The organism is Goodfellowiella coeruleoviolacea, from assembly GCF_024171785.1.
Classification (GTDB): Bacteria; Actinomycetota; Actinomycetes; order Mycobacteriales; family Pseudonocardiaceae; genus Goodfellowiella; species Goodfellowiella coeruleoviolacea.
This window is the reverse complement of the sequence record NZ_JAMTCK010000014.1, coordinates 1-115,343: the sequence shown is the minus strand read 5'-3', so window position 1 is coordinate 115,343 and position 115,343 is coordinate 1. Positions and strand designations below refer to the sequence as shown.

Below are 115,343 nucleotides of genomic sequence, written 5' to 3'. Positions count from 1 at the left end.
CGCCGCGAACCTGGCGGGCGAGCGGGGCCGGTGAGCCCGCCGGTCAGCCGGACTGGTCCTGGCGCGGCCAACTCCGCACCGGCGGCACCGCGTCGAGCAGTGGATCGGCCTCGGTCAACGGGGTGGCCGGCCCGCAGACCTCGGTCAGCTGCGCCGCGGTCAGGCAGAACACCCGGTTGCCGGTGGAACTGGCCCACGCCACCAGGTCGGCGGTGGGCAGGTCGCGGTCGGACGCGGCCAGCACCACGTTGCCCGGGCGCTGGTTGAGCAGCACGCCGGTTTCGGCGAACACCACGGCGTGCCGGAACACCTCGGTGGCCGAGGCCACGGCCCGCAGGGCGAACCCGAGTTCACCGGAGTCCCAGAGGTTGCTCGCGTACAGCCCGCCGGGCCGCAGCACCCGGGCGGCCCCGCGGACGAACTCGACGGTGGCCAGGTCGGTGGCGACCACACCGCCCCGGAACGCGTCCAGCACGACCAGGTCGACGCTGTCCTCGGGCAGGGCCACCACGCCGGCCCGGCCGTCCGCCGCCCGGACCCGCAGTCCGGGCACGCGGTCCAGGCCCAGGTGCGCCCGGACCAGGTCCACCAACCGGTCGTCGAGTTCGAACACGAGCTGGTTCGAGCCGGGCCGGGTGGCCGCGAGGTAGCGGGGCAGGCTGAACCCGCCACCGCCCACCTGGACCGCGGACACCGGGGCGTGGCCCGGCCAGTGCCGGTCCAGGAGCTGGGCGATCCAGGTGGTGTAGGGCAACCTGAGGTAGGTCGGCTCGGAAAGATCCACATAGGACTGGAGCACGCCGTCGACGACCAGGCGCCACCCGGTGGGGCGGTCGGGATCGGGCAGCAGTTCGGCGTTGCCGAACCTGACCGGCTGCTCCACGGTCTGGCGTGGCCCGCTGTTGGCGTCCAAGGCGTCTCCGGTTCCCGCGATCCGATCCGACCCGGAGTACCCCGGAGCGGACGGGGGCAATCCTAGTTTCCCGGGGCGGCGGGGCCCGCCAGGTGACGGCGCCGGCAGGCCGATCGGCCGAGGACCGCCTGGCGGGCTCAGGCCGGGTAGTCGCCGCCGAGCAGCGCCGCGGCCAGTTCGATGCGGGAGCGCAGCCCGGTGCGGGAGAACAGCCGGCTCAGCCGGCCCTCCACGCTCTTGTCGCTGATCCGCAACACGGTGGCGAGCTGCTTGTTGCTCAGCCCCTCGGCCACCAGCACGGCGAGCAGCCGCTCGCTCTCGGCCACGGTCGCCTGCCGTCCGGGCACCACGATCTCGTGCTCGCGCATCAGGGCGCGCAGCCGCGCCCGGTGCAGCAGGGCACCGAGTTCGCCGTAGATCTCGTACGCCTCGGGCAGCAGCCCCGTGTCGCCCACCCCGTACCGGACCAGCGACTCCAGCACCCCGGCCAACTCCAGGGACTGGCCGCGTTCCCTGGCCACGCGCAGGCACTCCTTGCCCGCGTCGTGGTCGTGCTCGACCACGGCCCGCAGCAGCAGCGCGTACAGCGCGGTCCGGCTGGTGCGCATGGCTTCGGCGATCCGCTCGGCCTCGGCCAGGTGTCCCTGGGCCACGTCCAGCTGCCCGCTGTCCAGGGCCATCTCGGCCAACTGGCGGACGGCGAACTCGGTGCCGATGACCAGGCCGCGCTCACGCGCGGAGTGCTGCGCGGCGGTGAGCTTCGCCGTTGCCCGCTCGGTCTCGCCGAGCACCCGGTCCAGCCCCGCCTCGGCGTAGGTGAGCAGGTGGCCCAGCACCGGGTTGCTGGCGCGGGTGGCGGCCAGCAGGTTGCGGGCGGTGGTCAGCCTGCCCTGGGACAGCAGCAGGGCGGTGGCCGCGCTCTGGACCGCAGCCCGGCCGGTGTCGTGGCCCAGCGCCAGGTTCCTGGCCATGCTCCGCCGAGCCAGGTCGATCGCGGTGTCGGCGTGGCCGCGCAACGCCTCCAGCAGGGCCTGGTTGTTCAGCAGCAGCTGTCCGGTGTCCAGGTTCTCGTCGATGATCAGCTTCTCGGCCCGGCTCAGGTCGCCCAGGGTCAGCAGCAGCGTCACGTACGCGTTCACCCACTGCATCCGGTGCCGCTCCACCTCGCGCAACGGCCGCCGGTCCCGGTTGGCCAGGCCGCGTTCGAAGGGCTCGGGGTTGCCCGACCACAGCTCGGTGATCGCCGTGAAGAGTTCGCCAAGGCCGGCCGATGTCGGGTTGGCCGCCCAGCTGTCCCTGGTGCCGGCGAGCAGGACGCGCGCCTCGTCCCAGCGGTCCAGCGAGAACAGGGCCATCGTCCGGGTGATCGCCTCCTGTCCCGCGTCGCTGGGCCAGCGCCGCCGCTGCGACACGATGTCCTCCAGCGCGGCGAAGTCGCCCATGCTGTGCAGCGCGCCCACCGCCATCCCCTGGAGTTCCTGGGAGACCTCGGGGTTGAGCTGGTCGGAGTACTCCCGCAGCACGGTCTGGGCGCCGGCCAGGCTGCGCTCGTAGTCGCCGTCGGCGAAGCAGATGCTGGCGTGCATCAGCAGGGTGGTGGCCCGTTGCGCGCGGCCCTCGGCCAGGTCGACGGCCGCGCGCAGCCACCGCTCGGCGCGCTGCAGCCGCTCCGAGTCGGTGCCCTGCATCACCCGGCCGAGCAGCTCGGCACGGGCCCTGACCGGGTCGACCAGCCGTCCGGCCGCGGCCACCTGGTCGGTGAGGTAGTCCGGGTCGGCGCAGTGCGCGGCACCGGTCCAGATCGCGGTCACCGCCTTGGCGGCCAGCTGCCGGCGCTCGAACGGGCCGAGGCAGGCGCGCAGGCTGGTGCCGACCAGGGGGAGGGTGAACCGCCACGAGGCGCCGGCCCGACCGCGGTGCAGCACCCCCTGCTGGACCAGGACGGCCAGGTGCGCGCGCACCTGCTCCGGGGACAGCGCGCGCACCTCGCCGATCAGACCGGGCGCGGCCGCGCCCAGCGGGTGCAGCACGGCCATGCCCTTGGCCACCGACCAGGTGGTCGGGCCGAGTCGGCGGATCATCCGCACCAGCTCGTGGTCGGCGGGCAGGGCCACCTCGTACGGGCAGCGCACCAGGTAGGCGTGCCGGTCGACCACGCGCAGCGCCTCGTGGTCGCACAGCCACCGGATCGCCCCGTGCAGCGCGGCCGGAATGCCCCGGGTGAGCCACGTCAGCAGGGTGAGGATCCACTCGTCCGGCACGGCCTGCGTCGCGCCGCGCACCACCTGCCGGATGCCCTCCCGCCGCAGCGGGCGCAGTGCGACCCGGTGCACCAGGTCGTCCCGGCGCAGCCGGTCCAGCATGGGCGGTCCCACGGCGGCCAGCACACCGGTGGCCGGGGTGCGCACCGCGCACACCACGCTGACCGGGGTGCCGGCCAGCCGGCGCACCAGTGCCTCCAGCACGGCCAGGGTGTCCGCGTCCGCCCACTGCACGTCGTCGACCAGCAGCGCGGTCGGCCCGGCGGCCAGCAGGCGAGCCGCGGTCGCGGCAGCGGCCCACCGGGCGAGCGTGGCGTTGTCGTGCGCGCCCTCGGCCGGTCTGATCGGCGACCACGTCGGGCCGGTGCCGGCGGCGGGCGGCGGTGGTTTGGCCCGCTGGTGGGGCTCGCCCCGGGGCAGTGCCAGACTGGTCGGGATGGTCGAGCCGTCGGGGGTGAACCGGATGGCGGTGGTGCGGACGCCGCGGTCGGCCAGCGCGTCGCGCAGCCGGGCGAGCAGCGCGGTGCGCCCCACCCCGGCCGGCCCGGTGATGGTGACCAGTGGTGGTCGCGTTGGCGAGCCGAGTACCCCGAGGATCTCGTCCACGGCACCGATCATCGCGATCGGTGGCCCGAAAGGACCGGGGGAGCGGCCGATCGGCCCATCGAGTATGCCCGAACAGACATGGTCGACTGCCGGAAAGTTACCCGAGGCGGGCGAACACCTCCCGGTTGCGTCACCATGCGTCGTGTGCCGCTGACCCGGGCGTGCGTGCCGGTGTCCACCCGAGGCGTGTGGACCGGAGCGAGTGGCCGGGTGGCGCCGCCCGCGGCGATGTTTCCCCGACTTCGGGGCGCGGGTGAACGCGGCACGGCTGGCGGTGGGTGAGTCGGTCGGCGTTTGACAGCGTGTTCTGGAACTGGGGTGACCGTGGAAGCCTCGGTCGGACCCGCGGCGGTGACCTGTGCCGCCGTGCGGTCCGCCGACGAGCGCCGCGCCGTTGACCGCGGCCGGTGTGCGTGGGAAAGGAGCATGGCGGATGGCGCGCCAGCGGGTGGACCTCGTGGGGCGGCAGGCGGAACTCGCCGCGGTCACCTCGGCGCTGAGCCGGGATCCGCGCCGCGCGGCACTGGTGGTGGTCCGGGGCGCGGGCGGCAGCGGCAGATCGGCCGTGCTGGCCCAGGTGGGCCGCGACCTGCGTGCCGACCAGGTGACCGTGCTCGACATCCCGTTCGGCGTGGAGCGCCCCGACTGGGACCTGTTCGGCGCGCGAGCCGTGCTCGCCGCGGTGCGCGAGCAGTTCGAGCGGATCAACGCCAACCCCCGGCTCGGTGCGTCGATCAACGCGGTGAGCCGGCTGTGCACGGCGGACAGCTATGCCTCGTCCGCGCGGCAGGCCGGCCTGCTGGCCGAACTCACCAGGATGTTCAGCATGATCGGCGCGCGCGGCCGGGTGGCGGTGCTCGCCGACAACGTGGACGCGGTGCCCTGGCCGGTGCTGGCCCTGGCGCCGGCCCACCGCGCCGGCCACCTGGTCGTGGCCACCTGCCTCGACGGCGCCCACGCGCCGGACGGGACCGCCCAGCTGTGCGCACTGGCCGACCAGGTGGTCGACCTGGCGCCGCTGCCCGACGCGGACGTGGGCGACCTGCTGCGGCAGGCGGCGAACATGCCGGTCGACGCCACGCTGAGCCGGGCACTGCGCACCGCCCTCGGTCCGCTGCACGGCAACCCGGGTGCCCTGCTGTCCACCCTGGCGCGGCTGCGGCGGGACGGCCGGCTGGTGGCCGTGCACAACCACCTGTGCCTGCGCGATCGCAGCGCGCCGATCGCGCTGCCCGACGAGCACCCGCTGCTCGCCGAGGTGGGCGCGCTCGGCGGGCCGGGCCGGGACGTGGTGGTCCTGGCGGCCAGCGCGGCGGCCTTCACCGTGGACCAGGTGCCGGTGCTCGCCGCGGCCACCGGCCGCTCACCCGACGAGTGCGGGGCCGCGCTCGACCGGCTGGTGTTCGCCGGCGTGCTGGACACCGACCCGTCGGGCCGGCAGCGCTGCCGGTATCCGGCGCTGGCCGCGACCGTGCTGGCCCAGGCCGGCGCGGCGGCGGTCCGCCAGCTGCACCGGGCCGTGGCCACCCAACTGCTCGCCGCGCCCGACCACGCCCGGCCGGAACCGGCCGTGCTGGCCGACCACGTCACCGCGGCCGGCAGCGCCCTGCCACCCAGTCCGGACCTGGTCGGCCTGCTGCACGAGGAGGCGGTGTGCGTGGCCGACCTCGACCCGGACCGGGCCGCCAACCGCTACCACGCCGCCTGGTGGCACGCGCAGGGCAGCCCGGAGCGGGCCCGGCTGCGGGACGAACTGGTGCGGCTGCTCGTCCGCACCGGCCGCCACCAGCGGCTGGCCGGGTTCGTCGCCGAGGTCGCCACTGACCCCGATGCCCTGCCGGCCGACCCCGCCGCCCGCGCGGAACTGGCCACCGCCGCCGCGCTCGCGTCCATCCACTGTGGACAGCCGGTCGCCGCCGAGGTCCGCGCCGCGCTCGGCGAGACCGAGTCGCTGCGCTGCGCCGACCGGTGGTTGGCCGGCGAGCAGGTGGACGCCGCCGAGATCACCGCCGGCTTCGCCGGGCTCACCGCCGACTGGCCGCGACCCGCCACCACACCCACCGTCACGCTGGGCACGTGGCGCCGGGTGCTGCTGGCGAACCCGCACCTGGCCGGGGTGCTGCGGGACCCGGTGCCGGTGTTCGAGTCGGCGCTCGGCGCCGACTACCGCGTGCCCGAGACCGGGCCGGTGGCCACCTACCACCGGGTCTTCCAGGACTTCGTCGGCGGCGACTGGTCGGGTGCGCTCAGCGCCGTGCGCGAGCTGCTGGCGTCCGGGTGCCAGGACCAGACCTGGCAGACCATCGTGCGGCTGGTCGCGGCGGAGATCTGCGTCTGGCGCGGCAAGGACCGGCGCGCCGCGGCCTGGCTGGACTCGGTTCCCCGGGACTGCGTGTTCCCGGTGATGCGCGGCTGGGTGGAGTGCGGCCTGCACTACCGGGCCGGTGAGCTGGACACCGCGCTGCGCGTGGGCTGGAGCGCCTACCTCCGCACGCGCCACAGGGCCAGCGATCCCATGCGGCGGTCGCTGCTGCTGCGGCTGGCCCTGGTCGCCAAGGAGGCCGGGCAGCAGCGGGCCGAGCGACGCGTGCTCGCCGAGGTGGACACGCTGTACGCGCGCGAGGGCGGTGTCCTCGTCCGGGAACTCGCGCTGCTGGTGCGCGGCCTGATCGGCAACGATGCGGCCAGCGCCCGGGTGGGTGAGCGGCTGGTGCGGCTGCGCGAACACCAGCCCGACCTGTACTGGGCGTGCCTGGTGGTGGGGCAGGTGGCCGCCGACCCGAGGCCGTGGCTGCACGAGGCGTACGAGATCGCCGACTCGCTGGGCGCGCCCCGGCTGCGGGCCAAGGCCAGGCAGCTGATGGAGGACCTCGGGGTGGGGGTGCCGTCGGCCAGGGCCCGCCGGGTCGAGTTCTCCGGGATCGAGCTGCGCATCATCGAGCTGATCCAGCAGGGCTACACCAACCGGCAGATCGCGCTGGAGGTGCGGATCAGCGAGAAGACCGTGGAGAACCACCTCACCCGGCTGTTCCTCAAGGTGGGCTGCCGCACCCGGCACGGCCTGGCCGCGGCCACCCTGGGCGGGCAGCTGGAGTCGGTCGGCGCGTGACCGCCGCGGCCGGGCGAGCGCCGTCCGGGGTCAGGAGCCGGCCGGCGCCAGTCGCTGGGTGGCCGTCCGGCCGGCCAGCAGCTGCGCGGTCACCCCGGCCACCCGGGCGCCCAGCAGCTGGCAGGTGCGCACGTCGGCGCGGTGCACCCGGTCGGCGGCCACGTCGGTGTCGCTCTGCGCGCCCGCGCCGAGGAAGAAGCCGAGCCGGTTCAGGTCGTCCTCGCTGCCGGTGGTGCTGTTCCAGCCCGGACCGAGCCCGAGGCTGACCCAGTGCATGTGGTGCTGCGCGGCCAGCACCACCAGGGAGACCAGGGCCTGCAACTTGTCGCCGCTCTTGGCGCCGGAGTTGGTGAAGCCCGCCGCGACCTTGTCCCGCCACGCCCCGGTGTGGCAGCGGCGCGAGGTGCGTTCGGCGAAGGTCTGGAAGCCGGCGGAGACGTTGCCCATGTAGGTGGGGGTGCCGAAGACGATGGCGTCCGCGTCGTCGAGGACCGCCCACTGGTGGTCGGTCATCCCGTCGACGGCGAGCGCGGTGACCTCGGCCCCGGCCTGGCGCGCCCCGTCGGCCACGGCCGCGGCGAGCGCGGCGGTGTGGCCCCGGCCCGAGTGGTAGGCGACGGCGACCCGGGGGCGCGGGCCGGCGGTGCTGGTCATGGCGGTGCTGGTCATGTGGTGCTCCTGTTCGGGTGGGGGTGCGGACCGGGCCGGCTCACGCGGACCAGCTCGGGTAGTGCGCGGCGACCTCCCGGTAGCGCTCGGCCCAGCCGGGCAGCTCGGTGCCGGCCAGGTGGGCGGCCAGCCGGTCCAGGAACGCGTGCGTGCCCGGGGTGAAGCCCCTGGCGTTGCGCACGCCCAGGCCGCGGTGGCTGAACCTGAGCACGGTGCCCTCGCCGTCGCGCTCCAGCTCGTAGCGGACCACGCTGTCCTCCACGATGGGCTGGGTCCACTCGTGTTCCAGCACGTGCGGCGGGTCCCAGACGAGGATCCGGCCGGTCATCCGCTTCTGCCGGTCCGGGATGGGCGGGTCGGCGGGCACCATGTCGATGACGCCGCCCGCCCGACCGTCGATGCTGGTCTCGCCGAACCAGGCGGCGCGCTGCTCCGGGTCGGTGATGGCCGCCCACACCACCTCCACGGGGTGGGGCAGGCGGCGGACAAAGCTGATCACGGCGTGCTCGCCGTCGGTCGACAGCTCGCCGTAGCGGTCACTCACGGGAGTCCTCCGGGGTGGGCTGGGTGGTGGCCAGGTGGTGTTCCAGCGCGTCGAGGTGGCGCGCCCAGTAGCGGCGGTAGCGGCCGATCCACTCGTCGATCTCGACCAGCCCGTCCGCGCGCAACGCGTAGATCCGGCGCTGTGCGTCCGGGCGGACCTCGACCAGCCCGACCTCCCGCAGCACCCGCAGGTGGCGGGAGACCGCGGGCTGGGTCAGGCGCGGCAGCAGCGCCACGAGTTCACCGGCGGACCGCTCCCCCTGGGCCAGCGCGTCCAGCAGCGCCCGCCGGTTGGGTTCGGCCACGGCTTCGAACACGTCCATGACATCCAGTATCAGCGACGCTTTATATAAGCGCAACTTGATAATGCCTGCTAGGGTCCTACTCCCGGCTCGGCGGCTCGTCATTGACAGAGGTTGGTCGGCTTCCTAAGTTGATGTCGTTGTCTTCATTCGCGGCAACTGTCCACCCATGCAGACGGGAGACCAGCGTGCGCGGCAGCCGGTGGTTGCCGCCCGACCAGCCCCACCACCGCGTCAGTCGAGGAGCGAGCCCCGTGCCCACCCCCGCCAGGCAGCGCATCGCCGCCGTTGACCTCACCCCGGTCGCCTTCAAGGACCTGCCGCTGCTCAACGCGGTCGGCGTGCACGAGCCGCACGCGATCCGCACGGTCGTGGAGGTCCGCACCGACGAGGGGCTGACCGGGCTCGGCGAGACCTACGGCGACACCGCGCACCTGGACCGGCTGCGCCGGGCCGCCGAGCTGATCGTGGGCACGGACGCGTGGGACCTCAACGCGGTGGCCGGCCAGGTCCGCGCCGCGCTGGCCGGGGACGCCGGCGCCGGCGGGCACGGCATGGCCGGCATGGTCACCAACTCCAGCACCGCGGACGCGGTGTTCTCCCCGTTCGAGGTGGCCTGCCTGGACATCCAGGGCAAGGCGACCGGCCTGCCGGTCAGCACGCTGCTGGGCGGCGCGGTCCGCGACCGGGTGGACTACTCGGCCTACCTGTTCTACAAATGGGCCGGGCACCCGGACGCCGAGCCGGACTCCTGGGGCGCGGCCCTGGACCCGGACGGCCTCGTCGCCCAGGCGCGCCGGATGATCGACGAGTACGGGTTCTCCGCGATCAAGCTCAAGGGCGGGGTGTTCCCGCCCGACGAGGAGATCGCCGCGATCCGGGCACTGCGCCAGGCGTTCCCCGAGCACCCGCTGCGGCTGGACCCCAACGCCGCGTGGACCGTGCCCACCTCGGTCCGGGTCGGCCGGGAGCTGGACGGCGTCCTGGAGTACCTGGAGGACCCGACCCCGGGCATCGAAGGCATGGCCGAGGTGGCCAGGCAGGTGTCCATGCCGCTGGCCACGAACATGTGCGTGGTCAGCTTCGCCGACCTGGACCCGGGCATCCGGCAGCGCGCCGTGCGGGTGGTGCTCTCCGACCACCACTTCTGGGGCGGCCTGCGCCGGTCCACCCTGCTGGCCGGCATCTGCGAGACCTTCGGGGTGCGGCTGTCCATGCACTCCAACTCCCACCTCGGGATCAGCCTGGCCGCCATGACCCACCTGGCCGCGGCCACCCCCAACCTCAACTACGCCTGCGACACCCACTGGCCGTGGAAGAGCGCGGACGAGGACGTGGTCAAGCCGGGCGCGCTCACCTTCGAGGCGGGCGCGGTGGCCGTGCCGACCGGGCCGGGGCTCGGTGTGGAACTGGACCGCGACGCCCTGGGGCGGCTGCACGAGCAGTACCTGGAGTGCGGCATCCGCGACCGCGACGACACCGGCTACATGAAGCGCGTCGACCCGAGCTACGAGCTGAAGAAACCGCGCTGGTGAACCGACCTGTCCGCAGGACGCGCCGCCGTCCACCCATGTGGACCGCTGTCCGGCCCGGTGGGTAGCCTGATTTCGGGACGACAGCAGAGGCAGGCCAGATGACACCGCTTTCCGCGCAGGCGCTGGACGGCTCCGAATCCGGGGTCCGCGAGGTCAAGTCCGCCGCGCGCACCGTGGAGGTGCTGGAGTTCCTGGCCGCCAGGCAGAACCGCCCGGTCCGACTGCGCGAGCTGAGCGAGGCGCTGAACGTGCCGCGCAGCAGCCTGCACGCGCTGCTGCGCACCCTCGCCAAGTACGGGTGGGTGCGCGCCGACTCCACCGGAACCCTGTACGGCATCGGCATCCGCGCCCTGCTGGCCGGCACCAGCTACCTCGACTCCGACCCGTACCTGCCGCTGGTCGCGCCGCACCTGGACGAACTGCGCGAGCGGCTGGACGAGACCTTCCACTTCGGCCGGCTCGACGGCCAGGACGTGGTGTACCTGGCGACCAAGGAGTCCAGCCAGTACCTGCGGCCGTTCAGCCGGGTGGGCCGCCGGCTGCCCGCCTACAGCACCTCGCTGGGCAAGGTGCTGCTCGCCAGCCGACTGGGCGAGGAACTGGACCGGCACCTGCCGGACACGCTCACCGCGCTCACCCCGCACACCCTCACCGACCGGGCCGCGCTCGACGCCGACCTGGCCAGCACGCGGGAGCGCGGCTACGCCGTGGACAACGAGGAGAACAGCCTCGGCCTGCGCTGCTTCGCGGTCGCGCTGCCCTACGCCGAACCCGCGTCGGACGCGATCAGCGCGTCGATCCCGATCGCCCGGCTCACCGAGCAGCGCCAGGCCGAGGTGATCCAGGCGCTGCGCCAGGCGGCGGACCGGATCGCCAGGTCCGCCGGCCCGCTGCACGGCGCGACCGGCTGGCTCTGAGGCGCACCCGGTCCGTGCTCCACTGTGGAACATCCACAGTGGAGGTGTTGCCGACCACTGTGGACGGACCGGAGCGGAATCCGGGACGGGTGAACACACCTCGGCGCCGCGACCCGGTGTGCTGGTAGCGGGTCGCGGCGCCGAGCGCGCGGTCAGAGCGTGCGGGCCAGCCGGTCGGCCAGCAGCCGGGTGAAGTGCGCCGGGTCGCTCAGCTCGCCGCCCTCGGCGAGCAGGGCCATGCCGAACAGCAGCTCCGCGGTCTCGCCGAGGTCGGTCTCGTCCCTGCCGTCCTCGTGCGCCTTGCGCAGCCCGGTCACCAGCGGGTGCGCCGGGTTGAGTTCGAGGATCCGCTTGACCGGCGGCACCTTCTCGCCCATCGCCCGGTACATCTTCTCCAGGGTCGGGGTCAGGTCGTGGGCGTCACCGACGATGCACGCCGGGGAGGTGGTCAGCCGGGAGGACAGCCGGACCTCCTTGACGTTGTCCTTCAGCCGGGTGGTCAGCCAGGACAGCAGCGCGGCGAACTCCTCGTTCTGCTGCTCGGTCTCGGCCTTCTCCTCGCTGTCCAGGTCGACCTCGCCCTTGGCGATCGACTGGAAGCGCTTGCCCTCGAACTCCGGGACCGAGTCGACCCACATCTCGTCGATCGGGTCGGTGAGCACCAGCACCTCGAAGCCCTTGGCCTGGAACGCCTCCATGTGCGGGGAACTCTCGATGACCGAGCGGGACGCGCCGGTCATGTAGTAGATGTGCTCCTGCCCGTCCTTCATCCGGTCCACGTACTCGCGCAGCGTGGTCGGCTTGTCCGCGTCGTGGGTGGAGGCGAACGAGGCGATGTTGAGGATGGCGCCGCGGTTCTCGGTGTCGCTGAGCAGCCCCTCCTTCACCGCGGCGCCGAACTCGCGCCAGAACGTGGCGTAGCGCTCGGGGTTCTCGCTCATCATCGTCTTCACCGTGGACAGCACCCGCTTGACCAGGCGCCGCCGCATCAGCTCGATCTGGCGGTCCTGCTGCAGGATCTCCCGGGAGACGTTGAGCGACAGGTCCTGCGCGTCCACCACGCCCTTGACGAAGCGCAGGTACTCCGGCATCAGCGCCTCGCAGTTGTCCATGATGAACACCCGCTTGACGTAGAGCTGGACGCCGCGCTTGCGCTCCCGCATGAACAGGTCGTACGGGGCGTGCGAGGGGATGAACAGCAGGGCCTGGTACTCGAACGTGCCCTCCGCCTTCAGACTGATCGTCTCCAGCGGGTCGTTCCAGTCGTGGCTGATGTGCTTGTAGAACTCCTTGTACTCCGCCTCGGTGGCCTCGTCCTTGGAGCGCGCCCACAGCGCCTTCATCGAGTTGATCGTCTCGACCTCGCGGGTCGTCTTGCCCTCGGCGTCCTTGCGCTCCACCTCCAGGCGCACCGGCCAGGTGATGAAGTCCGAGTAGCGCTGGACGATCTCCTTGAGCTTCCACTCGGCGGTGTAGTCGAACAGCTGGTCCTCGGTGTCCTCGGGCTTGAGGAACAGCGTGACCGAGGTGCCCTGCGGCGCGTCCTCGGCCGGCTCCAGCGTGTAGGTGCCGTCACCGGTGGACTCCCAGCGGGTGCCCTGCTCCTCACCGGCCCGCCTGGTCACCATGACGACCTTGTCCGCGACCATGAAGCTGGAGTAGAACCCGACACCGAACTGGCCGATCAGGTCCTGCGAGGCCGCCGCGTCCTTGGCCTCCTTGAGCTTGCGCAGGAACTCGGCCGTGCCCGACCTGGCGATGGTGCCGATGAGGTTGACCACGTCGTCGCGGGACATGCCGATGCCGTTGTCGCGCACGGTCAGGGTGCGCTGCACCCGGTCCACGTCCAGGCGGATGTGCAGGTCGGAGGTGTCGGCCTGGAGGTCCTTGTCGCGGAAGGTCTCCAGCCGCAGCTTGTCCAGCGCGTCGGAGGCGTTGGAGATCAGCTCGCGCAGGAAGGTGTCCTTGTTCGAGTAGATCGAATGCACCATCAACTGCAGGAGTTGGCGCGCCTCTGCCTGGAACTCACGAGTTTCGACCGGCGTGTTCACTGCGTTCCTTTCCGGCGGATCTCACAACAGCGGCGGACAGCCCGTTCTGTCGGCGCTCTGTCGTGGGTGTCACTCCGCTGTTGCCCAGTGCTAGCTCAACGATTCTGCCAAAACCGCGGCGGCGGGGAATCGGCCGCGACCCCACCCCGGGCAGACCGGCCGCGGCCAGCTGGCTCACTCCACCGGCGGTGTGCCTCCGCCAGTTGCGGCCCGGGGGACCTGCGTGAGAATGGGTGACGGGTAGCTCGAACGGGTGACGTGTGGATCATGCGCCCGTAGCCAGCCGGTGCGGCGGCGAGCTGATACCCGTCGCACCCCCCTACCCGCTGGCCTTTCTGGGCGCGGCCGACCGCGGCACGCGGAACCACAGTCACCCCCCCCACGCGAAGTGGAACCCAGGAGACAAGGGGGACAAACCATGCGCGATGCGACGTTCACCAGGGCAGCCGCTGGCGTCGCCCTGTCCGTGGCGGCACTGCTCGGCGCGACGGCACCCACCGCGCCCGCCGCCACCGGGGACGCACCGCAGACCGGCGTCTTCACCCAGGTCAGACCCGCCGCGAGCGCGGACGAGGACCAGCTCGCCGGCTACCTCATCGACGAGCACCGCCGCGTCTGCGGCACCACCCTGCGCCGCGACGACCGGCTGAACAACCTGGCCACGCACCACAGCCAGTACATGGCCGGCCTGAACAACGGCAACGGCGTGCTGACCCACGAAGACCCGTGGGGCGACCTCAACTCGCGCTTCCGGCACGTCGGCTACCAGCCCAGATGGGTGGGCGAGACGGTCTACTGGGGCAGCGGCACCAACCGAGGCCCGCACGCGGTCATGTACGCGCCCAACTACGGGTGGATGAACAGCCCACCGCACCGGGCGATCATCCAGAACTGCCGGTACACGGACTTCGGGGTCGGCTCGGCCGTGCCGTACAGCGCCACCGGGAAGACCTTCTGGACCGCGGAGTTCGGCAGCCGGTGACCGGCCGCGCCACCGCGCCTGGCGTACCCTCTCCCGCGAAGCCGGATCGAACATCCTTCGGCCGATCGTCCTGATCGGCGGCGATCACGCGTGGGATGTTCGACCGGACGACCAACCGGGGAGGGGTGCGGTGGACGCGGTGGACCGGGCGATCCTGCGGCGGCTGCAACGTGACGGCCGGCAGACCAACCGGGAGCTGGCCGAGGCCGTGGGCGTGGCGCCGTCGACCGCGCTGGAGCGCACCAGGGCGCTGCGGGCGCGCGGCGTGATCACCGGCTTCCACGCGGCCGTCGACCCGGCCGCGCTCGGCCGCGGCGTGCAGGCGCTGATCTCGATCCGCATCCGGCCGCAGTCCAGGGAGGCCATCGTCTCGGTGCGGGACAGCATGGCCAAGCTGCCCGAGACGCTCGGGGTGTTCGTGGTGACCGGCAACGAGGACGTCCTCGTGCACGTGGCCGTGCCCAGCACCCAGTACCTGCGGGACTTCGTGCTGGACCGGCTGGCCCGGCGCAAGGAGTTCGTGGACGTGCGCACCACCGTGGTGTTCGACTACGTCCGGCCGGCGGAGCAGACCGAACTATCGGACACCGCTGGGCCGAATCACCGAACTTCCTACGACTGAGACCCGGCTGGCCGGCTGGCGGCCGAAGCTGTGCCGTCGGCACGGGTGCCAGGCGAACATCGTTCGGTTTCTGGCGGTGTTCGCCGGCGTTGTGCCTAGCGTCGACGGCCGTGGAGCAACGAAACGAGCCGTCGGGTGTGCTGCTGGTGCTGGGCGCCGGGCTGTTGTGGGGCAGCGTCGGACCGGCCCAGGTGCTCGCCGGCCCCGGCGCGCCCCCGGTCGCGCTGGGCGGCGCGCGTGTCCTGCTCGGCGGCCTGGTGCTGGCGGGCATCGTGCTGGCCACCACGCCCCGGGCCTACCAGGGGTGGCCCCGCGCGTCCTGGCCGCCGCTGCTGGCCGCGACCGCGGCCACCACCGTCTTCCAGGCGGCGTTCCTGACCTCGGTCGCGCGCACCGGCGCGGCCCTGGCCACGGCCGTGACCTTCGGGATCGTGCCGGTGGCCACCGGCGTGTGCGAGCGGCTGGTGCTGGGCACCCGGCTGTCCCGGCGCTGGATCGGCGGCACGGCGTGCGCCGTCCTCGGCTGCGCCCTGGTCACCGCGCCGGCCGGCGCCGACCGCGTCGACCTGGTGGGCGTGGCGTTCGCCGTGCTCTCCGGCGGCTGCTTCGGGGTCTACACGGTGTCGGCCAAACTGCTCACCCTCGGCCGGGTCAGCATGCCGGCGGCGGTGTCGGTGACGCTGCTGGTCGGCGGGGTGCTGCTGGCACCGTGGACGCTGGCCGGCCTGCCGGCGCTCACCACCGCGCGGTCCCTGGCGCTGGTGGCCTGGCTCGGCCCGATCACCGCCGCGCTGGCGTACTGGTTCTTCGTCACCGGACTGCGCCGGGTCACCGCCGCGACCGCGGGCACCCTGTCGCTGGCCGAGCCGCTGGTCGCCACCGCGCTGGCCGTCCTGGTCCTGCACGAGCGGATGTCCGCGCGGGTCACCGCGGGCCTGCTGGTCCTGCTCGGCGGGCTGGTCGTGGTGTCCCTGCCGGGGCGCCGCGGCCGCACCCGCCGCGAGCAGACCCCGGGCCCGGCCGAACCGGCCGCACAGGTACCGCGTTCGGTCGGCAGAGATCACTGGACAAGCTGACACCGGCCGGAACTCGTTGGATTGTCGCGGGTTTCGGCTCGGGTGTGGCCCAGACTGCCGGCACCAGTGCGGCGATCACGGTGGGGTGGCGATGGGCGAGCCGGGTGCGGTGGCCGAGTCGGGGTGTGCCGCGGTGGATGAGGCCGCGGTGGGCGAGGTCGCGGTGGGTGAGGCGGCGGTGGACGAGGCGGCGGTGGACGAGGTGATCAGCGCCGGACTGGCCGAGGTCGCCGGTCCCCGGCTGTATCGCGACAACGCGTTCCGGATCACCGGCCTGCCCACCGACGCCGGTGCGGACGCCGTGCGGGAGCACCGGCACCGGGTGCTGCCCGTGCTGCGGACCGGCGGCACCGTCGACCTCGGCCACCGCCTCCCGGTCGGGCTGGACGACGTGCGGGCCGCGTTCGACCGGCTGCTCGGCGACCCGCGGCGACGCCTGGTCGACGAGCTGTTCTGGCGGTGGAACACCCCGGACGCCACCTGCCCGTGCCCGCCGGAGCTGCACCGCGAGCACGACGCGGCAGTGCTGGCGCACAGCAGCGCGCTGGACCGGGAACTGGCCGGCGAGCTGACCGACGACGACCTGGACGAGCTGGAGCGGCAGTGGGCGCGGGCGAGCAGGCTGTGGCGGACCGTGCTGGCGCGCGCCGGCACCTGGGCGCACGTCCGGCACCGCATCACCGCACTGGCCGACCCGAGGCTCGCCGAGTCCGCTGTGGACCTGCTGCGCGAGCGGGTGCCGGCCACCCTGGTCGCCCCGCTGATCGGTCTGGCCGCCACGGCCACCGAGGAGCACGGCTGGCTGGCGGACGCGGCCCGGCGCTGGCCCGCGCCCGCGCAGGTCGTCGACGAGCAGCTGGAACGGGTCGCCGCACCCCGGTACGCGGCGGCCCGCACCGCGTTGGCCACCGCGGTCGAACCACTCACCGCCGGCCAGCCCGAGCGCGGTGCCTCGGTTGTCTACGAGCGGGTCGTCCCGGCCCTGGGCCGGTTGGCCGAGCTGGTGCCGCCCGCCAGGCACCCCCGCACCGCCCGCCTGTGCGACGAGGCGGCCGTGCTGCTCGACCACTGCGCCGCCGCCCTGCTGGCGCGCCGCGGCCCCAGCCAGGACACCCCCACCCGGGCCTGGCTGGCGCACGCGGCCGAACTGGCCTGGGACGCGCACCTGGCGCGGGTCATCGCGGACAACCGCGCCGCGCTGGACGAGGCGGTGTGGGCGGTGGACAACCTCCGGGCACGCGTGCTCGCCCTGGCCGCCGCCGGCGGCACCGACCTGGCCGAGCAGCTGCTGCACGCCGTCGCCCAGCGGCTGCCCACCGTGCCCGGCCTGGCGGAGATCGAGCGGCTGCTGGCGGACGAGACAGCCGAGGACGGCGAGTCGGACGAGACGGCCGAGGGGGACGGGTACCCGCCGCCCGGGCACGCCTGGGCGGGCAGCCGGGCCGCCCGGCTGCTCACCACCCGGCACAGCCTGGTGAACCTGTGGCCCGAACTGGTCTTCGCGGTGGTGGCGCTGGTCGGCGCCGTGTCCCGGCCCGGACCCGACCAGCCGGTCCCGGCCCTGGCGCCGACCCAACTCCACTGTGGACCAGTGTCGGTCCACCCGGGACTGTCCACAGCGGAGCGCCCGGCCACCGGTGCGCGTCCGGGCGGGGACACCGGGGGTTTCGGGGACTGCGCCACCGGCACGGCCCGCCGCGGCGACGACCAGCTGTTCACCGGCGGCCTGCCGGTGGTCACGCCGAGCTGACGTGCGGCGCACGGGTTGCTCGGGCAGGCCGGGTCATCGCGATCGCGGCCGCGGTGGTCGCCACGAGCAGGCCGACCGCCAGCCAACAGGCGTGCTGGGCGGCGGTGAGCGCGGCCGGACCGGGGTTGGCCTCGGCGGCCGGGTCACCGGCCACGCCGTGCAGGAAGGTGGTGCCGAGCAGGGCGACGCCCAGGGTGGCGCCGAGTTGCTGGACGGCGTTGAGCAGGCCGGCCGCCGAACCGGTCTCGGCCGGGCGCACCCGCGACAGGGCGGTGATGAAGAACGGCACGGTGAACAGCCCGAGGCCGGCCCCGCCCACCGCCAGCGCGCCGAGCAGCGGCCACGGGTAGGCGTGCGGATCGGCCCGGTGGTAGACGGCGATGGCGGCCAGCGTTCCGGCGAGCAGCGCGGCCAGCCCGGCGAACAGCACGCGCGAGCCGTGCCGGGGCACCAGGTGGGTGCCGGCGAGCCAGGACGCCACGGCCAGCCCGCCGGACCAGGGCAGCAGGGTCAGCCCGGAGGTGAGCACGCCGGCGCCCAGACCGAGCTGCACGTGCAGCACCACGACCAGCATCAGGCCGTTCATCACCGCGAAGAACAGCGTGGACGTGACCAGCGCCGCCGGGAATCCCCGGTCACCGAACAGGCTCGGCTCCACCAGCGGGCTGCGGCCGAGCCTGGCCCGGTTCCGCTGGTGCAGGCCGAACCCGACCAGCACGGCGATGCCCGCCACCAGCTCGGCCGCGCCGCCGATCGAGAAGCGCACGCTGTCGCCCTGGATGAGTGGGTGCACCACCAGGCCGGTGCCGAGCACCGCCAGCGCGGTGCCGGGCAGGTCCAGGCGCGGCGGCGTGGCCGACCGGTCCTCGCGCAGCAGGTGAGCGGTGGCCAGCACGGCCGCGGCCAGCGGCAGGTTCACCAGGAACACCACCCGCCAGGACAGGCCGAACAGGTCGGCGTGGGTGAGCACCGCGCCCAACACCGGCCCGCACACCGAGGCCAGGCCCACCACCGGTCCGTTCCAGCCCAGCGCCCTGGCCAGCGCTGGGCCGGTGAACATCGCCTTGATCAGCCCGAAGGTCTGCGGGATGACCAGCGCGGCCGCGCCACCCTGCACCGCTCTGGCCGCGATCAGCGCGCCCGTGCCGCCGACCAGCGCGCAGACCAGCGACGCCAGCGCGAACCCGACCACGCCCACCACGAACACCCGACGCCGCCCGAACACGTCACCCAGCCGGCCACCGGTGATCAGCAGCAGCGCGAACGGCAGGGTGTAGGCCGCGCTGAACCACTGGATGTCGGCGGGAGCACCACCCAGGTCCGCGGCCACCACGGGCGCGGCCACCTGCACGACCGTGGCGTCCAACACGTTCATCGCCTCGGCCGCCAACAGCGTGCCCAGCGCGATCCACCGCCCCCGGTGCACCGGCACCGCCAGCACCGCGTCTTCCCGCATCCGCCTGCCACCTTCCTGGTCGAACCCGACGTGTCTGTCGCGGCCCACCCTGGGACGGGCTGATCGGTTTTTCCATCCACCTGGGCAAGACTGGTGGATTTCTTCCACATCCCGCGGATCAGTGAGGATTACGCACATGCCAGACCAGCTCGACCACCTCGACCGCGGCCTGGTGCACGCCCTGCACCTGGACGGGCGCGCGCCGTTCAGCCGGATCGGCGCGGTCCTCGGCGTGTCCACGCAGACCGTGGCCCGTCGCTACCAGCGGTTGCGCGCCACCGGCGGGCTGCGCGTGGTCGGGCTCCTCGACCCTGGGCGGTCCGGGCAGACCCAGTGGCTGGTGCGGCTCACCGCCGCCCCGGCCACGGCACAGGCCCTGGCCCGCTCCCTGGCCCGCCGGCCGGACACCTCGTGGGTGAAACTGGCCTCCGGTGGCACCGAGATCGTCGTCGTGGTGCACCCGCCCAGCCACGCCGAGGAAGCGCACTCCATGCTGCTGCACGACATCCCGCGCACGGCCAGCGTCACCTCGGTGTCCGCGCACTTCCTGCTGCACACCTACCTCGGCGGCCCCACGGCCTGGCGCGGCCGGGTCAACGCGCTGGACGAGCACCAGCAGCGGCAGCTGCGACCGGACCACCCGACCCGCGCGGAGCCGGCCGGCGAGCAGCCGCTGACCCGCGCCGACCACGCCCTGCTGGACGCGCTGCGCCAGGACGGCCGCGCCAGTCACGCCGACCTGGCCGCGGCCACCGGCTGGTCACCGGCCACGGTGGCGCGGCGCCTGGCCGACCTGCGCGCCCGGGGCCTGCTCTTCTTCGACGTCGAGATCAACGACGCGCTGCTGGGCGCGACCACCCACGCCATGCTCTGGATGGCGGTGCGCCCGGCCCAGCTCGACGCGGTCGCCACCGCCCTGGCCCAGCACGAGGAACTGGCCGTGGTCGCGGCCACCACGGGCACCACCAACCTGTTCGCGCACGCCCTGTGCGCCAACCCCGCCGGCCTGCACCACTACCTCACCCACCGGCTCGGCGCGCTGGACGCGATCCACACCCTGGAGACCACCCCGGTGCTGCGCACGCTCAAGGCGGTCGGCCCCCAGGCGCCGTGAGCCGGTGGGGCGGCCGTCGGACGGCGCGAGCACAGAGCGGCCCCTGCCACGCCCCGCTGAACCGACGACTCCTGACGAAGCTCAGCAGGCTGGTGGGGAGAGAACCGAGTCAGTGCGCCGAAGTTCTCACCGTCGCCGGCTCGGTGGGAGTAGGTCGGTCCTGGCGCTGACATTTGTCCAAGACGGGTGGTCGGCAGGCTCGTAGCGTCCGGGGCATGGGTGAGTACGACGTTGAGCACTCGCACGGGATGCACGTGGTCCACGACGGCCCTCGGCAGGCGCCGCCGCTGCTGCTCATTCACGGATCGGGAGCGGCAGGCGTCACGTGGGGCCCGATGGTGCCGGCACTCGCCGCCCACCACCACGTCATCCGGGTCGACCTTCCCGGCTGCGGCCAGTCCCCGCCCGCAGCCTCATACGACGTGCCTGGGCAGGCAGGCCGCGTGGCCGCGCTGCTCGACGACCTCGGGCTTCGGCACGTCACCGTGGTCGGGCACTCCAGCGGCGGTTACGTCGCCACCGCGCTCGCCGAACAGCGCCCCGACCTGGTGGGGTCGCTCGCGCTGATCAGCACCGGCCCGCGTCTGGACGCGCTGCTCCCGCAGCCGTTCATCCTCCGGGCCCTGCTGGCCCCGCCGCTCGGCCCGCTGGTGTGGCCGAGGCGGTCGGACGCGATGATCCGCAAGGGGATCAACGCGACGACCGCCCGTCCGGTGCGCATCCCGGACGACGCGATCGCCGACCAGAAGAACATCACCTACCGCACGTTCCGGAAAGTCCTGCGCGGCAACAACGCGTACCTCGCCGAGCGGAGCGTGCCCGACCGGCTCGCCGCCCTCGACGTCGACGTGCTGGTGATCTTCGGCGCCGCCGACCCCCGCTGGGATCCGGCCTCGGCACACCACTACGACGCGGTGCCGACCGCACGGGTCCAGATGCTGCCCGGCGTCGGGCACCTCCCCATGTTCGAAGCGCCCGAGGCGACCGGCGAACTCCTGCTCGCGTTCACGGCAACGGTCGCCGGCACCCCGCCCCGAGATCACCGGGCCTAGCCTGATCACATGCCGTCGATCTGGGCACGCGTTGACTGGACGTCCGTGGACATCGCGGTCCCGCGTGAGTCGTGTCGGCTGCCGGGGATCAGCATGGCGGGGTTCCGCCAACGGGTTTCCGCGCCCGTGGACATCGCCATGGTCGCGCACCCGGCCGTCACCCTGATTGTCGACCTGAGCCAGGCAGGAGGCATCGTCTACGGCACCCACGGACGGGGCCAGCGCGGCAGCTTCGTCGCCGGACTCCTGCCGGGACCGCTACGGACCGGCGGACGGCAGGGCGAGTGCCTCCAGATCCGACTGTCGCCGGTCGTCTCGGCCGCGGTGCTCGGCGCACCGACCGAACTCACCGGAACCGTGGCAGCTCTGGAAGATGTCTGGGGCCGGGACGCCGGGGAGGTCGAGGACAGGCTGCGCGCCGCCACGTCCTGGGACCACCGGTTCAGGATCGCGGCAGACATCCTCGGCCGACGGCTGAACGCCCGCCCACCGGTCGATTCGGAGGTCGCCCACGTGTGGCGGCGGATGCGCACCAGCCGTGGGCAGGTACGCGTCGACGGCCTGGCCGACGAGATCGGCTGGAGTCGCAAGCGCCTGTGGTCCCGCTTCCGGTCCCAGCTCGGCATCACCCCCAAACGCGCCGCCCAGCTGGTGCGCTTCGACCACGCCGGCCACCTCCTCGCGGCTGGTCATACCCCCGCCAGCGTCGCTGCCCAGTGCGGCTACGTCGACCAGTCCCACCTCCACCGCGAGGTCAAGGCGATCACCGGAACCACACCCACCGCCGTCGCCACCGCACCGTGGCTCGCCATCGACGACAGAGCATGGCCCGCCGCACCGGTGGAGGCGATCCACACCCTGGCGCGCGCCCCGGTGCCGCGCGCGCTCACCGCGGTCGGTCCCCGGGCGTCGTGAGAGCCGGTGCGGCGGTGGTCAGAGCACGTGGGAGGCGATCAGGTGGCTCAGGGCTCGGACGTCGGCGCTGTCGCGGAACTCCAGGCGCACCTTGCCCAGTCCGCTGAACCACAGGTCGAGTTCGGTGTCCAGGTCGAAGGTGCCGGCGGTCTCCACCGAGAACGCCTGGATCTTGTTGTAGGGCAGGGAGGTGAAGTCGCGCTTGCGACCGGTCATGCCCTGCACGTTGACCGCGATCAGCCGCTTGTCGGTGAAGACGACAAAATCGCGAACGGACTTGAAGGTGAAGACGATCTGCTCACCGGGGATGATGATCGGCTCGACCGACGCGACGATGTCCTTCGGCTTGCACGGCGAGAGCTTGAAGACGGACGCCTTCTCGAAATCGATCACGCTTCTCGACTATAGGTGACGTTCCGGGCGGGGTCACGGAGTTCGCCGCGCCCGGAACACGCCGACGGGCGCGGCCGGCGTCCGTGGGGATGTCCAGGGCGGTGCCGTAGAGCCGGTTCGCCCGCAGGGTGATGGTCACGCGCCGGTCCGGCTCGGGCTGGCTGCCGTCCGCAGGTTCGGGCGTGGTCTCGACCACCTCGGCATCGCCCTCCACCACGGCGAAGGACCACATGTCGCCGCCATTCACGTGCAGCGCCACCCGGGGGTTGGCGCGGATCTGGCGGGCCTTGAGCCGGTCGGCGGTGGTGGAGACGCGGATGGTCCGCTCGTCGGCGTCCCACCGGTAGACCACGGTGGACAGCACCGCCAGTGCTGTCCACCGGTTGTGGCGGGGTGTTGTGACGGGTGTGTCGAGTGTGGACACCACGGTTCGGTCCTGTCCGCGCGGCACCAGGACGAACCGTAGCTGTTGTAGACAATCTCTTGCGGGTCTACTTGGTGTTCTCCCGGGCGCGCCGCGCCGCCCTCGGTGTTGCCACCGGGGTGGCCAGGTGGCCGGTGACCAGCAGGTTCAGCGCGTGCAGCAGGGCCTCGCGGTCCTTGTCGGGCAGCGACTGAAGGGCGGCGCGGTGCACGCCGTCAACGATCTGCTGGCTGCGCTTGGCGACCTCGGCGCCCTTCTCGGTGACGGCCACGATGCGGGCCCGCCGGTCCGTGCTGGACGGGCGGCGCTCGGCCAGGCCCGCCTTCTCCAGTGCGTCGACCGTGACGACCATCGTGGTCTTGTCCATGTCGCCGATCTCGGCCAGCTGGATCTGGGTGCGCTCCGCTTCCAGGGCGTGGACCAGCACGCAGTGCATGCGCGCGGTCAGGCCGATCTCGGCCAGTGCCGCGGCCATCCGCGTGCGCAGCACGTGGCTGGTGTGGTCCAGCAGGAACGACAGGTCGGACTCGGTGCGGGTGGGTGCCATCGCGGACATGCGGCCAGTCTACTGATCCGTTCCGTAACAGATTATCCACAAAAAATCTACTGGGTTCCCGGTGCGCGGGCACCGAGCGCACCGGGAACCCGGCCAGGTGCTCAGCCGCGCAGCCAGGCCGCGGTGTCGCCGGGGAGTTGGCCGTCCACCAGCGGGTCGCTGGTCAGCAGGACCTCGCCGGGCGGCAGGGCGACCGGGTGGTCGGCGAAGTTCACCACGCAGACCAGGCCGGCGCCCTTGCGGAAGGCCAGGACCCGGGACTCGTCGGCCACGGGCAGCCAGGCGAAGCGCTCGTCACCGCGGAAGCTCCGGCGCAGCCGGATGGCGGCGCGGTACAGCTCCAGGAAGGAGTCGGCCACGCCCTGCTGGGCCTGGGCCGCGTACCGCCCCCAGTCCGGCGGCTGGGGCAGCCAGCTGCCGCCGGGACCGAAGCCGAAGGAGGGGCCGTCGCTGGTCCACGGCAGGGGCACCCGGCAGCCGTCGCGGCCCTTGCTGGCGTGGCCGGTGCGCTCCCACATGGGATCGCGCAGCCGGTCCAGGGGCAGGTCCGCGACCTCGGGCAGGCCCAGTTCCTCGCCCTGGTACACGTAGGCCGAACCGGGCAGCGCCAGGGTGAGCAGGGCCGCGGCCCTGGCCCGCCGCCGCGCGGCCGGCTCGTCCACCTCGGGGCTGGTGCCGCCGCTGAGCAGCCAGGCCACCGTGTCGGTGCCGGCGGGCAGGCCGTAGCGGCTGCGGTGCCGGATGACGTCGTGGTTGGACAGCACCCAGGTGGTGGTGGCGCCGACCGAGGTCGCCCCGGCCAGGGACGCGTCGATCACGTCGCGGAAGGAGTCGGCGTCCCAGGCGCACCGCAGGTAGAAGAAGTTGAACGCCTGGTGCAGCTCGTCGGGCCGGATGTAGCGGGGCAGCCGGGACAGGCTCACCCCGGCCTCGGCAACGGTGGCCCTGGGCGGCTGGTACTCGTCGATGATCTTGCGCCAGGACCGGTAGATCTCGTGCACCTCGTCGCGGTCCCAGAACGGGTGGTCGCCGCCCTCGGGCGGCGCGTTCAGCGGCGCGGTGTCCAGACCGTGGGTGTCCCGCAGCGGCTCGACGAGGTCCTTGCGCAGGCCGTGCGCGACGTCGACGCGGAACCCGTCGACCCCCAGGTCCAGCCAGAACCGCAGGGTGTCCTCGAAGTCCGCGCGGACCTCGGGGTTGTCCCAGTTCAGGTCGGGCTGCTCGGCCGCGAAGATGTGCATGTACCACTGGCCGTCCGCGACCCGCGTCCAGGCGCCGCCGCCGAACTTGGACCGCCAGTCGGCTGGCGGTAACGAGCCGTCCGGGCCCCTGCCGTCCCGGAAGATGAACCGGTCCCTGGCCGGGGTTCCCGGGGCGGCGGCCAGCGCCTCCTGGAACCACGGGTGCTGGTCGGAGCAGTGGTTGGGCACGATGTCGACGATGACCCGGATGCCGCGCTGGTGGGCGCTGGCCAGCAGGGCGCGCAGGTCGTCGAGGGTGCCGTGGCGCGGGTCGACGTCGCGGTAGTCGGACACGTCGTAGCCGGCGTCGGCCCACGGCGACGGGTAGAAGGGCGTCAACCAGATCGCGTCGACCCCGAGGGCGGCCACGTGGTCCAGTTTGGACTCGATACCGCGCAGGTCGCCGATCCCGTCGCCGTCGGAGTCGGCGAAGCTGGGCACGTACACCTGGTACACCACGGCTTCCCGCCACCAGTTGGAGTCGTCGACCACGGCATCACCTTTCGTTGTCCTCGTCAGGGTTCTCGTCGGCCGGGCGGGAGTGGTCCCGGCCAGCCGAACACGTATGTCCTATGTGGACGTATGCTCAGGCCGAGGTCGCCCGCACCTGGACGCTGGCCTCGTGCCGGACCGGGAAGTTGACCGAGCTGGCGATGAAGCAGGAGCGGTGCGCCTGTTCGTGCAGGGCCATTGCCCGCTCGGCCATGCCGGCCTCGGCCACGCTCACCACCGGGTGCAGCACGACCTCGGTGAAGTGCCCGCCCTCCGGGGTCTCCCGCATCCGCCCGGTCGCGGCGTCCTGGTAGCCGGTGACCACGACACCGTTGCGCGCGCACAGTGAGAGGTAGGTGAGCATGTGGCATTCGGACAGCGACGCGACCAGCAGGTCCTCCGGGTTCCAGCGGTCCGGGCTGCCCCGGAACGCCGGGTCGGCGCTGGCCCTGATGGTCGGCTTGCCGGCCACCGCCACGTCGTGCGACCGGTCGTAGGTCCGGTACCCGGCGGTGCCGGTGCCGGTGTTCCCGGTCCACCGCACGGTGACCTGGTAGCTGTGCTCGGCGCTCATGGTGCCCCTCCGGTGTCGGGATCGGGTTGTGCGGCCAGGGTGGCCAGCACGTGGTCACGGGCGGCGGTCGCGGCCTCGGCCGGCCGGCCCTCGCTGATCGCGGTGATCAGCCGCTGGTGCTCCTCGTCCACTGTGGCCGGTCGGGCCGGCGCGGCCAGGGACGCCCGGGTGGAGACGATGATCTGGTCCCAGATCCGGTCCAGCATGGCCAGTGCCTGCGGGTTGTCGGCGAGCACGGCGACGTGCCGGTGGAAGGCGCGGTTGTGCCGCACCCCGGCGGCGAGGTCACCGCTGGTGGTGGTCTGGTCCGCCGCCTCGGCCAGCCGGGCCAGCCGGGTCAGGGCGGCCGGGGGGAGTTCTCCGGCCAGTTGGCGGTGCGCCGCCAGTTCCGCGGTGAGCGCTTCCAGTGCCGCCCGGATCCGGTAGGCGTCGGCCAGCGCCTTGCCGTCCAGCTCCACAATGGACACACCGCGGCGCTCGCCGCGCACCAGCCCGTCGCTCTCCAGCCGGTGCAGTGCCTCGCGGACCGGGGTGCGGCTGACCGTCAGCCGCACGCAGAGGTCCTGTTCGGTGATCCGCTGGCCGGGCGGGTAGGCCCCGGACACGATCAGCTCCCGCAGCCTGTCGTAGGTCGACTCCACACACCACCTCCGGTGATCGCATGCAACGTATACATTGCATGCAGTCGAGCGCAACATGTCGGCCGCGGCCGAAGTGTGCCGTCGCTACGGTGGCGCGGTGAGTGAGCCGACACCCCGCCGGGGTCTGGGAAGCCGCTACTACCTGCTGTTCACCGCGTATCTCGTCTCCAACGCGGGCACCTGGCTCTACCGGCTGACGCTGCCGCTGCTGGTGCTGCACCTGACCGGATCGGCGTTGCAGACGGCCGCGCTCTACGTCCTGGAGTACGGGCCGTTCCTGCTGCTGTCGCTGCCCGGCGGGGTGTTCGCCGACCGGTTCGACCGCAAGCGGCTGCTCATCGCGGGCGACGCCGTGGCCGGGGTGGTGGCGCTGGCCCTGGCCGTGTTCGTGTCCCTCGGGGTCACCGCGCTGCCGGTGATCTACCTGGTGGCGTTCGTGCTGGCCTGCGTGGAGCCGATCTACCACCCGGCGTTCCAGGGGTTGCTGCCCGACGTCGTGGCCGAGGACGAGTTGGACCGGGCCAACGCGCTGCTGCAGTCCAGCGACAACATCCTCAGCCTGGCCGGCCCGGTGCTCGCCGGCGGCCTGGTCGCGCTGGTCGGCTACGAGGCCGCGATCTACGTGGACGCCGGCTCGTTCGTGGTCAGCGCGCTGGTCATCGCCGCCATCCGGATCGGCGCGCGCGGCCAGGGCGGGAGCGGTCGGGGCAGGCGCGGGCGCGCGGCGGCGCCGGCCCGGTTCTCCGCCGACCTGCGCGAGGCCATGCACTACATCACCCGGGGCAACCGCACCCTGCTGGCCGGCAGCCTGCTGTTCACCGGCACCAACTTCGCCATCTGGCTGGTGCAGGCCAACCTGGTCTACTACCTGAGCACCTACCTGCACCTGTCGTCGTCACTGGTCGGCGTGGTGTTCGCCGCGCAGGGCGCCGGCGCGCTGCTGGGGTCGCTGCTCGCGCCCCGGGTGATCCGGTGGCTGGGCAACGGCCGCACCATCGCGGTGTCCACCATGACGGCCGGGCTGCTCACCGCGCTGCTCGCGGTGGCGCGCGACGTGGTCAGCGTCAGCCTGGTGTCCGCGGTGGTGTTCGCGCTCGGGTCGATGAACGTGGTCTCCTGGTTCACGCTGCGCCAGCGCATCGTCCCCCGGCACCTGCTCGGCCGGGTGGTCGCGGCGACCAGGATGCTCGCCTTCTCCAGCATCCCGGTGGCCTCGGCCGTGGCCGGCGGCATGGAGGACGCGCTGCACAACATGTACCTGGTGATCGTGATCGGCGCGGTGCTGCGGTTCGCCGTCGGCGCGGTGGGCTCGCGCACCAGCCTGGTGCGCCCGGTGGCCGCCGAGCCCGGGCCGGACCGGCCGGCCACGGCCGAGCAATCGTAGGGCCGAATAGTCGAACAGTGCCCACAACGAATGAACCAGAGTTCTGGGGATAACCGATGGGGAATAATTTAACCGAATTTCTCGTCCTTGACACGCCTTCGGCCCCTGGGTAGTTTCGCCCCTGTTGACGTGACCGCCCCGACACGGTGGTGGATCAATAAGCGTCACAACGGAGGTCTGGGGGATGAGTGATGCTGGGGAAAGATCTGTCGTAACGCCGAAATTTCCGGTTTTTCCTGGTGTTCGCGAAGCTGACCTGGTCACCGCGCTGGACGGAACAGTCGAGCGGCTGGCCGGTCTTGCTGGGCGATATCGTGGAAAAATAGGCCGGTTCGGTGCGGCGGATTTGTTGGCGGTGTTGCGGGAATGTGAAAGCGTTCTCGTGCCGCTGTATCGGGCGACGACATATGCCGAGGCGCGGCTGGCGGCCGACGCGGATGATTCCGCGGCCCTCGCGCTGCTCGATCTGTGCGAAACGCTCTGGGCGGAGGTCGCCGTTCGGGGTGATTTTGTCGAACGGGAAATCGGCGAGCTGGCCGACGAGCGGGTGGCCGCGCTGCTGGCCGACGCGGACCTGGCCGAGTACGCCAACCACGTGCGCAGGGTGCGCGCCGCCGCGGCCACCCAGCCGCCGGCCGAACTCGCCACCACCCTCGCCCGGCTGGACCCCACCGCCGGGTGGGAACGCCTGGCCCGGCAGCTGCTCGGGCGGATCACCGTGCGCCGGCGGGGCGAGGAGCTGAGCCTGGGCGCGGCCCTGCCCGGACTCTACGACCAGGACCGCGACCAGCGCGGGGCCGCGGTGGCGGCGATCACCGAGGCGCTCACCCCGGAAGTCGACCTGCGCGCCAGCGCGCTGGGGCTGCTCACCCAGGCCCGGCTGGCCCGTGACGCGGTCAGCGGGGTCACCGACTGGTGCACCTGGGAGCGGCAGAACAACCAGCTGGGCCACGGGGAACTGGCCGCGCTGCTGGACGCGGTGCGCGCGCACCGGCCCCTGGTGCACCGCTACTACCAGGCCAAGGCCGACCTGCTCGGCCACCCGTTGACCGACGCCGACCGCTACGCCCCCCTCGGCTCGCCACCGGACGCGGTGAGCTGGGCCGAGGCCTGCGAGGTCGTGCTGACCGCGTTCGCCCGGCTGGGCGGTGAGGTGGCCGCCCAGGCGCACCAGCTGATCGCCGGTGGCGCGGTCGACGCCCTGCCCCGGCCTGGCAAGCGCCGCGGCGCGCTGACCTTCGGGTTGCCGGGCGGCGACGCCTGGGTGCTGGTCAACTTCACCGGCCGGCCCCGGGACGTGCTGACCCTGGCGCACGAGCTGGGGCATGCCGTGCACACCCGGCTGGCCGGTGGGCACGGGCCGTTCAACGCCGCGGTGCCCACGGCGCTGGCGGAAACCGTGGGCCTGTTCACCGAGTCGCTGGCCGGCGAGGTGTACGCGGAACTCGCCACCGAGCCGGGCACGCGCACCGCACTGCTGGCCAGGCAGGTGGAGGACCAGTTGGTGGCCGCGTTCCGCCAGGTGGCGCTGCACGACTTCGAGGACGGCCTGCACCGGGTCGTGCGCGCGGGCGAGGTGCCCGACCACGACGAGCTGGGCGAGCTGTGGCTGCGCGAGCAGGCCGCCCTGTACGGGCCGGCCGTCACGCTGAGCGCCGGCTACCGCCACTGGTGGAGCTACCTGGACAACCTGTTCCTCGCGCCCGGCTCCCGGTTCGCCTACGCCTACGGCCAGCTCGCGGCGTCCGCGCTGCTGGCGAGCCACCACGAGGACCCGGCGGCGTTCCGGGTCCGGTTCGAGAACCTGCTCCGCGCGGGCGCCAGCGCACCACCAGCGGTGCTGCTGCGCCCACTCGACCCGCGCCGGCCCGATCCGGACGACCCGGACGGCTGGCACGCGGGACTGGCCGCCCTGCACGAGCACGTCGCGGCGTTCGTGCGGCACGCGGCACCGGCTTCCCCGGTCCTCGGCGGCTGACGCCGGGGGCGGGGGAGAACGCACAACGACCACGAACGGAGGTGAACCGCCATGACCATCACCGTGCGCATTCGCAAGACCAGCATCGCTTCCGGCGCCGTCGAGGGCTGAGAACGATGACCGGAGCCGCTGGTGGGCGGCTGATCAGCGGCCCACCAGCGGGCTGGCCGGGAGACCGCCCGTCCTGCCACAGACCCCGGCGGTTCCCGACACCACCACCATCATCGCACCAGTCCCGGCCGCGCGCGGGCCAGTTCCGATCACGAAGGTTCGTCGCGAAGAGGGGTTCCCAGTGAACGACGCAGTGCTGCCCAAGCTGAAGCACATGACGCCGGCCTTCCCCGGCGACGGCATCGTCTACGTCGGCGGCTACGGGCAGGTCGCCGAGATACCGGACGAGACCGGTGCGATCCGCCGGCTGTTCGAGCTGCTCGACGGCACCAGGACCATTCCGCAGGTGCACCACGACCTGGCCGCCGACCACCCCGAGGTCACCCTCGACGAGGTGCGCGAGGCCATCACCCAGTTCGACGAGGCCGGTTTCCTGATCAACGAGGCGGTCACCCCGGACGGGCTGCTCGACGACTACGAGCTGGCCCGCTGGGAGCGCAACGTCAACTTCTTCGGCTCGTTCTGCGGCCTGGCCGACAACAAGTACGCCCAGCAGCGCAAGCTGCTCGACGCGCGGGTGACCCTGCTGGGCCTCGGCGGACTCGGCTCGCACATCCTGCTGGACCTGGCCGCCATGGGCGTCGGCCACGTGCGCGTGGTCGAGTTCGACCGCGTCGAACTGTCCAATTTGAACAGACAGATCCTCTACCGGGACAGCGACGTCGGCCAACCCAAGATCGACCTCGCGGTCGAGCGGGTGCGGTTGTTCAACCCGCGCATCCAGATCGAGAAGGTGCCGAGGAAGATCGAGTCCACACAGGACGTGTTGGCCGCGGTGTCCGACGCGGACGTGGTGATCTCCGTGGCCGACCGGCCCAAGATGGAGATCAACCACTGGGTCAACGAGGGCTGTGTGCGGGCCGGCGTGCCGCTGATCACCGGCGGCCTGGACACCCAGCGCGCGGTCTACTACACGATCATCCCCGGTACCACCGGCTGCATCGAGTGCTGGCGGCTGGGGGTGTTCCGGTCCGACGAGGTGTCGGCGACGCTGCTGGCGGAGAAGCGGGAACGCCAGATCGGCGGCGACAACGCCGCGTTCGTGCCCCTGGTCACCCTTACCACCGGCCTGCTCATCGCCGAGTTCGTCCGGCTGGTCACCGGCATCGCCCCGCCCGTGGCGGCCGGCCGGCTGATCCAGCTCGGCTTCGGCGACTCGGAACTGACCGAGTACGAGCGCTGGGAGCGCCTGCCCGACTGCCCGGTCTGCGGCCCCGCCGCCCAGCCGAGCCCGACCAGCGCGGCCACGGCCACCTCGACCACCTGACCGGCGCGGACCGCCCGCGGCACGGTACCTGCCGTGCCGCGGGCGGTGTCGTGTCTGCTGCCACCTCGGCACACCAACGGCACGTCCCCTTGACAAATAAATTTGTCGGTGTGACGGTGTGCCAGTGCACGATGTGGCGGTGATCGACGATCCCGGGGCGGCCGAGGTCTCGTTAGACCCGGTGCGCGCCAGGCTGTTGGCCGAGCTGGCCGAACCCGGCTCGGCGACCACGCTGGCCCAGCGGGTCGGGCTGACCAGGCAGAAGGTCAACTACCACCTCCGCGAGCTGGAGCGGCACGGCTTGGTCGAACTCGTCGAGGAGCGGCGCAGGGGCAACTGCACCGAGCGCGTGCTGCGGGCCACTGCGGCCTCGTACGTGATCTCGCCGAGCGTGCTGGCCGCGGTCGAGCCCGATCCGAGGCGGTCGCCGGACCGGCTGTCCGCGCGCTGGCTGCTGGCGGTGGCCGCGCGGCTGGTGCGCGACGTGGGCGAGCTGCTCACGGGTGCGGCCAAGGCCCGCAAGCGGGTCGCGACGTTCGCCATCGACGGCGAGGTCCGGTTCGCCTCCGCCGCCGACCGGGCCGCGTTCGCCGAGGAGCTGACCGGGGCGGTGACCTCGCTGGTCGCCAAGTACCACGACGCGTCGGCGCCCGGTGGGCGGGCGCACCGGATCGTGGTCGCCGTGCATCCGACGGTACGACGAGAGGAGAAGGTTGACCATGTTCGTTCCGGTGACCAGCATCCTGGTCGATGACCAGGACAAGGCCCTGGCGTTCTACACCGACGTGTTGGGTTTCGTGAAGAAGACCGAGATCCCGGCCGGTGACGCCAAGTGGCTGACGGTGGTCTCGCCCGAGGCGCCGGACGGGGTCGAGCTGCTGCTCGAACCGGACGGCAACCCCGGCATCCAGATCAACGGCGAGCCGGCCGCGCGGGTGTACAAGAAGACGCTCTACGACGCGGGCATCCCGTTCACCATGCTCGGCACCAGGGACCTGGCCAAGGACTACGAGCGGATGAAGGCACACGGCGTCCGGTTCACCCAGGAGCCGACCGAGACCGATTTCGGTGCCCAGGCGGTGTTCGACGACACCTGCGGCAACCTCATCGTGCTCGTCCAGCAGGACTGACCGAGGTGGACGAGCGCCGGCGCCTGGCCAAGGAGGTCGAGCTGGCCGCCACCCCGGACCAGGTCTGGCAGGCGATCGCCACCCCGGAGGGCATGTCGCTCTGGTTCGTGCCGCACGAGCACAGCGGCGCGGAGATCGAGGCGGACTTCGGTGGTGGCAACACGCAGGCCGGCCAGGTGCTGGAGCGGGAGCCGGGCAGGCGGGTGGTCTACGGAGCGCCCGGCCCGGACGGCGAAGCACCGACGGAGATCGAGTTCCTGGTGGAGGGCAGGGAGAGCGGCAGCCCGGACCGACCGGCGAGCACGGTGCTCCGGCTCGTCCAAAGTGGATTCTTCGATGGCGACGACTGGGCGGCCGAGTACGACGGTTTCGGCAAGGGGTGGGACGTGTTCCTGCACAACCTGGCCGAGTACTTCCGGCACTTCGCCGGGCTGCCGGTGACCAACGTGGTCGCCACCGGGTTCACCGACCTGCCCGGCGAGGCCGTGTGGGCTGAGCTGACCGCGCTGCTCGGCGCGGAGCCGGCGCTGGGCGAGCGGGTGCGCCTCACCCCGACGGGCCTCGAACCCGTCGCGGGTGTGGTGGACCTGCGCGAGAGGCTGCTGCTCGGCATCCGCACCGAGCACGGCTTCTACCGCTTCCTGGTCGACGACCTGCACCACATGGTGAGCACGACCCAGTACTTCTACGGCGTCGCGGTGGACCGCGCGTCCCGCACCGCCGCCTGGCAGGCCTGGATCGACCGCCTGACCCGGAGATGACGCGGGTGCGCGGGACCACCCAGCTGCCCGGTCAGTCCGATCTGGACGAACGCCTGCTCGGTGCTGGCCGGGCGGTGGTGGGTGATGACGCGGGTGCACGTGGTCGCGGGGACGTCGCCACGAGCGCCGGGGCGGGTGCGGGCATCGATTTGTGCCTGCACCTGGTTCGCCAGGACCACGGGCCGGCGCACGCCGCGCTGATCGCGCGGCACATGGTGATGCCGCCGCACCGCGAGGGCGGTCAGGCGCAGTACGTGCCGACCCGACCGCCCGGTGACGAGTTGGACGGCCTGCTCGCCTGGGCCAGCCAGCGTCTCGCGACCCCGCTGTCCGTGGCTGACCTGGCCGCGCACCTCGGCGTGTCACCGCGCACGCTGGCCCGCCGTTTCGTCGAGCGGCTCGGCACGAGCCCGGGTGCGTGGCTGCTGTCGCGCCGGGTCGCCGAGGCGCGCACCCTGCTGGAGAGCACGGACGACACCTGCGGCAACCTCGTCGTGCTCGTCCGGCAGGACTGACCGAGGTGGCCGAGCGCCGGCGCCCGGCCACTTGTCAGAGCGCGCCGGCCAGTGGCTGATCACGTTCGTCATGGCTCGTTGACCGCTCGGCTGCGACGCCCGCTGAGCCGCGTTCCTGCTCCTTCTCGGTGGCGACGGCGGCGGTGGCGAGGAGCGTCGCACCGGTGAGGCTGCCCCAGAGGGCGGCCGAGCCGTGGGCGGCGAGCGCGGTGATGACCGCAGGGGAGACGGCGAGACCGAAGCCGGTGGAGAGCTGGAAGCGGGCGAGGGCGCGTCCCAGGACGTGGGCCGGGGCGAGGGCGGTGACCAGCGCGGTGGCGCTGCCGGCGTAAATGATCTCGCCGATGGTGCAGACCACGGACACCGCGGCGACGGCCGGGGCGGCCCAGCCGGGTGCCAGTGAGGTGGCCGCGAGGAAGCCGAGGTAGGACGCGGCGAGCACCACGCCGGCGAGAGCCAGCACGCTCCGCCGGGACAAGCGGGACAGCAGGACGGTGACCGGCACCTGCAGGGTGACCACCAGCACCGTGTTCGCCACGAAGATGGCTCCCGACCACGCCGGGGACGCGTGCAACTGGGTCACCAGGACCAGGGGGAGCGCGATTTCGGGGACGTTGAGGCAGAAGACGTAGATGACGTTGCCGGCCAGCAGCGCGCGCATCCGGGGTGCCGGCCCGGCGGCGCTGTCCCCGGCCGGGGTGGCGGCCGGTCGCGTGCGCACGTGGACCGACCAGGTCAGGGCCGCCGCGGCGAGGTAGGCGAGCCCGGTGACGGCCGCCAGCGCCTGCAACGCGGTGGTGCCGCCCGCCAGGCACGCGGTGGCCAGCAGGGCGCCCACGCCCAGGCCGGCGTTGCGCAGGGCGCGGCCGGCCGCGAGAGCGGCGTCGCGTTCCCGGCCGTGCGCGACCGTGGCCACGAGGGCGGCGTGCGCGGCCGGCCATGCCTGGTTGCCGATGCCGAGGAAGAGCGCCGCCGCCGCGAACAGCCAGATGTTGCCGGTCGGGGTGGCCAGCAGCAGCGCCACGCCCAGCACCCGCACCAGCATCGACGCCGCCACGACCGTGCTGCGCGCGCCCCGGTCCAGCCAGCGGCCCACTGCGGGCATGCACACCAGGGCCGCCACGATGCCGACCGTCATGGCGGTGCCGGTGACCGGCGCGGACAGCCGCAGCACCGTCACCCCGTAGAGCAGCAGGAAGGGCCGCAGCAGGCCGGTGCCGAGCGCGTCCACGGCCAGGGCGACGGCGTAGCGGGGCCCGCCGGAGGCCCGGACGAGGGCGCGCGGCTGGACCTTGGTGGTGGTTGCCATGTCGTTGACGGTGCGACCGCCCGCCCGGCTGACCGCGTCGATTGACGAACACCGTCAACCGACGCGGTCGTCGCCCATCCGACCAGCGAGAATGACGGGATGACGTTGAGGATCGACATCAGCGGCCCACCCACCGGCCGACTGCGGTTCGCCGTCTCCCCGCTGGCCGAGCTGACCGCGATGTTGCACGTGCTGGCCGAACCCGGGCACCACCCCCGGCTGGCCGGCTGGGCCGGGGACGTCTGGGCCGGGCTGCCGCCGGAGCTGGCCGAGCGGTTGCGGGAGGCGGAGTTCCTCTGGCGTTCCTCACGAGCCGACTTCCTGGTCCCCGCCCGACCCCGGCAGACCCTCGCCGAGGAGTTGGACGATGTGGACCGGATCGACGACGAAACCTATGTGACCGCGGCGCTCATCACCACCTGCGGCAACAACCGGGTCCACTTCGCCGCGCCGTCACCACTCGCCGACGCGGCCGCGCGCGAGCGGGCCCTGGACCTGGCCCAGGCCCGGGGCGCGCTCCAGGAGGCCTTCGCGGAACGGCTGCTCGCGGACCCGGCGGCCGTGCGGGCGCGCGTGCGGGACACCCTCGAACAGTGCGCCGAGGCCTTCTTCGGCGCCGCCTGGTCGGGCGTCGCCGGGCGACTCGCCACCGACCTGCGCCTGAAGAACGACCTGCTGAAGCGCCAGGGCATCGCGGCGGCACTCGCGTCGGTCTCCGGCGCCGTCACCCTGGCGCCGGACGGCGACCGCGTCATCGTGGACAAGTTGCAGGACCGATCGATCGACGCCCACGGCACCGGGGTCACCTTCCTACCCACCGTGTTCGGTCACCCACACCTGGTGGTGATCCACGCGCCCGGGTGGCAGCCGGTGGTGCAGTACCCCGTCGCCGAGCCGAGTCCGGCGCAGCCGGTGTCGCTGGAAACGGTCACGCTCCGGCTGGAGGCGCTCGCGCACCCGGTGCGGCTGCGGCTGCTGCGCACCCTGGCCCGCGGCGCGCACACCACCGGTGAGCTGGCGCACGCCTGGGAACTCTCGCCCCCGGAGGTTTCCCGCCACCTCGCCGTCCTGCGCCGCGCGGGCCTGCTCACGGCCCAGCGACAGGGCCGTTACGTCCGTTACACCGTCAACCTGCCCGATCTGACGGCGCTGGGGGCTGACCTGCTGGCGGCCGTACTGCGCTGAGCAGCCCCGCACTCCGCGAAGCGGGGCCGGGCTGGACGGAAGTCCTTGTGGTTCCTGGGACTTGTGGTGCCCGGGATCTGTGGTGCCGGGGACCTGTGGTGCCTGGGGCTGTCCGCCTGCCCGGCCAGTCCGATCTGGACGAACGCCTGCCCGGCCGGTCCGATCGGGACGAACGCCTGCTCGGAGCTGGCCGGGCGCGGATCCGTCGCGGGCTCAGCCCTCGGGGTAGAAGATGAACAGCGTGCAGCCCGTGGTGGTCGCGGGGACGTGCCACGAGCCGGCCGGGGCGTGCAGGAACGTGCCGGCCGGGTAGTCCCGGGCACCGTCGTTGAACGTGCCCGAGACCACGAACACCTCCTCCGGGCCGGGCTCGTGCACGTCGCGGCGCGGCCACGACGTGCCCGGGTCCATCTCCAGCACGTCGGCGTGCGCCCCGTTCGGACCTGTCCACAGTGGACGATGCCGGATGCCGGGGAAGACCTCGTTGACCGGTGCTTCCTCGACGGACACGGACGTGTAGCCCTGCTGGGCGAGGATCTCTGGATGCATGCCCTGACGATGCCGCGCGCGGGACGTGGCGGACCAGTGTCGACAAAGACACCTTGGGGTACTTTCTTGCCATGCATCGTGTGGTGGCGCTGGTGCGGCCGGTGCAGTCGACGTTCGAACTGGGCTGCGCCGCCGAGGTGTTCGGCATGGCCAGGGCCGGGGTGCCCCGGTACTACGAGTTCGAGGTGTGCGCGGAAAAACCCGGCCAGGTGCCGACCACCGCCGGGTACGCGATGTCGGTGTCGAAGGGCCTTGCCGCGCTCGACACCGCGGACACCGTGATCATCCCGGGGTGGTCGCCGGTGGAGGCGCCGCTGCCCACCCGGGTGCGCCGCGCGCTGCTGCGGGCGCACGCCCGAGGAGCGCGGCTCGTCTCGATCTGCTCGGGGGTGTTCGCGCTGGCCCGCACCGGGCTGCTGGACGGCCGCTCGGCCACCACGCACTGGGAGCGCGCCGAGCAGCTGCGGCGGGAGTTCCCCCGGGTGCGCGTGGCGACCGACGTGCTCTACGTGGACCACGGGGACGTCGCCACGAGCGCCGGGGCGGGTGCGGGCATCGATTTGTGCCTGCACCTGGTTCGCCAGGACCACGGGCCGGCGCACGCCGCGCTGATCGCGCGGCACATGGTGATGCCGCCGCACCGCGAGGGCGGTCAGGCGCAGTACGTGCCGACCCGACCGCCCGGTGACGAGTTGGACGGCCTGCTCGCCTGGGCCAGCCAGCGTCTCGCGACCCCGCTGTCCGTGGCTGACCTGGCCGCGCACCTCGGCGTGTCACCGCGCACGCTGGCCCGCCGTTTCGTCGAGCGGCTCGGCACGAGCCCGGGTGCGTGGCTGCTGTCGCGCCGGGTCGCCGAGGCGCGCACCCTGCTGGAGAGCACGGACCTGCCGGTGGAGGCGATCGCGGTCCGCGTCGGCCTCACCTCGGCGGTCAACCTGCGCCGCCGCTTCCGCGCCCTGGTGGGCACGACCCCGGGCGCCTACCGGCGGGCGTTCCGGGGCTCGACGATGCGGCCCGTGGCATAACAGTTGTCCAGCAAAACCCCAGTCACCGGGTCAATTTCGCCCTAGTCCGCGCTCTCGCGTTGTTCGTACGGTCGGCTGCGTTCGCACTGCCCGTACCCAGACACGCGGATGACGCGTCGACTTGCTGGCGGAGAGGGAACAACTATGAGAAGACCCAGATGGCTGACGGCGCTCGCCCTGGCCGTGACATTGGTGGTGGCGGGGACCGCCCAACCGGCGGAGGCGGCCGGGGAAGCGTGTGCCACGGCCGGATCGAGCTTCGACAGCCAGACGATCGCGGCGGGGACGGCGGGGTTGCGGATGGGGTGTGCCCGTGACGCGGGTGCGCTGCGGTCGCTGGCGAGCAGTGACACCGACCTGGTGGCCGCCATCGATTTCAACACCTCGCCCGGACCGGACGTGTGGCAGCATCAGATGCGACAGGTGGTCGACACGGTCCGCGCCGACCAGAGCAAGGGGCTCACGCTCAGCGAGTCGTTGACCCTGATGGCGCAGCGGAACAGTGTGGGGTTCTACGAGCGGCAGAGCGGCGTCCGGTACAACGGCAGCATCCAAATCGTCGGCGACAGTCTGGTCATCGTCGCACCCGCGGGTGAGGTGAGCACCGCGGCGAACTGGTGGCAGAAGTTCATCGCCTCCACGGTCGGGGTGGCCGTGTCACTCGTGGTCGTACCGTTGTGCACGCTCTTCTTCGCCCCCGGGGCGGTCATCGCCGTACTGATCTGCGGGGCCGTCGGCGGTGGGCTGGGCGGGCTCATCACCGAACTGATGAACGCCTACTTCGACGGGCGGTCGCTCGGTGACGGGGATGTCTGGGCGGAGGCGGTTGCCGTCGCGGTGGTGGGCGCGCTGACCGGGGGGTTCCTCGGGAGCATGCTCAAGTGGGCCAACGCCCAGGCGGGCTCGGTGGTCAGCGCCGTGCAGGAAACCACGCGGAACTTCATCACCCGGCTCGGTTCGTGGTCGAATCCGCTGCCGTACATCCAAGGGCTGCTCAACGGTGACTTCGCACGCAAGCTCGTCGAGAACCTCGTGCGGCTGGCGGAGCGGGGTGTCGGAGATGTCGCCTGGCCGTCGACGATTCGGGTGATGGTGGTCGGCGACTCGATCAGTCAGGGCCACGAGGGCGACTACACCTGGCGCTACCGGTTGTCGCAGTGGTTCCAGGAGAACCACGTCGGGGTCGACTTCGTGGGGCCCTATCACGGCACGTTCACCCCGGACCAGCCCGCCCCGCCGAAACCGCCGCTCCTGCCGGGTGAGAAGCCGCAGAGCGAGGGGATCCGCGTCAACGGCGGGTACGCGGCCGGAGTCGCCTTCGACAGCGACCACTTCGCACTCTGGGGCAAGCAGGCCGCGCAGATGAAGAACGAGATCCGCGCGCAGGTCGCGACCTATCAGCCGGATCTCATCCTGCTCGCGCTCGGCTTCAACGACATGGGCTGGTTCGTCAGCGACGAGGCGGGCACGCTGGACAGCGTCGAGTCCATCGTCGACCAGGTTCGCGCGGCCAAGCCGGATGTCCACTTCGCGCTGGCCAATGTGCCGCACCGGTCGAGGCTCGGCGGCCGGGAGGACCTGATCGAGAAGACCGACAAGTACGCGCGGCTGCTCGACGACGCCACCGCGCGGTGGAACAAGGGCATCTCCCGAGTGGAACTGGTCGACTGGATGACCGCCTACTCCTGTTCCCCCGACAGCTGTCCGGCCGCCTACGACGGCCTGCACCCCAACTCGCTCGGCGAAGTCCAGCTCGCCGGAGCCTTCGCGGGGACCCTGCACGACAAGTACGGGCTGGGCGAAGATCGCGGTCCCGTTCCGCCGGGCCAGTTGCCGGTCCGGCCGACCCCGGCGCCGACCAACCTGAAGGCGGTGTCCAGCCCGCTCGGGGTGACCGTCACCTGGGACCCGGTGTACGGGGCATTCGGCTACGACGTGCGGTCGCGGATCGCCGGCCAGACAACCTGGAGTGAGGGGCGCACCAACACCAACCGGACCGACACCACGTGGACCGTTGACGGCATCCAGTGGGAATACCAGGTGCGCACCGTCGGCGGTGACGACGTCAAGGGACCCTGGACGGAAACGGTCAGCGCGGTCGCCCACCCGCAGACGGCCCCGCCGCCGCAGAACATCATCAGCCGGCCCGTCGACCGCAACAGCATCGAGGTCGAGATCACCCCACCCACCGGCCCGTACACCGACACCATCGACCGGTACGGGCTGCTGCTGTTCGACAAGGACGAGCCCGGTGCCTTTCTCACTGGTACCGGGTTCCGCGGCAACCGGGTGCGGGTCGACGGACTGGACGGGGGCCACCACTACAGCGTCGCGGTCGTCACCTGGAACGCCGTCGGCGGTGGTCTGCCCGGGGGAGCCCGGCCGGTGACGGTCGGCGCCAGCACGCCACCGGCACCGACCAATCTGCAGGTGAGCACCATGGATCCGACCACGGTGGAGCTGAACTGGCGGGGTTCGCTGGAGGCGGCCGGCTACCGGCTGTGGGTGCAGAACATCAACGAGAGCGGCTCCACCCCGCACGCCGACGAGAACATCATCGACGGCACCAAGTACGGCGTCGCCTTCCTGTTCCCGGGCGTGTGGAACTACAAGTTCTGCGTGACGGCCGTCAACGGCGCCTACGAGTCCGCGAGGTCCAACTGCGTGATTCCGGACCGCCCGGTCGGCAGCGCGGCGAGCGCCCAGTCGAGCACCCGCCCCGAGGCGCCGGCCAACGCGATGGACGCCAATCCGTTCGCCGCGGTGGTGAACCCGGACGGCACGAGAGGTCCCGTTCCCGTCGATGTCGCCGTCAGCGGGGGTGATCGATAACCGGAGCTGTGGTGGAGCGGCGGCCCCGCAGCGGGGCCGCCGCTCCGCACACCAGTCGCAAGTGGACAGACCGGGGTGCGGTCGGGGTGATCAGGTGGCTACCGCCGCACGGCTCGGGCGTAGCCGCCCGCGCTGGTGCCGAGTTCCTGCCGGAAGTGCCGGTTGAGCTGGCTCTGGTCGAAGTAGCCGAGCGCCGCGGCCACGTCCGCCGCCGAGTGGCCCGCCGCCAGCATCGACCTGGCTCTGGCCAGCCGCAGCAGGGTCCGGTAGCGGTGCGGCGGCGCCCCGTACGCCTGCCGGAAGCTGCGGACCAGGTGGTGCCGGCCGCATCCGGCCACCGCCGCGAGTTCGTCGAGGCTGATGTTGGCGTCCAGGCAGTCGTGCAGGACCTGGTGGACCTGGCGCAGCGCTCGCGGCCGGAGCGGGTCAGGGGTCGCGTCGGGGGCGGCGGCGTGCCGCCGCACCAGGACGTCGACGAGGGCGGTGAACGTCGACTGCACGGTCAGCCGGTCCGCGCCGCGCGCCAGGTCGTCGTGCAGCCGGGCGAAGCCGTTGAACAAGCCGCGATCGGCATAGGTGAATCGGGGAAACCGGGGCGGTTTCGAGTGACCGGTGACGTCCGGCAGGAGTTCGGGAGGCACCACGAGCACGCTGATGTGGAGGGAGCCGGCACGCGTGTCGAGCGCCTCCACCACCTCGTCCGGCTCCACCACCGTGACCGTGCCGGTGGTGCCCACGCTCCGCTCGCGGCCGCGGTAGCGGATCCGCCGGGGTGCCCCGGTGCGCGTGATCGTGATGGCGTACCCGCTGTGCAGGGTGAACCTGGGGCAGTTGTGCTTCGTGGCGCGCGGGGACAGGACCTCCACCCCGGGCAGTTCCCGGGGACTCCACCACGGCGACGGTGACTCGTCCATGTGCACCTCTTCCCAGCGCGCGTTCCCGGCGGCGGCAGAGCCGCGTGGTGGTGCGTCCGCGGCCCGAAGCCGTTGGCAGGAATGAACACTAGGAATCAACCGGTGTGCGATCGTCACCCCGAGGTGGACATCCGCGGGTAGCTCGCGCGGGGGACGGGCGGCCGGCGGCGTTGCCCCCGTTGGCCTTCTGGGCGCCGGGGTGGCCGGGCGGCCCGCTGCCCGCCTCGGTGGCCAGGACGATGCCGACGATCAGCGGGCGATCTGCTCCGGGGAGGCGTTGGCGCCGTGGGCGGCGATCTCCTGTTCGGCCACGGCGAGGATGCGCGCGTCGTGGCGCCCGGCGTCGGCGCACTGGTGGTCGGGCACGGTGTGACCGCCGGCGTTGCTAAGTGGCGGGCCCCGCCGTATCGTACCGGGAGAAAACGGCGGGCCCCGCCGTTTCGCTGTTCTCGATGCCTTCCAAGGGAGAACCATGTCCACGACCTCCGCACCCGTCCTGGTCACCGGTGCCACCGGCAAGCAGGGCGGCGCCACCGCCCGCGCCCTGCTCGCGGCCGGTGTCCCCGTCCGCGCCCTGGTGCGCGACCCGAACTCCGACCGGGCCAGGGCCGTCGCCGCGCTCGGCGCCGAACTGGTCACCGGCGATCTGCACGACCGCGACTCGGTGGTGCGCGCCGCCGAAGGCGCCCGCGCCGTGTTCTCCGTGCAGATGCCCGCCATGAGCGAGGCCGGCTTCGACTTCGCCGGGGAGGTGACCCAGGGCGTCAACCTCATCGAGGGGGCCAGGGCGGCCGGCGTGCCGCAGTTCGTGCACACGTCCGCCTCCGGTGCCGGCCAGCACACCGGGACCCCCGGCTGGGCGGAGGGCCGCTGGACCGCGGTGGAACCCAGCATGGGGGCCAAGAGCGCGATCCAGGACCGGGTCCGCGCGGCCGGTTTCCGCCACTGGACCCTCATCAAGCCGGCCTTCTTCATGGACAACTTCCTGCCTTCCATGAAGTACCTGTTCCCGCGCGGCGTCGAGGGCGGTCTGGTGACGCTCTTCAAGCCCGACAGCCACCTGTCCCTGGTTGCCACGGACGACATCGGCAGGGCGGCCGCCGCGGCCCTCACCGAACCCGAGCGGTTCCACCGGGTCGAGCTGGAACTGGCCAGCGACTACCTGACGATGACGCGGATCGCCGAGGTCCTCTCCGACGTGCTGGGCACCCGGCTGTCCGCACCGGACATGACCGCGGACGAGGCCTACGCCGCCGGAATGCCGGACATGGGGGCCTCGCACGAGTGGTTGGACGTGGCCGGCCAGCCGGCCCGCCCGGAGTACGCGCGGGGCTTCGGCATCCCGCTCACCAGCTTCGAGCAGTGGGCGCGGGAGAACATGCACGCCACCGCCTGACAGGCCCCGGGTCGGGAACGGCCGCTCGGTCCGCGCGCAACGGCCCGAGCGGACCGGTCAACGCCAGCGGTGGGCCGGCCAGGTGGTCGGCCGGTGACCGGTCCGGGTCGTGCATGCTGTGCCCCTTCCCGGGCGTCGGCGATCTCGCCAGTGCGTCACCGACATCTGCTCAGCCGCGAAGATCAGCCGCCGCTGCCCCGGGCGGTGATGCTGCTGCGCGCCCGCTGGTGCAGTGCCTCGTCCGCGGCCTGCAGGGCGAGGCGGACCGCGCCGAGCACCACGGCCTCCTCGCCCACGCTGGAGGCCAGTATCCGGGGGCTGCGGATGCACACCCGGTCGATGTGCTGTTGCAGTCGGGGCAGGAGCAGGTCGTCGGCGCTGGCCAGGCCGCCGCCGAGGACCACCATCTCCGGGTCCACGGTCAGCGTCATGGCCGCGGCGTGCTGGGCCAGCACCGCGCAGAAGTCGTCCACAATAGACAGTGCGGCGGAGTCGCCGGCCCTGGCGCTGGCGATGATCTGCTCGGTGACCTGGTGGTCGCGGTCGTCGATGGACGCGGTGGTGGCCGGGCCCAGCAGGCGTTCCCGGCACAGCTCCCACTTCTTCGGGTCCAGCAGGCCGATCTCGCCGGCCGCGCCGCCGAAACCGCGGTGCACCTTGCCGTCCAGCACCAGTGCGGCACCGATGCGCCGGCCCACCAGCAGGTAGACCAGGGAGTCGGCCTGGGTGGCCACGCCGTGCCAGCGTTCGGCCAGTGCCGCGAGGTTGGCGTCGTTGTCCACCAGCACCGGGCAGCCGAAGGACCGGGACAGCCGGCGGGCCAGCGGCAGGCCGACCCAGCCGGGCAGCACCGTGGACACGGTGACCGTGCCGGCCCGGTCGATGATGCCCGGGCTGCCCACGCCGGCGGCCATCAGCCGCCTGCGGTCGATGCCGCCCTCGGCCAGACACCGGTTGGCCACCCCGCGCACCACCGCGATCCGGGCGTCCGCGTCCAGCCGAGGGTCCACCCGGGTCTGGTGGGTGTGCACCGGTTCGCCGTTGAGGTCGGCGAGCACCCCGAGCACCCGGTGCGCGCCGATGTCCAGGCCCAGCACGTAGCCGCTGTCCGCGCGGAACACGTAGCGCCGGGCCGGCCGGCCCACGCGCCGCCCACCGCGCTGGTCGGCCTCGGCGGCGAGTTCGGCGGCCCAGCCCTGCTCGACCAGGTCCTCCACCGCGGACTCCACCGTCGGCCGGGACAGGCCGGTGCGGGTGGCCAGGTCACTGAGCGTGGCCGGGCTGGACTCGCGCAGTGCCGACAGCACCGCGACCGAGTTGATCAGCCGCAGCAACGACGGGCTGCCGCTGTGCGGGCGACGTGTCTCCGACACGAACTCTCCCTTGACTGGGTGAACGAGCAAATGGTAGACCATCGCGAATTAATTAAAGGAACTTTCATTAATAACCCTACGGTGGGGGAGATGAGCGCTTGTCCAGACCGGTGACCGTCGCCATCGTCGGCGCGGGCTCCCGAGGGAGCACCTACGCCGCCTGCTTCGCCCAGACCGGCCGCGCCCGCGTGGTGGCCGTGGCCGAGCCCCGGTCCTTCGCCAGGGACTCGCTCGCGCTGCGCTACGACGTGCCGCCCGAGGCCGTGTTCGATGACTGGCGCGCGCTGCTCGCCCAGCCCCGCCTCGCCGACGTGGCCGTGATCGCCACCCAGGACCAGCACCACGCCGATCCGGCCGTGGCCCTGGCCGGTCTCGGCTACCACCTGCTGCTGGAAAAGCCGATGGCCACCACCGAGGCCGACGCCGAGCGGATCGTCACCGCGGCCGAGGACGCCGGGGTGATGCTCGCCGTCTGCCACGTGCTGCGCTACACGCCCTACTCCCGGCTGCTCAAGAGCGTTGTCGACAGTGGACGGATCGGCGACGTGGTCAGCGTCGAGCACCTGGAGCCGGTGGGCTGGTGGCACCAGGCGCACTCCTACGTGCGCGGCAACTGGCGGCGCGAGGACGAGTCCACGTTCATGCTGATGGCCAAGTCCTGCCACGACCTGGACTGGCTGGCGCACGTGATCGGCCGGCCGGCGGTGCGGGTGTCCTCGTTCGGCGGGCTCTACGAGTTCCGGGCGCAGCGCCGCCCCGAGGGCGCGGCCGACCGCTGCCTGGACTGCGCGGTCGAGGCGAACTGCCCCTACTCGGCCCCCCGGATCTACCTGCCGATGCTCAACGACACCCGGGAGTGGCCGCTGTCGGTGCTCACCGACGACCGCACCGAGGCGGGCGTGCGCCGGGCGTTACGCGAGGGCCCCTACGGCCGCTGCGTGTACGCGTGCGACAACGACGTGGTGGACCACCAGGTGGTCAACATCGAGTACACCGGTGGTGTCACCGCCTCGTTCACCATGACCGCGTTCGCCCCGGGGGCCCACCGCAAGACCCGTGTCTTCGGCACCAGGGGCTCGCTGGACGGCGACGGCGACACCCTCACCGTGCACGACTTCCTGCACGACACCAGTGAGGTGCTGACCTCGACCCCGGCCGGCGGGGCCACCGCCGGCGACGGACACGGCGGCGGCGACCAGGGACTGGTCAACGCCTTCGTGGCCGCGGTCGCCGCCGGCGACCCGACCCTGATCCTCACCAACGGCCGGGACAGCCTGGAGACCCACCGGCTGGTGTGGGCGGCGGAGCAGGCCCGCCGCACCGGCACCGTGGTCAGCCTGCCCCAGCCAGCACAACCGGAGGAAGCACGATGAAACGGGCGTTGACAACGGTGCTCGCGGTGAGCGCCCTGCTCGCGGCGGGCTGTGGCGGCGGCGGGTCGTCGAACACGGCCACCGGCGACGCGAACGGGCGCGGCCCGATCGCCTTCGCCACGCTCAAGGACGGCACCGGCACGGTGCCCAAGCTGGTGGAGACCTGGAACGCGGCCCACCCCGACGAGACCGTGCGCATCGTCGACCTGCCCGAGGGCGCCGACGGCCAGCGCCAGCAGCTCATCCAGCAGGCCCAGACCCAGTCCGACAGCTACGACGTGATCACCATCGACCTGCCGTGGACCGCGGAGTTCGCCGCCCGCCGGTGGGTCACCGAGCTGCCCAAGGACCAGTTCGATGTGGACGGTTACTTCGCCGCCCCGGTCAAGGGCTCGGAGTACCGCGACAAGCTCTACGCCATCCCGCACTTCACCGGTGCCGGCATGCTGTACTACCGCAAGGACCTGCTGGACAAGGCCGGCGTGGCGGTGCCGAAGACCTGGGCGGAGCTGAAGGAGGCCTGCGCCAAGGTGCTCGCGCTGCCCGAGGCGGCGGGCGCGTCCTGCTACGCCGGCCAGTTCGACAAGTACGAGGGCCTGGCCATCAACTTCGCCGAGGCGGTCGGCTCGGCCGGCGGCGAGGTGACCGACCAGGCCGGCAACCCCAAGCTGAACACGCCCGAGGCCAAGGCCGGCCTGGACCTGCTGGTGAACAGCTTCCACGACGGCACCATCCCGGCCGAGGCCATCACCTACAAGGAAGAGGAGGGCCGCCGCGCCTTCCAGCAGGGCAAGCTCATCTTCCACCGCAACTGGGCCTACATCTACGCGCTGATGAACGCCTCGGACGGCTCCTCGCAGGTGCCCGGCAAGTTCGGCGTCACCGTGCTGCCCGGCGTCAACGGCCCCGGCGTGTCCATGCTGGGCGGCAACAACCTGGCGGTGTCGGCGTTCTCGAAGAAGCAGGCCACGGCCCGCGACTTCATCAAGTACCTCACCAGCGCGGAGACCCAGCGCACCCACGCCAAGGGCTCGGCGTACCCGATGACCCGGCCGGTGATCTACCAGGACCCCGAACTCCAGGCGCAGTACCCGTACCTGCAGGTGCTGGAGCAGGCCATCAACACCGCCCGGCCGCGCCCGGAACTGGTCCGCTACGGCGACGCCTCCAGCGTCATCCAGGAGCAGGTCTACGCCGCGCTGTCCGGCCAGACCAGCACGGAGCAGGCACTGGCCACCATGCAGCAGAAGCTGACCGAGATCGCCCAGGGGACCTGACGCATGAACACGACCGCGCGCGCCGGGCGCACGGCCGCACTGCTGCTCTCACCGACGTTCCTGGTGCTCGCGCTGGTGGTGGGCTACCCGCTGCTGGCCGCGCTGCGGGAATCGTTGCACCGCAGCGGGGACGAGCTGGACGAGTCCGGGTTCATCGTGTCCGGGGACCGGTTCGTCGGGCTGGACAACTACGCCGACGCGGTGGGCGCGGCCCGGTTCTGGACCGCGTTCGCCAACACCACGGTGTTCACCCTGGTGACGGTGGCCATCGAGGTGGTGCTCGGCACGGCCATGGCCGTGGTGATGCACCGGGCCATGCGCGGCCGCGGCCTGGTGCGCGCGTCGATCCTGGTGCCGTGGGCGATCCCGACCGCGGTGTCCGGACTGCTGTGGCGGTGGATCTTCCAGGCCGACGGCGTGGCCAACACGCTGCTCGGCACGGATCTGCTGTGGACCTCCGACGGCTGGCCGGCCAAGATCGCGGTGATCGTCGCGGACAGCTGGAAGACCGCGCCGTTCGTCGGCCTGCTCGTGCTGGCCGGCCTCCAGCTGATCCCCAACGACGTCTACGAGGCCGCCCGGCTGGACGGCGCCAGCGCCTGGCAGCAGTTCCGCCGGGTGACCCTGCCGCTGGTCAAACCCGCGCTGCTGGTGGCGGTGCTGTTCCGGCTGCTGGACGCGCTGCGCATGTTCGACCTGCCGTTCGTCCTGGTCGGACCGCAGAAGGGCGCGGTGGAGACACTGTCCATGTTGGCCTGGAACGAGGCCAACCAGGTGCGCTACGGTCCGGCCGCCGCCTACTCGGTGATCCTGTTCCTGTACGTGGTGGTCATCGCGTTCGTGTTCGTCAAACTGCTCGGCGCCGACCTGTTGGGAGAGCGGCGGGCCCGGCGCAGGTCGGAGGTGTCGGCATGACCGCCCTGGTTCGCCGCTGGGCGCCGTATCTGGGTGTGGCGCTGATCGTGTGCTACTGCCTGGCGCCGTTCTACTGGATGGTGGTGTCCAGCTTCCGCCGCACCAGCGACATCTTCGACAAGTCGCCGCTGCCCTCGCCGTGGTCGCTGGAGAACTACCAGGCCGTGTTCGGCGGGAACAACGCGTTCGGCCAGTCGCTGGTCAACAGCCTGGTCGTGGCGGGCACCACCACGGTGCTGACCGTCCTGTTGGGCACGCTCGCCGGCTTCGCCCTGGCCCGGTTGACCTTCAGGTTCAAGAACCTGGTGCTGTCGCTGGTGATCGCCACGTCGATGTTTCCCGGGATTTCACTGATCGTTCCGCTGCTGAAGCTGTTCACCGACATCGGCTGGGTCAACACTTACCACTCGATGATCGTGCCCAACATGTCGTTCGCCCTGCCGCTGGCGGTGTGGAACCTGACCACCTTCTTCCGCCAGCTGCCCTTCGAGCTGGAGGAAGCGGCCCGAGTGGACGGTTGCACCCCGTGGCAGGCCTTCCGCAAGGTGATCCTGCCGATCGCCGTGCCCGGCGTGTTCACCACCGCGATCATCGTGTTCGTGACCTCGTGGAACGAGTTCATCATCGCCCTGAGCATGGTGAACCAGCCGGAGACGCAGACCGCCACCGTGCGGATCTCCCAGTTCGGTGGCGTGTCCGGATTCGACAGTCCCTTTGGGACGCAGATGGCGGCCGGCGTGGTCGTCACCGTGCCACTGGTCATCGCCGTGCTGCTGTTCCAGCGCCGGATCGTGGCCGGCCTGACCTCGGGCGGCCTGAAGTGAGTCCACACCAGACAGAGCGGAGCAACGGGTTGATCGACCTGCCCTCCAGACGGACGTTCCTCGGCCTGACCGGGGTCAGCGCCGCCGCGCTGGTGCTCGGCACCGGCGCCCCGGCCAACGCGCAGACCCCCGGCGGCGACAACGTCCCGGCCGACCCGTTCCAGCTCGGCGTGGCCTCGGGCGACCCCGAGCCGACCAGCGTGGTGCTGTGGACCCGGCTGGCCCCGCAGCCGCTGGCCGAGGACGGCCACGGCGGCATGCCGCGCCGCGACATCGACGTGTACTACGAGGTCGCCGAGGACGAGCGGTTCTCCCGCGTGGTGCGCCGCGGCCGGGCGGTCGCCTCCCCGGAACTGGCCCACTCGGTGCACCCCGAGGTCGACGGGCTGCGCCCCGGCCGCGAGTACTTCTACCGGTTCCGCGCCGGCGGCGAGATCAGCCCGGTGGGCCGCACCCGCACCGCGCCGGCCGCCCGCGACCGGGTCGACCGGCTCACCTTCGCCCTGGCCTCCTGCCAGGCGTGGTACCACGGCCACTTCACCGCCCACCGCCACCTCGCCGCCGACCAGCCCGATCTGGTGTTCTTCCTCGGCGACTACATCTACGAGTACGCCATCACCGCCAGCAACCTGTGGCGGCAGGGCGTCCAGGTCGGCGGCGCGCACGCGGTCGAGGTGAAAACCCTGGAGCAGTACCGCCTCCGGTACGCGCTCACCAAGACCGACCCGCACCTCAAGGCCGCGCACGCCACCGCGCCCTGGGTGTCCACATGGGACGACCACGAGGTGCAGAACAACTACGCGGACGCGCACAGCGAGTACGGCGTCTCGCCCGAGGACTTCGAGCGCCAGCGGGCCGTGGCCTACCGCGCCTACTACGAGCACCTGCCGCTGCGCCGCACCTCCCTGCCGCAGGGCCCGGACATGCGGCTGTACCGCCGGCTGGGCTGGGGCCGGCTGGCCGACGTCAACGTGCTGGACACCCGCCAGTACCGCGACGCCCCGCCCACCGACAGCACGGCCGGCGGCGAGCACACGAACCCGGCCCGCTCCATCCTCGGCACCGAGCAGGAGCGCTGGCTCACCAACAACCTGCGCCGCTCCGACGCCACCTGGACGATGCTGGCCCAGCAGGTGGTGATGGCGCAGATCGACCGCGACACCGGCCCTGGCACGACGTTCAGCATGGACATGTGGGACGGCTTCACCGCCAACCGCGACCGGGTGTTCGACGCGGTCCGGCGTTACGGTGTGGAGAACTTCGTGGTGCTCAGCGGCGACATCCACCGCAGTGTCGCCGCCGACCTCAAGGCCGACTTCACCGACCCCGACTCGGCCACCATCGGCAGCGAGCTGGTGGTCAGCTCGGTCGGCTCGGACGGCGACGGCGCCCCCACCGACAGCTACGCCCCGATCTGGCTGGGCAACCCGCACGTCAAGCTCTACGACGCCCGCCGGGGCTACGTGCACTGCACGCTGACCCCGGAGCGGCTGACCGCCGACTTCAAGGTCGTCGACCACATCCAGCGCGACGACCAGGCCCCGGTCTCCACCGTGGCCCGCTTCGTCACCGAGGCCGGCCGGCCAGGACTGAACCGGGAGGCGTGATGGGCGCGACCGTGAAACCCGTGCGCGGACTGGCCGGCCAGGGCGGCCTCGGCTGGATCGAGTTGACCTGGCAGGCGGACTCCTACCACCCGCTGGTCGACCACTTCGCCGTGTACGGCTCGACCGAGCGGGACTTCCAGCCCGGCCCGGCGAACCTGATCACCAAGACCGTCTACACGCGACACCGGCACAACAACCTCGGCCCGACCAGCCAGACCTGGTACTACCGGGTGGTCACGGTCGACGCGGCCGGAAACGCCAGCCGCGCCACCAACGCCGTGCGCGCCGCGTCCACCGACTCGGTGACCGTCAGCGGCCGGCCCGTCGCCGTGATCGGGCAGTTCGACCGCAAGAGCCTGGAACTCGCCCTGGCCCCCAACGGCTACGCGCAGTACCCGACCCGCTTCCCGCAGGACGCCGACTACACGCACGGCGTGAGCACCCCGGGCGCGGACTGGCCGTACCTGCACCCCGGTCCCGCCGACAAGTGGGCCGGCAGCAAGGCGCACACCTTCCGGTTCCGCTTCACCCTGCCGGCCCAGCCCACCGGGGACCTGGCGCTGGCCGTCTGGCTGATCGACACGCACGCCAGCAACCCCGGAACACTCGACGTGTCCTGCAACGACACGGCGGTGGCCGCGGTGGCGCTGGAGAAGGGCGCCACCAAGGGATCGCTGCAGGGCGACGCCACCGCACCGGGAAACCCGCTGCGTCCGTCCATTGTGGAGCTGACGCTGCCGCGTGCCGCGCTGCGCGCCGGGGAGAACGTGCTCACCCTGGGCAAGGCCACCGGCTCCTGGCACGCCTACGACGCCCTCGGCGTGTTCGAACCCCGACGCTGAGATCGTGTTTCACCTTCACAAACGCGCGAGTTGACTTTGCAAACCCCGCGAGTTGCACGTTCAGGCAGGGCCATTCGGGTGAACCGGGGGCGAGCGGGGTAAGGGGACGCGGGAACGGGCGGCCGCTGGTGCGATCAGCGGCCGCCGCCCCCGGCGCCGTACCTCCCGCGGGCGCCCGAGACCTACCCACGGTGGCAGGGTTTTGCGGGCCGCCCAAGCCGTCAAACTTTCGAGCGAAATGCGTTGTGAGACAGGCAATTCAGCGCGTTTGTGGGCCTAGGGTTTCGGCGTTGATCTCATATCCCGGAGAGGGGACGTGACATGGGTGACGCGCTGTCCACGGTCCAAGGCCGAGCCCTGGGAGAGGAACTGCGCATCCGGCGTGAGGCGCAGAAGCTGACGGGCACCTACCTGGCGCACATCCTGGGCTGGGACCCCAGCAAGGTGTCCCGCATGGAGACGGGCAAGACCCGGTTCCGCGTCCAGGACGTGATCGCCTACCTGGCCGTCTGCCGCGTGACCGGCGCCGATCGCGACCGCCTGCTCTACATGGCCGCCCACGCCAACGAGCCAGATCTGCTGGACAGGGACTCGGATGGGCTGGACATGCGCACCAAGATCTATCTGCGACACGAGTGGGACGCGGTCCACATCGTGAACTACGAGCCCTTGCTGATTCCAGGCTTGCTCCAGACGCCCGGATACATGAGGGAAGCCGCACGTGCGGAGGATGTGCCCGAGGAGAAGATCGAGCCGTTGGTGACGGCGAAGCAGCAGCGACAGCACGTGTTGCGTGGGGAGTTTCCGACCCCGGCTGGGTTCTTCATCCACGAGCACGCGCTGCGCTGTCGCTTCGAGGACCCGGAGGTCATGCGAGAGCAGTTGGTGCACCTGATCTTCAAGGCATCCCGACCGCACCTGACCATCCGGGTGGTGCCGGCGTCCCTCGGCTTGAAGGCGCTGGCCAACCCGTTTGTGCTGATGGAGCTGCCGGAGAGGCGTGCGGTGGTGTACATGGAGGCCGCTGTGGCCGGGGTGTTCCTGGAGCAGAAGAAGGACATCGAGATGTGCCGGAAGGAGTGGAAACGGCTCGATAACCTCGCGCTGGACGAGGCAGAATCGCGGGTGTTCCTGGCCGGATTGGCCAATGAGCAAGGCTCACCCGAGAGGACGCAAGATGACCTACCAGGCTCCTTCCTGGCGGACGAGTAGCTACAGCAAAGGAAGCGAACTCGTCAACTGCGTCGAGGTGGCGTTCGGTACAGCCGAGGTGGCCGTGCGTGACTCCAAGAACGCGGACGGGTCGGTGCTCGGGTTCACGCCGGCCCGGTGGCGGGCGTTCCTGACCTCGGCCAAGGCCGAGCGGTTGACACAATGACCTGGTGTGGGTTGGGGACCAGCTCGCTGAGTCGCCATCCTGGGTGTTCCTGGCCGGATTGGCCAACGAGCAAGGCTCACCCGAGAGGACGCAAGATGACCTACCAGGCTCCTTCTTGGCGGACGAGTAGCTACAGCAACGGAAACGAACTCGTCAACTGCGTCGAAGTGGCGTTCGGGTCTGCTGCGGTAGCCGTGCGTGACTCCAAGAACGCGGACGGGCCGGTGCTCGGGTTCACGCCGGCCCGGTGGCGGGCGTTCCTGACCTCGGCCAAGGCCGAGCGGCTGACACAATGACCTGGTGACAAGGTCGAGGTCAGGTGGAATCACTGGGCCGTCCGCCTGGTTGCGTTGAGTGAGGGTGTGGCTCTCCAGGAGGACGAGATGAGCGATCAGGCGGCGGCCCAGCGCGTGGTCCGCAACGACGACGAGAACCGGTACGAGCTGTGGGTGGGGGACCAGCTCGCCGGGTTCGCCGAGTACCTGGAGCGGGGTGAGCGGACGCTGTTCACCCACACCGAGGTGGCCGACGCCTTCGGCGGGCAGGGGCTCGGCAAGGTGCTGGCGCGGGAAGCGCTCGACGACACGGTGCGCCGGCAACGGGTGATCGTTCCGCTGTGCTCGTTCATCGCGGACTTCGTCGCCAAGCGGCCGGAGTACGCGGCGCACGTCGAGGCGCAGCGGAGCGACCACGGTGAGTAACCTGGAGGCGAAGCCGACCGTGACGCCGTGCCGGTCGGCGGCCAATCCGGGGCCGGTCACCGAGTTCTTCCCGTCGCGGGCGGTGCCGCTCGGTGGGATCAGGGCGGTCACGGTTGACCGGGTGCTGCCCCAGCGCGGGCTGCCCACCGTTGGCGCGTGGTGCTTCCTCGACCAGTTCGGGCCGCAGCACGCGGACATGCGGGTGTTGCCGCACCCGCACGTCGGTTTGCAGACGGTGACCTGGCCGCTGCGCGGTGAGATCCGGCACCGGGACAGCGTGGGCAGTGACGTGGTGGTCCGTCCCGGTCAGCTCAACCTGATGACCGCCGGCCGGGGCATCGCCCACTCCGAGTTCTCCCTCGGGGACACGCCGCTGTTGCACGCCGTTCAGTTGTGGGTCGCGCTGCCGGCCGAGCGGGCCGACATCGAGCCGAGCTTCGAGCAGCACCTCACCCTGCCCGTGTTCACAGTGGACAACCTGCGCGCGACCGTGCTGATGGGTGCGCTCGGCGACGCGGTCTCACCGGCCACCGCGCACACCCCGCTGGTGGGCGCCGACCTGAAGGTGCCGGCCGGCACGGTGACCGCGCTGCCGCTGCGCCGGGACTTCGAGTACGCGGTGTTGGTCATCGAGGGTGAACTGGAGATCGCCGGTGTCCGGGCCGCCGCCGGTCCGCTGCTCTACCTGGGCACCGGGCGGGACGAGTTGACCGTGGGTGCGGTCCAGGACGCCAGGGCCGTGCTGCTGGGCGGTGAGCCCTTCCCGGACGACCTGGTGATGTGGTGGAACTTCGTGGGGCGCGACCACGACGAGATCGCCAGGGCGCGCGCCGACTGGGAGAACCGCGACGCGCGCTTCGGTGCCGTGGCCGGGCACGACGGCCTGCGCATCCCCGCGCCCGAACTGCCCAACGTCCGGCTCACCCCACGCCGGCGGGGGTAGGGGCGGGGCAGACCTGACCCGCTGCAGGGGGTGGCTGGCCGGCCACCCCCTTTTTTTCTCGTGTCCGAAGTTCTCCGGGAACCAGGCGGTTGGTCAACAGGTCGGTCGGTGCCGGTGGCCAACCATTCGATTAGCCTGCTAATCTGAATTAGCAAGCTAACTCGTATCTTGTACCACTCGCTGGAGGAAGCGGGCCATGAGCAGTCCCACCACAACCATCACCGTTGACGCCGACCTGGTCACGCTGGTGAACGTGTTCACCGTTGACCCGGCGCGGCAGGCCGAACTGGTCAACGCCCTGGACGAGGCCACTCGAAGGATCTTCGTCGCTGTGCCCGGTTTCATCTCGGCGAACCTGCACGCCAGCCTGGACGGGACTCGCGTGATCAACTACGCGCAGTGGGCGAGCGAACGGCACCACCAGGAGGCGCTGCGGCGAGCCGACGTGCGCGAGCACCTCACCGAGGCGACGGCCATCGCGGAGAAGTGGGACCCGACGCTGGTCCGGGTCCGGTCGATCCACCACCCCCAGCGGCAGTCGGTGTGATGCCGAGGTGGCGCTCGATCTCGTCAGCGCCACGGGCCACGCCACCACTGTCCTGAATGGACCTGCGCATCCGGTCGAGGTTCGTGCGGATCGCGGGGCTGGAGCTGACCCGGGTGACCGCGTCCCGCACGGCCTCGGGGGTGAGCGCGGTGGCGTCCAGTCGCTCGCCAAGGCCGAGTTCGCGCACCCGGTCGGCGTTGGCGACCTGCTCGGGTGTCTGGGGGAACGTGATGAGCGGGACGCCGTGGCACAGCGCCTCCATAATGGAGTTCATGCCGGCGTGTGAGATGAACGCCGCCGCGTGGCGGAGCACCGCCAGTTGCGGGAAGCGCGGCCGGATGTCCACATTGGATGGAACGGTGCCCAGTGCGGCGGTGTCCTGGTCGGCCACGGTCATGGCCACCTGCCAGGGTCCGTCCCCGAAGGCCGCCAGGCAGGTCCGGTAGAACGCGGCGTCGGTCATGACTGAGCCCAACGAGACGAACAGGGTGGGCGCGTCCGGGTCGCGCGGCGACCAGGACTCCCGCTGCCGCCGGCTGTCCAGCAGCGGTCCGATGAACCGGAAGCGGTCGTCGAAGCTGTCGGCGGCCGGCTGGAACTCCCTGGGCACGAACACCAGGTTCAGCGCTGCTGGCACATCCACGGTGCCGGCCGGGTCGAGGTGCACGCCGTGCTCGGCCGAGAAGTGCGCGCAGTCGGCGGCGAACGCCGCCATGCCCGGGTGCGCGGGGTCGAGTCCGGCGGTCAGCCGCGCGTCAAGGGAGAACGTCTCGTTGGACGCCAGGTGGGGAACGCAGCGCACCGCCGGGATGCCGAGCCGGTGGGCCACCAGCCGGGCCGGCCAGTTCGTGGCGTCGTAGCAGATCGCGTCGGGCCGCTGGGTGGCGCAGTGGTCGAGCAGCACCGGGTAGGCCGCGCGCATGGCCGCGAAGAAGTGGCGGAACCAGGCCGCCATGACCTCGGGGCCGACCTGCGCTGGCGGGGTGAACGGCGCCATCGACGGCAGCGCCACCCAGCGGGCACCGGCGGCCGCCACGGCCGAGGAGTGTTCGGCGGCCGTGGCGTAGTCCACCCGGTGGCCCCGGCGAACGAGTTCCCCGACCAGCGGCAGGGTCGGGGTGACGTGGCCGTGTCCGGTGAGTGCGACGAACAACACGTGCTGTGGCATGACCGACGAGCATAGGAACGACGAGGCCGCCGCCGCATCGGATTACCGGCGCCGCCTGGGCTTCGGTTGGCGGGGTGCGGGGCGATGACTGGCTGATACGCCGTGTGCGACGGCGTCGAAGGCCGCGTTCACGCGCTGCTGGTGCGCCGTGGCGATGTCGGCGAGATCGTCTCCGGCGAGTCGCCGGCGCAGCGACTCGGCGGCGACTGTCCGATATGCGGCAACGAGCAGTGCGGCGGTCAGCGTGCTGTCACCGGAGAACCCGGCGTCCGCGTGCAGTGCGGCGGCCAGCTCTGTCTCGATCTCGTGCGCGAACGCGCGCAGTCGCGCGATCAACGCGGGGGAGGCCATGAGCGTCCGCACGAACGGTTCGACGTCCGCGCCCTCGCTCAGGCCGGACAGCGGATGTCGTTGTGCGGCAAGCGCGAGCGCGGCCTGACGGAGTGCCTCGACCGGATCGAGGCCGTCCGCGCGGTCGCGGATCGCGGTCCGCACGATGTCGATGACGTCGGGAAGGCGGTCGAGCAGCAGGTCTTCCTTGCGTTCGAAGTGCGCGAAGACGGTCACCTTCGACACGCCGGCCGCCGCGGCGACCTCGGCGATGGTCACGTCATCGAACCCGCGTTCGAGGAACAGTTCGGTCGCGACCTCGGCGATGCGTGCTCGGGTTCGCGCTCCGCCTCGATCCCCTCGATTCGGCATGTGACAACGCTACCTTTCGGGTATTAGGTTTACTCGGTAAGCTTACCGAGTAAACCCATCAAGTGAGGATCGTGCTGTGCGGCGAACGGACGTGGTTGTCATCGGAGCCGGGCCCACCGGCCTGCTCCTCGCCAGCGAGCTGGCGCTTCAGGGAGTGCGGGTGACGGTTCTGGAGCGGCTCCAGAAGCCGGACGCGACCATCAAGGCGGGATCGATCAATGTCGCCAGTGCCGAGATCCTCGACCGGCGCGGCCTGCTGCCGGCCGCGGCGGAGGTGCACCGGCGCCTGATCGCGGCCGCTGGCGCGTTCGCGGACGGCAGCGCGAACGACACCGTGCGCGGGCTCGTGGACGCGGCCAGGCGGACAGCTCGCCGGTTCCCGACCACGGGGCACTTCGCGGGCATGCTGTTCCGCGAGGACCTGGTCGACCAGGACGATCCCGTGCTGGCCGCGCACACGGCCGTGGCCAATGCCGTTCTGGTGCCGCAGCACGACCTTGAGTTGCTGCTCGGGCAGCACTGCGCCCGACTCGGCGTCGACATCCGCCGCGGCGTCGAGGTGCACGGGGTGCGCGGCACGGGCGCGGACCTGCGCGACGACGCCGACGTCGTCGTCGAGACCGACGCGGGTGAGGTCACCGCCGGATGGGTCGTCGCGGCCGACGGGGGACGGAGTCTGATCCGCAAGCAGCTCGGCATCGACTTCGTCGGCACCGATCCGCAGCTGGTGGGGTATCAGGCGATCGTCGACCTCGACGATCCGAGCGGGCTGCGCCGGGGGTGGACCTGGACGCCGCGCGGCATCTACGCCTACGGGCCGATTCCGGGACGCATCCTCGTCGCGCGGTTCGGGACGCAACCGCGGGACCGGAACGCTCCCGTGTCACTCGACGAACTGCAGGAGGTCGTGCGGGAGGTCACCGGGGTTCCGGTGACCCTGACGGGCCTGCACGGCCGGGCGACCCGGTGGTCGGACAACGCTCGTCAGGCGCGGTCGTACCGGCACGGCAGAGTGCTGCTCGCGGGCGATGCCGCACACGTGCACGCGCCGTTCAGTGGGCAGGGTCTGAACCTCGGGCTCGGCGACGCGGTGAACCTCGGGTGGAAGCTCGCCGCGACCGTCAACGGGTGGGCGCCGGCGGGACTGCTCGACACGTACCAGACCGAGCGGCAACCGATCGCCGCGTGGGTGCTGGACTGGACGCGGGCGCAGGTCGCCCTCCTGCGCGGAGACGAGCACACCGCGCGACTGCGCGACGTCGTCGGCGCTGAGCTGTTCACCGTGCCAGGCGTGCTCAACCGCGTGATCGCGCTCTCCTCCGGGATAGCCCAGCACTACGACGTCGCCGAGGAGACGGCCGCGCCGGTCGGCTCGATCGCCGGGGACGTCGAGCTGACAACCGGAAGTCGACTCGCCGACTTCGCGCACGACGGCCGTTTCGTGCTCGTCGACCGGTCTCCGGACGGCCGGTTCGTCAACGCGGTGCGCCAGGCGGAGCACCGGATCGCGGCCGTGGCGGATCCCGCCGCCGACGTGTCGCTGCCGAGCCTGCTCGTGCGCCCGGACGGCGTCATCGCGTGGGCCGCCAGCGCCCGAGCCGACGGCCACGCCCGGCGGGAACTCGACGCCGCGCTCCGGCGCTGGGCCGGCGTGCGAGGAGCGCGGCCGGAAACAGCCCGATCGTCGCACGTGGACGGTTGAGACGGCGCACAACGGTTGCCGGCCACCCAGCGCACGAGCGACGTGGACGGGAACGCCAGGGGAGTGGTTGCGAGCGGACACACGTGACGCCTATGCTCTGCCCGTGATCACCGGGACGGCTGGACGCCATGCACGGGAAGGCGATCCGGTGGAGCGCTGACCGCGGCCCGGGCGTGTGCAGTCCGCCCGACGCGTTCGCCGCGTGGCCCACCGCGAGAGCACGCAGTTCTCGCACACCCAAGCCACGCACAGCGAACGAGAGCGAGTAGCCCTCCATGCCAGTCACCTTCAACCACACCATCATCGCCAGCAAGGACCGCGAGGAGTCGGCGCGGTTCTACCGGGCGCTCTTCGAGCTGCCGGAAGCACCGTCGTGGGGTCCGTTCACCAACATCCAGCTCTCCGACGGGGTGCTGTTGCAGTTCGCCGAGCCGCCGGTGGAGATCCAGATGCAGCACTATGCGTTCCTGGTGGACGACGAGCTGTTCGACCGCGCGTACGCCAGGCTGTGCGCCGACGGCATCGAGCACTGGGCCGACCCGCAGATGAAGCGCCCCAACGAGACCAACACCGAGCACGGTGGGCGCGGCGTCTACTTCAAGGACCCCGCCGGCCACGCCATCGAGATCATCACCCGTCCCTACCTGTAGGCGAATGACCGCGGCCGCCCGGCCCTGCCACGCAGGGCCGGGCCCGGCGCTGGCCTAGGCCGAGTCCACCAGCGGCAGCAGTACACCGTCCACTATGGACTCCAGTTGCGCAGCGGTGAGCATCGGCCGGCCCAGGATGCAGTCGTACATCACCATCGGCGGGGCCACCGACGCGATCAGTGCACTGCGCGGGCCGGTTGCCTCGACCGGGATTCCGGTGTCCAGCGCCGCGGCCGAGCGGTACCTTCTTCGCCAAGCACGAAGATTTGTGCTTCTCATGCCCGGTTGCGCTCTCTCACTGAATTTGCGCCTGTCTTGTGCCTACGCAGGTTCGGTGAGAATCAACCACAAGACGCCCACCCGATCGGGTCAGCGGGCGCGACGCGCGCCTGCCCCGGGGCTCGGCCGGGTGTCGCGGGTGGTGAGGGGGCCGTGACCGGCGGCGCAGCGCAGGACGACGGAGACGGGCTGATCGCAGCCCCGGTGCTGAATCACCACAGCGGGGCCGGCCGGGTCGGCGAGGTAGGTGTCGCCCCATTGCAGCAATGCGACCAAGGCCGGGAACAGATCACGACCCTTGTCGGTGAGCCGGTATTCCTGGCGGGGACGTGCACCGGGTTCCTGATAGGTGGTACGCCGCAGGATGTCGTGGTCGACCAGGGTGCTCAGGCGGGCGGCGAGCAGGTTGCGCGCGATGCCGAGGTTGGCGTGCAGTTCGCTGAAGCGCCGGACTCCGTAGAACACCTCGCGCAGCACCAGCAACGTCCACTTCTCGCCCACTACGGCCAGCGTGCGGGCGATGGAGCAGTTCTCAGCGCTGTAGGCGGCTCGGTCCTCCATGTGGTCACCCTAGACCGCTGAGTTGACTTCCTCGACCCAGCATCGTAGCGTCGGTCTGAGTTTAGATATGCAACCCAGGTCGACGGAAGGTTCTGCCATGCCGATGCTCGACGCGTACATCCCCGACGGCGCCCTACCCGCGACCGTGGAGAAGGAACTGCTCGCCACCCTGACGGACATCCTGTTGCGGCACGAGGGCGCCGACCCCGCCGATCCTGCGGCTCGCTCACTCGCGTGGGTGTTCCTGCACCGGCCCACGGCCGTGTTCGTCGCCGGCGAGCCCGCCGGGGAGCCGCGCTACCGCATCGTCGCGTCGGTGCCACAGGGCCAGTTCGACGACGAGCGCCGCCAGGCGATGGTCGAGGCCGTCACCAACGCGGTGCTCGACGCCGAGGCCGGCACCTACGAGCGTGACCCGCGGCGCGTCTGGGTGTTCGCCAACGAGATCCCGGACGGCACGTGGGGCGGCGGTGGGCGGATCGCGACCCTTGCCGACATCGCCGGGTTCGTCATGGGCGACCTTGAGAAGGGACGCGCCTACGCGGACCGGAGACTCGCCGGCCGCCGGTGAGGACAGCTCGGCCCGCTCCGCGGGCATCGCATCGCAGGATGGCCTTCCGGCGAGGGAAATGAAAAGTCGGTGAGACAGATTGTGCGCAAACTCGATGAGAAGCCCGCCATCCACCCAGATCAAACAAAGATGAAACGGAAAACAATCTTGGGAACCTACATCTGGCGGGGCTGATGTGGGCCTGCGCACTGCCGGCGATCAAGCTCGGGCTGCCCGGTTACGGGGCCGTCGGGCTCTCCCGCGACAACTACGGCGTGTTTCAGGATTCTTCGTTCGATCAGGGAGCGGCGGCCGGGTGGCCGCTACACCACGCCCTGGTCGTCGGTGTGCCGGAGCACGTGCAGGATGCCGTTCTCGTCGGCGGTGTCCGGTTCGGCGTCCACACAGGACTCCAACGCGGACAGCAGGTTTCCGCGGTCCAGGTCGGTGCCGATCAGCACCAGGCTGGTCGCCCTGGGCTCCTGGCGCTGCCAGCGGGAGCGGGTGAAGCGGACGTAGCCGCCGACCACGTGCACGGTGAACTTGTCGTCGTGACCGGGTAGTCCGAAGTGGACGAATCCCTTGGCGCGGTACAGGCCGCCGGGCCGGGCGCGGATGAACTCCATCAGCCGGCGCGGGTTCACCGGCCGCGCCGTGCTGAACTCCACGCTCTGGTAGGCGTCGTGCAGGTGGCCGTCGTGCTGTTCGTGGTACTCGCGCAGCAGGTCGTCCAGGGACAGCTGGCGGGCCTCGGTCCGGCGGGCCGGCCGGGTGCGGCGGTCGAACAGCAGCTCGGGGTTGATCCGGCCGTGCGCGGTCGGCAGCACCGGGGTGCCCTGGCTCAGCTCGGCGACCAGCTGCACCAGGCGGTCGGTGGTGTCCGCCTCGACCCGGTCGGTCTTGTTGAGCACCACCAGGTCGGCGAAGCGCAGGTGCTGGTCGAGTTCGGGGTGGCGGGCGCGGCTGGCCTCGAACTCGGCCGCGTCGACCACCTCCACCAGGCCGCCGTAGTCCACCCGGGGAACCTCGCTGGACAGCACCATCCGGACCAGGGTGCGCGGCTCGGCGATCCCGCTGGCCTCGATGACCACCGCGTCGATGCCGGCGCTCGGCTGGGTGAGCCGGGCCAGGGCGGTGTCCAGGCCGTCGGCGTCGGCCACGCAGCACAGGCAGCCGTTGCCGAACGCGAGGGCGGTGTCGACCTGTCCGGCCACGGCCAGCGCGTCGATGTTGATCCGGCCGAAGTCGTTGACGATCACGCCGATCCGGGTGTCACCACTGCTGCGCAGCAGGTGGTTGAGCAACGTGGTCTTGCCCGATCCCAGGTAGCCGGCGACGAGGATGACGGGAACGCGGTCCCCGCTCGGGGCGGACTCCCTGCTCACATGGGCTCCTGAAGCGCACGAACTGGTCACCGGAGGGGGACTGGCCACCTCGGGTCAGCTTAACCGGCGGGCACGCGCGGCCGCCGGCCCCCTTCCGGCCCCGGTGATCGCGCTGCCCCGGATCGGTCAGCCGGGTGCACCATGTTCTGTGCACGCTGTGTGATCGCCCCCTTACTCATCCGCTCCGGCTCGTCGGCGAAGGAACAACAATGCGCGAAATCCTGATCGTGGGCGCTGGTCAGTCCGGCCTCCAGCTGGCACTGGGCCTGCGCCGCCACGGCTACCACGTCACCGTGGCCTCCGACCGCACGCCGGACCAGGTGTGGGACGGGCCCGTCATGTCCACCCAGTGCATGTTCGACACCGCGCTGTCCCACGAGCGGCGGCACGAACTGGACCTGTGGTCGCAGCAGGCACCGCAGATCCGCAGCGTCGGCGTGGCTGTCGCCGCCGGCGACACCGGTGAACCGGCGGTCAACTGGTTCGGCCGGCTGCGGCGGCCCGCGCAGTCGGTGGACCAGCGGGTGAAGTTCGCCACCTGGATGCGGATGTTCGAGGCGGCCGGCGGTCGGCTGTGGACCAGCGCGGTCACCGCCGACGACCTGGACGAGCTGGCCCACGACGGCGAGTACGACCTGATCGTCGTGGCGACCGGCAAGGGCGAGCTGAGCCGGCTGTTCGCCCGCGACGACGAGCACACCGTCCACAGCAGACCGCAGCGGGCGCTGTCCGCGGTCTATGTGCACGGCATGCTGCCCGCGCCCGAACACCCCGAACCGATGGTGCGGTGCAACCTGCTGCCCGGGCTCGGCGAGCTGTTCGTCATGCCGGCGCTGACCCGGGGCGGACCGTGCGACATCCTGTTCTTCGAGGCGCTGCCCGGCGGGCCGCTGGACGTGTTCGACGAGCTGCGCGCTGACCCCAGGGCCCACCTGGACCGGACCCTGGAACTGATGCGGCGGTTCGTGCCGTGGGAGCACCAGCGCTGCGGTGCGGTCGACCTCACCGACGAGGGCGGCCACCTGGTCGGCCGGTACCCGCCGGTGGTGTGCCACCCGGTGGCCCAGCTGCCGTCCGGTGGCCTGGTGCTGGGCATGGCCGACGCGGTGGTGCGCAACGACCCGATCACCGGGCAGGGCGCCAACAACGCCAGCCTGGCCGCGGCCCTGTACCTGGAGGCCATCCTGGGCCACGGCGACCGGCCCTTCGACGGCGACTGGATGCGGGCCGCGTTCGCGGCCTACTGGGCGCGCGCCAGGCACGCGACCGCGTGGAGCAACGCCATGCTGGCCCCACCGCCGCGCCACGTCCTGCTGCTGCTGGCGGCCGGGCAGCACCACGCCGAGGTGGCGGACCGGTTCGCCAACGCCTTCGACAACCCCGAGGACCTGGCCGACTGGTTCTTCGATCCGGAGTCGGCCGGTGCCTTCCTCAGCCGGGTGCACCACGGGTTGGCGGCGAGGTGAGTAACCAGGCCGAGCGGAATCACCCGAGAAGTTGGTTTACCGGGTGACTGCCGGCCGGCCAGGCCGGTGCCCGGGCCGCCGGGCGGGGAACCTTTGACGTGGTAACCGCAGGATCGCGGCAACCAAGGAGGATGCCTCGTGGCCGGTGAGCGGGGATCGGGTCGAGCCCGACGGAGTGTCCGGTGTGGACGCGGCGCGCACGCGCCCTGGGGAGACCAGGTTGCCTGAGCTGTCGTCGAGCTTTCCGACCCTCACCCACATGTGCCGGACCCGGGCGTGGCAGCTCCCCGGTCGGACCAGCCACGTGTTCCTCCGGGACGGGGAGCGGCCACTGGCCGGGCTGACCTACGCCGAACTGGACCAGCGCGCCAGGTCGGTGGCGGCCGAGCTGGCCAGGCACGCCCAGCCGGGCGATCGGGCACTGCTGTGCTACCCGCCCGGCCTGGAGTTCCTGGCCGGCTTCTTCGGTTGCCTGTACGCCGGGGTGATCGCCGTGCCCACGGCCGGGGTGGCCGAGGGGCGGGGCGCCACGGCCCGACTGGCTGCGATCGCGCGCAGCGCCACGCCCCGGCTGCTGCTGTCCACAGCGGACTTCCTGGCCGGCAACGCCACCCGGCTGGCCGAGACCGTGTCCAACTCCGCCGTGGTGGCCGTGGCCACCGACCGGATCAGCGCGCGGCCACCGGCGCGGGCGTGGACCGAGCCGGACATCGACGCGGACACCATCGCCTACCTCCAGTACTCCTCGGGCTCCACCGGTGAGCCGCGCGGCGTGGTGCTGACCCACCGGCAGGTGCTGCACAACCTGGGCGTGCTGGCCGAACTGCTGCGGCCGAGGCCCGAGGAGACCTCGATCGTGTCGTGGCTGCCGCTGTTCCACGACATGGGCCTGGTCGCCGCGGTGATCATGCCGGTGTTCGCCGCGAGCACGGCCACCCTGATGTCGCCAACGGCGTTCCTGCGCCGGCCACTGCGGTGGCTGACCGCGTTGCAGCGGGCCGAGGTCACCGCCACCCCGAACTTCGCGCTGGACCTGTGCCTGCGGCGGACCACCGAGCAGCAGCGCGCCCAGCTCGACCTGCGGCGGGTGCGCCACGTGGTGGTCGGGGCCGAACCGGTGCGCGCGGACACCCTGGAGCGCTTCGCCTCGGCGTTCGCGCCCAGCGGGTTGCGGCCGGAGGCGCTGGTGCCGGCCTACGGGCTGGCCGAGGCGACGCTGATGGTCAGCGGCGGCCCCACTCCGGCGCCGCCGGTGTGCTGCCACGCCTCGCCCGCCGCACTGGGCCGCGACCGGATCGAGCTGACCGAACCGGGCACGCCCGCGGTCCGGCTGGTCGGCTGCGGCCAGGTGCGGCCGGGCCTGCGGGTGGTCATCGTCGAGCCGGAGTCGCTGCGCCCCCGCCCACCCGGCCACGTCGGCGAGGTCTGCGTGGCCGGCGGCAGCGTGGGCAGCGGCTACTGGAACGCGCCCGAGGCCACGGCCGCGACGTTCGGGGTCACCGTTCCCGGGGTGGCCGGCGCGTTCCTGCGCACCGGTGACCTGGGCGCGGTGGTGGACGGGCAGCTGGTCATCACCGGCCGGTGCAAGGACGTGATCGTCATCGACGGGCACAACCACTACCCGAGCGACATCGAGCGCACGGTGGCGGCGGCCCACCCGGCGCTGCGCCCCGGGTTCCAGATCGCGGTGTCCGTGGACGACGGGCAGCGGGAGCGGGTGGTCGTGCTCACCGAACTGTCCACTCCGGCCGGTGCAAACCGACAGTCCGATGTGGACGAAGTGGATCTGGCCGACGGGGTGGACCCGACGGACGTGGCGGACGGCGCGGCCGGCTGGACACTGGTCAGCGCGGCGGTGCGGGCGGCCGTGCTGGCGCAGCACGGCATCGCCCCGCACGACGTGGTGCTGCTGCCACCGGGCGCACTGCCGTTCACCAGCAGCGGCAAACCCCAGCGGTTCGCCTGCCGCCGCGCCTACCAGGACGGCGGGTTCGCGCGCGTCCGGCTGGGCGCGGCCGGCGCGGCGGAGACCGCGGTGGCCGGATCCGGAGTTGTCGGACCATGACCGAGGACAGCACCCACGACCTGGCGGCCGTGCGGACCTGGCTGGTGCACGCGCTGGCCAGGGCGCAGGGCACGGCCGCGGCCGACATCGACCCCTCGGCGCCGTTCCACGACCACGGCATCACCTCCAGCGAGGCGATCAGCATCTGCGGTGAGCTGGAGGAGTGGCTGGGCCGCCTGCTGCCGCCCACCCTGCTCTACGACCACCCCACGATCGACGCGCTGGCCAGAACCCTGTGCGCGCTGCCGGAGCGGCCCGGTGGTGAGACCGCGCCGGCGGACTGGGCCGACCAGGCCGGGCCGGCCGTGGGGGTGGTGGGCATGGCCTGCCGGTTCCCCGGCGGCGCGGACACCCCCGACGAGTTCTGGGCCAACCTGCTCGCCGGCCACGACGCGAGCACCGAGGTGCCGGCCGACCGGTGGGACGCCGCCGCGCACTACGACCCCGACCCGACCGCGTCGCTGCGCGCCTACACCACGCGCGGCGCGTTCGTCAGCGACCTGGCCGGGTTCGACGCGGCGCTGTTCCGCATCCCACCGGCCGAGGCGCTGCGGATGGACCCGCAGCACCGGATGCTGGCCGAGGTGGGCTGGGCGGCGCTGGAGGACGCGGGCATCGCCCCCGACCGGCTCGCCGGCAGCCGCACCGGCGTGTTCGTCGGCATGATGAGCAGCCAGGAGTACGCCCGGTTGCAGACCGACCGGGAACCGGTGGCCTGCCTGGACGACCCGTACTTCGGTTACGGCAGCGCGCCGAGCGTGGCCGCCGGGCGGCTGTCCTACCTGCTGGACCTGCGCGGGCCGTGCCTGTGCGTGGACACGGCCTGCTCGTCCGGGCTGCTCGCGGTGCACCTGGCCGTGCAGAGCCTGCGCCGGGGCGAGTGCGACCTGGCCATCGCGGCCGGGGTCAGCGCGCTGGTGCACCCCGCGGCCGTGCTCCAGGCGTGCCGGGCGCACATGCTGGCGCCGGACGGCCGGTGCAAGACCTTCGACGCCGACGCCGACGGGTTCCTGCTGGGCGAGGGCTGCGGGGTCGTGGTGCTGGAGCGGGTGAGCGAGGCCCACCAGCGGGGCCACCGGGTGCACGCGCTGCTGTCCGGCTCGGCGGTGAGCCAGGACGGTCGCACCAACGGGATGACCGCGCCCAACCAGGCCGCGCAGGTGCGGGTGCTCACCGACGCGCTGGCCGCCGCGGGCGTGCGGCCCGACCAGGTGGGCTACGTGGAGGCGCACGGCTCGGGCACCCGGCTCGGCGACGCCGTGGAGATGGCCGCGCTGCACCAGGTGTTCGGCGCGGACCGCGAGCCACTGGTGGTGGGCGCGGTCAAGACCAACGTGGGCCACCTGCTCGGCGCGGCCGGACTGGCCGGACTGATCAAGGCGGTGTGCGCGGTCCGAAGTGGACGGATCCCGGCCAACCTGCACCTGCGCCGGCCCAGCCCGGCCGTGGACTGGCAGCGCTGCCCGGTGCTGCTGCCCAGCACCACCGTGGCCTGGCCGGCCGGCGCCGGGCCGCGGATCGCCGGGGTGAGTTCGTTCGGCTGGTCCGGCACGAACGTGCACGTGGTGGTCGAGCAGGCCACGCCGCCGACACCCGCACCGCCGCCGCGCGGTGCGGCGCCCGGGTGGACGCTGCTGCCGTTGAGCGCGCGCACCCCGACCGCGCTGACCAGCCTGGCCCACCGGCTGGCCGACTGGCTGGCCGAGGACGGCGAGCAGGCCGCCGAGGTCGGGCTCGACGACGTGGCGCACACGCTGCGGACCGGCCGCGCCGAACTGGACCACCGGGTCGGCCTGGTGTGCCGGGACGTGGCGGACGCGGTGGTCGCGCTGCGCGCGGTGAGCCCGGCCGAGGCCAGGGCGGCCCGGGCGCAGACGCGCACGCTGTTCCTGTTCCCCGGCGCGGGCGAGCAGTACCCGGGCATGGGCCGCGAGCTGTGTGCGGCCGAGCCGGCCTTCGCCGCCGCCGTTGACGAGTGCGCCCGGCTGGCCCTGCCGGTGCTGGGCCGCGACCTGCGCGAGATCGTCCACTCCGGACGGTCGGAGCCCGCGTCCGGCCTGGCCGACCTGCTCGGCCGGGACGCCGCCGGTCCGGCCGAGCAGGTGGACGACGTCGGCCTCGCGCACTGCGCGGTGTTCACCGTGGACTACGCGCTGGCCCGGCTGTGGCTGGCCTGGGGGGTGCGGCCGGACGCGCTGTTCGGCTACAGCCTCGGCGAGTACGTGGCGGCGTGCGTGGCCGGGGTGTTCACCCTGGCGGACGCGCTGCGCGTGGTGGCCGAGCGGGCCCGGCTGATCGCCACCGCGCCGCGTGGCGCCATGCTCGCGGTGGCGCTGCCGGCCGACGAGGTCGAGCCGCTGCTGCCGGCGGAACTCGCGGTGGCCGCGGTCAACGGGCCGGCCATGACCGTGGTGGCCGGGCCCGTCGAGCCCGTGACCGAGCTGGCGCGCGAGCTGACCGGCCGGGCCGTGGCGCACCGGCGGATCCGCGCCGACCACGCGCTGCACACCCGGGAGCTGGCACCGGTGCGCGACGCCGTGGCCGACCTGGTGTCCCAGGTGGACCGCGGCGCACCGGAGATCCCGTTCGTGTCCGGCCGCACCGGCACCTTCATCACCCCCGACCAGGCGCGCGACCCGGCCCACTGGGCCGACCAGATGTGCCAGCCGGTGCGGTGCGCGCCGGCCCTGCGCGAGCTGGCCGGCCACGACGGTGGGGTGGCGGTGGAACTCGGGCCGGGCCAGACGCTGAGCGCGCTGGCCAACCAGGTGGTCGGCGCCGACCTGCTGGCGATCCCCACGCTGCTGCCGCCGCTGGTCGGCGGGGCCGGCGAACCCGAGTACGCGCTGCGCGCGCTGGGCCGGTACTGGGCGGCCGGCGGCCGGGTGGACTGGCCGGCCGGCCAGGGCCGCACGGTTCGCCTGCCCACGTATCCCTTCGAGCACCAGCGGTTCTGGCCGGACCAGCCAGCCGCCTCGGCGCCGCCGCCGCAGACCGGGCCACGGCCGGAGCTGGCGCGGTGGTGCCACGCGCCGGTGTGGCAGCAGTCGCACACTCCACTGTGGACCAGTGACGTCGATCCCGGGCGCTGGCTGGCCTTCGTGGACAGCGGCCCGGTGCGCGCGGTGCTGGACCGGCTGACCGGAGCCGGCGCCGAGGTCGTGGTGGTGCGGCCAGGCACGGCGTTCCAGCGGGAGAGCGCGACGGCCTACACCATCGACCCCTGCTCGGCCGCGGACTACCGGCGGCTGCGCGACGAGGTCGCCGAGACCGGGCCGCTGCCCACCCGGGTGCTGCACGCCTGGTCGGTGGCCGGCCACAAGCTACTGGACCGCGGCATGGTCAGCCTGATGTTCACCGCCGCGGCACTCGGCCCGGCCAGCCGCGCGCACCCGATCACGCTGTACCTGCTCACCGCCGGCCTGCACGACGTGCTCGGCGACGAGCCCACCGATCCGTGGCAGGCCACCGCGTTCGGGGTGGCCGGCACGCTCGACCACGAGTTCCCCGGCATCCGCTGCCGCGCCGTGGACCTGCCGCCGGTCCGGGCCGGACAGGCGTGGCCGGACGCGGTGGTCGACGGGGTCCTCGCCGAGCTGCGCGCGGACACCGACGACCCGCACGTCGCGCACCGCAACGGCCGGCGCTGGGTGCGCCGCTGGGAGCCGGTGCCGCTCGCGCCGGTCGAGCGGACGCGGGTGTGGCGGGAGCGGGGCGTCTACCTGATCACCGGCGGATTCGGGGAACTGGGCCTGGCACTGGCCCGGGACCTGGCGCGCCACTGCCGCGCCCGGCTGGTGCTGTTCGGCCGGACCGAGCTGCCGCCCAGGGCGGAGTGGGACGGCGCCAGCACCGACGGGGTGCGCCGCCGGGTGCGCGCCGTGCGGGAGCTGGAGCGGCTGGGCGCCGAGGTGCTGCCGGTGAGCGGGGACGTGGCGGAATCCGCCGACGTGGCCCGCGCCCTGGCGCTGGCCGGGCAGCACTTCGGGGCGGTGCACGGCGTGGTGCACGCGGCCGGTGTGCCCGGCGGCGGGCTGATCGCGGTGCGCACCAGGCAGGACGCCGAGCGGGTGCTGCGGCCCAAGGTGCTGGGCGCGCTGGCGCTGAGCGAGGCGCTGCGCGAGGTCCAGCTGGACTTCCTGGTGCTGTACTCCTCGGCGGTGGTGGCGCTGGGCGGCCTCGGCGAGAGCGACTACTGCGCGGCCAACACCTTCCTGGACTTCCTCGCGCACGACCTGCGCCGCCGCGGCGTGCCCGCCGTGGCGGTGGACTGGGGGCCCTGGCAGCGGGACACCTGGACGACCGGGCAGCGCGACGCGCTCGGCGCGGCCTGGTCGCGCCTGCGCGACCTGCGGCAGCGCCACGGCATCGCCGACGCCGACGGGGTGGAGCTGCTGACCAGGGTGCTGGCCGCGGACCTGGCCCAGGTGCTGGTGCTGCCGGCCGATCCGGCCAGCGCGGCCAGTCAGTGGCGGGCGCTGTCCGCGGAACTCACCGCCGACACCGGCGCGGACGTCGAGGGCCGCAGCTACCCCCGGCCGGTGCTGCGCACCCCGTACACGCCACCGCGCACCCGGCTGGAACGGCTGGTCACCGAGACCTGGCGGCGGCACCTGGGGCTGGACCGGGTCGGGGTGCACGACCAGTTCTTCGAACTGGGCGGCACCTCGCTGGTGGGCATGACCATCGCCGCGCGGCTGGACCGGGAGCTGGGCGGCCGGCTGTCCGCCGCCGACCTGTTCGCCGCACCCACCCCGGCCGCGCTGGCCGCGCTGATCGCCCAGCGCACCGGCGCGGCCGAGCCGGCGGAGCCCCGCCGCCAGCGCGGCACCGAGCGCAGGCGGCTGGCCGCGACCGGGGCGGCCCGCCGCGACCGGCGAGCGAAGGGAGACGCCAGGTGAGCGACGAGGTCCTGGCCGCACCCACCGACATCGCCGTCGTCGGCATGGCCTGCCGGTTCCCCGGAGCGTCCACAGTGGAGGAGTTCTGGCGCAACCTGTGCGGTGGCGTGGAGTCGATCACCCACTTCAGCGCCGAGGAACTGCGCGCGGCCGGGGTGAGCGAGGCCGACCTGGCCGACCCGCACTACGTGCGCGCCGCGCCGGTGCTGGACGACATCGACCTGTTCGACGCCGACTTCTTCGGCTTCGCGCCCAAGGAAGCGCAGATCTGCGACCCGCAGCAGCGGCTGTTCCTGGAGGTCAGCTGGACCGCGCTGGAGGCGGCCGGCTGCGACCCCAGCCGCTTCGACGGCGCGGTCGGCGTGTTCGCCGGCTCGGCGCTGAGCACCTACCTGCTCAACAACCTGGCGCCGCACCCGGAACTGGGCCAGTGGGCCAACCGGTTGCAGGTGGCGCTGGGCAACGACAAGGACTCGCTGCCCACCCGGGTGGCCTACGCGGCCGGGCTCACCGGCCCCAGCTACAGCGTGCAGAGCTACTGCTCCAGCTCACTGGTGGCGGTCAGCCACGCCTGCACCAGCCTGCTGGCCGGCGAGTGCGACCTGGCGCTGGCCGGCGGGGTGGCGGTGAGCGTGCCGCACCGGGTCGGCTACCACTACCAGCCGGGCGGCATCTCCTCGCCGGACGGCCGGTGCCGGGCCTTCGACGCCGACGCGCAGGGCACGCCGCTGGGCAACGGGGTCGGCGTGGTGGTGCTGCGCCGGCTGGCCGACGCCGTGGCCGACGGCGACCACATCCACGCGGTGATCCGCGGCTGGGCGGTGAACAACGACGGCGACGGCAAGGCCGGCTACACCGCGCCGGGCGTGACCGGCCAGCGCGAGGTGATCACCGAGGCACTGGCCAACGCCAACCTCAGCCCGGCCGACATCGACTACGTGGAGGCGCACGGCACCGGCACCGCCCTCGGTGACGCCGCCGAGCTGGCCGCCATGGCGCAGGCGTTCGCCGGGGTCACCGGCCCGGCCCGGTGCGCGATCGGGTCGGTCAAGACCAACATCGGCCACCTGGACCGGGCCGCCGGCGTGGCCGGGCTGATCAAGGCGGTGCTCGCCGTCGAACACGGCCTGCTGCCGCCCACCCTGCACTTCCAGCGGCCCAACCCGCAGTTCGACCTGGCGGCCAGCCCGTTTCAGGTGCAGACCGAACTGGCCCGGTGGCCGCGGCGCGACCGGCCCAGGCGGGCCGGGGTGAGCGCGTTCGGCATGGGCGGCACCAACGCGCACGTGGTGCTGGAGCAGCCGCCGACCCGGCCGGCGCTGCCGGCCACGCCCCGGCCGCAGCTGCTGGTGCTGTCCGCCCGCACCCCGGCCGCGGTCGCGGCCAGGGCCCGCGACGTGGCCGAGCGGCTGGACCGGGACCCCGAACTGGACCTCACCGAGGTGGCGTTCACCCTGCAGACCGGCCGCAAGGAGTTCGAGCACCGGCTGGCCGTGCTGGTGCGGGACCGCGCCGACGCCGTGGCCGTGCTGCGCGAGCCGACCACACCCCGGCTGCTGCGCGGCGACCAGCCCGTGCCCGGCCGCCCGGTGGGGCTGGTGTTCGCCGGGGTCGGCGAGCAGCACCCCGGGCTGGGCGCGGACCTGCACCGGGTCGAACCGGTGTTCCGGCGGGCGGTGGACGAGTGCGTCGGCCACGTCGAGTCGGTCGACCGGTCGCTGGCCGGGCGGGTGCGGGCGGCGCTGACCGACCCGGCCGCGCCCGACGAGTGGGACCGGACCGCGGTGGCGCAGCCGGCCGCGTTCGTGCTGGAGTACGCCCTCGCCCAGCTGCTGGCCGCCTGGGGCGTGCGGCCGGACGCGGTGGCCGGCTACAGCGTCGGCGAGTACGTGGCCGCGACCCTGGCCGGGGTGCTGCGGCTGCCGGAGGCGGTGGCACTGCTGGTGTTCCGGGCCCAGCTGATCGACCAGCTGCCGCCGGCCGCGATGGTCGCGGTGTCGCTGTCCGCCGACGAGCTGGCCGGGCTGCTCGGGGCGGATCTGGACATCGCCGCGGTGAACGCGCCCGGCCTGTGCGTGGCGGCCGGGCCAGCCGCGGCCGTGGCCGAGCTGGAGCGGGACCTGGACCGGCGTGGCGTGGCGTGGCAGCGGCTGCGCACCAGCCACGCCTTCCACTCCCGGCTGCTGGAACCGCTGACCGCCGAGCTGACCGGGTGGGTGCGTCGCCACGTCAGCGCGGCACCGCCCACGCTGCCCTGTCTGTCCACTGTGTCCGGAACCTGGCTGCGGCCGGACGAGGCCACCGACCCCGGCTACTGGGCGCGGCAGATGTGCGCGCCGGTGCGGTTCGCCGACCAGGTGGGCGAACTGCTCGCCGACCCGGCCCGGGTGCTGGTGGAGGTCGGGCCGGGCCGCAGCCTCGGCGCGTTCGTCCGGGCCCACCCGGCCTGTTCGACGGGCCGGCGGGGCCAGATCGTGGCCACCCTGCCCGGCCGCGACGAACCGGGCGGGGCACTGGCCGCGGTGCACACCGCCGTGGGCCGGCTGTGGCTGACCGGGGTGAGCGTGGACTGGGTCGGCTACCACCGGCCCCGGCGGCCCGGCCGGGTGGTGCTGCCCACCTACCCGTTCCAGCGCCAGCGCCACTGGATCGACCCGCCCGTGGTGTCCGGCGGCGCGGCGAGCGCGCGGCGGCCGGTGGCCGACTGGTGCCACGTGCCGCGCTGGCGACCGGCCACGGGTGAGTCGGCGGTGGGGCCGGTGGCCGGACCGGTGCTGGTGCTGGCCGACGAGCCAGCCGAGCGGGCCGCTGGGACGCCAGGGCTGGCCGCCGACCTGCTGGCCCGCCTGGCCGAGCGCGGTGCGATCGTGGTGCCGGGCAACGACTTCGGCGAGTCCACACCGGACCGGTTCACGGTGCGGCCGGACCGGCCCGAGGACTTCCGGCGGCTGGTCGCCCGGCTGACCGAGCAGGACCGGCGGCCGGCCACGGTGCTGCACCTGTGGTGCCTGACCGGACCGGACGCCCACCCCGACGACCCGGACACCGTGCACCAGCACCGCACCCGCGGCTTCACCGCCCTGACCCACCTGGTCCGGGCCCTGGCCGAGCAGGAAGCCGGCGGACTGGACATCGCCGTGGTCGCCGACCACCTGCACGACCTGCCCGACCAGGTGGTGTCGCCGGGCAAGGCCGGGCTGCTGGCCGCGTGCCTGGTGATCCCCCAGGAGTACCCGGGGTTCTCCTGCCGGGGCATCGACGTCACCGGCGCGAGGTCGGGTGGTCTGGCCAGCCGGCTGGCGGCGGAACTGGGCCGGGCCGACGCCGACGCGGTCGCGCTGCGCGGCACCGACCGACTGGTCCGCGACTACGTGCCCGCGCCGCCACCGGGCCACCCCGTGCGCTGGCCCGACCACGGCGTGTACCTGATCACCGGCGGGCTGGGGCGGGTCGGCCGGCAGGTGGCCGCGCACCTGGCCCGCACCGCGCGCCAGCCCCGGTTGGTGCTCACCGGCCGGCGCGGCCTGCCCGACGGCGAGACGCTGACCATCGCCGGCGCCGAGGTGCTGGCGCTGGCCGCGGACGCGGCCGACCCGGCGGCGATGGCCAGGGTGGTGGCGCTGACCAGGCAGCGGTTCGGCGAGATCACCGGCGTGGTGCACGCGGCCGGGGTGTCCTCGGCCGAGCACTTCGAACCCATCCAGCACCTGACCGAGGCCGCGGTCAGCGCGCACTTCACCGCCAAGACCGGCGCCGTGCTGGCCCTGGACGCGGCGTTGGGGTCGAACCGGCCCGACTTCCAGGTGGTGTTCTCCTCGGTGTCCACAGTGCTCGGTGGGCTGGGCTTCGCCGCCTACGCCGCGGCCAACGCCGAACTCGACGCGCTCGCCTCGGTGCGCGCCCGCCGGGGCGAGCGCTGGCTGAGCATCGACTGGGACACCTGGCAGCGCACCGGCGACGCCATCGACACCGCGGGCATCGGCGCGGCCATGACCGAGTACGAGATGACCGTCCACGAAGGACTGGCCGCGTTCGACCGGGCCCTGGCCACACCCGTGCCCAGGGTGGTGATCTCCACCGGAGACCTGGCCACCCGGCTGCGCCAGTGGGTCGGCGGGCGGGCCGGCGCGGGCGGGCGGACACCGGTCGCCGAGGCGCCCCGGCCCGACCTGGACGTGGCCTACGTGCCGGCCACCGGCGACTGCCAGCGGCGGCTGACCGCGCTGTGGCGGGAAACCCTGGGCATCGAGCGGATCGGGGTGCACGACAACTTCTTCGACCTCGGCGGCAACTCGCTGACCGGCCTGCAACTGCTCAACCGGGTCAGCGCGGAGTTCGGCACCACCGTGCCGGCCGTGGCGCTGTTCCAGGCGCCGACCATCGCCGCGCTGGCCCGCTACCTGCGGCCCGACCAGGACGAGCAGCGGCCCGACCCCACCGAGCAGGTGCTGCGCCAGCGCCGCGCCGCGCTGCGCCGCACCAGCCGGTCGCACGCCGACGGCATCGCGGTGATCGGCATGGCCGGCCGGTTCCCCGGGGCGTCCACAGTGGAGCAGTTCTGGCGCAACCTGCGCGACGGCGTGGAGTCGATCCGGTTCTTCACCGACGCGGAGCTGCTGGCCGCGGGCGTGCCCGAGGACCTGGTCAGCGCGCCCAACTACGTCAAGGCCCGGCCGGTGCTGGAGGACATCGACCGCTTCGACGCCGGCTTCTTCGGCTACAGCCCGCGCGAGGCGCTGCTCACCGACCCGCAGCACCGGGTGTTCCTGGAGTGCTGCTGGCACGCGCTGGAGGACGCCGGCTACGCCGCGCCGTCCTGGCCCGGCCAGATCGGGGTGTTCGCCGGCACCAACATCAGCACCTACCTGCGCCGGCTCTACGACGCCGGCGACCTCGCCGAGGGCGTGAACGACTACCAGATCGTGATCGGCAACGACAAGGACGCGCTGACCACCACGGTGTCCTACAAGCTCGGGCTGACCGGGCCCAGCATGGCCGTGCAGACGTTCTGCTCCACCTCGCTGCTGGCCGTGCACCTGGCCGCGCGCAGCCTGCGCGACGGCGAGTGCGACATCGCCCTGGCCGGTGGGGTGTCCATCCGGGTGCCCGACCGGGTCGGCCACCTGCACATCGAGGGCGGCATGGAGTCCCCGGACGGGCACGTGCGCACCTTCGACGCGGGCGCGCGCGGCTGCGTGTTCGGTGACGGCGCCGGTGTGGTGGTGCTCAAGCGGCTGGCCGACGCGCGGGCCGACGGGGACACCGTGCGCGCGGTGATCCGGGGCTCGGCGGTCAACAACGACGGCTCGCTCAAGGTCGGCTTCAGCGCGCCCAGCGTGGTGGGCCAGGCCGAGGTGGTGGCCGAGGCACTGGCCGACGCCGGCGTCGGGCCGGAGACCATCGGCTACGTCGAGGCGCACGGCACCGCGACCGAACTGGGCGACCCCATCGAAATCGCCGCGCTCACCAGGGCCTTCGGCGACCGGCCCGCCCGGCAGGGCTGCGCCATCGGGTCGGTGAAGACCAACGTCGGCCACCTGGACCGGGCCGCCGGCGTGTCCGGGCTGATCAAGACCGTGCTCGCGCTGCAACACCGGCAGATCCCGGCCAGCCTGAACTTCACCGAGCCCAACCCGGAGATCGACTTCGCGAACAGCCCGTTCCACGTCAACACCCGGCTGCGGGACTGGGACGCGCCGGCCGGGACGCCGCGCCGGGCCGGGGTGAACTCGCTGGGCATGGGCGGCACCAACGTGCACGTGGTGCTGGAACAGGCCGAGGAACCGGAACCGACCACGCCGGGCCGGGACTGGCAGCTGCTGACCCTGTCCGCGCGCACCGGGGCGGCGCTGGACGAACTCACCGCCGCGCTGGCCGAGCACCTGCGCGCCCACCCCGAACTGGACCTGGCCGACGTCGCGTTCACCCTCCAGCTGGGCCGGGGCCGGTTCGAGCACCGCCGGCTGGTGCCGTGCGCGTCCACCCAGGACGCGGTGCGGGCGCTGACCGGCGCCGACCCGGCCCGCGTGCGCACCACCAGGGAGGAGCACACCGAACGGCCGGTGGCGCTGCTGTTCGCCGGGGTCGGCGAGCACTACGTGGGCATGACCGCCGAGTTGTACCGGGCCGAGCCGGTGTTCCGCGACACCGTGGACGAGTGCGCCGCCGTGCTCGACCCGCTGCTCGGCGTGGACCTGCGCCGGGCCGTGTTCGGCTCACCCGGCGCGGAACCGTCCACACGCGACACCGCAGGACCCGACCTGCGCGCGCTGCTCGGCCGCGGCCAGCGGGAAACGCCGTCGGCGGCCGAGGAACTGCTCGCCAGCACCGCGGTCGCCCAGCCGGCGGTGTTCGTGGTCGAGTACGCGCTGGCCCGGCTGCTGGCCTCGTGGGGGGTGCGGCCGGACGCGGTGGCCGGCTACAGCGTCGGCGAGTACGTGGCCGCGACCCTGGCCGGCGTGCTGAGCCTGCCCGACGCGCTGCGCCTGGTCGGGCACCGCGCCCGGCTGATCGACCGGCTGCCCAAGGGCGCCATGCTGGCGGTGTCGCTGCCGGCCGACCGGCTGCGGGCGCTGGCCACCGGCGAGATCGACCTGGCCGCGGTCAACGCGCCCGACGCGGGCGTGCTGGCCGGACCGGTGCCGGCCATCACCGAACTGGCCATGCGACTGTCCGAACAGGACGTCGCACACCGGCTGCTGGACACCACGCACGCGTTCCACTCCCGGATGCTCGCGCCCGTGGCCGACGAGCTGACCGAGTGGGTGCGCGAGCACATCAGTCCCGCACCGCCGAAGGTGCCCTGTCTGTCCAATGTGACCGGAACCTGGCTGCGGCCGGCGGAGGCCACCGACCCGGCCTACTGGGCCAGGCACATGTGCGCCACCGTCCGGTTCACCGACCTGGTCGGCACCCTGCTGGCCGACCCGGACCGGGCCCTGGTCGAGGTCGGCGCCGGCCAGTCGCTCGGCGCGTTCGTCCGCCAGCACCCGGACTGCACGTCGGAGCGCGCCGCGCTGGTGCTGCCCACCGTGCCGGCCAGGCACGAGCGCGGCGGCGCGGCCGAGGCCGTGCACACCGCCTGCGGCCGGCTGTGGCTGGTCGGCGCGGCCGTGGACTGGACCGGCTACCACCGCGGCGAGCGCCGCCGCCGGGTGCCGCTGCCCACCTACCCGTTCCAGCGCGAGCGCTACTGGCTGGACGCGCCCGCACCGGCGGCGACCCGACCGGCGCCGGAGCAGAGCACAGTGGACGGTGACCCGATGACCGTGCTGACCTCGCTGCCGCGCAAGGACATCAGCGACTGGTGCTACCTCCCGTCCTGGCGGCGGAGCAGTCCGCCCCAGCCCGGCCCGCGCGCCGGCGGGGGAGCGTGGCTGGTCTTCGCCGACACCACCGGGCTGGCCGACGCCGTGGTCGAGCGGGTGTGCGCCGAGGGGGGCACGGCCGTGCGGGTGCGCGCCGGCACCGAGTTCGGGCGCACCGCCGAGGGCGAGTACCGGGTGCGGCCCGACCACCCCGAGGACTACCTCGCCCTCGTCGAGCAGGTGCGGCCGCGCCACATCGCGCACCTGTGGTCGCTGGACACCCCGGTCGACGGGCCGACCTCGGACGCGGACTGGCGGGCCAGCCTGGAGCGCTGCTACTACTCGCTGCTGTGGCTGGCCAAGGCGCTGGGCAGCAGCGCGGCCGAGCAGTGCGACCTGCTGGTGGTGACCGCCGGCACCTGCAACGTGTCCGGTGTGGACCGGATCCGGCCGGAACGCGCCGTGCTCGCCGGCCCGTGCAAGGTGATCCCGCTGGAGCTGTCCCACGTGTCCTGCCGGCAGGTGGACGTGTGCCAGCCGACCACGCCCGCGCAGGCCAGGGCCGCGGCCGACCAGGTGCTCGGCGAGCTGTCCGCCGATCCGGGCGACACCCTGGTGGCCTGGCGCGGGGTGCGGCGCTGGCTGCCCGCCTTCGACCCGATGCCCCCCGGGCAGCTCACCGGTGCTGCGGACGCCCGGCCGCTGCTGCGGGAGCGCGGCGTGTACCTGATCACCGGTGGGCTCGGCGGCATCGGCATGGCGATCGCGCGCGGCATGGCCACGGCCGTGTCCGCCCGCCTGGTCCTGGTTGGCCGGACCGGCCTGCCACCCAGGGCGGAGTGGCCGGCGGCCACCGCCGACCCGGCCACTCCGCCCGAACTGCGGCGGCGCCTGCAGGCCGTGCGCGACCTGGAGGCCGCCGGCGCCGAGGTGCTGGTGTGCGCGGCCGACGTGGCCGACCCGGTGGCGCTGCGCGCGGCCGTGCGCGCCGCGCTGGACCGGTTCGGCCGGCTGGACGGCGTGGTGCACGCGGCCGGTGTGCCCGGCATGGGGCTGCTGCAGTTCAAGAACCACGACAACGCCGCGGTCGCGCTGGGTCCCAAGGTCACCGGTACCCGCGTGCTGCTGGACTGCCTGGCCGACACCCCACCCGACTTCGTCGCGCTGTTCTCCTCGATCACCTCGGTGACCGGCGGCGGACCCGGCCAGGTCGACTACTGCGCGGCCAACGCCTACCTGGACGCGCTCGCCCAGCACGCCGCCGCCACCGGCGGCCCCAGGGTGGTCAGCATCGACTGGGGCGAGTGGCAGTGGAACGCCTGGGGCGACGGGCTGTCCGGCTACGAGCAGGAGGCGCAGCGGTTCTTCGCGGACAACCGGGCGGCCATGGGCATCTCGTTCACCGAGGGCTGGCAGGTGTTCCTCCGGGTGCTCGCCGGCGACCAGCCGCAGGTCGTGGTGTCCACACAGGACTTCCGGGTGCTGGCCGCGCTGAGTTCGGCGTTCACCGTGGACACCGTGCTGAGCCTGGGCGCCCGCACCCGGGGCCAACACCCCCGCCCGGAGCTGGCCACCTCCTACGTGGCGCCGGGCACCGACACCGAGCGCCGGATCGCCGCGCTGTGGTCGGCGGCGCTGGGCGTCACCGACATCGGCGTGCACGACAACTTCTTCGAACTGGGCGGCAACTCGCTGCTGGGCGTGGACCTGGTGGCCCGCGTCCGCCGCGAGTTCGGGCACGCCTCGCTCCCGCCGCACGTGCTCTACCAGGCACCCACCGTCAGCGCGCTGGCCGGGTTGCTCACCGGGGAGGACGCCGGGGACCACATCGACGAGCGCAGACAGCGCGGCGCGCTGCGCCGGCAGGGACTGCGGGCGAGGAGGCACCAGTGAGCGGAGCCGCACCCCAGGAGTCGATCGCGGTCATCGGCATGGCCGGCCGGTTCCCCGACGCCGCGGACGTGGCCGGGTTCTGGCGCAACCTGCTGGCCGGCACCTGTTCGCTGCGCCAGCTGACCCCCGAGGAACTGGACGCGGTCGACCCCGCCACGCGCACGCACCCGAACTTCGTCCCGGTCGCCGCCACCGTGTCCGATGTGGAGCTGTGGGACGCGGGCTTCTTCGGCTACAACCCCAGGGACGCCGAGCTGACCGACCCGCAGCACCGGCTGTTCCTGGAGTGCTGCTGGCAGGCCATGGAACACGCCGGCTACGACCCGGCCGGCTACCCGGGCGTGGCCGGGGTGGTGGGCGGCTGCGGGTTTCCCACCTACCTGTCCAACAACATCGGCGGGCACCAGGACATCATCGACGAGGTCGGCCACCTCCAGCTGGCCATGGGCAACGACCGCGACACGCTGACCACGATGGTGTCCTACAAGCTCAACCTGCGCGGCCCCAGCTTCGCCGTGCAGACCTCCTGCTCCACCTCGCTGGTCGCCGTGCACCTGGCGTGCGCCAGCCTGCTGTCCTACGAGAGCGACCTGATGCTGGCCGGCGGCGTCGCCATCCAGTCGCCGCAGGCGTCCGGCTACGTCTACGAGGAGGGCGGCATCGCCGCGCCGGACGGCGTCTGCCGCAGCCTGGACGCCAAGGGCCAGGGCGGGGTGTTCGGCAACGGCGTGGGCGTGGTCGTGCTCAAGCGCACCGAGGACGCGCTGCGCGACGGCGACCAGATCTACGCGGTGATCCTGGGCACGGCCACCAACAACGACGGGCTGGTGCGGGCCGGCTTCGCCGCGCCGGGCCAGCGCGGCCAGGCCGAGGTGATCGCCGAGGCCCTGGCCAACGCCGACGCGAGCGCCGACACCATCGGCTACGTCGAGGCGCACGGCACCGGCACCACCCTGGGCGACGCGGTCGAGCTGGCCGCGGTGTCCACGGCGTTCCTGCCGCGCGACCCGGCGGCGGGCGCCTGCGCGATCGGCTCGGCCAAGGCCAACATCGGGCACGTGGACCGCGCCTCCGGCGTGATCGGGCTGATCAAGGCCAGCCTGATCCTGCACCACGGGGTGATCCCGCCGCAGATCAACTACGCCACGCCCAACCCGGCCCTGGACACCTCGCCCGGCGCGTTCCAGGTGCACACCACGAGCGTGGCCTGGCCGCCGGGGCCGGTGCCGAGGCGGGCGCTGGTCAACTCGTTCGGCATGGGCGGCACCAACGCGGCGGCCGTGCTCCAGGAGGCACCGGCCCGGCACCGGCCGGCCGACCAGGCGACGAGCGGCCCGCACCTGCTGGTGCTGTCCGCGCGCAGCCCGCACGCGCTGGCCGCGGCCAGCGCCAACCTGGCCAGCCACCTGCGCGAGCACCCCGAGGTGGAGCTGGCCGACGTCGCGTTCACCCTCCAGGTGGGCCGGGCCCAGTTCACCCACCGGCGCATCGTGCTGGCCGGTGACGTGGCCGAGGCGGCCGACCAGCTGGACCGGCCCCTCGACGCCGTGCCCCACCTGGTCAGCCAGGTGCGGCGGAGCCGGCCGGTGGTGTTCCTGGTGCCCGACGACGGCATCGGCGGCCCGCCGCCCGACCTGGCCCCGTGGCGGGCGCTGCACGCCGCCCAGCCCGCCTTCCGCGAGGCCTTCGACCAGGCGGTCACCGCCGTGGGCCACACGCCGGCGCAGGCGTGGGCGTGGCCCACCGGCCTGCCGCTGCTGCGCTACGCCCTGGGCCGCCTGCTGGCCCGCCTCGGCTGCGCGGCCGACCGGGTGATCGGCGCCGGCCGGGGCGGGTGGGTCACGGCGTGCCTGCGCGACGAGGCCGCCCTGGCCGCACTGGCCGACGCGGGGCCGCCAGCCGGGCAGCCACCCGATCTGGTCGCGCTGGCCGCGGACCGGGACACGATCGTGGTCGAGCTGGGGGACGGCCGGCTGCTGCGCACCATCGATCCCGGGCGCGGCGTCGACGACGCGTGGTTCGCCGCCCTGACCACCGGCCCGGCCGAGCTGGTCGGCCGGCTCTGGCTGGCCGGCGCCGCGGTGAACTGGGCCAGCGCGCACCGCGCCCACCAGCCGAGGCGGGTCGCGCTGCCCACCTACCCGTTCGAGCGGCGCCGGGTGTGGGTCGACCCGGCCCCGGCGCACGCCCGGCCGCGCCGGTCCGAGCAGCGCCACCACGACATCGGCCGCTGGTTCTACGCCCCGGTGTGGCGGCAGGCGGCCCGCCTGACCCCACCCGACCTGGACGCGCGGCTGGTGGAGGCCGGGCCGTGGCTGGTGGTCGGCGCGGACGACCCGCTGTGCCAGGCGCTGGTGGACCGGCTGCGCGCGGCCGGCGCCGACGTGGCGCACGGCACCGAGGCCGAGGCGGCCTCGCCGGCCCGCACCGTGCTCCACGCGGGCGCGCTCGACGCGGGCCCGGCGCACGCCGTGGGCACCGGCTGGCTCGGCGACTTCGACCGGGCCCAGCGCGTGGGCTTCGACAGCCTGCGCGAGCTGGTGGGCACCCTGGCCGCCCGGCCGAGCGCGGACCCGGTGCGGGTGCTGGTGCTGACCAGGGCGGGCGCCCGGGTCGGTGCCGCCGATCCGGTCAACCCCGCGCACGCCGGGCTGGTCGGCCTGGTCCGGGTGCTCGCCCAGGAACACCCCGGGCTGCGCTGCCGCCTGGTGGACGTGGCCGGCGGCCCCACCGACCAGCGGGTGACCGAGGCGGTGCTGGCCGACGCCACCGAGCCGGACGTGGCCAGCCTCGCCTACCGGGACGGCCAGCGGTGGCGGCAGGACCACGACGAGCTGCCGCTGCCGGCCGGCCCGACCCGGCTGCGCCACGGCGGCAGCTACCTGATCACCGGCGGGCTGGGCAACGTGTGCCTGGCCCTGGCCGACCACCTGGCCACCTGCTACCAGGCCCGGATCGCGCTGCTGGCGAGAACCCCGCTGCCGGCCGAACACCGGTGGGACGACTGGCTGGCCGCGCACCCGGCGGAGGACCGCACCAGCAGCCGGATCCGGCGGGTGCGCGCGCTGCGCTCGGCCGGGGCGAGCGTGCTGGTGGTGACCGCCGACGTGGCCGAGGTCGACCAGGTCGCCTCGGCCGTGGCGGAAGTGCGCGCCGAGTTCGGCGAGATCCACGGCGTGATCCACGGCGCAGGCGTGCAGGACCAGGACTGCTTCGGGCTCAGCCACGAACTGCCCGAGGACCGGTGCCGGGTGCACTTCCGTGCCAAGCTGTTCGGCCTCGCCGCGCTGGCCGAGGTGCTCGACCTGGACCGGCTGGACTTCTGCGTCACCCTGTCGTCGCTGTCCGCCGTGCTGGGCGGCATCGGCCACGGCCCGTACGCCGCGGCCAACGCGGCCATGGACGCCCTGGCCCACCAGCTGTTCGCCGCCGGGCACCGCACCGTGCTGACCGTGGACTGGGACACCTGGCCCGGCGGGGTGGACATGAACGCGCTCGGTGGCGCCGCCACGGTCAGCAAGTACCAGATGAGCTACGCCGAGGGCGCGCAGGCGCTGGAGCGGGCGCTGGGCGCGGTCGGGGCGCTGCCCCAGCTGGTCAACTCGACCGGTGACCTCACCGTCCGGCTGGCCACCTGGGTGACCGACCAGCACACCGACGCCACCGAGCCCGCCGGGGACCGGCACCCCCGGCCACCGCTGGCCACCCCGTTCGTGCCGCCCGCCGACGAGCTGGAGACCGCCGTGGCCGCGGTGTGGCAGGACGTGCTGGGGCTGACCGGCATCGGGGTGCTGGACGACTTCTTCGAACTCGGCGGGCACTCGCTGATGGCGGTCCGGCTGATCGGCCGGCTCCGCAAGTCCCTCGGGGTCAACCTGCCGCTCGCGGTGCTGCTGGAGTGCACCACGGTGCGGGGGCTGGCCGACCGGGTCAGGTCGCTGGGCGCGCCCACCGGCGCGTCGCCGACGGGAGGTGTGCGGTGAAGCGGATCGGTGTGGTCGGCGCCGGCGTGATGGGCGCCGGGGTCGCGCAGTGCCTGGCACAGCACGGATTCCAGGTCGTCCTGGTCGACCTGGGTGCGGACGTGCTCGACCAGGCCCGGGAGCGGATCAGACTGGATGTCCGGATGGGACGGTTGCTCAACAACGGTCCGGCCGAGCTGGACCCCGACCTGATCCAGGGCACCACCGACTACGACGACCTGGCCGAGGTCGACTTCGTCATCGAGAACATCACCGAGAAGTGGGAACTCAAGCAGCGGGTGTACCCGCGGCTGGACCAGATCTGCCGGCCGGACGTGGTGTTCGCCGCCAACACCTCGGCCCTGTCCATCACCCGCATCGCCGCGCTGACCCGGCGCCCGGACCGGGTGATCGGCCTGCACTTCATGAACCCGGTGCCGATGAAGCCCTCGGTCGAGGTGATCCGGGGCTGGCACACCTCGGCCGAGACCGTGCGCACCGCGGAGAAGTTGTTGGCGGGCATGGGCAAGAACGGCATCGTGGTGGGTGACGCGCCCGGTTTCGTGTCCAACCGGGTGCTGATGCTGACCATCAACGAGGCCGTGTGCCTGGTGCACGAGCAGGTCGCCACGGCCGAGCAGGTGGACCGGATCTTCACCTCCTGCTTCGGCCACCGGATGGGTCCACTGGAGACGGCCGACCTGATCGGCCTGGACACCATCCTCTACAGCGTCGAGGTGCTGTACGAGAGCTACAACGACAGCAAGTACCGGCCGTGCCCGCTGCTCCGGCAGATGGTCGACGCCGGCCTGCACGGACGCAAGTCCGGACAGGGCTTCTACACCTATCGCTGAGGCCTCGCGGTCACCCCGCGCGTGCAACCCGGTCAACGCCGTGGAAGGAGTCCCAGATGGAAACTGTGGTGGGGTCGCGGGCACGGTCCGACATCCGCGAGTTCATCCAGGCGAAGTTCCCCGGAGCGCGGTTCACCGACAGCGACGACATCTTCGGACTCGGCTTCGCCACGTCGCTGTTCGCCATGCAGCTGGTCATGTTCGTGGAGCAGCGGTTCGGGTTCCAGGTCGACAACGACGACCTGGACCTGGCCAACTTCCGGTCGGTGGACGCGATGGCCGCGCTGGTGGCGCGCGCCGCGCCGGCCGCGGTCGAGCAGGGGGTGGCCGGTGGCACTGGCGCCTGAGGTCGACCTCGGCGCGGCCAGGCACGACCGCGCCGCGTTCCGGTCCTTTGTGGACTCCTACGTGGCCGGTCGGGCCGACGACTACGACCGGGAACAGCGGCTGCCGCACGACATCCTGGCCGCGCTGGCCGAGCACGGGTACTGGGGTGCGGCACTGCCGACCTCGGCGGGTGGGGCCGGCATGGACATGGTCACGCTCGGCGCGCTGCACGAGGAGATCGGCCGGGGCTGCTCGTCGCTGCGCAGCCTGCTCACCGTGCACACCATGGTCGCCGCCACCCTGCACCGCTGGGGCGGTGAGCGGGCCAAGCGGTGCTGGCTGGCCGAACTGGCCACCGGCCGGCGGCTGGGCGCGTTCTGCCTGACCGAACCCGAGGTGGGCAGCGACGCGCGGGCGATCACCAGCACCGCCCGCCGGGACGGCGCCGACTACCTGGTCGACGGCACCAAGAAGTGGATCACCGGCGGCCAGCTCGCCGACCTGTTCCTGGTCTTCGCCCGCTGCGGCGAGGAACCGGCCGCGTTCCTGGTCGAGGCGGACGCGCCGGGCGTGCGGGTGGAACCGGTCAGCGACCTGCTGGGCACCCGGGCCAGCATGCTCGCCCAGGTGCACCTCACCGACGTGCGGGTGCCGGCGTGGGCCCGGCTCGGCCGGGAGGGCGCGGGCATGCTGGTGCTCACCCACGCCCTGGACCTGGGCCGCTACAGCGTGGCCGCCGGCTGTGTCGGGATCATGCAGGCCTGCCTGGACGCCTCGGTCGACTACACCGGGCAGCGCCGGCAGGGCGGCCAGCCGCTGCGCGAGCGCCAGCTGGTCCGCCGGCTCATCAGCGACATGGTGACCCGGCTGCACGCGGCGCGGCTGCTGTGCGTGCGGGCCGGCGAACTCAAGGACGCCGGCGACCCCGCGACCCTGATGGCCACCTGGGTGGCCAAGTACTTCGCGTCGACCAGTGCCATGCGGACAGCCAGTGACGCAGTGCAACTGCACGGCGCGAACGGGTGTACCGAGGGCACTCATTCGGTGAGCCGGTACTTCCGGGACGCCAAGGTCATGGAGATCATTGAGGGCAGTTCGCAGATCCAACAGCTCGTCATCGCCGATGACGCCTACCAGCACCAGCCAGGCGCACCGGGGTGGAGCGTTGTGGTGGGGAGGCGGGCATGAGCCTGTCAGACGCGACCGAGGCGGCGGCCCGCACCGGGGCCAGTGGCCAGGGCCGGATCAAGTGCGTGGTGTGGGACCTGGACAACACCCTGTGGGACGGCGTGCTGCTGGAGGACGACGACGTCCGGCCGCGCGCCGAGGTGCTGGCGGTCATCCGCGAGCTGGACCGGCGCGGCGTGCTGCACTCGATCGCCAGCCGCAACGACCCCGCGCCCGCCCTGCGCCGGCTGGAGCGGCTGGGCGTGCTGGAGTACTTCCTGCACCCGCAGATCTCCTGGAACCCCAAGTCCGCCGCGATCAGCGCGGTGGCCAACGCGCTCAACATCGGGGTGGACGCCGTCGCGTTCGTCGACGACCAGCCGTTCGAACTGGCCGAGGTGGCCTTCGCCCTGCCCGAGGTGCTCTGCGTTCCCGCGGACCAGGCCCCCGAGCTGGTGACCAGGCCCGAGTTCCAGCCGCGCTTCGTGACCGCCGAGTCCAGGACGCGGCGCGCCATGTACCGCAGCGGGATCGACCGGGACCGGGCCGAACAGGAGTTCGCCGGCACCAGCGAGGAGTTCCTGTCCACACTGGACATGGAACTGCGCATCACCCCGGCCGCCGCCGAGGACCTGCGCCGCGCCGAGGAACTCACCGTGCGCACCAACCAGCTGAACTCCACCGGGATCACCTACTCCTACGCGGAACTCGACCACTTCCGCACCTCACCCGACCACCTGCTGCTGGTGGCCGGACTGCGCGACCGGTTCGGGCCCTACGGCACCATCGGGCTGGCCCTGGTGCACACCGGCGCGCCGGCCTGGCGGCTCAAGCTGCTGCTGACCTCGTGCCGGGTGATCTCCCGGGGCGTGGGCGCCGTGCTGCTCAACCACGTGATGCGGCTGGCCGCCGACAGCGGTCGCGAGCTGCACGCCGAACTGGTCGACACCGGCCGCAACCGGCTGATGTACGTGACCTACCGGTTCGCCGGGTTCACCGAGATCGGCCGGGAAGGCGGCGTCACCGTGCTGCGCGCCGACCTGAGCCGGGTCCAGGACCCACCCGGGTACCTGCGCGTGCTCACCGGGTAAGCCCCCGATGGCGGTGCCCATCGGCCAACCTGCAAGGGAGCGCCGTGCTCAGCAGCGAAGGTCTGGAAAAGCACTACGGGGACGTGCGCGCCCTCGACGGCTTCGACCTCACCGTGGCCCCCGGTGAGGTGGTGGGGCTGATCGGGCACAACGGCGCGGGCAAGACAACCTTCCTGGAGGTGGCCGCCGGACTCCAGCGGGCCGACGCCGGCCGGGTCACCGTGTGCGGGGTGGACGTGCGGCGGGAACCCCGGCGGGCCCGCGCCCTGCTCGGGGTGGCACCGCAGGAGGTGGCGCTCTACCCGCGCGTCACCGTGCGCGAACACCTCACCCTGTTCGGTCGGCTGCACGGCCTGCGGTCGGCCCGGCTGCGCCGGGAGATCACCGCGCTGGCCCAGGAGATGATGCTCGCCGACCTGCTCGACCGGCCCGCCGCCACCCTCTCCGGCGGGCAGCGGCGCCGGGTGCAGACCGCCGTGGCCCTGGTGCACCGGCCGCCCGTGCTGCTGCTGGACGAACCCACCGTCGGCGCCGACCCGGTCACCAGGGACGCCCTGCTCGCCGCGGTGCGCCAGCGGGCGGCCGACGGGGCCGCGGTCTGCTACACCACGCACTACCTGCCCGAGCTGGAGCGGCTGGGCGCCAGCATCGCCATGGTGGCCGGGGGCAGGGTGATCGCGCGCAACAGCGGTGACCGCCTGCTCGCCGGCCTGCCCAGCGAGTTACGGGTGCGCTTCACCGGCGGCGTGCCCGCCCGGTTAGGTGAGCTGCCGGCGACCACTGTGGACGACACCGAACTGCGGATCAGCACGGTCACCCCCGGCCCGGAACTCGCCGCGCTGGTGGCCGAGTACGGCGCCGACCGGCTCAGCTCCGTGGTGATCCGCCCACCCACCCTGGACGACCTGTACCGGCGCCTGGCCCTGGGTGGTGACCATGTGGGCTGACCACCGCAGTTCCGCCGGACCGTCTGGTGTGGACGGTCGAATGGACCGGCTCGGCGCGCTGGTCCGGCACAACGCCCTGCTGCTGCGCCGCGATCCCGGACCGGTGCTGAGCCGGCTGTGCATGCCGGTGCTGCTGATGGTGGTGTTCGAACCGCTCTACCGCGCGGCGGCCGGCACCACCGGTGAGATCGCCATCCGGGACACCGCACCCCGGGTGCTGGTCACGTTCTCGATGTTCGCGGTCTCCACGGTCGGGGTCACCATGATCGCCGAACGCACCTGGCGCACCTGGAGCTGGCTGCGGGCGACCCCGGCCAGCGCCTGGGAACTGGTGGCGGGCAAGTCGGTTCCGCTGCTGGGCGTGCTGCTCGTGCAGCAGGTGCTGGTGCTGGGCCTGGCCAGGATCGCCTTCGGCCTGTCGATCCTGGCGCCGCCGCTGCTGCTGTTCGCCGGACTGGCCTGGGCGCTGTGCATCCTGGCCTGCGGCGTGCTGCTGGCCACCTTCGCGCACAGCCCCACCCAGCTGAGCAGTTTCGCCGACGTGGGCGGGCTGCTGCTGTCCTCGGTCGGCGGCGCGCTGGTGCCGATCACGCTCATGCCGGCGTGGCTGCGCGACATCGCCCCGGTCTCGCCCGCCTACTGGGGCGTGCGCGCCCTGCGCGCCGCCGTCGTCGGGGACGGTGTGGCCACGCTGGCCGCGGTCGCCGTGCTCCTGGTCCTGGCCCTGGCGGCCGGCTGGTTGGCGTGCTGGCGGATCAACCGGCACTGGAGCCGCCCCGAACTGCTCTGACCGGTCCTGCTCCGCGCCGGGTTCCGCTCCGCGCCCGGCACCGCTCACGCCGGCAGGAACCGGCCGGCGTCGTGGTCGTGGATCTGCCACAGGAAGCGGACCACCTTCTCGGCGTAGCCCGCGTTGCGCAGCTCCGGCGCCAGACCGGCGAGCGCCACCATCGAACTGACCAGGCCGTACCAGGTGCAGCGCTGGTAGTCCGCCCAGCAGTCCGACCACGGGTAGTCGGTGACGCCGGCCGCGCACAGCGCCGTGTGGTAGGCCCGGACCAGCCGGCGCTCCACCGCCTGCCGCTCCCTCGGCGCCAGCCGGCCGAGGAAGTACGCCACGTCGATCAGCGGCGCGGCGTGCGCGGCCATCTGCCAGTCCACGGTCACCAGGTGCCGCTGGTCGGCGGCATCGGTGCGGAACAACAGGTTCGTCAGGTGGAAGTCGGCGTGGGTCAGGCAGGACGGGCCGCGGTGTCCGGCGGCCCACCCGGCCAGCCCGTTCCCGCACAGCCGGTCACCGAGGTCGCGCAGCTCGGGTTCGAGCCGGGTCACCTCCCAGCCGGTGAACTCCAGCCAGGACACCCGCAGCAGGTCCTCCCAGTTGCGCATCCGCTCGTCGCTGAAGTGGTTCAACCACGGCAGGTCGGCCAGGGCCGGGTCGTTCCAGTGGGCGGCGTGCAGCAGGGCCAGTTCGTTGGCGACGAGCAGGGCGTCGTCCATCGGGCAGGGCAGGTCCTGGTCGTGCACCACCGCGTCGGCGACGTCCTCCAGCACCAGCGCGAATCCACCCGAACCGCTCAGCTCGGCCAGGTGGCACCGGGGGGTGCGCATCCGGATCGTGGCGGCGAACTCCTGGTAGAACAGCACTTCCCGGGTGTAGAGGCCACCCAGCTGGGCCAGCCCCCTGGACAGCTCGTCGTTGGCGGGGAACTTGGCGATCAGCGAGGCGGGCGCGGTGGACACCGGTCGGTCGTAGTCCAGGCGCAGCCGCACGGTGTGGGCGATGTACCCACCGTCCAGTTCGGACACATCCACCGCGACGACGCGACGCTCGGTGGGCAGGGCCCCGCTTTCGTGCAGCACCTCGGTGAGCCATTCGGTGGACACCGCCGACGACTCGGTGACAAGAGCTGACATCGCAGTCCTTTCCCGTGCCCCGCCCAGGGGAAACGAAATCCCTACCGGCCAAGCCCTGTTTGTCCATTGTAGACTTTTTTGTCGGTCGGGGCGGGAAGCTCACGGGATCCCGGGCAGCGGCCACACCTCACCGGTGCTGCTGTTGATCAGGGCGGCACCGCTCACCGTGGCGGTGAGCGGCAGCACGTCATAGGTGGCCGCCGCCACCAGGGCGAGCTGGCTCAGTCCGGCCCGGGGTGCGAGCGCGGCGTGGGGCAGCCACCGGTTGACCTCGTAGTGCTCGTGCACCAGCGCGCCGGTGTCGCGGACCGCGGCCACGACGGCCTGCTGCCGTGCGACGAGATCCGCCGGACACGCCGGCACCAGGCAGACCCGCCCCCGGCGGAACGCCCCGATCGCGTCGAACACGATCTCGAACGGCCCGTGGTCGGGCAGGGCCGCGACCGCGTCCCGCACCGCCGTGAGCCCCCAGCGCAGCAGCACCACGTAGGACAGGTGGGGGTGGTGCTGGCCGTGGGTGTGCGAGCGGAGCGTGGGCACGCCGCGTTCTTCGAGCCGGTCCCACAGGCCGCGCAGGCTGCGCTCGGTCCGGCGGTCGAAGAGCAGGCAGACCGCGAGAGCCATGTCCCGACGGTAGTGCCGGGACCAGCCGCGCGCCCCTTGCGGCAGACCGGGCGGCGGCCCGACCACGCGGGGGTGCGACGTCCGTCCCGTGGGCCGATCCGCCCGGGCGCGGGTCATCCCGTGGTCGCGCCCGCGCCGTGCGTCGTCCCGTGGTCCCGGACTGGGCCGTGGACGGGTGGGCGCCACCCCTGATTCACCCGAACGGCCCTGCCTGAAGTGTCAACTCGGGGGGTTTGCAAAGTCGACTCGCGATCAGTGGGTGGGGTGTGGGGTGAGCGTGGCTGCGGTGGCCAGGCCGAGCACGACGGGGGCGGCGACGCCCACGCCGAGCGCGCCCAGCAGGAGCAGGCCCAGCACCAGCAGGTCGGGGCCGTGCGCCAGTTGGACGAGCAGGCCCACGGGCACCAGCACGCCGACGACCGAGACCAGGCCGAGGTTGGCGTAGTTGAGCGGCGCCCTGGTCACGGTCCGCACCACCGCGGCACTGGCGAGCAGCACGGCCAGACCGGCCGGCCAGGACAGCGGGACGCCCAGCACCGCGAGCACCGCCGCCCAGACCGCCACGACCGCGACGAGCACGCCGGTGGCGCTCGCGCGCAGTGCCCGGTCGGAACAGCCCACCCAGCGCCGCAGGCCGGGGACCTGGTGGATCTGCGCGAGTGCGCCGGTGAACGGCAGCGCGGCCAGGTAGCCGCCCGCGCCGATCCACCACACCGGATCGACCGAGGGGAACAACCGGTGCAGCGTGGCCACGGCGAGCACGAGCAGTCCGGCCAGCGGCAGGGCCCGGTGCCGGGCCAGCAGGCCGGCCACCACGAACCGGGCGAGCACGCCTCGGCCGTCGAGCGCGCGAGCCCAGCGCACCTCACGGCCGGCCGGCAGCAGCGCCAGCAGGTCGAGGAAGGACACCGAGGCCCGGCGCAGTGACCGCTCGGTGAACCGTCGGACCAGGTCGGCGCGGCCGGCGTCGGTGGCCAGCGACCGACCGGGCAGCAGCCCGACCAGCGCGCACGCGATGGCCGGCAGCCACAGCCAGTCGGCGGCGAAGCCGGTCAGCGGCAGCGCGATCAGCAGCACCGGCACGGCGTGTTCGAGCCAGGGCAGCCGGGGTGAGCGCCGTGCCGCCGCCAGTGCGAGCAGCGTGACCGCGGTGCAGAGGGCGGCGGTCAGCGGGATGTCGGGACAACCGAGCAGCACCCCGCTCGCCAGCGTGGCGTAACCGACCGCGCCGAACCGGCACGCCCAGGCCACCAGCAGCCGTCGCCTGATCAGTCCAGGCCGCGCCCCGGTGAAGTCGGCCCAGGTCAACCAGGCCGGGTCGGCCCAGGCGAAATTCCTGCGCAGCAACGAGTGCCAGGCCAACGCGAGGCCGACGCACAGCACGGTCGGCGTGGCCAGCGCCGGCGCGGGTGCCCCACCGAGCAGGTGGGCGCGGACCACGTCGGTCGAGTGGAACGGGGCGCCCAGCGCGCCGACGGCCAGCACGATGCCGACGACGCGGGTGGCGGTGTCCTCGGAGATCCTGGGAAGCCGGCGCATCAGGAGAACTCCACAACGGAGTCCGCGACCCGGTCGACCAGGGCCGGATGGTGGCTGGCGGTCACCACGGCCGTTCCCCCGGCCAGTTCCGCCTCGACCAGGCCCGCCAGCCAGTCCCGGCCGGCGGTGTCCAGCGCGCGCTCCGGCTCGTCGAGCAGCAGCACCTGGTGCGGCCGGGCCGTGGCGCCCAGCAACAGCAGTCGCCGCCGCTGCCCGGCGGACAGCCGCGCGACCGGCACGCTGGCCCGGTGGTCGAGTCCGGCCGAGGCCAGCAACGCCACCGGATCGGCCACCGCGTCGGGAAACGAACGCAGCAGCAGGTCCAGGTGCTGGCGCGGGGTCAGTTCGTCGAACAGGGCGGAGTCGTCCAACAGCACCGAGACCGCGCGGCGGAACGCGGTCGACCGCTCGTCCGGTCGCTGCCCGCACACGCTGACGCTGCCCTCGGTCGCGTCCTGAACCCCGTAGAGGCAGCGCAGCAGCGTTGACTTGCCGGCGCCGTTGGGTCCGGTGAGCGCGGCGCACTCACCGGCCGCCACGGTCAGGGCGAGCCCGCGGAACAGCCAGCCACCATCGACCTCGACGCCGAGGTCCGCCACCATCACTGACACGGTTGGCCAAACGCGGCGCGGTCCAGGGGAGTTCCCGGATCGCGGCCGCAGCGCTCTGTGCCGGCCGTGCGGTGGTCACCGCGGCGGGCTGTGGGCCGTGCGGTGGTCACCGCGGCGGGCGGTCGCCAGCCCACCACCGCTACCCCGATTCACCCGAACGGCCCTGCCTGAAGTGTCAACTCGCGGTGTTTGCAAAGTCGACTCGCGGGTGGGGTGGGGAAGGTGGGTGCGGTGCACCCAGGGTCGCCGCGGTCTGGCAGCGGGTGTGCTCGGCCGACAGGCTTGGTCGCAGCAGCCGGGCGGGGCAACCGCGAAGGCCGCTCCTCGTCGCACGGCAACCGACCCAGAAAACACTCCACAAAGGACTTATCGTGGCCACCACACCGAAGGTCATCCTGATCACCGGCGCCAGCAGCGGAATCGGCGCCGCCACCGCCCGGGTGCTCGCCAGCCGGGGGCACCAGGTGGTGCTGGGCGCGCGGCGCACCGAGCGGCTGGCCGCGCTGACCGAGCAGATCCGCGCGGACGGGGGCAGCGCGGAACACCGGGCGCTCGACGTGACCGACGTCGAGGACGTGCGCGCGTTCGTCGCCGCCGCGCGTGCCCGGCACGGCCGCGTGGACGTCATCGTCAACAACGCCGGGGTGATGCCACTGTCCAAACTGGAGGAACTCAGGCTGGACGAGTGGAACCGGATGATCGACGTGAACATCCGCGGCCTGCTGCACGGCATCGCCGCGGTCCTGCCGGTCATGCGGGCCCAGGGCGGCGGCCAGATCGTCAACATCGCCTCGGTCGGCGCACACGAGGTGAGCCAGACGGCCGCGGTGTACTGCGCCACCAAGCACGCGGCGTGGGCGATCTCCGAAGGGCTGCGGCAGGAGGCCGGCGAGGGCATCCGGGTCACGGTGATCTCGCCCGGGGTCACCGAGTCGGAACTGGCCGACAGCATCGGCGATCCCACCGCCAGGGAGGTGATGCGCACCTACCGGCGGGTGGCGATGCCGGCGGAGGCCGTGGCACATGCCATCGCCTACGCCGTGGAGCAGCCGGCCGAGGTCGACGTGAACGAGATCGTGGTGCGGCCGACCGCCAGCGCGCAGTGACCCCGGTGCCCGGCGCGTGGCGACCCCGGGGGAGCGCCGATCCCGGCCCGACGTCCGCTGGCCGCACCGCGATGTCGGGAGAACGCCCGGAAAACACCCGTTGACCACTAGTGTTGACCTCCACACGACACTCGGACAGGGGAGGCTCGGCCTGGTGGGGGGCACAGCGGAGCAACGGACGCTGGCTGGCCGGTTCGTGCTGGAGGACGTGCTCGGCCGGGGCGGCATGGGCACGGTGTGGCGCGCGTGGGACACCGTGCTGGAACGGTCGGTCGCGGTGAAGGAGGTCGTTCTCCCGCCGGAACTGGGGCGGTCCGACGCGGCCGCGACCCGGGAGAAGGTGCTGCGGGAGGCTCGGCTGGCGGCACGGCTGAGCCACCCCGGCGCGGTCACCGTGTTCGACGCGGTCGAGTCGCACGGCCAGGTCTTCATCGTCATGGAGCTGGTCCGCGCGGTCACCCTGCACGAGCTGGTGGGACAGCGCGGGCCGCTGCCGGTGGCCACCGTCGCCGACATCGGTCTGCGCGTGCTCGACGTGCTCGTGGCCGCGCACCAGCTGGGCATCGTGCACCGCGACGTGAAGCCGGGCAACATCATGGTGGCCGATGGCGGCGCGGTGAAGCTGGCCGACTTCGGCATCGCGCGGCTCGACGACGGCTCCACGGCGACCGTGGCCAGCCTGCTGCTGGGCTCGCCCGCGTTCATGGCCCCGGAGCACATCCGAGGCAGCGCGGTGCCGGCGTCGGACTTCTGGTCGTTGGGGGCGACGCTGTACTTCGCGGTCGAGGGCGTCTCACCGTTCCAGCGGGAGACGGCGGGCGCCTCGCTCGCGGCGGTGCTCGCCGAGCCGCCCCCGCCCCCCACCCGCGCCGGCCCGGTGCTCGGGCCGCTGCTGCTGAGCCTGCTCGTGCCGGCTGCGGAGAACCGGCCGACCGCGCCGGAGATCCAGGCCCGGTTGGCCGCCGCCGCGATCGAGCAGGCCGGCGACGGCCCGACCGTGCCGGTGGTCGGGCGACCCGCGACCGCACTCGCGACCGCACCGGCCAGCGGACCGGCCACGCCAGGACCGGCCACGCCAGGACCGGCCACGCCAGGACCGGCCACGACGGGACCGGCCACGGCGGGACCGACCGCGGCCGCACCGACGGTGCCCGGGCCGGCGCGGCAGGCCACGGTCGTCGAGGACCCGCCACCGCGTCGGCCGAGGCGCCGGCTGCGCACCTGGCTGGTGATCGCCGCGGTGCTGGTGCTGCTCGGCGGGGCGACCGTGGTCGGCACGCTGCTCTCGGTGGACCGGGGGCGGTTCGCGTCCACCCCGGGCGCCTGCCTGCTCGACCCCGAGGACATCGTCGCGCTGCTGCCCGAGAACACCCAGACGGTGGACAAGGGGCACACCGCCAACGGCCTGTCCAGCACCTGCCAGCTGAACGGCCGGTTCCAGTCCGGCGAGATCAACGGCTACCACAACGTCACGATCGAGGTGCGGCGGTTCGAGCGCAGCGGGTTCACCCCCGCCGACGAACCGGCCACGCGGTACGCGGCGAGCCTGCGGGAGAAGATGCGCGACGTGCGGCCGGTGGCGGTTGGCGCTGACGAGGCGTTCATCGGCCAGTGGATCCAGATCAACGGCGCGACCGGCGAGGACGAGTCCTTCCCCTACGCGGTGCTGCGCGGCGGCAACGTGGTGGTGGAGGTCTACGAGGACAAGTTCGACGACAGGCGGGCGCACCGCACCGCGCTGACCCCGGAGGTGGCCGAGCGGCTCACCCAGTTCCTCGCGCGGATCTACCCCAACCTGCGGTGATCCGGGGTCATTCGCCCACGGGGGCGGTGGGCAGGGTCTCGCCGGTCTCCAACAGGGTCTTGAGGTTGGACAGGATCGCCGGCCAGCCCTCGCTGATGCCCGCGAGCACGGTGCCGCCCGGCTCGAAGCCCTCGTGCAGCACGGTCAGCTTGACCAGGTCGCCCTGCGGCTCGATGTCGAAGGTCACCGTGGACCGCGGTTCGGCGGCCATCCTGGCCAGGTCCTCGGCGCTGAACCCGAAGGTCTCGCCGAACTCGGCGGTGAAGGTGTGCCAGGTGTAGGAGAGCCGGCGCGGCGGCTCGGACTCCAACACGACCTGCGCCGGGTCGGCGATCCGGATGCCGCCCTGCTCCCAGGTGATGGTCGAGCCCACCCGCCAGTCCGACTCCAGGGCGGCACCCCAGTAGCGGCGGGTGAAGGCGGGATCGGTCAACGCCTGCCAGAGCCGCTCCGGGGTGGTCCTGATGTAGCTGGTGTAGACGAATTCGGTGCCGGTCATGGGTTCCTCCTCCAGTGCTCGCCGCAGATCGGCCAGCGCACTCACCCGCGCGCGGTCGTACTGGTTGATCCAGCGCTCCGCGATGGCGTTGATCGGCGCGGCGTTGAGGTAGTGCAGCTTCTCCCGCCCCCGCCACACCGTGGTGACCAGGTTCGCCGCCGCTAACACGGCCAGGTGCTTGCTGACGGACTGCCGGGCCATGTCCAGTCCCGCGCACAACTCCCGCAGGCTCTGCCCGTTGCGCGCGTTCAGGCTGTCCAGCAGTCGCCGTCGGCTGGCGTCGGCGAGCGCCTTGAACACCTCGTCCACGCGCCCACCCTCCATCATGCAGCCGTCTGGCTGCATGAACATAGGCAGCCAAACGGCTGCATGTCAAGCGCGGGCCCTGGCGCGTCGGTGGCCGGTCACCGCCGCCGGTGTTCGACGAGGGCGGCGCGCAGCAGGGCCAGGTTCTCGGTGCCCGCCGGCAGGTCCAGCCGGGACAGCAGGTCCAGCGCGGCGACCGGGTCGACAGCGCCGTAGCCGTCGAACCGACTGCCCACCAGGCCGCGCAGCAGTGCGGGGTGCAACGCCGGCAGGCTCGCGGCGACCTGGTAGGCCTCGTGCTTGAGCGGCCACAGCACCGGGCCGGACACGGCCAGCACCCGCTCGGCGCGGCGGAACAACGGCCCCTCGGCCAACTCGGCCACCCGACCCCGGGCCCGCAGCCCGGCCACGGTGTCGCCGAGCACCTCGGCGAACGCGACCGCCGTGGTGGCCCGGTCCTCGAACCAGTCGACCCACAGGGCGTAGGTGATCGCCTCGGCCGGTTCCGGCGCTTCCAGGCGCCGGCGGACGGCGACCCAGTGCGCCTCGGCCACTGCCGGGTCGGCCGAGGCGATCACGGCCGAGCGGAGTTCCGCGGCCACCCAGTACTCGTCGAGCAGGTCGAGCAGGCCCAGGGCCAGGCGCAGCCGCCCGACCGCGGTCAGGTCCGGGTCGGCCAGGGCGCGCTCGGTCCACTCGTGGGCCACGTCGTTGGCGGTGAGCACCTCGTCCACGTCGTACTCCTGGGGGCGCAGCCACGCGCCGTCCCCGCCCCGAACGACTCCCCGCGCCGCCAACCAGGCGCGGGCCCGCCGCGCGTCGTCGCTGTCCACCCGGGCAGTGTGGCCGGGGTGTCCGCGGGCCGTCGCCCGGATTTCAGACCACCGCGTGCACGGGTGGCTCGCCGCGCAGCACCCGGGCCACGTCGCGCGCGACCGTGACGCCCATGACCGCGTTGGCCTCGTGGGTGAACGCGCCGACGTGCGGGGTCAGCACCACGTTGGGCGCGCTGAGCAGCGGGCTGTCCCGGGGCGGCTCGGTGGTGAAGGCGTCCACGGCCGCGGCCCGCAGCTGCCCGGACCGCAGCAGGTCGGCCACGGCGTGCTCGTCCACCAGTTCGCCCCTGGCCGTGTTGACCAGGCACGCGCCCGGTTTGGTCCGGGACAGTTCGGCGCGGCCGAGCAGCGGTGCCGCCCCCGGCGCGGCGGGCAGGTGCAGGGAGAGCACGTCGGCCTGGGCCAGGCACTCGTCCAGGCTGGCTGCGGTCACCCCGGCGGCGGTGAAGACCTCGTCCGGCAGGTACGGGTCGTAGGCGATGACGCGCATGTCGAAGCCGGCGGCGCGGCGGGCGACGGCCTGCCCGATCCGGCCGAAGCCGAGCAGGGCCAGGGTCCGGCCGCCCAGCTCCGGGCCGAAGAACCGGTCCCAGCCGCCGGCGACCGTGCTGGTGTGCGCCGGCACGATCTGCCTGAGCGCGGCCAGCAGCAGCGCCATGGTCAGGTCGGCCACGGCGTTGGTGTTGCTGCCCGGGGCGTTGACCACGCGCACCCCGTGGTGCCGGGCCGCGGCGCAGTCGATGTTGTCCACGCCCACGCCGTGCTTGGCGATCACCCGCAGCCCGGGCGCCGCCGCGATCACCTCGGCGCTGACCTCGTCCAGCCCGACGATCAGCGCGTCCGGGTTGGTGTCCGCCAGTGCCGCGCGCAGCTGGGCCGAGGACAGCGGGTGCCGGTCGGTGGGGCGGCGGGCGGTCAGGCCCTCCTCGGCGAGCACCCGCCACGGCTGCTCGGAGTGCTGGCCGAAGCTGGGCGTGGTGATCAACACCGTGCCGGCCGCGTCGCTGGTGGTGTGCACGGAACTCAACTCCCCGATCCAACGCCCAGCCCGAACACGTCGAGCACCGAGTACACGCCCAGCAGGGTGATGGCCGCGCTGCTGATCACCAGTGCGGCGGTGAGCCACCGGTTGGCGCGGAAGCGCGGGTCGATCTCGGTGGCGCGCAGCCGCCACACCGCGAGCACCACGGCCACCAGGAACACGCCGCTGGCCACCCCGCCGATCTGCACCATGACCACCGGCGACTGGATGAACAGGTAGAACACCGCCCACAGCGGCGGCAGCACCACGGTCAGCAGGCGGATCACCCGCTGCCGCGCCCGCAGGTCGCCCCAGTCGACCACCCCGAGCAGGCCGAGGGTGTTGGTCCACAGCCTGGGCACGCTGGCGGCCGAGCCGATGATGGTGGAGTACAGCACCGCGATGGCCCCGACCAGGAACAGGTAGTGCGCCCACGGGCCGAGCGTGTCCGTGTAGATCCGGGACAGCGTGACGATCATCTGGTTGCCCTGGGGCACCAGGTTCTGCGGGTGCAGCACGGACGCGCCGATCACGTAGAACGACAGCGTGCACAGCGTGCACACCAGCCAGGACGCCAGCGCGTCCAGTCGCATCACCCGGATCCAGCCCTCGGCGCGGCGGGCCCGCTCCTCGGTGCCGTCGTCCGGGCCGGCCCACCGGGCGTAGCCCTTCTCCAGGCACCAGTAGGTGTAGGTGGTCATCTCGTCGGAGCCCACCCCGGTGATGCCGAACATGGCCACGGCGAAGCCGATGGTGCCGGCGGGGATGGTGAACGAGAACCCGGAGGCCAGGTCCGAGGCGCGGTAGCCGAACCCGGTCAGCGGCAGGCCCAGCGCCAGCAGGACCGTGATCAGGGTGAACGCCACGACCGTGAGGAACGCGGCCTTCTCCACGGTGGCGTACCTGCCGGTGCGCAGCAGCAGCACGATGCTGGCGACCACCAGGACGGTCCACACGACCAGGGACGGCGTGCCCAGCGGCTCGCCCACGATCGGGAACATGATGCTGAACGCCGCGACCGTGCCGCCGATGATGCCGCCGCGCTGCAGCATCTTGGCCACGTCCATGAGGATCCACAGCACGTTGATCCAGCCGATCCGGCCGATCCTCGGGCCGACCTGGCTGTAGCCGGTCAACGCGGTCTTGCCGGTGAGGATGGTCCACCGGGCCAGCTCCATCTGCACCCAGACCTTCACCAGCGTGCTGATCACCACCAGCCACAGCAGGGCGAACCCGGCCTTGGCGCCCAGGGCGGTGGTGGTGATCAGCTCGCCGGAGCCCACCACGGCCGCGGACAGCACCATGCCCGGCCCGAGGTAGCGGATCGAGGCGCGCAGCGTGGTGGGTGGTTCCCGCACGTCATCGGCGCGCAGCGCGTACGGGTCGGGTTCGGCCTGCCCGACCGGCACCGGTGGCGCGCTCGCCGGCGGTGCGGCCGCGCGGTCGGTGTCCGGACGGGATTCACGGGGCGGGGACACGGGCGCTCTTCCTCTCGGGTTTCCAGGCGGTCGGGGCCGCGGCGCGCCACCGGGTCGACGGCCACCCGGGGGCGGCCTGGACGGGTGGCGGCGCGACCGGCGGTCGTCCGGTCCGCCGGAGGGGGAGCGGTGTGGTGCGCACACCCATCCGACCATCACCTGCTTTCACCCGACGCTGGGCAGCACCTTGCGCATTGTGCGCATCACCGTCGCACCTTTGCGTGTTGTATGCAAGAGTCGGTACGGTAACGACTGCTCGCGCTGCGCGAGCACCGTCGGAGCCGCGCTCGGTCTGCGCGAAACGCGCATCGCGTCACGTGGTCGGTGCGCGGCTGGGGGAGGGGAACCAGGTGAGCCCGGAGTCGACCGGCCAGCGGTTGCGCGCCGACGAGCGGCGAGCGCTGATCGAACAGCTGGTCACCGCCAACGGCACCGCCCACGTCGAGCAGCTGGCCCGCTCGCTGAACGTCACGCCGTCCACCATCCGCCGCGACCTGTCCCTGCTCACCGAGCAGGGCAAGCTGGCCCGCACCTACGGTGGCGCCATGCCCGCCGCCCACGTCGCCGAGGCGTCCCTGGGGCAGCGGTCCGGCCAGGCCGTGCCGGAGAAGGACCGCATCGCCCGCTGGGCCGCCGGCCAGGTCCGCGACGGCGACACGGTGATCCTCGACGCGGGCACCACGACCGGCAGGCTCGCCCACCACCTGGCCGAGCGCGTGGACCTGACGGTGATCACCAACGGGCTGACCGCCATCACCGAGCTGGCCCAGGCCGACGGCGTCGAGGTGGTCGCGCTGGCCGGCACGCTGCGCCACATCAGCCAGGGCTTTGTCGGCCCGCTGGCCGAACTCACCCTGTCCCGGCTCACCGCCGACCGGGTGTTCCTCGGAGCCGACGGGCTGGACGCGCGACTGGGCATCTGCGAGGCCAGCCTGCTGCAGACCCGGCTCAAGGAACTGATGATCGCGCGCGGCGGTGAGGTGTTCGTGCTGGCCGACCACAGCAAGCTCGGGCAGGCGCCGTTCACCGCGTGGGCACCGGTGCAGCGGCCGTGGACCCTGGTCACCGACGGGGCCGCCACGGACGCGCAGCTCGAACCGTTCCGCGCGCTACCCGGCGCCCACGTCGTGGTGGTGTGAGGGGACCGGCGCCGACAGGCGGGCGCCGGGACCCGCGCTCAGTGCGGCGCGGCGGCCAGCGCGTGCGGGCCGATGACCATGACCGGCGCCAGGGGCTGGCGCAGCAGGGCCCGCCGCACCGCGCCGAGTCCGCGCAGGCCACTGGCCCCGGCGTTGACCACCATCAGCGAGCCGAACCGGGCGTGCCAGGCCAGCGCGCTGGCCGGCGAGCAGTCGGGCAGCTGGGTGCGCACGGGAACGCCCGGGTAGCACGCGGCCACGGTGGCGACCAGGTGGTGGATGGCGGCGGTGGCGGCCAGGCCGTCACCGGACCGGCGGCGCAGCGCGCAGCACACCACCCGCACCTCGGCGCCGAGCCGGTCGGCCTCGGCGAACGCCAGGGTCAACACCTCGGCGGTCCGCGCCTCCCCGGACAGCGCACTCCCCGACAGCGCGCTTCCTGAGAGGGCGCTTCCCGACAGGGCGCTTCCTGAGAGGGCGTCCCCGGACACGCCCACCACCACGGGCCGACGTGTGCTGCGGCCACCCGCGCCCGGGGGCACCGCCACGACCGGGCACCGCGCCAGCGCGCTGAGCGCGGCCGTGACGGACTGGTCGCGCCGGGCGGCCAGCGGGCCCTGCCGGTGGTGGCCGACGACGACCAGCCGGGCGCCCTCGGACTGCGCGGCCAGTGCCTCGACCACGGTCCGCCGGGCCTGGTGCCGGGTCACCACGAGGTCCGGGAACCGCTCGCGGACCCGCTCACCCACGTCCTCGCCCACCCCGCCGGCGGTGGGCACCAGGTGCAGCGCGGTCTCGTGTCGGTGGGCATAGCTCGCCGCCCACCAGACCGCGTCCCGGGAGACCGACGCCGCGGACACGCTCACCACGACCGGCTTGGGGGACGCTGACTGGTTGCTCACGGGTGGCCTCCGTCGCTGTCGACTACGTCGTCGTACCGGTCCACCCTCGCGGAGGAAGCGGCCCGGGGGAAGCGACCAACTGTCCGATCCGCAGCCGCCACCCGTCGCCTTCAGTCGACCGGGTCAGCGGTGGGAGTCGCTGACCCGCCGAGGCGGTGCGCCGCCGCCGGGTGCGCCGGCACCAGCCGGTCACCGCGCCCGACCGTCCACAGCGGACCCCGCCGGCCGTTGGTGCGCTGTCCGCTGGTGCGCTGTCCGCTGGTGCGCCGTCCGCTTCTGGCCGCCGCCCGGCGCCGGCCGGCTCACTCGGACCTGGCCTGGCGCAGCGCGTCGGTCACGTCGGCCGCCGCCTCGCTCACCAGCGTGCCCAGCTCGGCCAGCCGGGCCTGGTCCACCCGGCTGGCCACGGAACCCACGCTGAGCGCGCCCACCGGCTCGCCGAGCGCGTCGAAGATCGGCGCGGCCACACTGCTCGACATCGGCACCCGCTCCGACTCGGTGGTCGACCACCCCCGCTTGCGGATGCCGGCCAGCCGCTCCCGGATGACCACCGGGTCCACCACGGTCCGGTCGGTGACCGGCTGGATCGGGGTGCGCAGCGCGAGGTCGATGTCGGCCTCGCTGAGGAACGCCAGGATGGCCAGGCCGCTCGCGCCGATGGTGAGCGGCACGGACTCGCCCAGCGCGATGGTGACGCGGATCGGCTGCAGGCTCTCGATCTGCCCGATGTAGCACCGGCTGTGCCCGATGCGGGCGGACAGCGTGGTGGTCTCCCCGGTCAGCGCGGCCAGCCGGGAGATCACCGGCATGCCGGCCGCGCGCAGTTCGGAGTCGCGGATCGCGTTCCGCCCCAGCCGCAGCGCGCCCGGGCCGAGGCGGTAGCGGCGAGTGGTCTGGTCGTGGGCGAGCAGGTCGGTCTCCACCAGGGTCTGCAGGATGCGGTGCACCACCGCCTTGCCCAGGCCGAGCCGGCGGGCGAGTTCGGACACGCCGAGCCAGCGCTCGTCGCCGGCGAAGGCCAGCAGCACCTGGGCGACCCGCTCGGTGGTGGACAGGGACACCCCCGGTGCGGGCGTGCTGTCTGGTGTGGACATCGACGGCCTCTCCTCCCGCTCCCCACGGCGCGCGACGCAACGCCGGCGAGCATACGCGTTGTTCCGCTCGTCGGAACGCGATCGCGGGTGACAGAACGGGTGAAAGTCATGATTCACCGAGACGTAGCTGTTGTGCCTGCTCGACGGCTGGGCCTCGGGTGAGTGCGGATGCGTGCCGGCCCACATTCGTTCCACTGGAGAGAACGATTCTGAGTAGGGTGGAATTCGACAACCGGGGCGGTCGCTGACGAGAGGTGGTTGGGATGGCGCAGCGGGGCGGGTACGGGAACGCGGGTGAGTAGCGCCCGGGCGCGACCGGGTGACCAGCCGATCCGGTCGTTGCCGGCCGCGATGAGCTGGGCACTCGGCTCGGGAACCGTGTTGCAGGGGCTCAACTCGGCCATGATCGCGGTGGCCCTGGTGCCCATCGCCGTCCAGTTCGGCGACGCCGCGAGCATCCCGTGGGTGGTCAGCGGCCTGTACGTGGCCACGGCCGTGGGCGCGCCCACCGGCGGCCGGCTGGCCGACCTGTTCGGGCCGCGCCGGGTCTACCTGGTCGGCCTGCTCGTCGTGCTCGCCGCCGCACTGGCCGGGCCGTTCGTGCCGAACGTGGCGTGGCTGGTCGTGGACCGGGTCGTGCTCGGCCTCGGCACGGCACTGCAGTTCCCGTCGGCCATGGCGATCATCCGGCAGCAGGCGGCCAGGCGCGGCGAGAGCGCGGTGGGCGCGCTGGGCATCATCGCGGTGTGCGGCCAGACCTCGGCCGCGCTGGGCCCGTTCGTCGGCGGCGTGGTCGTGGTGCTGTGGGACTGGCCGGGCATCTTCTGGATCAACCTGCCCATGGTGCTCAACGCGGCGCTGTGGGTCTGGTTCAGCGTGCCCGCCGACGAGCCGGGGCAGCGGGTCGGGCTGCGCGCGTCACTGCGCTCGATCGACCCGCTGGGCGCGCTGCTGTTCGTGGCCAGCCTGGTGCTGCTGATGCTCGGCCTGCTGTCGCTGCAACACCGGCCCAACTGGACGCTGTTCGCGGTGTTCGTGCCCGTCGCCGTGCTGTTCGTGGTGCGGGAACTGCGCGCGGCCACCCCGTTCGTGGACGTCCGGCTGCTGGCCGGCCACGCCGGGTTCGCCCAGACCTGCGGGCGCACCGTGCTCACCTTCGTGTCCTTCTACTGCGTCTTCTACGGCCTGCCGCAGTGGCTGGAGTCCGAACGGGACCTGGACGCGATGGGCACGGGCGTGCTCATGGTGCCGGTGTTCGCCGTGGGGGTGCTCGGCACCGTCATCGCCACCCGGCTGGGCCGGCGCGTGCCGCCCAGGGCGCTGCTGGTGATCGGCACCTGCGCGATGACCCTGGCCGGGGCGCTGATCGTGCTGTTCGTCGACCCGCACTCGCCGATGTGGCTGCTGGCGGCGGTGAGCGCGCTGCTGGGCGTGCCCAACGGCTTCAACAACCTGGGCAACCAGATGATCCTGCACCACAGCGTGCCCGAGGCCAACGCGGGCAGCGCCACCGGCATGTACCGCACCGCGCAGTACCTGGGCGCGGCACTGTCCGCGGTGATCGTGGCGCACGCGGTGCGGCCGGACGAGCCGGTGGGCGGCATCCACCAGCTCGGCGCGTGGGTCGCCGGCCTGGGTGGGGTCATGCTGGTGAGCAACCTGGTCGCGCTGTGGCGGAGCCGAGGTCTGCCACCGGCCCGGCTGTAGCCGGCCCACGCCGTCCACTGTGGAGTGTCCACCGCCCGGGTGGATCCCCTCGCCCGACCGGGAAAGGCGTCCTGCGGTCACCCGGGCAGCGGGCCGGGCAGCCGCAACTGGTCGTGCAGCCGCCGCGCCACCCGCGCCATGACCGCCTCGGCTCCCGGTTGACTGCTGGCCGGCACGCTCGACTCGGTGAGCGCGGCGACCCCGATGACCTGACCGTCCGCGTGCTCCACCACACCGACCTCGTGGCGGAGGTTGAGCAGGGTCCCGGTCTTCGACGACCACCGCGTCGCGTCCGAGCTGAAGTCCGGGGCCAGCCGGTGGCGGACCACGTTGGCGGCCATCAGCTCCCGCACCCGCTCGGCCACCCGACGAGGCACTGTGGACGGTGTCCACAGGGCCAGCAGCAGGTCCATGAACGCCCGCGCCGATCCGGTGTTCGCCCGGCTCACGTCGAGCTGGCGGAGCCGGTGGCCGCGGCCGGCGGTGCCGGCCTGGATGGCCAGGGCGTGCGCGAGGTGCACGTCAGCCGGGGCAAGGCTCTCCGCCGGTGTCTCGACGAGATCGCGCATGAGGTGGCGGACGGCGATCCCGTGCAGTCCCAGCGCCCGCAGGCACTCGCCCACCTGGGCCGGCGGGGTGAGCGCGAACAGCGCGTCCGCCGCCGCGCCGTCGCTCATCGAGGTGCTGAGGTAGAGCAGGTCGTCAACGGCGATCCGGGCCGGGTGGCGGAACCTGGTCAACCCGACCGGCCCCGGCGTGGTGACCCGGCCCGGCCGCACCACGAGCTGTCTGGCCCCGTCCAGTTCGCCGCGCTCGATGCGGACCAGCGTGGCGATGGCGAGCGGCACCTTCACCAGCGAGGCGATCGGAAACTCCAGGTCCGGCTCGATGCCGAGTTCGTCGCCGGAGTGCAGGTCCCGCACCAGGAACGAGCCGCGCAGCCCGGCGGCGCGCAGCGCCTCGCGCAGCTCCCGGACCAGCCGCACCGCGCTCATCGCGCCGCCACCGAGCTGGGCTGGGCACCCAGGCAGTCGGCGATGTCCGGCCACAGCCGGGTCCGAACCCGTTCGGCGTCGTCCCTGGAGTTGGCCGACACGGCGAAGCCGCGAACCAGCTCCACCCCGCCGACCGGCCGCCAGTGCAGCGCCAGCTGTTCGGCCTGCTTGGCCGAGCAGAGCAGCAGGTCCGTCGAACTCAACACCTCGGCGGCGGCCGTGGTGAGCGCGGTGGCCACGGCGACCTGGGCGGGCAGCAGCCCCACCGCGTCACGGGCCCGGGTGATCCGGTCCCGGACGTGCGGCACGTCGTCCTCGGGCTGCACCCAGATCCGCCGCCAGCGCGCCCGGTCAGCCCGGCCGACCCGCAGCGACTCCAGGGAGATCGCGCTCGCCCGGGGAGGCGTGGCGGCCGCCAGCCCCAACGGCACCGACCAGACCGCCTCGGTCGCGGGCACCGCGGTGAGCGCGGCCCGCACCTCGTAGGACCGCACCAGCTCGGCGCGCTCCGCCGGCCCGGCGGGCTGGAAGTCGAGGTACACGTCGTGCCGGCGCGCCACGGCCGCCAGCCGGGCCAGGTCGTGGGTGGCGCAGATGTCCGGCACGGCGAGGCGGAGCGGGCTGAGCTTGGCCCGTTCCGCCTCGTGCTCCATGTCCTCGGCCAGCCGCACCAGCCGTTTGGCCGAGGGCAGCATGCTGCGCCCGAACGGGGTGAGCGTGGCCCGCCGCGACGACCGGTCGAACAACCGCTCGCCGAAGTGCTGTTCCAGCGCGGCGATCCGGCGGCTGGCCACCGACTGCGGCATCCGCGCCGCCGCCGCGCCACCGGTGAAGCTGCCGCGCTCGCTCACGTGCACAAAGGCCTGACAGGCCCGCAGTACGTCCACAGTGGCCGAGACTATGCCAGAACAGCATGGAATCGCCCAATCGTGTCTTGGACAGCATGACGCCGCGGATGTGAGAGTGCCCGGCGTGACACGGGAAGAGACCACACGACCAGCACGCCTCCACCGGCGGGCCACCCTCGCGGCGCTGGCCCTGCTCGCCCTGACCGCGGCCTGCGCCCCTGCCGACACCGCCGCGCCGCCGGCGGCCACCACCGCAGCGGGGTCCACGACCTCGGTGCCGCCGACCACCGCGGTCGCGGCCGACCAGGAGTTCGGCCAGCTCGAAGCCAGGTTCGACGCCCGGCTCGGCGTCTACGCGGTGGACACCGGAACCGGCCGCACCCTCACCCACCGCGCCGACGAGCGGTTCGCCTACGCCTCCACGCACAAGGCCCTGTCCGCCGCGGCCGTGCTGCGCCGCAACTCCCTGGCCGACCTGGCCAAGGTGGTCCACTACACCAGGGCGGACCTGGTCCACCACGCGCCCATCGCCGAGCAGCACGTGGACACCGGCATGACCCTGCGCGAGGTCTGTGAGGCCGCCGTCCGCTACAGCGACAACACCGCAGCCAACCTGCTGTTCCGGGAACTCGGCGGCCCGCAGGCGCTGGGCGCGGAACTGCGCGCGATCGGCGACGAGGTGACGCACGTGGACCGCGTCGAACCCGAGTTGAGCGAGACCGCGCCCGGGGACATCCGGGACACCAGCACCCCGCGCGCCCTCGCCACCAGCCTGCGCGCGTACGCCCTGGGCGAGGTCCTGCCCGAGGACAAGCGCACCCTGTTCACCGACTGGCTCAAGGGCAACATCACCGGGACGAAGCTGATCCGCGCCGGCGTGCCGGCCGACTGGACGGTCGGCGACAAGACCGGAAACGGCACCTACGGCACCCGCAACGACATCGCCGTCGCCTGGCCGCCCAACCGGCCGCCCGTCGTCCTGGCGATCATGTCCGACCGCGCCACCGCCGACGCCGAGCACGACGACGCCCTCATCGCCGAAGCCGCCAAGGTCGTGGTCACCACGCTGACCGCGCCCTGACCAGGTGTGCGCGGCAGTCGAGGCGGGGCGGTGGGATCAGTGGCACTGCCAGGTGAAGCGGGCCCGGTCGAAGCGGCTGGCGGCGAGGTCCTCCGGTGTGATCAGCCAGTAGAGAGCGCCCAGGTCGCCCCACAGCATGCCGGCGTCCCTGTCGCTGGCGACCTGGAGGAGGAGCCGCCACCGTCCCGCCTCGGCCAGGATGTCGTCGAAGTGGGGGGTGTCGGGGTCGAAGCTGTCCAGATCCCAGTCCTCGGGGAAGTCGGCGACCTCGTACTCGACCTCGCCCTGAATGGACGACGGGTCGCCACCCACCTGGTGGCGGACGCCCAGCAGGTCCCAGACGGCGTCCTGGAAGGCGACGTAGCGCGGATCCGCGGACACGGTGGCGTGGTCGAGTCCAAGCGGCTCGTAGAGCCGGGCACTGGTGATTTCGGGCAGCTCGACGGCGGGATCAGCGCGCAGGGGCACCCGCTGGTACGGCTTCAGCGGGCTCGGTGTCCCTCGGGGTCGCACGGCGACATCGTCGGGGACGTGCAGGACACGGGCGCCGGACCGGGCGTCGGGCACCGAGGGGTCAACCCACGTCTCGTAGTTGTCGGCCTGTCCGTCGAAGTAGAAGAACAGCAGGCTGCCCGACGGGGGCAGGGCCAACCCGGTCCGGGTGGCCGACAGCCGACCACAGTGGAGCGACGCGACGAAGGAGAGCGGCCCGTGCCCGTCCCACACCGGCCAGTCGACCGACTCGGGAAGCAGGGGCTCACCACCGAGGACGCCGACGGGCTCGTCGCCTGGACGGGCGGCCGACAGGATCTGCCCCCTCGGTTTCAACAGAGCGCAGAAGCGGTCCGCGAACTCGGGAGAGAACCGCTCCTGGGCCAACGCGCGGAGCAGGGGAAGGCTGAGCATGCGGTGATGGTGCCAGCCCGGTACGACAGTCAGGCGCTGCCGCCGGTCCAGTGCGCGGGCACGCTGGTGCGGGAGCGGGTACTCTTCGCGTCCCCCGTAAGCCCGCACGAGTGGGAGATGATGTGCGTTTCCACAGTCCCCGCCTGATCCTGAAGAGCTACCCGGGACTCACCGAGGTGCTGCGGTACGCGCAGGACCACGGGTGGTCCGTGGTCGCCGACTCCCCGGCGGACCCGGCCGCCTTCGAGCACCGCAGGGTGGTGTGGCGGCGACACCGGGACGGGACGCTTGAGATCCACTACGGCGCTGACGTGGTGACGGAGAACGCCTACGTCTTCGCCAGCGGTGGAGGCCCCGGGCTCACCAGGAGCCTCGCCGGGATGCTGGCGGACAACCTCGACGTGTGGACGCTGGACGACCTGGTCGAGATTGCGGCCGGCCCGGGCGGCGACATCCGCCCCGACATGCTCGTCCGCGTGGTCATGGCGGCACCCCACGAGTTCGACGGCCGCGTGTTCGCGCTGGTCCACTCGGCCCTGACCGCGCCAGAGGAGAAGCTCCGCGAGCTGGCGGTGTGGAGCACGAGCATCAACCCCTGGCCGCAGTTCCGCGCCCTGCTGACCGAAGTCGCCAAGCGGGACCGGAGTGCGGTCATCAGGCACCGGGCGACCCGGATGGTCGCGGCGTTCGACGCGGCCGGCGACTGACCGACCTCGCCGGTTGCCCGGTCCTCGCCCCATCTCCGGCCGGGGTGGTCCTCCTCGCGCACGTCCGCAAGCCTGGCGCGATGCGCTGCCGCGCGGACCGCTCGCCACCCGACGAGGTCACCCGAGCGAGAAAGCACTACTCGTCGGCTCCGGTGGGCAGGGGCGGTTCGGCCGCGATCCGGGCCAGCTCCTGCTCGGTGAACAGGCGGGAGCGGAGCAGGAAGCGCACGCCTTCCGGTGCCTCCAACGAGAACCCGCTGCCGCGACCGGGCACCACGTCCACGGTGAGGTGGGTGTGCCGCCAGTGCGCGTACTGGTCGGCGCTGATCCAGAACGGGGTGTCCAGGGCCAGTTGGCCGAGCAGCACGTCCGAGGCGCCGACCCGGAACTCGGCGCGCGGGTAGCACATGGGCGCGCTGCCGTCGCAGCAGCCGCCGGACTGGTGGAACATGACCGGGCCGTGCCGCTCGACCAGCGCGCGCAGCAGCCGTTCCGCGGCCGGGGTGAGCCGCACGCGCTCGACGCGACTCACCCCGGCCGGTCCCTGGTTGCCGGTGTTGCCCGGCGAATCCGGCATCAGAACAGGCCCACCCTGCTGGTCGAGTAGCTCACCAGCAGGTTCTTGGTCTGCTGGTAGTGGTCCAGCATCATCTTGTGGGTTTCCCGCCCCATACCGGACTTCTTGTAACCCCCGAAGGCCGCGTGCGCCGGGTACGAGTGGTAGTTGTTCACCCACACCCGGCCGGCCTTGATCGCGCGGCCCAGCCGGTAGGCGGCGTTGATGTCGCGGGTCCACACGCCCGCGCCCAGGCCGTAGAGGGTGTCGTTGGCCAGCTTCAGCGCTTCCTCGGTGGAGTCGAAGGTGGTCACCGACACCACCGGGCCGAAGATCTCCTCCTGGAACACGCGCATGTCGTTGGTGCCGCGCAGGATCGTCGGTTCGACGTAGAACCCGCCCTCCAGGCCGGCGACCGTGCGGGGCTTGCCGCCGGTGAGCACCTGGGCGCCCTCCTGCCGCCCGATGTCCACATAGGACAGGATCTTCTCGAACTGGTCGCTGCTGGCCTGGGCGCCGATCATGGTGGCCGGGTCCAGCGGGTTACCGGCCACGATCGCCTCGGTGCGCTCGACGCAGCGGCTGATGAACTCGTCGTAGATGGCCGAGTGGATCAGCGCGCGCGACGGGCAGGTGCACACCTCGCCCTGGTTGAGCGCGAACATCACGAAGCCCTCGACGGCCTTGTCCAGGAAGTCGTCGTCGGCAGCCACGACGTCGGGCAGGAAGACGTTGGGGCTCTTGCCACCCAGTTCCAGGGTCACCGGGATGATGTTCTCGCTGGCGTACTGCATGATCAGCCGGCCGGTGGTGGTCTCGCCGGTGAACGCGACCTTGGCCACCCGGCTGCTGGAGGCCAGTGGCTTGCCCGCCTCCACGCCGAAGCCGTTGACCACGTTGACCACGCCCGGCGGCAGCAGGTCCGCGATCAGCTCCAGCACCACCAGCAGGCTCGCCGGGGTCTGCTCCGCCGGTTTGATCACCACGCAGTTGCCGGCGGCCAGCGCGGGCGCCAGCTTCCACGCCGCCATCAGGATCGGGAAGTTCCACGGGATGATCTGGCCGACCACGCCGAGCGGTTCGTGGAAGTGGTAGGCGACGGTGTCCGCGTCGATCTCGGAGATGCCGCCCTCCTGGGCGCGCACCACGCCGGCGAAGTAGCGGAAGTGGTCCACGGCCAGCGGCAGGTCGGCGGCCAGGGTCTCGCGGACGGGTTTGCCGTTCTCCCAGGTCTCCGCGACCGCGAGCCGTTCCAGGTGCTCCTCGATCCGGTCGGCGATCCGGTTGAGCACCCCGGCGCGCTGTGCCGCACTGGTGCTGCCCCACTTCTCGGCCGCGGCGTGCGCGGCGTCGAGGGCCAGCTCGATGTCGGCCGCACTGGACCGGGCGACCTGGCAGAACGTCCTGCCGTCAACGGGGGAGACGTTGTCGAAGTAGCGCCCCTCGACCGGCGCCACCCACTCGCCGCCGATGAAGTTGTCGTAGCGCTCGGCGAACTGGACGAGGCTGCCCTCCGTGCCTGGCTTGGCGTAGACCACTGTTCCTCCAGTGCGGGTGTCCCGGCCACCGTCGTTGGTGCGGCCACTGGTGGTTGACGTCAGCCACCCTGCGCCACCGAGGTTGGCGAAAGGTTGGCGGGTAGCCCCGAACGGGTGATGGGGGAGCGGCGCTCGTCAGTCGCGGTGCGCGGCGCGCATCCGGGCCGCGGCGATCCCGCGCCGGCCGTCACCCGCTGGCAGCAGCCGGTGGGCGTGCTGGTGCACCTCGACGTCGTAGGGGTGGCGCTCGCCGTAGCGCAGCGCGAGCCCGGGATCGGTGGCGGCCAGCACGGCCTCGCGCACCGCGACGGCCAGGTACTCGCGCCACTCCAGCACGCCCGGCGCGTCCGAGTCCGGCAGCAGCGGCCCGGTGTAGCCGTGCACCGCCGCCTCGGTGTCCCCGGCGGCCAGCGCGTCCAGCACGGCGGTGGCATCGCAGGCCACCGGCGTGGTCAGCGCGTAGCAGCGGGACGCCAGCGCGCCGCCGATGGCCTGGCGCAGGTGCGACACCTCCGCCTTCAGCGTGGTCGCCCCGACCGGCCGGTCACCGTACAGCGCGGCCCGCAGCCTGGCCGAGGACAGCCCGTCGCGCTCCAACGCGAGCAGCGTGAGGATCTCCAGCTGGCGTGGCCGCAGCCGCAGCGCCACCCCGTCGCGCCACGCCCGCGCGTCACCCAGGCAGCGCAGCCGCAGCGCGGGCCCGTCCGCCGTCGCCGTCGGCGCCGGCGGCGCCGGTGCTGGTCCCGTTGTCGTTGCCGGGGTGGCGGGCGCGGTCTCGGCCAGCCGGGCCTCGATCGTGCCCACCAGGGCGCGGACCGTGGACATGGCCAGCGGGTGCGACCGGTCCCAGGTGCTGGACAGGTCGAGCACCCCGAGCACCCGCCCCTGGGGCGAGCGGATGGGGGCGGAGTAGCACACCCAGCCGTGCAAGGCCTCGACCAGGTGTTCGGCCGAGAACACGGTGGCCGGGCGGCCGTCGCGCAGCGCCAGTGACAGCGCGTTGGTGCCCATGGACGCCTCGTCCCAGCGTCCGCCCGGGGCGAAGTTCACCCGCTCGGCGCGCCGCCGCATCACCCGGCCGCTGCGGGTCCACAGGATCGTGCCGGACTCGTCGGTCACCGCGGCGACGAACCCGGCGTCGTCGACCGCGGCGCGCAGCTCGTCGGCGAGGTCGGTGACCGGCTGGCGCAGCGGCGAGTCCAGCCAGCGCTGCGCCAGGTCCTCGGCCCCGGGCGCGCAGTCCCGCGCCGGGTCCACCAGCCGCAGCGAGCGGGCCCACGACTCCACGATCTCGCCGCGCAGCACCTGCCCGCAGACCAGGTCGCCGGACCGGACCAGACCCGGCGGAACGCGCCGGGACCACTCGTGTTCCAGCTCGGCCCGCCGTCGACGGAGACCGCCGTGACCTGACACTTCCTCGCACACCGCCCCTGTCGTGGCACAGCTGTTCACCAGCGTCAGGTCCTGATGATGCCGGAACCACACCGGACACGACAGCGGCCGCCCGGTATTCCGATCGTCCCTTGTGGATTGCCAGGACGCGGCCGCCGGTTCGGGCGGGTTGACAACATCCCACGAACGTGTGAACCATCTGCCGTGGGTTGGAATACTTCGGCGATGTTCGTGCGTGGCCGGTCAACGGACGAGGTCGTTGCCTGCCTGCCCGACGTCTTCTACTACGAATCACGCGACGAGCGGGTGGACGCCGACCAGGCATGGTCGAGTGCTCCCGGCCAGCGGCTGTACCTGGCGGACGAGGGCGGCTGGTGTCAGCTGTGGGACCCGGACCAGCGCTTCCCACCCAGGCTCGACGAGTTGGGCGACCTCGCCGACACCACGGCGCTCGCGGTGGTTTTCTCCAGCGTGTCAGACATCTACGCGCTGTGGCTGTACGCGGACGGCGAGCTGGTTCGGCACACCTGTGCGCAGGGCGGCAGGCCTGAGCCGCTGTACGGCCGGGCCGTCGGCGAGCCGTTGCCGGCGGAGTCCCGCGTCGGCGATCCGGCCGACGGGCCGGACGAGAACACGCTGTGGGCGGTGATCAAGGAGGTCACCGGGCTGAGCGCGGACACCAACCAGTCCTTTGCCGTACACGACGTGGAGTTCTGACCGGGCCGGCCCCGGTCGGGCCGGCCCGGCGCACCGGTTCAGGACCGTCCGGCGGCGACGTGGGCGATCAGCTTGGCGGTGTTGCCGGAGTAGGTGGCCGAGCTGATCACGGCCTCGCCCTGGTGCGGCTGGTAGGGCGGTTCCGCCGGTGGGGTGCGCGGGTCGTAGGGCGAGGTGTCGTACTCGTCGCCGACGTGGGTGCTCTGGTAGGCGCGGCCGAGGTACGGCGTGCTCGGCGCGGGGCCCCGGTGGGGGTTGGTGACCGCGGTGCTCGGGGTCAGCCAGTGGTCCTTGGCGCCGAGATCGGCCACCAGTGCCCGCGCCTGGTCCTCGGTCACCGTCGGCAGCGTCGGGACGGCCTCGCGGAACAGGTCGGTCAGGTCGAGGTCCTTGGGCGAGAAGTAGCGGGGCAGTGGGATCGGCCCGCCGGGGGACAGCGGGGAGCGGGCGCGCAGGTCGGCGACCTCGGCCCGGCTGAGCGAGCGCAGCTCCGCGTAGCTGGCTCTCAGGCCGGCGATGTCGATGGCGCGGCCGGCCGAGTAGTGGCTGAGCGTGGCGCGGTGGTCGTGGTCGAAGTAGTAGGCGCCGTTGCGGATGTTGGACCCGAAGCGGTGCACGAACCGCGCGCGGTTGGTGCCCAGTTCGACGAAGGTCGGGTGGGTGCGGCCGGCCAGCAGCGGGTTGTCCGCCACCTGCTCGGCGGTGAGCGGGCAGCTCTCCAGCCAGGCGATCGCCTCGGGCACCCGGCGCAGGTAGGTGTGGTCACCGGTCAGCCGGAAGTAGTGGAACAGCTGGCGGATGTTGGTCTGGGTGGTGTGCGTGGCCAGCGCGCGCGGCTCGTAGGAGCGGGCGGCCGCGGGCGCGCCGGCCGGTCGGCCGCCGGCCGCGCGGGACAGGTGCTGCAGGCCCCAACCGGCCTGCGGCCCCGGCTGGTGCAGGCGGCGCAGGCACTCCATGGCCCGGCGCACCGGCCGGACCAGATCGCGACGGTCCAGTGTGGACACGCACATCAGCAGGAACTTGATGTTCTCGCCCAGCACGTCGTCGTTGAACGTGACGTGCCCGGTGTAGTCGCCGTCCGCCATGCCGTGCCCGACGTCAGCGGGCAGCCAGGGCGGCCGCGCGTCCGCGTCGGGCCACGGCATCTGGCGGACCGCGCCGGGGACGGCGGGGAAGCGCTGCGGCCAACCGCCGTCGGCGATCCCGCCGGTGAGCTGGGCGCGGAGGATGAACCGGATGGCCCGGTCCAGCGCGGCCTTGATGCGCGGGTGCCGCCGTTCCAGGTACAGCCGGAGCAGCAGTTGCGCCGAGGACGAGGTGCCGGCGTCGTCGAAGGTGGCGTTGCCGTAGTAGTGCTGGAACTCCTCAAGCCGCCAGCCGTTGGCGCCGATCGTGTCGTACCAGCGCCGCAGTGACGCCTCGCCGGCGAAGTCGTGCACGTAGTTCCAGCCGCCCACCGGCAGTTGCGCCTCGGCCAGCGCCAGCCCGGTCCGCTCGGCCGCCCGGTAGCACGCCTCGTCGCCGGTGGCGTGGTAGGCGTCGAGCAGGCTGTGCCCCACCGACGGAGTGCCCGGCGGCTGGATCCAGCACATGGTCCGGTTGGCCTGCAGCTCGCCCCAGGAGGCCGACAGGTCGGGCCGGCAGGCCCACACGTAGCCGCCGCGGCACGAGACGTGCTCGTCCATGAACACGGCGGCGCGCCGGATGGCCGCGAGCGCTTCGGCCCGGGTGTCGGCCGCGGCGCCCGCGGTGTTCGTGGCGCTCGCGGTGTTCGTGGCGCTCGCGGTGGCCGCGCCGGTACCGACCCCGGCCAGCGACGCGAGGACCGGGGTGGCCGCGAGTTGGGCGAACCTGCGGCGGTTCACGGGTGTGGTCATGGGACGCGCGCCTCCTCAACAACGGTGTCGAGTACCCGGTGCGTGGCGGCGCACGAGTGGGTGATCAGCTCCGGTGCCGACGATCACCCGGGTTTTCACCCTAGTGGCGGCCGATCAGGTGTTCCAGCGTCCTCTCCGGTGACCACCACCCGCGAGTCGACTTTGCAAACCCCCCGAGTTGCAGTTTCAGGCAGGGCCATTCGGGTGATCGCGGCCCGCAGGGGTGGCCGGCTGGTGGGCGCACGCGGGTCGAACCCGGGGAAGTGCCCGGTCAACTGGTCAACTGGTCAACTGGGTGTTCAGCGAGATTTCAGGCCGGTGGAGTAAACACGGGAGGAGACAACAGGACTGGCTCCGTCGGGCCGCTGACCGACCAGCTGGCTGGACCGGATGCGAGGAGGACGACCTCATGCTGAACCAACGTCTCTTCACCAGTGAGTCGGTGACCGAGGGGCACCCGGACAAGATGTGCGACAAGGTCAGTGACTCGGTGTTGGACGCGTTGCTCGCGGCGGATCCGCGGTCGCGGGTGGCGGTGGAGACGCTGGTGACCACCGGTCAGGTGCATGTGGTCGGTGAGGTGACCACGGATGCGTACGTGGACATCCCCAGCATTGTGCGGGATGTGATCCTGCGGATCGGGTATGACTCGTCGGCCAAGGGGTTTGACGGCAACTCGTGCGGGGTGAACGTGGCCATCGGGTCGCAGTCGCCGGACATCGCGCAGGGGGTGGATGCCGCGTACGAGGCGCGGGTGGACAACGCGATCGATGAGA

General features: G+C 72.8%; 93 protein-coding genes and 1 pseudogene (1 of these 94 running past the window's edge). 56 read left to right on the top strand and 38 right to left on the bottom strand.

Annotated features, from left to right (window positions below):
* Positions 1-34, top strand: the final stretch of a protein-coding gene (locus tag LX83_RS27315) for a thioesterase II family protein (protein WP_253776451.1). The gene continues 743 nt to the left of window position 1, outside the view; 34 of the gene's 777 nt are visible here — the last part of the coding sequence; its start codon lies off the left edge, out of view; it ends in the stop codon at positions 32-34.
* Positions 35-43: 9 nt separating this feature from the next.
* On the opposite strand, the gene LX83_RS27310 is transcribed toward LX83_RS27315, so the two are convergent.
* Complete coding sequence (locus tag LX83_RS27310; protein ID WP_253776449.1) at positions 44-913, bottom strand: spermidine synthase; 870 nt, start codon at positions 911-913, stop codon at positions 44-46.
* 137 nt (positions 914-1,050) lie between these two features.
* Positions 1,051-3,780 (bottom strand): AAA family ATPase, encoded by a 2,730-nt coding sequence (locus LX83_RS27305; RefSeq protein ID WP_253776447.1) that lies wholly within the window; start codon positions 3,778-3,780, stop codon positions 1,051-1,053.
* 433 nt (positions 3,781-4,213) lie between these two features.
* On the opposite strand from LX83_RS27305, the gene LX83_RS27300 reads away from it, so the two are divergent.
* Positions 4,214-6,889, top strand: a complete 2,676-nt coding sequence (locus LX83_RS27300) for a helix-turn-helix transcriptional regulator (RefSeq protein WP_253776445.1) — start codon at positions 4,214-4,216, stop codon at positions 6,887-6,889.
* A gap of 30 nt (positions 6,890-6,919) precedes the next feature.
* Here LX83_RS27300 and LX83_RS27295 read toward each other — a convergent pair whose 3' ends face one another.
* Genes LX83_RS27295 through LX83_RS27285 form a run of 3 tightly spaced genes read right to left on the bottom strand, consistent with a single transcriptional unit; the run spans position 6,920 to position 8,424 of the window.
* Positions 6,920-7,558 (bottom strand): flavodoxin family protein, encoded by a 639-nt coding sequence (locus tag LX83_RS27295; RefSeq protein WP_253776443.1) that lies wholly within the window; start codon positions 7,556-7,558, stop codon positions 6,920-6,922.
* Positions 7,559-7,598: 40 nt separating this feature from the next.
* Positions 7,599-8,102 carry an SRPBCC family protein gene (locus LX83_RS27290; protein WP_253776441.1) on the bottom strand — a complete coding sequence of 168 codons (504 nt, stop codon included), beginning with the start codon at positions 8,100-8,102 and terminating at the stop codon, positions 7,599-7,601.
* A complete protein-coding gene (locus LX83_RS27285) occupies positions 8,095-8,424 on the bottom strand; it encodes an ArsR/SmtB family transcription factor (RefSeq protein WP_253776439.1) in 330 nt (109 codons plus the stop codon). Before LX83_RS27285 ends, LX83_RS27290 begins: the two co-directional genes overlap by 8 nt.
* Positions 8,425-8,657: 233 nt before the next feature.
* Here LX83_RS27285 and LX83_RS27280 point away from each other — a divergent pair, with 233 nt between their 5' ends.
* Positions 8,658-9,938 carry a glucarate dehydratase family protein gene (locus LX83_RS27280; RefSeq protein ID WP_253776437.1) on the top strand — a complete coding sequence of 427 codons (1,281 nt, stop codon included), beginning with the start codon at positions 8,658-8,660 and terminating at the stop codon, positions 9,936-9,938.
* A 98-nt stretch (positions 9,939-10,036) separates the two neighbouring features.
* Positions 10,037-10,855, top strand: a complete 819-nt coding sequence (locus LX83_RS27275; protein WP_253776435.1) for an IclR family transcriptional regulator — start codon at positions 10,037-10,039, stop codon at positions 10,853-10,855.
* A 152-nt stretch (positions 10,856-11,007) separates the two neighbouring features.
* Here LX83_RS27275 and htpG read toward each other — a convergent pair whose 3' ends face one another.
* Positions 11,008-12,906, bottom strand: coding sequence for a molecular chaperone HtpG (gene htpG, locus LX83_RS27270; RefSeq protein ID WP_253776433.1), 1,899 nt, complete (start codon positions 12,904-12,906; stop codon positions 11,008-11,010).
* A gap of 418 nt (positions 12,907-13,324) precedes the next feature.
* Here htpG and LX83_RS27265 point away from each other — a divergent pair, with 418 nt between their 5' ends.
* From LX83_RS27265 to LX83_RS27250, 4 genes are all read left to right on the top strand, one after another.
* A complete protein-coding gene (locus tag LX83_RS27265) occupies positions 13,325-13,888 on the top strand; it encodes a CAP domain-containing protein (RefSeq protein WP_253776431.1) in 564 nt (187 codons plus the stop codon).
* Positions 13,889-14,018: 130 nt separating this feature from the next.
* Positions 14,019-14,510, top strand: coding sequence for an Lrp/AsnC family transcriptional regulator (locus tag LX83_RS27260; protein WP_253776429.1), 492 nt, complete (start codon positions 14,019-14,021; stop codon positions 14,508-14,510).
* 110 nt (positions 14,511-14,620) lie between these two features.
* Positions 14,621-15,586, top strand: coding sequence for a DMT family transporter (locus tag LX83_RS27255; protein ID WP_253776427.1), 966 nt, complete (start codon positions 14,621-14,623; stop codon positions 15,584-15,586).
* A gap of 91 nt (positions 15,587-15,677) precedes the next feature.
* Positions 15,678-17,336: a hypothetical protein gene (locus LX83_RS27250; protein WP_253776425.1), complete on the top strand. Its 1,659-nt coding sequence runs from the start codon at positions 15,678-15,680 to the stop codon at positions 17,334-17,336.
* Here LX83_RS27250 and LX83_RS27245 read toward each other — a convergent pair.
* A complete protein-coding gene (locus LX83_RS27245; RefSeq protein ID WP_253776423.1) occupies positions 17,323-18,792 on the bottom strand; it encodes an MFS transporter in 1,470 nt (489 codons plus the stop codon). The genes LX83_RS27250 and LX83_RS27245 overlap by 14 nt on opposite strands.
* Positions 18,793-18,928: 136 nt before the next feature.
* On the opposite strand from LX83_RS27245, the gene LX83_RS27240 reads away from it, so the two are divergent.
* The 3 genes from LX83_RS27240 to LX83_RS27230 all read left to right on the top strand — a co-directional run bounded on the left by LX83_RS27240 (position 18,929) and on the right by LX83_RS27230 (position 21,873).
* Entirely contained in the window at positions 18,929-19,906 is a 978-nt protein-coding gene (locus tag LX83_RS27240; RefSeq protein WP_253776421.1) for an Lrp/AsnC family transcriptional regulator, read from the top strand.
* 215 nt (positions 19,907-20,121) lie between these two features.
* Positions 20,122-20,958, top strand: coding sequence for an alpha/beta fold hydrolase (locus LX83_RS27235; protein WP_253776419.1), 837 nt, complete (start codon positions 20,122-20,124; stop codon positions 20,956-20,958).
* Between the two features lie 138 nt (positions 20,959-21,096).
* A complete protein-coding gene (locus LX83_RS27230; protein ID WP_253776417.1) occupies positions 21,097-21,873 on the top strand; it encodes a helix-turn-helix domain-containing protein in 777 nt (258 codons plus the stop codon).
* Positions 21,874-21,891: 18 nt separating this feature from the next.
* On the opposite strand, the gene LX83_RS27225 is transcribed toward LX83_RS27230, so the two are convergent.
* The 6 genes from LX83_RS27225 to LX83_RS27200 form a co-directional block, all read right to left on the bottom strand.
* Complete coding sequence (locus tag LX83_RS27225) at positions 21,892-22,266, bottom strand: PH domain-containing protein (RefSeq protein WP_253776415.1); 375 nt, start codon at positions 22,264-22,266, stop codon at positions 21,892-21,894.
* A complete protein-coding gene (locus LX83_RS27220; RefSeq protein WP_253776413.1) occupies positions 22,172-22,630 on the bottom strand; it encodes a pyridoxamine 5'-phosphate oxidase family protein in 459 nt (152 codons plus the stop codon). Before LX83_RS27220 ends, LX83_RS27225 begins: the two co-directional genes overlap by 95 nt.
* Positions 22,631-22,757: 127 nt before the next feature.
* Positions 22,758-23,246 carry a MarR family winged helix-turn-helix transcriptional regulator gene (locus LX83_RS27215; RefSeq protein WP_253776411.1) on the bottom strand — a complete coding sequence of 163 codons (489 nt, stop codon included), beginning with the start codon at positions 23,244-23,246 and terminating at the stop codon, positions 22,758-22,760.
* A 101-nt stretch (positions 23,247-23,347) separates the two neighbouring features.
* A complete protein-coding gene (locus tag LX83_RS27210) occupies positions 23,348-24,979 on the bottom strand; it encodes a glycoside hydrolase family 13 protein (RefSeq protein ID WP_253776409.1) in 1,632 nt (543 codons plus the stop codon).
* A 94-nt stretch (positions 24,980-25,073) separates the two neighbouring features.
* Positions 25,074-25,553, bottom strand: coding sequence for an OsmC family protein (locus LX83_RS27205; protein ID WP_253776407.1), 480 nt, complete (start codon positions 25,551-25,553; stop codon positions 25,074-25,076).
* A complete protein-coding gene (locus tag LX83_RS27200; protein WP_253776405.1) occupies positions 25,550-26,194 on the bottom strand; it encodes a GntR family transcriptional regulator in 645 nt (214 codons plus the stop codon). The genes LX83_RS27205 and LX83_RS27200 overlap by 4 nt, the downstream gene beginning before the upstream one ends.
* 97 nt (positions 26,195-26,291) lie before the next feature.
* On the opposite strand from LX83_RS27200, the gene LX83_RS27195 reads away from it, so the two are divergent.
* The 7 genes and pseudogenes from LX83_RS27195 to LX83_RS27165 all read left to right on the top strand — a co-directional run.
* Positions 26,292-27,578 carry an MFS transporter gene (locus LX83_RS27195; protein WP_253776403.1) on the top strand — a complete coding sequence of 429 codons (1,287 nt, stop codon included), beginning with the start codon at positions 26,292-26,294 and terminating at the stop codon, positions 27,576-27,578.
* A gap of 382 nt (positions 27,579-27,960) precedes the next feature.
* On the top strand, positions 27,961-29,556 hold the full coding sequence (locus tag LX83_RS27190) for a M3 family metallopeptidase (protein WP_253776401.1): 1,596 nt from the start codon (positions 27,961-27,963) through the stop codon (positions 29,554-29,556).
* A 292-nt stretch (positions 29,557-29,848) separates the two neighbouring features.
* Complete coding sequence (locus LX83_RS27185; protein WP_253776399.1) at positions 29,849-30,994, top strand: HesA/MoeB/ThiF family protein; 1,146 nt, start codon at positions 29,849-29,851, stop codon at positions 30,992-30,994.
* 124 nt (positions 30,995-31,118) lie between these two features.
* Positions 31,119-31,748 (top strand): ArsR/SmtB family transcription factor, encoded by a 630-nt coding sequence (locus LX83_RS27180; RefSeq protein ID WP_253776397.1) that lies wholly within the window; start codon positions 31,119-31,121, stop codon positions 31,746-31,748.
* A complete protein-coding gene (locus LX83_RS27175; RefSeq protein WP_253776395.1) occupies positions 31,714-32,124 on the top strand; it encodes a VOC family protein in 411 nt (136 codons plus the stop codon). Before LX83_RS27180 ends, LX83_RS27175 begins: the two co-directional genes overlap by 35 nt.
* A gap of 5 nt (positions 32,125-32,129) precedes the next feature.
* Positions 32,130-32,885 carry an SRPBCC family protein gene (locus tag LX83_RS27170; protein WP_253776393.1) on the top strand — a complete coding sequence of 252 codons (756 nt, stop codon included), beginning with the start codon at positions 32,130-32,132 and terminating at the stop codon, positions 32,883-32,885.
* 107 nt (positions 32,886-32,992) lie between these two features.
* A pseudogene (locus tag LX83_RS27165) lies at positions 32,993-33,358 on the top strand (GlxA family transcriptional regulator); the annotation flags it as partial.
* A gap of 76 nt (positions 33,359-33,434) precedes the next feature.
* On the opposite strand, the gene LX83_RS27160 reads toward LX83_RS27165, so the two are convergent.
* Positions 33,435-34,709, bottom strand: a complete 1,275-nt coding sequence (locus LX83_RS27160; RefSeq protein WP_253776391.1) for an MFS transporter — start codon at positions 34,707-34,709, stop codon at positions 33,435-33,437.
* A gap of 99 nt (positions 34,710-34,808) precedes the next feature.
* Here LX83_RS27160 and LX83_RS27155 point away from each other — a divergent pair, with 99 nt between their 5' ends.
* Positions 34,809-35,894: a DUF5937 family protein gene (locus LX83_RS27155; protein WP_253776389.1), complete on the top strand. Its 1,086-nt coding sequence runs from the start codon at positions 34,809-34,811 to the stop codon at positions 35,892-35,894.
* Positions 35,895-36,107: 213 nt separating this feature from the next.
* Here the strand turns inward: LX83_RS27155 and LX83_RS27150 are convergent, their stop codons facing one another.
* Complete coding sequence (locus tag LX83_RS27150; RefSeq protein WP_253776387.1) at positions 36,108-36,443, bottom strand: cupin domain-containing protein; 336 nt, start codon at positions 36,441-36,443, stop codon at positions 36,108-36,110.
* 71 nt (positions 36,444-36,514) lie between these two features.
* Between LX83_RS27150 and LX83_RS27145 the strand changes: the two genes are divergently transcribed.
* Both LX83_RS27145 and LX83_RS27140 read left to right on the top strand, forming a co-directional pair.
* Positions 36,515-37,468 (top strand): GlxA family transcriptional regulator, encoded by a 954-nt coding sequence (locus LX83_RS27145; RefSeq protein ID WP_253776384.1) that lies wholly within the window; start codon positions 36,515-36,517, stop codon positions 37,466-37,468.
* 108 nt (positions 37,469-37,576) lie between these two features.
* A complete protein-coding gene (locus tag LX83_RS27140) occupies positions 37,577-40,300 on the top strand; it encodes a fibronectin type III domain-containing protein (protein ID WP_253776382.1) in 2,724 nt (907 codons plus the stop codon).
* Between the two features lie 98 nt (positions 40,301-40,398).
* Here LX83_RS27140 and LX83_RS27135 read toward each other — a convergent pair whose 3' ends face one another.
* Positions 40,399-41,214: an AraC family transcriptional regulator gene (locus tag LX83_RS27135; protein WP_253776380.1), complete on the bottom strand. Its 816-nt coding sequence runs from the start codon at positions 41,212-41,214 to the stop codon at positions 40,399-40,401.
* 472 nt (positions 41,215-41,686) lie between these two features.
* On the opposite strand from LX83_RS27135, the gene LX83_RS27130 reads away from it, so the two are divergent.
* Positions 41,687-42,610 (top strand): NmrA/HSCARG family protein, encoded by a 924-nt coding sequence (locus tag LX83_RS27130; RefSeq protein ID WP_253776378.1) that lies wholly within the window; start codon positions 41,687-41,689, stop codon positions 42,608-42,610.
* 182 nt (positions 42,611-42,792) lie between these two features.
* Here the strand turns inward: LX83_RS27130 and LX83_RS27125 are convergent, their stop codons facing one another.
* Positions 42,793-43,983, bottom strand: coding sequence for an ROK family transcriptional regulator (locus tag LX83_RS27125; RefSeq protein ID WP_253776376.1), 1,191 nt, complete (start codon positions 43,981-43,983; stop codon positions 42,793-42,795).
* Positions 43,984-44,081: 98 nt separating this feature from the next.
* On the opposite strand from LX83_RS27125, the gene LX83_RS27120 reads away from it, so the two are divergent.
* The 12 genes from LX83_RS27120 (at position 44,082) to LX83_RS27065 (ending at position 54,390) form a co-directional block, all read left to right on the top strand.
* Positions 44,082-45,356, top strand: coding sequence for a Gfo/Idh/MocA family protein (locus LX83_RS27120; protein ID WP_253776374.1), 1,275 nt, complete (start codon positions 44,082-44,084; stop codon positions 45,354-45,356).
* Positions 45,353-46,633, top strand: coding sequence for an ABC transporter substrate-binding protein (locus LX83_RS27115; RefSeq protein WP_253776372.1), 1,281 nt, complete (start codon positions 45,353-45,355; stop codon positions 46,631-46,633). Before LX83_RS27120 ends, LX83_RS27115 begins: the two co-directional genes overlap by 4 nt.
* 3 nt (positions 46,634-46,636) lie before the next feature.
* Complete coding sequence (locus tag LX83_RS27110; RefSeq protein WP_253776370.1) at positions 46,637-47,548, top strand: carbohydrate ABC transporter permease; 912 nt, start codon at positions 46,637-46,639, stop codon at positions 47,546-47,548.
* Positions 47,545-48,372 (top strand): carbohydrate ABC transporter permease, encoded by an 828-nt coding sequence (locus LX83_RS27105; RefSeq protein ID WP_253776368.1) that lies wholly within the window; start codon positions 47,545-47,547, stop codon positions 48,370-48,372. Before LX83_RS27110 ends, LX83_RS27105 begins: the two co-directional genes overlap by 4 nt.
* 29 nt (positions 48,373-48,401) lie before the next feature.
* Entirely contained in the window at positions 48,402-49,979 is a 1,578-nt protein-coding gene (locus LX83_RS27100) for an alkaline phosphatase D family protein (RefSeq protein ID WP_301328994.1), read from the top strand.
* Positions 49,979-50,821 carry a polysaccharide lyase family protein gene (locus LX83_RS27095; protein ID WP_253776366.1) on the top strand — a complete coding sequence of 281 codons (843 nt, stop codon included), beginning with the start codon at positions 49,979-49,981 and terminating at the stop codon, positions 50,819-50,821. The genes LX83_RS27100 and LX83_RS27095 overlap by 1 nt, the downstream gene beginning before the upstream one ends.
* A gap of 321 nt (positions 50,822-51,142) precedes the next feature.
* Entirely contained in the window at positions 51,143-52,033 is an 891-nt protein-coding gene (locus LX83_RS27090; protein WP_253776364.1) for a helix-turn-helix domain-containing protein, read from the top strand.
* On the top strand, positions 51,999-52,199 hold the full coding sequence (locus LX83_RS27085; RefSeq protein WP_253776362.1) for a DUF397 domain-containing protein: 201 nt from the start codon (positions 51,999-52,001) through the stop codon (positions 52,197-52,199). Before LX83_RS27090 ends, LX83_RS27085 begins: the two co-directional genes overlap by 35 nt.
* A gap of 95 nt (positions 52,200-52,294) precedes the next feature.
* Complete coding sequence (locus LX83_RS27080; protein ID WP_253776360.1) at positions 52,295-52,495, top strand: DUF397 domain-containing protein; 201 nt, start codon at positions 52,295-52,297, stop codon at positions 52,493-52,495.
* Between the two features lie 87 nt (positions 52,496-52,582).
* Positions 52,583-52,900, top strand: coding sequence for a GNAT family N-acetyltransferase (locus LX83_RS27075; protein WP_253776358.1), 318 nt, complete (start codon positions 52,583-52,585; stop codon positions 52,898-52,900).
* The gene (locus LX83_RS27070; protein WP_253776356.1) at positions 52,893-53,843 is read left to right on the top strand and encodes a pirin family protein; all 951 of its coding nucleotides are present in this window, start codon (positions 52,893-52,895) and stop codon (positions 53,841-53,843) included. Before LX83_RS27075 ends, LX83_RS27070 begins: the two co-directional genes overlap by 8 nt.
* 196 nt (positions 53,844-54,039) lie before the next feature.
* Complete coding sequence (locus tag LX83_RS27065) at positions 54,040-54,390, top strand: antibiotic biosynthesis monooxygenase family protein (protein ID WP_253776354.1); 351 nt, start codon at positions 54,040-54,042, stop codon at positions 54,388-54,390.
* Here LX83_RS27065 and LX83_RS27060 read toward each other — a convergent pair.
* Together LX83_RS27060 and LX83_RS27055 are read right to left on the bottom strand one after the other, a co-directional pair.
* Complete coding sequence (locus LX83_RS27060) at positions 54,302-55,558, bottom strand: macrolide family glycosyltransferase (RefSeq protein ID WP_253776352.1); 1,257 nt, start codon at positions 55,556-55,558, stop codon at positions 54,302-54,304. The two genes, LX83_RS27065 and LX83_RS27060, sit on opposite strands and share 89 nt — an antisense overlap.
* Positions 55,559-55,600: 42 nt before the next feature.
* A complete protein-coding gene (locus LX83_RS27055; protein ID WP_301328993.1) occupies positions 55,601-56,260 on the bottom strand; it encodes a TetR/AcrR family transcriptional regulator in 660 nt (219 codons plus the stop codon).
* A 76-nt stretch (positions 56,261-56,336) separates the two neighbouring features.
* Here LX83_RS27055 and LX83_RS27050 point away from each other — a divergent pair, with 76 nt between their 5' ends.
* Positions 56,337-57,962, top strand: a complete 1,626-nt coding sequence (locus LX83_RS27050) for an FAD-dependent oxidoreductase (protein ID WP_253776348.1) — start codon at positions 56,337-56,339, stop codon at positions 57,960-57,962.
* A gap of 275 nt (positions 57,963-58,237) precedes the next feature.
* The gene (locus LX83_RS27045) at positions 58,238-58,612 is read left to right on the top strand and encodes a VOC family protein (protein WP_253776346.1); all 375 of its coding nucleotides are present in this window, start codon (positions 58,238-58,240) and stop codon (positions 58,610-58,612) included.
* 369 nt (positions 58,613-58,981) lie between these two features.
* On the opposite strand, the gene LX83_RS27040 is transcribed toward LX83_RS27045, so the two are convergent.
* The gene (locus LX83_RS27040; protein WP_253776344.1) at positions 58,982-59,452 is read right to left on the bottom strand and encodes a winged helix-turn-helix transcriptional regulator; all 471 of its coding nucleotides are present in this window, start codon (positions 59,450-59,452) and stop codon (positions 58,982-58,984) included.
* A gap of 97 nt (positions 59,453-59,549) precedes the next feature.
* Between LX83_RS27040 and LX83_RS27035 the strand changes: the two genes are divergently transcribed.
* On the top strand, positions 59,550-60,023 hold the full coding sequence (locus LX83_RS27035; RefSeq protein WP_253776342.1) for a tautomerase family protein: 474 nt from the start codon (positions 59,550-59,552) through the stop codon (positions 60,021-60,023).
* 302 nt (positions 60,024-60,325) lie between these two features.
* On the opposite strand, the gene LX83_RS27030 is transcribed toward LX83_RS27035, so the two are convergent.
* Entirely contained in the window at positions 60,326-61,387 is a 1,062-nt protein-coding gene (locus LX83_RS27030; RefSeq protein WP_253776340.1) for a CobW family GTP-binding protein, read from the bottom strand.
* 209 nt (positions 61,388-61,596) lie between these two features.
* Here LX83_RS27030 and LX83_RS27025 point away from each other — a divergent pair, with 209 nt between their 5' ends.
* The 11 genes from LX83_RS27025 to LX83_RS26975 all read left to right on the top strand — a co-directional run bounded on the left by LX83_RS27025 (position 61,597) and on the right by LX83_RS26975 (position 88,157).
* Positions 61,597-62,853, top strand: coding sequence for a styrene monooxygenase/indole monooxygenase family protein (locus tag LX83_RS27025; RefSeq protein ID WP_253776338.1), 1,257 nt, complete (start codon positions 61,597-61,599; stop codon positions 62,851-62,853).
* Between the two features lie 259 nt (positions 62,854-63,112).
* Positions 63,113-64,918: a fatty acyl-AMP ligase gene (locus LX83_RS27020; RefSeq protein ID WP_253776336.1), complete on the top strand. Its 1,806-nt coding sequence runs from the start codon at positions 63,113-63,115 to the stop codon at positions 64,916-64,918.
* Positions 64,915-69,819, top strand: coding sequence for a type I polyketide synthase (locus tag LX83_RS27015; RefSeq protein WP_253776334.1), 4,905 nt, complete (start codon positions 64,915-64,917; stop codon positions 69,817-69,819). The genes LX83_RS27020 and LX83_RS27015 overlap by 4 nt, the downstream gene beginning before the upstream one ends.
* Positions 69,816-79,019 carry a type I polyketide synthase gene (locus tag LX83_RS27010; protein ID WP_253776332.1) on the top strand — a complete coding sequence of 3,068 codons (9,204 nt, stop codon included), beginning with the start codon at positions 69,816-69,818 and terminating at the stop codon, positions 79,017-79,019. The genes LX83_RS27015 and LX83_RS27010 overlap by 4 nt, the downstream gene beginning before the upstream one ends.
* The gene (locus tag LX83_RS27005) at positions 79,016-83,002 is read left to right on the top strand and encodes an SDR family oxidoreductase (RefSeq protein ID WP_308204061.1); all 3,987 of its coding nucleotides are present in this window, start codon (positions 79,016-79,018) and stop codon (positions 83,000-83,002) included. Before LX83_RS27010 ends, LX83_RS27005 begins: the two co-directional genes overlap by 4 nt.
* Positions 82,999-83,835, top strand: a complete 837-nt coding sequence (locus tag LX83_RS27000) for a 3-hydroxyacyl-CoA dehydrogenase family protein (protein ID WP_253776330.1) — start codon at positions 82,999-83,001, stop codon at positions 83,833-83,835. The genes LX83_RS27005 and LX83_RS27000 overlap by 4 nt, the downstream gene beginning before the upstream one ends.
* A 56-nt stretch (positions 83,836-83,891) precedes the next feature.
* A complete protein-coding gene (locus LX83_RS26995) occupies positions 83,892-84,182 on the top strand; it encodes an acyl carrier protein (RefSeq protein ID WP_253776328.1) in 291 nt (96 codons plus the stop codon).
* Complete coding sequence (locus LX83_RS26990; RefSeq protein WP_253776326.1) at positions 84,166-85,350, top strand: acyl-CoA dehydrogenase family protein; 1,185 nt, start codon at positions 84,166-84,168, stop codon at positions 85,348-85,350. The genes LX83_RS26995 and LX83_RS26990 overlap by 17 nt, the downstream gene beginning before the upstream one ends.
* Positions 85,347-86,420, top strand: a complete 1,074-nt coding sequence (locus LX83_RS26985; RefSeq protein WP_253776324.1) for an HAD-IIIC family phosphatase — start codon at positions 85,347-85,349, stop codon at positions 86,418-86,420. Before LX83_RS26990 ends, LX83_RS26985 begins: the two co-directional genes overlap by 4 nt.
* A 44-nt stretch (positions 86,421-86,464) precedes the next feature.
* Positions 86,465-87,367 (top strand): ABC transporter ATP-binding protein, encoded by a 903-nt coding sequence (locus LX83_RS26980; RefSeq protein ID WP_253776322.1) that lies wholly within the window; start codon positions 86,465-86,467, stop codon positions 87,365-87,367.
* Positions 87,368-87,407: 40 nt separating this feature from the next.
* Positions 87,408-88,157, top strand: a complete 750-nt coding sequence (locus tag LX83_RS26975) for an ABC transporter permease (protein WP_253776320.1) — start codon at positions 87,408-87,410, stop codon at positions 88,155-88,157.
* A 44-nt stretch (positions 88,158-88,201) separates the two neighbouring features.
* On the opposite strand, the gene LX83_RS26970 is transcribed toward LX83_RS26975, so the two are convergent.
* The 4 genes from LX83_RS26970 to LX83_RS26955 all read right to left on the bottom strand — a co-directional run bounded on the left by LX83_RS26970 (position 88,202) and on the right by LX83_RS26955 (position 92,049).
* Positions 88,202-89,284, bottom strand: coding sequence for an ecdysteroid 22-kinase family protein (locus tag LX83_RS26970; RefSeq protein WP_253776318.1), 1,083 nt, complete (start codon positions 89,282-89,284; stop codon positions 88,202-88,204).
* A 99-nt stretch (positions 89,285-89,383) separates the two neighbouring features.
* Complete coding sequence (locus LX83_RS26965) at positions 89,384-89,908, bottom strand: 2'-5' RNA ligase family protein (protein WP_253776316.1); 525 nt, start codon at positions 89,906-89,908, stop codon at positions 89,384-89,386.
* Between the two features lie 252 nt (positions 89,909-90,160).
* On the bottom strand, positions 90,161-91,447 hold the full coding sequence (locus LX83_RS26960) for a hypothetical protein (RefSeq protein WP_253776314.1): 1,287 nt from the start codon (positions 91,445-91,447) through the stop codon (positions 90,161-90,163).
* Positions 91,447-92,049 (bottom strand): ABC transporter ATP-binding protein, encoded by a 603-nt coding sequence (locus tag LX83_RS26955; RefSeq protein WP_253776312.1) that lies wholly within the window; start codon positions 92,047-92,049, stop codon positions 91,447-91,449. Before LX83_RS26955 ends, LX83_RS26960 begins: the two co-directional genes overlap by 1 nt.
* Before the next feature lie 380 nt (positions 92,050-92,429).
* On the opposite strand from LX83_RS26955, the gene LX83_RS26950 reads away from it, so the two are divergent.
* Both LX83_RS26950 and LX83_RS26945 read left to right on the top strand, forming a co-directional pair.
* Entirely contained in the window at positions 92,430-93,164 is a 735-nt protein-coding gene (locus LX83_RS26950; RefSeq protein ID WP_253776310.1) for an SDR family oxidoreductase, read from the top strand.
* Positions 93,165-93,318: 154 nt separating this feature from the next.
* Positions 93,319-94,968, top strand: a complete 1,650-nt coding sequence (locus LX83_RS26945; RefSeq protein WP_253776308.1) for a serine/threonine-protein kinase — start codon at positions 93,319-93,321, stop codon at positions 94,966-94,968.
* Between the two features lie 7 nt (positions 94,969-94,975).
* Here the strand turns inward: LX83_RS26945 and LX83_RS26940 are convergent, their stop codons facing one another.
* The 4 genes from LX83_RS26940 to LX83_RS26925 form a co-directional block, all read right to left on the bottom strand.
* Entirely contained in the window at positions 94,976-95,776 is an 801-nt protein-coding gene (locus LX83_RS26940) for an ArsR/SmtB family transcription factor (protein ID WP_253776306.1), read from the bottom strand.
* Between the two features lie 95 nt (positions 95,777-95,871).
* On the bottom strand, positions 95,872-96,606 hold the full coding sequence (locus tag LX83_RS26935) for a hypothetical protein (RefSeq protein ID WP_253776304.1): 735 nt from the start codon (positions 96,604-96,606) through the stop codon (positions 95,872-95,874).
* A 43-nt stretch (positions 96,607-96,649) separates the two neighbouring features.
* Positions 96,650-97,627 (bottom strand): phosphoglycerate dehydrogenase, encoded by a 978-nt coding sequence (locus tag LX83_RS26930; RefSeq protein ID WP_253776302.1) that lies wholly within the window; start codon positions 97,625-97,627, stop codon positions 96,650-96,652.
* Positions 97,628-97,632: 5 nt separating this feature from the next.
* Positions 97,633-99,108 carry an Nramp family divalent metal transporter gene (locus tag LX83_RS26925; protein WP_253776300.1) on the bottom strand — a complete coding sequence of 492 codons (1,476 nt, stop codon included), beginning with the start codon at positions 99,106-99,108 and terminating at the stop codon, positions 97,633-97,635.
* Between the two features lie 350 nt (positions 99,109-99,458).
* On the opposite strand from LX83_RS26925, the gene LX83_RS26920 reads away from it, so the two are divergent.
* On the top strand, positions 99,459-100,247 hold the full coding sequence (locus LX83_RS26920; protein WP_253776299.1) for a DeoR/GlpR family DNA-binding transcription regulator: 789 nt from the start codon (positions 99,459-99,461) through the stop codon (positions 100,245-100,247).
* Between the two features lie 38 nt (positions 100,248-100,285).
* Here LX83_RS26920 and LX83_RS26915 read toward each other — a convergent pair whose 3' ends face one another.
* Together LX83_RS26915 and LX83_RS26910 are read right to left on the bottom strand one after the other, a co-directional pair.
* Positions 100,286-101,149: a universal stress protein gene (locus LX83_RS26915; RefSeq protein WP_253776298.1), complete on the bottom strand. Its 864-nt coding sequence runs from the start codon at positions 101,147-101,149 to the stop codon at positions 100,286-100,288.
* 302 nt (positions 101,150-101,451) lie between these two features.
* A complete protein-coding gene (locus LX83_RS26910) occupies positions 101,452-102,243 on the bottom strand; it encodes an IclR family transcriptional regulator (RefSeq protein ID WP_253776297.1) in 792 nt (263 codons plus the stop codon).
* A gap of 294 nt (positions 102,244-102,537) precedes the next feature.
* Here LX83_RS26910 and LX83_RS26905 point away from each other — a divergent pair, with 294 nt between their 5' ends.
* Positions 102,538-103,950: an MFS transporter gene (locus LX83_RS26905; protein WP_253776296.1), complete on the top strand. Its 1,413-nt coding sequence runs from the start codon at positions 102,538-102,540 to the stop codon at positions 103,948-103,950.
* A 77-nt stretch (positions 103,951-104,027) separates the two neighbouring features.
* Here LX83_RS26905 and LX83_RS26900 read toward each other — a convergent pair whose 3' ends face one another.
* A complete protein-coding gene (locus LX83_RS26900; protein ID WP_253776295.1) occupies positions 104,028-104,945 on the bottom strand; it encodes a serine hydrolase in 918 nt (305 codons plus the stop codon).
* Positions 104,942-105,832, bottom strand: a complete 891-nt coding sequence (locus tag LX83_RS26895) for a LysR family transcriptional regulator (protein ID WP_253776294.1) — start codon at positions 105,830-105,832, stop codon at positions 104,942-104,944. The genes LX83_RS26900 and LX83_RS26895 overlap by 4 nt, the downstream gene beginning before the upstream one ends.
* A gap of 85 nt (positions 105,833-105,917) precedes the next feature.
* On the opposite strand from LX83_RS26895, the gene bla reads away from it, so the two are divergent.
* Complete coding sequence (gene bla, locus LX83_RS26890) at positions 105,918-106,874, top strand: class A beta-lactamase (protein ID WP_253776293.1); 957 nt, start codon at positions 105,918-105,920, stop codon at positions 106,872-106,874.
* A gap of 36 nt (positions 106,875-106,910) precedes the next feature.
* Here bla and LX83_RS26885 read toward each other — a convergent pair whose 3' ends face one another.
* Entirely contained in the window at positions 106,911-107,780 is an 870-nt protein-coding gene (locus LX83_RS26885; protein ID WP_253776291.1) for a YwqG family protein, read from the bottom strand.
* 122 nt (positions 107,781-107,902) lie between these two features.
* Between LX83_RS26885 and LX83_RS26880 the strand changes: the two genes are divergently transcribed.
* Positions 107,903-108,487, top strand: coding sequence for a hypothetical protein (locus tag LX83_RS26880; protein ID WP_253776289.1), 585 nt, complete (start codon positions 107,903-107,905; stop codon positions 108,485-108,487).
* 136 nt (positions 108,488-108,623) lie between these two features.
* Here LX83_RS26880 and LX83_RS26875 read toward each other — a convergent pair whose 3' ends face one another.
* The 3 genes from LX83_RS26875 to LX83_RS26865 form a co-directional block, all read right to left on the bottom strand.
* Entirely contained in the window at positions 108,624-109,064 is a 441-nt protein-coding gene (locus tag LX83_RS26875; protein WP_253776287.1) for a DUF779 domain-containing protein, read from the bottom strand.
* Positions 109,064-110,581, bottom strand: coding sequence for an aldehyde dehydrogenase (adh, locus tag LX83_RS26870; RefSeq protein WP_253776285.1), 1,518 nt, complete (start codon positions 110,579-110,581; stop codon positions 109,064-109,066). Before adh ends, LX83_RS26875 begins: the two co-directional genes overlap by 1 nt.
* A gap of 135 nt (positions 110,582-110,716) precedes the next feature.
* Positions 110,717-111,994: a GAF domain-containing protein gene (locus tag LX83_RS26865; protein WP_253776283.1), complete on the bottom strand. Its 1,278-nt coding sequence runs from the start codon at positions 111,992-111,994 to the stop codon at positions 110,717-110,719.
* A 204-nt stretch (positions 111,995-112,198) separates the two neighbouring features.
* On the opposite strand from LX83_RS26865, the gene LX83_RS26860 reads away from it, so the two are divergent.
* On the top strand, positions 112,199-112,690 hold the full coding sequence (locus tag LX83_RS26860; protein WP_253776281.1) for a hypothetical protein: 492 nt from the start codon (positions 112,199-112,201) through the stop codon (positions 112,688-112,690).
* 38 nt (positions 112,691-112,728) lie between these two features.
* On the opposite strand, the gene LX83_RS26855 is transcribed toward LX83_RS26860, so the two are convergent.
* Positions 112,729-114,567: a pectate lyase gene (locus LX83_RS26855; RefSeq protein WP_253776279.1), complete on the bottom strand. Its 1,839-nt coding sequence runs from the start codon at positions 114,565-114,567 to the stop codon at positions 112,729-112,731.
* Between the two features lie 409 nt (positions 114,568-114,976).
* Between LX83_RS26855 and LX83_RS26850 the strand changes: the two genes are divergently transcribed.
* Positions 114,977-115,343, top strand: a 367-nt coding sequence (locus tag LX83_RS26850) for an S-adenosylmethionine synthetase N-terminal domain-containing protein (protein ID WP_301328991.1), incomplete at its 3' end; no start/stop codon positions are given.

Coding starts and splice junctions, on each gene's coding strand:
- LX83_RS27040 (WP_253776344.1), bottom strand. CDS start 59,452: ATGGAGGACCGAGCCGCCTACAGCGCTGAGAACTGCTCCATCGCCCGC.
- LX83_RS26860 (WP_253776281.1), top strand. CDS start 112,199: ATGTTCGTGCGTGGCCGGTCAACGGACGAGGTCGTTGCCTGCCTGCCC.
- LX83_RS27095 (WP_253776366.1), top strand. CDS start 49,979: ATGGGCGCGACCGTGAAACCCGTGCGCGGACTGGCCGGCCAGGGCGGC.
- LX83_RS27150 (WP_253776387.1), bottom strand. CDS start 36,443: ATGCATCCAGAGATCCTCGCCCAGCAGGGCTACACGTCCGTGTCCGTC.
- LX83_RS27035 (WP_253776342.1), top strand. CDS start 59,550: ATGCCGATGCTCGACGCGTACATCCCCGACGGCGCCCTACCCGCGACC.
- LX83_RS27065 (WP_253776354.1), top strand. CDS start 54,040: ATGAGCAGTCCCACCACAACCATCACCGTTGACGCCGACCTGGTCACG.
- LX83_RS26875 (WP_253776287.1), bottom strand. CDS start 109,064: ATGCCGGATTCGCCGGGCAACACCGGCAACCAGGGACCGGCCGGGGTG.
- LX83_RS27075 (WP_253776358.1), top strand. CDS start 52,583: ATGAGCGATCAGGCGGCGGCCCAGCGCGTGGTCCGCAACGACGACGAG.
- LX83_RS27300 (WP_253776445.1), top strand. CDS start 4,214: ATGGCGCGCCAGCGGGTGGACCTCGTGGGGCGGCAGGCGGAACTCGCC.
- LX83_RS27240 (WP_253776421.1), top strand. CDS start 18,929: ATGCCAGACCAGCTCGACCACCTCGACCGCGGCCTGGTGCACGCCCTG.
- LX83_RS27020 (WP_253776336.1), top strand. CDS start 63,113: ATGTGCCGGACCCGGGCGTGGCAGCTCCCCGGTCGGACCAGCCACGTG.
- LX83_RS26975 (WP_253776320.1), top strand. CDS start 87,408: ATGGACCGGCTCGGCGCGCTGGTCCGGCACAACGCCCTGCTGCTGCGC.
- LX83_RS27265 (WP_253776431.1), top strand. CDS start 13,325: ATGCGCGATGCGACGTTCACCAGGGCAGCCGCTGGCGTCGCCCTGTCC.
- LX83_RS27055 (WP_301328993.1), bottom strand. CDS start 56,260: ATGCCGAATCGAGGGGATCGAGGCGGAGCGCGAACCCGAGCACGCATC.
- LX83_RS27230 (WP_253776417.1), top strand. CDS start 21,097: ATGGTCGCGCACCCGGCCGTCACCCTGATTGTCGACCTGAGCCAGGCA.
- LX83_RS27155 (WP_253776389.1), top strand. CDS start 34,809: ATGACGTTGAGGATCGACATCAGCGGCCCACCCACCGGCCGACTGCGG.
- LX83_RS27130 (WP_253776378.1), top strand. CDS start 41,687: ATGTCCACGACCTCCGCACCCGTCCTGGTCACCGGTGCCACCGGCAAG.
- LX83_RS27215 (WP_253776411.1), bottom strand. CDS start 23,246: ATGTCCGCGATGGCACCCACCCGCACCGAGTCCGACCTGTCGTTCCTG.
- LX83_RS27275 (WP_253776435.1), top strand. CDS start 10,037: ATGACACCGCTTTCCGCGCAGGCGCTGGACGGCTCCGAATCCGGGGTC.
- LX83_RS27080 (WP_253776360.1), top strand. CDS start 52,295: ATGACCTACCAGGCTCCTTCTTGGCGGACGAGTAGCTACAGCAACGGA.
- LX83_RS27135 (WP_253776380.1), bottom strand. CDS start 41,214: ATGGACGAGTCACCGTCGCCGTGGTGGAGTCCCCGGGAACTGCCCGGG.
- LX83_RS27090 (WP_253776364.1), top strand. CDS start 51,143: ATGGGTGACGCGCTGTCCACGGTCCAAGGCCGAGCCCTGGGAGAGGAA.
- LX83_RS27160 (WP_253776391.1), bottom strand. CDS start 34,709: ATGGCAACCACCACCAAGGTCCAGCCGCGCGCCCTCGTCCGGGCCTCC.
- LX83_RS27025 (WP_253776338.1), top strand. CDS start 61,597: ATGCGCGAAATCCTGATCGTGGGCGCTGGTCAGTCCGGCCTCCAGCTG.
- LX83_RS27175 (WP_253776395.1), top strand. CDS start 31,714: ATGTTCGTTCCGGTGACCAGCATCCTGGTCGATGACCAGGACAAGGCC.
- LX83_RS26995 (WP_253776328.1), top strand. CDS start 83,892: ATGGAAACTGTGGTGGGGTCGCGGGCACGGTCCGACATCCGCGAGTTC.
- LX83_RS27140 (WP_253776382.1), top strand. CDS start 37,577: ATGACGCGTCGACTTGCTGGCGGAGAGGGAACAACTATGAGAAGACCC.
- LX83_RS27060 (WP_253776352.1), bottom strand. CDS start 55,558: ATGCCACAGCACGTGTTGTTCGTCGCACTCACCGGACACGGCCACGTC.
- LX83_RS26855 (WP_253776279.1), bottom strand. CDS start 114,567: ATGACCACACCCGTGAACCGCCGCAGGTTCGCCCAACTCGCGGCCACC.
- LX83_RS27245 (WP_253776423.1), bottom strand. CDS start 18,792: ATGCGGGAAGACGCGGTGCTGGCGGTGCCGGTGCACCGGGGGCGGTGG.
- LX83_RS26985 (WP_253776324.1), top strand. CDS start 85,347: ATGAGCCTGTCAGACGCGACCGAGGCGGCGGCCCGCACCGGGGCCAGT.
- LX83_RS27145 (WP_253776384.1), top strand. CDS start 36,515: ATGCATCGTGTGGTGGCGCTGGTGCGGCCGGTGCAGTCGACGTTCGAA.
- LX83_RS26885 (WP_253776291.1), bottom strand. CDS start 107,780: ATGCTCAGCCTTCCCCTGCTCCGCGCGTTGGCCCAGGAGCGGTTCTCT.
- LX83_RS26970 (WP_253776318.1), bottom strand. CDS start 89,284: ATGTCAGCTCTTGTCACCGAGTCGTCGGCGGTGTCCACCGAATGGCTC.
- LX83_RS26965 (WP_253776316.1), bottom strand. CDS start 89,908: ATGGCTCTCGCGGTCTGCCTGCTCTTCGACCGCCGGACCGAGCGCAGC.
- LX83_RS26900 (WP_253776295.1), bottom strand. CDS start 104,945: ATGAGCGCGGTGCGGCTGGTCCGGGAGCTGCGCGAGGCGCTGCGCGCC.
- LX83_RS27285 (WP_253776439.1), bottom strand. CDS start 8,424: ATGGACGTGTTCGAAGCCGTGGCCGAACCCAACCGGCGGGCGCTGCTG.
- LX83_RS26955 (WP_253776312.1), bottom strand. CDS start 92,049: ATGGTGGCGGACCTCGGCGTCGAGGTCGATGGTGGCTGGCTGTTCCGC.
- LX83_RS27015 (WP_253776334.1), top strand. CDS start 64,915: ATGACCGAGGACAGCACCCACGACCTGGCGGCCGTGCGGACCTGGCTG.
- LX83_RS27295 (WP_253776443.1), bottom strand. CDS start 7,558: ATGACCAGCACCGCCATGACCAGCACCGCCGGCCCGCGCCCCCGGGTC.
- LX83_RS27115 (WP_253776372.1), top strand. CDS start 45,353: ATGAAACGGGCGTTGACAACGGTGCTCGCGGTGAGCGCCCTGCTCGCG.
- LX83_RS26910 (WP_253776297.1), bottom strand. CDS start 102,243: ATGTCCACACCAGACAGCACGCCCGCACCGGGGGTGTCCCTGTCCACC.
- LX83_RS27085 (WP_253776362.1), top strand. CDS start 51,999: ATGACCTACCAGGCTCCTTCCTGGCGGACGAGTAGCTACAGCAAAGGA.
- LX83_RS27110 (WP_253776370.1), top strand. CDS start 46,637: ATGAACACGACCGCGCGCGCCGGGCGCACGGCCGCACTGCTGCTCTCA.
- LX83_RS27235 (WP_253776419.1), top strand. CDS start 20,122: ATGGGTGAGTACGACGTTGAGCACTCGCACGGGATGCACGTGGTCCAC.
- LX83_RS27205 (WP_253776407.1), bottom strand. CDS start 25,553: ATGAGCGCCGAGCACAGCTACCAGGTCACCGTGCGGTGGACCGGGAAC.
- LX83_RS27045 (WP_253776346.1), top strand. CDS start 58,238: ATGCCAGTCACCTTCAACCACACCATCATCGCCAGCAAGGACCGCGAG.
- LX83_RS27250 (WP_253776425.1), top strand. CDS start 15,678: ATGGGCGAGCCGGGTGCGGTGGCCGAGTCGGGGTGTGCCGCGGTGGAT.
- LX83_RS26960 (WP_253776314.1), bottom strand. CDS start 91,447: ATGCGCCGGCTTCCCAGGATCTCCGAGGACACCGCCACCCGCGTCGTC.
- LX83_RS27105 (WP_253776368.1), top strand. CDS start 47,545: ATGACCGCCCTGGTTCGCCGCTGGGCGCCGTATCTGGGTGTGGCGCTG.